At 62.3% G+C, this 113,769-nt stretch carries 107 protein-coding genes and 1 pseudogene (2 of these 108 only partly in view); 47 read left to right on the forward strand and 61 right to left on the reverse strand.

What is annotated here, in order from left to right:
- Positions 1 to 833, forward strand: partial view of a site-specific integrase gene (locus tag AC04MD_RS18655; RefSeq protein WP_475498702.1) — the 3' portion only. The gene continues 283 nt to the left of window position 1, outside the view; only the last 833 of its 1,116 coding nucleotides appear in the window; its start codon lies off the left edge, out of view; the stop codon is at positions 831 to 833.
- Positions 834 to 851: 18 nt separating this feature from the next.
- Here AC04MD_RS18655 and AC04MD_RS18660 read toward each other — a convergent pair whose 3' ends face one another.
- The gene (locus AC04MD_RS18660; protein ID WP_475498703.1) at positions 852 to 1,205 is read right to left on the reverse strand and encodes a helix-turn-helix domain-containing protein; all 354 of its coding nucleotides are present in this window, start codon (positions 1,203 to 1,205) and stop codon (positions 852 to 854) included.
- Between the two features lie 115 nt (positions 1,206 to 1,320).
- Here AC04MD_RS18660 and AC04MD_RS18665 point away from each other — a divergent pair, with 115 nt between their 5' ends.
- Positions 1,321 to 2,112 carry a hypothetical protein gene (locus AC04MD_RS18665; protein ID WP_475498704.1) on the forward strand — a complete coding sequence of 264 codons (792 nt, stop codon included), beginning with the start codon at positions 1,321 to 1,323 and terminating at the stop codon, positions 2,110 to 2,112.
- A 223-nt stretch (positions 2,113 to 2,335) separates the two neighbouring features.
- Positions 2,336 to 3,319, forward strand: a complete 984-nt coding sequence (locus AC04MD_RS18670; RefSeq protein WP_475498705.1) for an alpha/beta hydrolase family protein — start codon at positions 2,336 to 2,338, stop codon at positions 3,317 to 3,319.
- Positions 3,320 to 3,503: 184 nt separating this feature from the next.
- On the opposite strand, the gene AC04MD_RS18675 is transcribed toward AC04MD_RS18670, so the two are convergent.
- The 5 genes from AC04MD_RS18675 to AC04MD_RS18695 form a co-directional block, all read right to left on the reverse strand.
- A complete protein-coding gene (locus AC04MD_RS18675; RefSeq protein ID WP_475498706.1) occupies positions 3,504 to 4,130 on the reverse strand; it encodes a hypothetical protein in 627 nt (208 codons plus the stop codon).
- A gap of 154 nt (positions 4,131 to 4,284) precedes the next feature.
- Positions 4,285 to 4,770, reverse strand: coding sequence for a Mov34/MPN/PAD-1 family protein (locus AC04MD_RS18680; RefSeq protein WP_475498707.1), 486 nt, complete (start codon positions 4,768 to 4,770; stop codon positions 4,285 to 4,287).
- Complete coding sequence (locus AC04MD_RS18685) at positions 4,767 to 6,539, reverse strand: ThiF family adenylyltransferase (protein ID WP_475498708.1); 1,773 nt, start codon at positions 6,537 to 6,539, stop codon at positions 4,767 to 4,769. The genes AC04MD_RS18680 and AC04MD_RS18685 overlap by 4 nt, the downstream gene beginning before the upstream one ends.
- Complete coding sequence (locus tag AC04MD_RS18690) at positions 6,532 to 7,791, reverse strand: nucleotidyltransferase domain-containing protein (RefSeq protein WP_475498709.1); 1,260 nt, start codon at positions 7,789 to 7,791, stop codon at positions 6,532 to 6,534. The genes AC04MD_RS18685 and AC04MD_RS18690 overlap by 8 nt, the downstream gene beginning before the upstream one ends.
- Positions 7,788 to 8,987, reverse strand: a complete 1,200-nt coding sequence (locus AC04MD_RS18695; protein WP_475498710.1) for an SAVED domain-containing protein — start codon at positions 8,985 to 8,987, stop codon at positions 7,788 to 7,790. The genes AC04MD_RS18690 and AC04MD_RS18695 overlap by 4 nt, the downstream gene beginning before the upstream one ends.
- Positions 8,988 to 9,189: 202 nt before the next feature.
- Between AC04MD_RS18695 and AC04MD_RS18700 the strand changes: the two genes are divergently transcribed.
- Positions 9,190 to 9,744 carry a 3'-5' exonuclease gene (locus AC04MD_RS18700; RefSeq protein ID WP_475498711.1) on the forward strand — a complete coding sequence of 185 codons (555 nt, stop codon included), beginning with the start codon at positions 9,190 to 9,192 and terminating at the stop codon, positions 9,742 to 9,744.
- 102 nt (positions 9,745 to 9,846) lie between these two features.
- Here AC04MD_RS18700 and AC04MD_RS18705 read toward each other — a convergent pair whose 3' ends face one another.
- On the reverse strand, positions 9,847 to 10,296 hold the full coding sequence (locus tag AC04MD_RS18705) for a MarR family winged helix-turn-helix transcriptional regulator (RefSeq protein ID WP_475498712.1): 450 nt from the start codon (positions 10,294 to 10,296) through the stop codon (positions 9,847 to 9,849).
- Between the two features lie 85 nt (positions 10,297 to 10,381).
- On the opposite strand from AC04MD_RS18705, the gene AC04MD_RS18710 reads away from it, so the two are divergent.
- The 4 genes from AC04MD_RS18710 to AC04MD_RS18725 all read left to right on the forward strand — a co-directional run bounded on the left by AC04MD_RS18710 (position 10,382) and on the right by AC04MD_RS18725 (position 16,352).
- Positions 10,382 to 11,350 carry a hypothetical protein gene (locus tag AC04MD_RS18710; protein ID WP_475498713.1) on the forward strand — a complete coding sequence of 323 codons (969 nt, stop codon included), beginning with the start codon at positions 10,382 to 10,384 and terminating at the stop codon, positions 11,348 to 11,350.
- Between the two features lie 84 nt (positions 11,351 to 11,434).
- Positions 11,435 to 12,070, forward strand: a complete 636-nt coding sequence (locus AC04MD_RS18715; protein WP_475498714.1) for a TetR/AcrR family transcriptional regulator C-terminal domain-containing protein — start codon at positions 11,435 to 11,437, stop codon at positions 12,068 to 12,070.
- Positions 12,071 to 12,189: 119 nt separating this feature from the next.
- Positions 12,190 to 13,278 (forward strand): efflux RND transporter periplasmic adaptor subunit, encoded by a 1,089-nt coding sequence (locus AC04MD_RS18720; protein ID WP_475498715.1) that lies wholly within the window; start codon positions 12,190 to 12,192, stop codon positions 13,276 to 13,278.
- Positions 13,275 to 16,352: an efflux RND transporter permease subunit gene (locus tag AC04MD_RS18725; RefSeq protein ID WP_475498716.1), complete on the forward strand. Its 3,078-nt coding sequence runs from the start codon at positions 13,275 to 13,277 to the stop codon at positions 16,350 to 16,352. The genes AC04MD_RS18720 and AC04MD_RS18725 overlap by 4 nt, the downstream gene beginning before the upstream one ends.
- Positions 16,353 to 16,830: 478 nt before the next feature.
- On the opposite strand, the gene AC04MD_RS18730 is transcribed toward AC04MD_RS18725, so the two are convergent.
- Positions 16,831 to 17,166, reverse strand: a complete 336-nt coding sequence (locus AC04MD_RS18730) for a hypothetical protein (RefSeq protein ID WP_475498717.1) — start codon at positions 17,164 to 17,166, stop codon at positions 16,831 to 16,833.
- A gap of 331 nt (positions 17,167 to 17,497) precedes the next feature.
- On the opposite strand from AC04MD_RS18730, the gene AC04MD_RS18735 reads away from it, so the two are divergent.
- Positions 17,498 to 17,947: a hypothetical protein gene (locus tag AC04MD_RS18735; protein WP_475498718.1), complete on the forward strand. Its 450-nt coding sequence runs from the start codon at positions 17,498 to 17,500 to the stop codon at positions 17,945 to 17,947.
- Between the two features lie 21 nt (positions 17,948 to 17,968).
- Here AC04MD_RS18735 and AC04MD_RS18740 read toward each other — a convergent pair whose 3' ends face one another.
- The 13 genes from AC04MD_RS18740 to AC04MD_RS18800 all read right to left on the reverse strand — a co-directional run bounded on the left by AC04MD_RS18740 (position 17,969) and on the right by AC04MD_RS18800 (position 30,754).
- Positions 17,969 to 18,256, reverse strand: coding sequence for a hypothetical protein (locus AC04MD_RS18740; protein WP_475498719.1), 288 nt, complete (start codon positions 18,254 to 18,256; stop codon positions 17,969 to 17,971).
- Between the two features lie 700 nt (positions 18,257 to 18,956).
- Positions 18,957 to 20,525 carry a PepSY-associated TM helix domain-containing protein gene (locus AC04MD_RS18745; RefSeq protein ID WP_475498720.1) on the reverse strand — a complete coding sequence of 523 codons (1,569 nt, stop codon included), beginning with the start codon at positions 20,523 to 20,525 and terminating at the stop codon, positions 18,957 to 18,959.
- A gap of 3 nt (positions 20,526 to 20,528) precedes the next feature.
- On the reverse strand, positions 20,529 to 20,831 hold the full coding sequence (locus AC04MD_RS18750; protein ID WP_475498721.1) for a hypothetical protein: 303 nt from the start codon (positions 20,829 to 20,831) through the stop codon (positions 20,529 to 20,531).
- A complete protein-coding gene (locus AC04MD_RS18755; protein WP_475498722.1) occupies positions 20,828 to 21,103 on the reverse strand; it encodes a hypothetical protein in 276 nt (91 codons plus the stop codon). Before AC04MD_RS18755 ends, AC04MD_RS18750 begins: the two co-directional genes overlap by 4 nt.
- Before the next feature lie 10 nt (positions 21,104 to 21,113).
- Positions 21,114 to 22,067, reverse strand: a complete 954-nt coding sequence (locus AC04MD_RS18760) for an alpha/beta hydrolase (RefSeq protein ID WP_475498723.1) — start codon at positions 22,065 to 22,067, stop codon at positions 21,114 to 21,116.
- Positions 22,064 to 24,298, reverse strand: coding sequence for a TonB-dependent siderophore receptor (locus tag AC04MD_RS18765; RefSeq protein ID WP_475498724.1), 2,235 nt, complete (start codon positions 24,296 to 24,298; stop codon positions 22,064 to 22,066). The genes AC04MD_RS18760 and AC04MD_RS18765 overlap by 4 nt, the downstream gene beginning before the upstream one ends.
- Positions 24,299 to 24,552: 254 nt before the next feature.
- A complete protein-coding gene (locus AC04MD_RS18770; RefSeq protein WP_475498725.1) occupies positions 24,553 to 25,152 on the reverse strand; it encodes a NapC/NirT family cytochrome c in 600 nt (199 codons plus the stop codon).
- Between the two features lie 3 nt (positions 25,153 to 25,155).
- Positions 25,156 to 25,722 carry a nitrate reductase cytochrome c-type subunit gene (locus tag AC04MD_RS18775; RefSeq protein WP_475498726.1) on the reverse strand — a complete coding sequence of 189 codons (567 nt, stop codon included), beginning with the start codon at positions 25,720 to 25,722 and terminating at the stop codon, positions 25,156 to 25,158.
- 10 nt (positions 25,723 to 25,732) lie between these two features.
- The gene (napA, locus tag AC04MD_RS18780; protein ID WP_475498727.1) at positions 25,733 to 28,225 is read right to left on the reverse strand and encodes a periplasmic nitrate reductase subunit alpha; all 2,493 of its coding nucleotides are present in this window, start codon (positions 28,223 to 28,225) and stop codon (positions 25,733 to 25,735) included.
- Positions 28,209 to 28,532 carry a chaperone NapD gene (locus AC04MD_RS18785; protein WP_475498728.1) on the reverse strand — a complete coding sequence of 108 codons (324 nt, stop codon included), beginning with the start codon at positions 28,530 to 28,532 and terminating at the stop codon, positions 28,209 to 28,211. The genes napA and AC04MD_RS18785 overlap by 17 nt, the downstream gene beginning before the upstream one ends.
- Positions 28,529 to 29,041, reverse strand: coding sequence for a ferredoxin-type protein NapF (gene napF, locus AC04MD_RS18790; protein ID WP_475498729.1), 513 nt, complete (start codon positions 29,039 to 29,041; stop codon positions 28,529 to 28,531). The genes AC04MD_RS18785 and napF overlap by 4 nt, the downstream gene beginning before the upstream one ends.
- 3 nt (positions 29,042 to 29,044) lie before the next feature.
- A complete protein-coding gene (gene napE / locus AC04MD_RS18795) occupies positions 29,045 to 29,257 on the reverse strand; it encodes a periplasmic nitrate reductase, NapE protein (RefSeq protein ID WP_475498730.1) in 213 nt (70 codons plus the stop codon).
- Positions 29,258 to 29,509: 252 nt separating this feature from the next.
- The gene (locus tag AC04MD_RS18800; protein ID WP_475498731.1) at positions 29,510 to 30,754 is read right to left on the reverse strand and encodes a molybdopterin molybdotransferase MoeA; all 1,245 of its coding nucleotides are present in this window, start codon (positions 30,752 to 30,754) and stop codon (positions 29,510 to 29,512) included.
- Positions 30,755 to 30,908: 154 nt separating this feature from the next.
- Here AC04MD_RS18800 and hemN point away from each other — a divergent pair, with 154 nt between their 5' ends.
- The 3 genes from hemN to AC04MD_RS18815 all read left to right on the forward strand — a co-directional run bounded on the left by hemN (position 30,909) and on the right by AC04MD_RS18815 (position 35,552).
- Positions 30,909 to 32,306, forward strand: coding sequence for an oxygen-independent coproporphyrinogen III oxidase (gene hemN, locus AC04MD_RS18805; RefSeq protein WP_475498732.1), 1,398 nt, complete (start codon positions 30,909 to 30,911; stop codon positions 32,304 to 32,306).
- A 19-nt stretch (positions 32,307 to 32,325) separates the two neighbouring features.
- Positions 32,326 to 33,081: a helix-turn-helix domain-containing protein gene (locus AC04MD_RS18810; protein ID WP_475498733.1), complete on the forward strand. Its 756-nt coding sequence runs from the start codon at positions 32,326 to 32,328 to the stop codon at positions 33,079 to 33,081.
- A gap of 197 nt (positions 33,082 to 33,278) precedes the next feature.
- Entirely contained in the window at positions 33,279 to 35,552 is a 2,274-nt protein-coding gene (locus AC04MD_RS18815) for a nitric-oxide reductase large subunit (protein WP_475498734.1), read from the forward strand.
- Positions 35,553 to 36,050: 498 nt separating this feature from the next.
- Here AC04MD_RS18815 and AC04MD_RS18820 read toward each other — a convergent pair whose 3' ends face one another.
- Positions 36,051 to 36,296, reverse strand: a complete 246-nt coding sequence (locus AC04MD_RS18820; RefSeq protein WP_475498735.1) for a hypothetical protein — start codon at positions 36,294 to 36,296, stop codon at positions 36,051 to 36,053.
- A 163-nt stretch (positions 36,297 to 36,459) separates the two neighbouring features.
- On the opposite strand from AC04MD_RS18820, the gene AC04MD_RS18825 reads away from it, so the two are divergent.
- The 5 genes from AC04MD_RS18825 to AC04MD_RS18845 are packed head-to-tail and all read left to right on the forward strand — an operon-like array spanning position 36,460 to position 39,770.
- Positions 36,460 to 37,716: an NnrS family protein gene (locus AC04MD_RS18825; RefSeq protein WP_475498736.1), complete on the forward strand. Its 1,257-nt coding sequence runs from the start codon at positions 36,460 to 36,462 to the stop codon at positions 37,714 to 37,716.
- A 5-nt stretch (positions 37,717 to 37,721) separates the two neighbouring features.
- On the forward strand, positions 37,722 to 38,123 hold the full coding sequence (locus tag AC04MD_RS18830; protein ID WP_475498737.1) for a SirB2 family protein: 402 nt from the start codon (positions 37,722 to 37,724) through the stop codon (positions 38,121 to 38,123).
- A 5-nt stretch (positions 38,124 to 38,128) separates the two neighbouring features.
- Positions 38,129 to 38,281 carry a hypothetical protein gene (locus AC04MD_RS18835; RefSeq protein WP_475498738.1) on the forward strand — a complete coding sequence of 51 codons (153 nt, stop codon included), beginning with the start codon at positions 38,129 to 38,131 and terminating at the stop codon, positions 38,279 to 38,281.
- Complete coding sequence (locus tag AC04MD_RS18840; protein WP_475498739.1) at positions 38,266 to 38,532, forward strand: DUF2249 domain-containing protein; 267 nt, start codon at positions 38,266 to 38,268, stop codon at positions 38,530 to 38,532. The genes AC04MD_RS18835 and AC04MD_RS18840 overlap by 16 nt, the downstream gene beginning before the upstream one ends.
- Positions 38,529 to 39,770: a hypothetical protein gene (locus tag AC04MD_RS18845; protein WP_475498740.1), complete on the forward strand. Its 1,242-nt coding sequence runs from the start codon at positions 38,529 to 38,531 to the stop codon at positions 39,768 to 39,770. The genes AC04MD_RS18840 and AC04MD_RS18845 overlap by 4 nt, the downstream gene beginning before the upstream one ends.
- A gap of 18 nt (positions 39,771 to 39,788) precedes the next feature.
- On the opposite strand, the gene AC04MD_RS18850 is transcribed toward AC04MD_RS18845, so the two are convergent.
- Complete coding sequence (locus tag AC04MD_RS18850) at positions 39,789 to 41,852, reverse strand: TonB-dependent copper receptor (RefSeq protein ID WP_475498741.1); 2,064 nt, start codon at positions 41,850 to 41,852, stop codon at positions 39,789 to 39,791.
- Between the two features lie 11 nt (positions 41,853 to 41,863).
- On the reverse strand, positions 41,864 to 42,067 hold the full coding sequence (locus AC04MD_RS18855) for a hypothetical protein (RefSeq protein WP_475498742.1): 204 nt from the start codon (positions 42,065 to 42,067) through the stop codon (positions 41,864 to 41,866).
- On the opposite strand from AC04MD_RS18855, the gene nirK reads away from it, so the two are divergent.
- The 5 genes from nirK to AC04MD_RS18880 all read left to right on the forward strand — a co-directional run bounded on the left by nirK (position 42,066) and on the right by AC04MD_RS18880 (position 45,917).
- Positions 42,066 to 43,118: a copper-containing nitrite reductase gene (gene nirK, locus AC04MD_RS18860; RefSeq protein WP_475498743.1), complete on the forward strand. Its 1,053-nt coding sequence runs from the start codon at positions 42,066 to 42,068 to the stop codon at positions 43,116 to 43,118. The genes AC04MD_RS18855 and nirK overlap by 2 nt on opposite strands.
- 7 nt (positions 43,119 to 43,125) lie before the next feature.
- Positions 43,126 to 43,908 carry a formylglycine-generating enzyme family protein gene (locus AC04MD_RS18865; protein WP_475498744.1) on the forward strand — a complete coding sequence of 261 codons (783 nt, stop codon included), beginning with the start codon at positions 43,126 to 43,128 and terminating at the stop codon, positions 43,906 to 43,908.
- On the forward strand, positions 43,905 to 44,471 hold the full coding sequence (locus AC04MD_RS18870; protein ID WP_475498745.1) for an SCO family protein: 567 nt from the start codon (positions 43,905 to 43,907) through the stop codon (positions 44,469 to 44,471). Before AC04MD_RS18865 ends, AC04MD_RS18870 begins: the two co-directional genes overlap by 4 nt.
- Before the next feature lie 48 nt (positions 44,472 to 44,519).
- Complete coding sequence (azu, locus tag AC04MD_RS18875) at positions 44,520 to 44,975, forward strand: azurin (RefSeq protein ID WP_475498746.1); 456 nt, start codon at positions 44,520 to 44,522, stop codon at positions 44,973 to 44,975.
- Positions 44,976 to 45,560: 585 nt separating this feature from the next.
- Positions 45,561 to 45,917 (forward strand): helix-turn-helix transcriptional regulator, encoded by a 357-nt coding sequence (locus tag AC04MD_RS18880; RefSeq protein WP_475498814.1) that lies wholly within the window; start codon positions 45,561 to 45,563, stop codon positions 45,915 to 45,917.
- 198 nt (positions 45,918 to 46,115) lie between these two features.
- Here AC04MD_RS18880 and AC04MD_RS18885 read toward each other — a convergent pair whose 3' ends face one another.
- From AC04MD_RS18885 to AC04MD_RS18905, 5 genes are all read right to left on the reverse strand, one after another.
- A complete protein-coding gene (locus tag AC04MD_RS18885; RefSeq protein WP_475498747.1) occupies positions 46,116 to 48,452 on the reverse strand; it encodes a nitric-oxide reductase large subunit in 2,337 nt (778 codons plus the stop codon).
- Between the two features lie 679 nt (positions 48,453 to 49,131).
- Complete coding sequence (locus AC04MD_RS18890; RefSeq protein WP_475498748.1) at positions 49,132 to 50,247, reverse strand: hybrid sensor histidine kinase/response regulator; 1,116 nt, start codon at positions 50,245 to 50,247, stop codon at positions 49,132 to 49,134.
- Positions 50,244 to 50,834, reverse strand: a complete 591-nt coding sequence (locus AC04MD_RS18895; protein ID WP_475498749.1) for a chemotaxis protein CheB — start codon at positions 50,832 to 50,834, stop codon at positions 50,244 to 50,246. The genes AC04MD_RS18890 and AC04MD_RS18895 overlap by 4 nt, the downstream gene beginning before the upstream one ends.
- A complete protein-coding gene (locus AC04MD_RS18900; protein WP_475498750.1) occupies positions 50,831 to 51,655 on the reverse strand; it encodes a CheR family methyltransferase in 825 nt (274 codons plus the stop codon). The genes AC04MD_RS18895 and AC04MD_RS18900 overlap by 4 nt, the downstream gene beginning before the upstream one ends.
- Entirely contained in the window at positions 51,652 to 54,771 is a 3,120-nt protein-coding gene (locus AC04MD_RS18905) for a hybrid sensor histidine kinase/response regulator (RefSeq protein WP_475498751.1), read from the reverse strand. Before AC04MD_RS18905 ends, AC04MD_RS18900 begins: the two co-directional genes overlap by 4 nt.
- A 136-nt stretch (positions 54,772 to 54,907) precedes the next feature.
- Here AC04MD_RS18905 and AC04MD_RS18910 point away from each other — a divergent pair, with 136 nt between their 5' ends.
- The gene (locus AC04MD_RS18910; protein WP_475498815.1) at positions 54,908 to 55,297 is read left to right on the forward strand and encodes a response regulator; all 390 of its coding nucleotides are present in this window, start codon (positions 54,908 to 54,910) and stop codon (positions 55,295 to 55,297) included.
- Between the two features lie 60 nt (positions 55,298 to 55,357).
- Here the strand turns inward: AC04MD_RS18910 and AC04MD_RS18915 are convergent, their stop codons facing one another.
- The 8 genes from AC04MD_RS18915 to AC04MD_RS18950 all read right to left on the reverse strand — a co-directional run bounded on the left by AC04MD_RS18915 (position 55,358) and on the right by AC04MD_RS18950 (position 62,679).
- Positions 55,358 to 57,652, reverse strand: coding sequence for a xanthine dehydrogenase family protein molybdopterin-binding subunit (locus AC04MD_RS18915; RefSeq protein ID WP_475498752.1), 2,295 nt, complete (start codon positions 57,650 to 57,652; stop codon positions 55,358 to 55,360).
- Entirely contained in the window at positions 57,645 to 58,703 is a 1,059-nt protein-coding gene (locus AC04MD_RS18920) for an FAD binding domain-containing protein (RefSeq protein ID WP_475498753.1), read from the reverse strand. The genes AC04MD_RS18915 and AC04MD_RS18920 overlap by 8 nt, the downstream gene beginning before the upstream one ends.
- Positions 58,700 to 59,263, reverse strand: coding sequence for a (2Fe-2S)-binding protein (locus AC04MD_RS18925; protein WP_475498754.1), 564 nt, complete (start codon positions 59,261 to 59,263; stop codon positions 58,700 to 58,702). Before AC04MD_RS18925 ends, AC04MD_RS18920 begins: the two co-directional genes overlap by 4 nt.
- Positions 59,264 to 59,369: 106 nt before the next feature.
- Entirely contained in the window at positions 59,370 to 59,765 is a 396-nt protein-coding gene (locus tag AC04MD_RS18930) for an H-NS histone family protein (protein ID WP_475498755.1), read from the reverse strand.
- Positions 59,766 to 59,857: 92 nt separating this feature from the next.
- Entirely contained in the window at positions 59,858 to 60,520 is a 663-nt protein-coding gene (locus tag AC04MD_RS18935; protein WP_475498756.1) for a M23 family metallopeptidase, read from the reverse strand.
- A gap of 2 nt (positions 60,521 to 60,522) precedes the next feature.
- Positions 60,523 to 61,479 carry a L,D-transpeptidase family protein gene (locus AC04MD_RS18940; RefSeq protein ID WP_475498757.1) on the reverse strand — a complete coding sequence of 319 codons (957 nt, stop codon included), beginning with the start codon at positions 61,477 to 61,479 and terminating at the stop codon, positions 60,523 to 60,525.
- Positions 61,480 to 61,555: 76 nt separating this feature from the next.
- Complete coding sequence (locus tag AC04MD_RS18945; protein ID WP_475498758.1) at positions 61,556 to 61,954, reverse strand: hypothetical protein; 399 nt, start codon at positions 61,952 to 61,954, stop codon at positions 61,556 to 61,558.
- Between the two features lie 5 nt (positions 61,955 to 61,959).
- The gene (locus tag AC04MD_RS18950; protein WP_475498759.1) at positions 61,960 to 62,679 is read right to left on the reverse strand and encodes a response regulator transcription factor; all 720 of its coding nucleotides are present in this window, start codon (positions 62,677 to 62,679) and stop codon (positions 61,960 to 61,962) included.
- Between the two features lie 108 nt (positions 62,680 to 62,787).
- Here AC04MD_RS18950 and AC04MD_RS18955 point away from each other — a divergent pair, with 108 nt between their 5' ends.
- The gene (locus AC04MD_RS18955) at positions 62,788 to 63,711 is read left to right on the forward strand and encodes an NAD(P)/FAD-dependent oxidoreductase (RefSeq protein ID WP_475498760.1); all 924 of its coding nucleotides are present in this window, start codon (positions 62,788 to 62,790) and stop codon (positions 63,709 to 63,711) included.
- A 390-nt stretch (positions 63,712 to 64,101) separates the two neighbouring features.
- The gene (locus tag AC04MD_RS18960) at positions 64,102 to 65,181 is read left to right on the forward strand and encodes a catalase family protein (RefSeq protein WP_475498761.1); all 1,080 of its coding nucleotides are present in this window, start codon (positions 64,102 to 64,104) and stop codon (positions 65,179 to 65,181) included.
- Positions 65,182 to 65,267: 86 nt separating this feature from the next.
- Here AC04MD_RS18960 and AC04MD_RS18965 read toward each other — a convergent pair.
- Positions 65,268 to 65,916, reverse strand: a pseudogene (locus tag AC04MD_RS18965) (DUF6766 family protein).
- A 124-nt stretch (positions 65,917 to 66,040) separates the two neighbouring features.
- Between AC04MD_RS18965 and AC04MD_RS18970 the strand changes: the two are divergent.
- Positions 66,041 to 66,487, forward strand: coding sequence for a response regulator (locus AC04MD_RS18970; RefSeq protein WP_475498762.1), 447 nt, complete (start codon positions 66,041 to 66,043; stop codon positions 66,485 to 66,487).
- Positions 66,488 to 66,584: 97 nt separating this feature from the next.
- Here AC04MD_RS18970 and AC04MD_RS18975 read toward each other — a convergent pair whose 3' ends face one another.
- Together AC04MD_RS18975 and AC04MD_RS18980 are read right to left on the reverse strand one after the other, a co-directional pair.
- Positions 66,585 to 68,978 (reverse strand): catalase, encoded by a 2,394-nt coding sequence (locus tag AC04MD_RS18975; protein ID WP_475498763.1) that lies wholly within the window; start codon positions 68,976 to 68,978, stop codon positions 66,585 to 66,587.
- A gap of 87 nt (positions 68,979 to 69,065) precedes the next feature.
- On the reverse strand, positions 69,066 to 69,674 hold the full coding sequence (locus AC04MD_RS18980) for a hypothetical protein (protein ID WP_475498764.1): 609 nt from the start codon (positions 69,672 to 69,674) through the stop codon (positions 69,066 to 69,068).
- Positions 69,675 to 69,912: 238 nt separating this feature from the next.
- Here AC04MD_RS18980 and AC04MD_RS18985 point away from each other — a divergent pair, with 238 nt between their 5' ends.
- From AC04MD_RS18985 to AC04MD_RS19005, 5 genes are all read left to right on the forward strand, one after another.
- Entirely contained in the window at positions 69,913 to 70,191 is a 279-nt protein-coding gene (locus AC04MD_RS18985) for a hypothetical protein (RefSeq protein ID WP_475498765.1), read from the forward strand.
- A 558-nt stretch (positions 70,192 to 70,749) separates the two neighbouring features.
- The gene (locus tag AC04MD_RS18990) at positions 70,750 to 71,133 is read left to right on the forward strand and encodes a hypothetical protein (protein WP_475498766.1); all 384 of its coding nucleotides are present in this window, start codon (positions 70,750 to 70,752) and stop codon (positions 71,131 to 71,133) included.
- Positions 71,134 to 71,209: 76 nt separating this feature from the next.
- Entirely contained in the window at positions 71,210 to 71,977 is a 768-nt protein-coding gene (locus AC04MD_RS18995) for a histidine phosphatase family protein (protein WP_475498767.1), read from the forward strand.
- Positions 71,974 to 72,852, forward strand: coding sequence for an NAD(P)H-hydrate dehydratase (locus AC04MD_RS19000; RefSeq protein ID WP_475498768.1), 879 nt, complete (start codon positions 71,974 to 71,976; stop codon positions 72,850 to 72,852). The genes AC04MD_RS18995 and AC04MD_RS19000 overlap by 4 nt, the downstream gene beginning before the upstream one ends.
- A 132-nt stretch (positions 72,853 to 72,984) precedes the next feature.
- Complete coding sequence (locus tag AC04MD_RS19005) at positions 72,985 to 73,989, forward strand: SDR family oxidoreductase (RefSeq protein ID WP_475498769.1); 1,005 nt, start codon at positions 72,985 to 72,987, stop codon at positions 73,987 to 73,989.
- A 55-nt stretch (positions 73,990 to 74,044) separates the two neighbouring features.
- Here the strand turns inward: AC04MD_RS19005 and AC04MD_RS19010 are convergent, their stop codons facing one another.
- Together AC04MD_RS19010 and AC04MD_RS19015 are read right to left on the reverse strand one after the other, a co-directional pair.
- Positions 74,045 to 74,794, reverse strand: coding sequence for a hypothetical protein (locus AC04MD_RS19010; RefSeq protein WP_475498770.1), 750 nt, complete (start codon positions 74,792 to 74,794; stop codon positions 74,045 to 74,047).
- A 155-nt stretch (positions 74,795 to 74,949) separates the two neighbouring features.
- The gene (locus AC04MD_RS19015) at positions 74,950 to 75,105 is read right to left on the reverse strand and encodes a hypothetical protein (protein WP_185896144.1); all 156 of its coding nucleotides are present in this window, start codon (positions 75,103 to 75,105) and stop codon (positions 74,950 to 74,952) included.
- 262 nt (positions 75,106 to 75,367) lie between these two features.
- Between AC04MD_RS19015 and AC04MD_RS19020 the strand changes: the two genes are divergently transcribed.
- The 5 genes from AC04MD_RS19020 (at position 75,368) to AC04MD_RS19040 (ending at position 82,817) form a co-directional block, all read left to right on the forward strand.
- Positions 75,368 to 78,151, forward strand: a complete 2,784-nt coding sequence (locus tag AC04MD_RS19020; RefSeq protein WP_475498771.1) for a PAS domain-containing hybrid sensor histidine kinase/response regulator — start codon at positions 75,368 to 75,370, stop codon at positions 78,149 to 78,151.
- 185 nt (positions 78,152 to 78,336) lie between these two features.
- Entirely contained in the window at positions 78,337 to 78,690 is a 354-nt protein-coding gene (locus tag AC04MD_RS19025) for a gamma-glutamylcyclotransferase family protein (protein WP_475498772.1), read from the forward strand.
- Positions 78,691 to 78,984: 294 nt separating this feature from the next.
- Positions 78,985 to 81,189, forward strand: a complete 2,205-nt coding sequence (locus AC04MD_RS19030) for a hypothetical protein (RefSeq protein ID WP_475498773.1) — start codon at positions 78,985 to 78,987, stop codon at positions 81,187 to 81,189.
- Positions 81,190 to 81,318: 129 nt separating this feature from the next.
- Positions 81,319 to 82,467: a two-component system sensor histidine kinase NtrB gene (locus AC04MD_RS19035; RefSeq protein ID WP_475498774.1), complete on the forward strand. Its 1,149-nt coding sequence runs from the start codon at positions 81,319 to 81,321 to the stop codon at positions 82,465 to 82,467.
- Entirely contained in the window at positions 82,464 to 82,817 is a 354-nt protein-coding gene (locus AC04MD_RS19040; RefSeq protein ID WP_475498775.1) for a response regulator, read from the forward strand. Before AC04MD_RS19035 ends, AC04MD_RS19040 begins: the two co-directional genes overlap by 4 nt.
- An 18-nt stretch (positions 82,818 to 82,835) precedes the next feature.
- On the opposite strand, the gene ligD is transcribed toward AC04MD_RS19040, so the two are convergent.
- The 8 genes from ligD to AC04MD_RS19080 all read right to left on the reverse strand — a co-directional run bounded on the left by ligD (position 82,836) and on the right by AC04MD_RS19080 (position 89,098).
- Complete coding sequence (gene ligD, locus AC04MD_RS19045; protein WP_475498776.1) at positions 82,836 to 85,412, reverse strand: DNA ligase D; 2,577 nt, start codon at positions 85,410 to 85,412, stop codon at positions 82,836 to 82,838.
- Between the two features lie 5 nt (positions 85,413 to 85,417).
- Positions 85,418 to 85,594, reverse strand: a complete 177-nt coding sequence (locus AC04MD_RS19050) for a DUF3606 domain-containing protein (protein WP_475498777.1) — start codon at positions 85,592 to 85,594, stop codon at positions 85,418 to 85,420.
- A 24-nt stretch (positions 85,595 to 85,618) separates the two neighbouring features.
- On the reverse strand, positions 85,619 to 86,545 hold the full coding sequence (ku, locus tag AC04MD_RS19055; protein WP_299347453.1) for a non-homologous end joining protein Ku: 927 nt from the start codon (positions 86,543 to 86,545) through the stop codon (positions 85,619 to 85,621).
- A gap of 78 nt (positions 86,546 to 86,623) precedes the next feature.
- Entirely contained in the window at positions 86,624 to 86,977 is a 354-nt protein-coding gene (locus tag AC04MD_RS19060) for a hypothetical protein (protein ID WP_475498778.1), read from the reverse strand.
- A 7-nt stretch (positions 86,978 to 86,984) separates the two neighbouring features.
- Complete coding sequence (locus AC04MD_RS19065) at positions 86,985 to 87,332, reverse strand: response regulator (RefSeq protein ID WP_475498779.1); 348 nt, start codon at positions 87,330 to 87,332, stop codon at positions 86,985 to 86,987.
- Between the two features lie 114 nt (positions 87,333 to 87,446).
- Complete coding sequence (locus tag AC04MD_RS19070) at positions 87,447 to 88,394, reverse strand: SOS response-associated peptidase family protein (protein ID WP_475498780.1); 948 nt, start codon at positions 88,392 to 88,394, stop codon at positions 87,447 to 87,449.
- Positions 88,395 to 88,433: 39 nt separating this feature from the next.
- Positions 88,434 to 88,862, reverse strand: a complete 429-nt coding sequence (locus AC04MD_RS19075) for a hypothetical protein (protein WP_475498781.1) — start codon at positions 88,860 to 88,862, stop codon at positions 88,434 to 88,436.
- On the reverse strand, positions 88,862 to 89,098 hold the full coding sequence (locus AC04MD_RS19080) for a hypothetical protein (protein WP_475498782.1): 237 nt from the start codon (positions 89,096 to 89,098) through the stop codon (positions 88,862 to 88,864). Before AC04MD_RS19080 ends, AC04MD_RS19075 begins: the two co-directional genes overlap by 1 nt.
- A 262-nt stretch (positions 89,099 to 89,360) precedes the next feature.
- Between AC04MD_RS19080 and AC04MD_RS19085 the strand changes: the two genes are divergently transcribed.
- Genes AC04MD_RS19085 through AC04MD_RS19095 form a run of 3 tightly spaced genes read left to right on the forward strand, consistent with a single transcriptional unit; the run spans position 89,361 to position 91,498 of the window.
- The gene (locus tag AC04MD_RS19085) at positions 89,361 to 89,825 is read left to right on the forward strand and encodes a LexA family protein (protein ID WP_475498783.1); all 465 of its coding nucleotides are present in this window, start codon (positions 89,361 to 89,363) and stop codon (positions 89,823 to 89,825) included.
- Positions 89,826 to 89,868: 43 nt separating this feature from the next.
- Entirely contained in the window at positions 89,869 to 90,234 is a 366-nt protein-coding gene (locus AC04MD_RS19090) for a hypothetical protein (protein ID WP_475498784.1), read from the forward strand.
- Between the two features lies 1 nt (position 90,235).
- On the forward strand, positions 90,236 to 91,498 hold the full coding sequence (locus tag AC04MD_RS19095) for a Y-family DNA polymerase (protein ID WP_475498785.1): 1,263 nt from the start codon (positions 90,236 to 90,238) through the stop codon (positions 91,496 to 91,498).
- Between the two features lie 6 nt (positions 91,499 to 91,504).
- Here the strand turns inward: AC04MD_RS19095 and AC04MD_RS19100 are convergent, their stop codons facing one another.
- A complete protein-coding gene (locus AC04MD_RS19100) occupies positions 91,505 to 93,004 on the reverse strand; it encodes a GGDEF domain-containing protein (RefSeq protein ID WP_475498786.1) in 1,500 nt (499 codons plus the stop codon).
- 183 nt (positions 93,005 to 93,187) lie between these two features.
- On the opposite strand from AC04MD_RS19100, the gene AC04MD_RS19105 reads away from it, so the two are divergent.
- Genes AC04MD_RS19105 through AC04MD_RS19115 form a run of 3 tightly spaced genes read left to right on the forward strand, consistent with a single transcriptional unit; the run spans position 93,188 to position 94,535 of the window.
- Positions 93,188 to 93,478, forward strand: coding sequence for a hypothetical protein (locus AC04MD_RS19105; protein ID WP_475498787.1), 291 nt, complete (start codon positions 93,188 to 93,190; stop codon positions 93,476 to 93,478).
- Between the two features lie 9 nt (positions 93,479 to 93,487).
- Positions 93,488 to 94,087, forward strand: a complete 600-nt coding sequence (locus AC04MD_RS19110) for a DNA-3-methyladenine glycosylase (protein WP_475498788.1) — start codon at positions 93,488 to 93,490, stop codon at positions 94,085 to 94,087.
- Between the two features lie 28 nt (positions 94,088 to 94,115).
- Positions 94,116 to 94,535 (forward strand): hypothetical protein, encoded by a 420-nt coding sequence (locus AC04MD_RS19115; protein WP_475498789.1) that lies wholly within the window; start codon positions 94,116 to 94,118, stop codon positions 94,533 to 94,535.
- A gap of 16 nt (positions 94,536 to 94,551) precedes the next feature.
- Here AC04MD_RS19115 and AC04MD_RS19120 read toward each other — a convergent pair whose 3' ends face one another.
- Positions 94,552 to 95,478 carry an SDR family oxidoreductase gene (locus AC04MD_RS19120; protein WP_475498790.1) on the reverse strand — a complete coding sequence of 309 codons (927 nt, stop codon included), beginning with the start codon at positions 95,476 to 95,478 and terminating at the stop codon, positions 94,552 to 94,554.
- A 115-nt stretch (positions 95,479 to 95,593) separates the two neighbouring features.
- On the opposite strand from AC04MD_RS19120, the gene AC04MD_RS19125 reads away from it, so the two are divergent.
- Both AC04MD_RS19125 and AC04MD_RS19130 read left to right on the forward strand, forming a co-directional pair.
- Positions 95,594 to 96,313 carry an SOS response-associated peptidase gene (locus AC04MD_RS19125; protein WP_475498791.1) on the forward strand — a complete coding sequence of 240 codons (720 nt, stop codon included), beginning with the start codon at positions 95,594 to 95,596 and terminating at the stop codon, positions 96,311 to 96,313.
- Positions 96,314 to 96,386: 73 nt separating this feature from the next.
- Complete coding sequence (locus AC04MD_RS19130; protein ID WP_475498792.1) at positions 96,387 to 96,902, forward strand: lipocalin family protein; 516 nt, start codon at positions 96,387 to 96,389, stop codon at positions 96,900 to 96,902.
- Positions 96,903 to 97,237: 335 nt separating this feature from the next.
- Here the strand turns inward: AC04MD_RS19130 and AC04MD_RS19135 are convergent, their stop codons facing one another.
- From AC04MD_RS19135 to AC04MD_RS19150, 4 genes are read right to left on the reverse strand one after another with little or no spacing between them, the layout of a single operon-like run.
- Complete coding sequence (locus AC04MD_RS19135; RefSeq protein ID WP_475498793.1) at positions 97,238 to 98,515, reverse strand: hypothetical protein; 1,278 nt, start codon at positions 98,513 to 98,515, stop codon at positions 97,238 to 97,240.
- A 55-nt stretch (positions 98,516 to 98,570) separates the two neighbouring features.
- Positions 98,571 to 99,491, reverse strand: coding sequence for an ATP-binding protein (locus AC04MD_RS19140; protein ID WP_475498794.1), 921 nt, complete (start codon positions 99,489 to 99,491; stop codon positions 98,571 to 98,573).
- Positions 99,481 to 101,460 carry a hypothetical protein gene (locus tag AC04MD_RS19145; protein WP_475498795.1) on the reverse strand — a complete coding sequence of 660 codons (1,980 nt, stop codon included), beginning with the start codon at positions 101,458 to 101,460 and terminating at the stop codon, positions 99,481 to 99,483. Before AC04MD_RS19145 ends, AC04MD_RS19140 begins: the two co-directional genes overlap by 11 nt.
- On the reverse strand, positions 101,453 to 102,088 hold the full coding sequence (locus AC04MD_RS19150; RefSeq protein WP_475498796.1) for a hypothetical protein: 636 nt from the start codon (positions 102,086 to 102,088) through the stop codon (positions 101,453 to 101,455). The genes AC04MD_RS19145 and AC04MD_RS19150 overlap by 8 nt, the downstream gene beginning before the upstream one ends.
- 359 nt (positions 102,089 to 102,447) lie before the next feature.
- On the opposite strand from AC04MD_RS19150, the gene AC04MD_RS19155 reads away from it, so the two are divergent.
- Positions 102,448 to 103,473 (forward strand): hypothetical protein, encoded by a 1,026-nt coding sequence (locus AC04MD_RS19155; RefSeq protein WP_475498797.1) that lies wholly within the window; start codon positions 102,448 to 102,450, stop codon positions 103,471 to 103,473.
- Here the strand turns inward: AC04MD_RS19155 and AC04MD_RS19160 are convergent.
- On the reverse strand, positions 103,406 to 104,950 hold the full coding sequence (locus AC04MD_RS19160; RefSeq protein ID WP_475498798.1) for a hypothetical protein: 1,545 nt from the start codon (positions 104,948 to 104,950) through the stop codon (positions 103,406 to 103,408). The genes AC04MD_RS19155 and AC04MD_RS19160 overlap by 68 nt on opposite strands.
- Positions 104,951 to 105,212: 262 nt before the next feature.
- Here AC04MD_RS19160 and AC04MD_RS19165 point away from each other — a divergent pair, with 262 nt between their 5' ends.
- Together AC04MD_RS19165 and AC04MD_RS19170 are read left to right on the forward strand one after the other, a co-directional pair.
- Positions 105,213 to 105,494, forward strand: a complete 282-nt coding sequence (locus tag AC04MD_RS19165; protein WP_475498799.1) for a DUF3653 domain-containing protein — start codon at positions 105,213 to 105,215, stop codon at positions 105,492 to 105,494.
- Positions 105,495 to 105,545: 51 nt separating this feature from the next.
- Positions 105,546 to 105,926 (forward strand): hypothetical protein, encoded by a 381-nt coding sequence (locus AC04MD_RS19170; protein WP_475498800.1) that lies wholly within the window; start codon positions 105,546 to 105,548, stop codon positions 105,924 to 105,926.
- Between the two features lie 58 nt (positions 105,927 to 105,984).
- Here AC04MD_RS19170 and AC04MD_RS19175 read toward each other — a convergent pair whose 3' ends face one another.
- The 4 genes from AC04MD_RS19175 to AC04MD_RS19190 form a co-directional block, all read right to left on the reverse strand.
- A complete protein-coding gene (locus AC04MD_RS19175) occupies positions 105,985 to 106,617 on the reverse strand; it encodes a TraX family protein (protein WP_475498801.1) in 633 nt (210 codons plus the stop codon).
- Complete coding sequence (locus AC04MD_RS19180; protein ID WP_475498802.1) at positions 106,614 to 107,768, reverse strand: zonular occludens toxin domain-containing protein; 1,155 nt, start codon at positions 107,766 to 107,768, stop codon at positions 106,614 to 106,616. The genes AC04MD_RS19175 and AC04MD_RS19180 overlap by 4 nt, the downstream gene beginning before the upstream one ends.
- A complete protein-coding gene (locus AC04MD_RS19185) occupies positions 107,707 to 108,189 on the reverse strand; it encodes a hypothetical protein (protein ID WP_475498803.1) in 483 nt (160 codons plus the stop codon). Before AC04MD_RS19185 ends, AC04MD_RS19180 begins: the two co-directional genes overlap by 62 nt.
- Before the next feature lie 419 nt (positions 108,190 to 108,608).
- Positions 108,609 to 113,769: the 3' portion of a putative Ig domain-containing protein gene (locus AC04MD_RS19190; protein WP_475498804.1), read on the reverse strand. Its footprint extends 2,138 nt past the window's final position; 5,161 of the gene's 7,299 nt are visible here — the last part of the coding sequence; its start codon lies off the right edge, out of view — the gene reads right to left on this strand; it ends in the stop codon at positions 108,609 to 108,611.

Raw genomic sequence — 113,769 nt, forward strand, 5'->3', positions numbered from 1 at the left:
CGGCGTTGGATGCGCAGCTGGTGGCTGCCGGCCTGAAGCAGAAAGCCGGCGCCTTCAAGCTCAGCACCGTCGTGCACCGCGTGGCCGTGCTCTCGGCCGCCCACCAGGCGCACAAGGCCACCAACCCCTGCGAATCGCCAGCGGTGCGCCAGTTGCTTAAGCGCGGGCGCCGGGCCTCGGTCAAGCGTGGCGAGCGGCCGCACAAGAAGACGGCGATCACCCGTCCGGAGCTCGAGGCGCTGCTGGCGACCTGTGACGGCTCGCTGGAGGGGCTGCGCGACGCGGCGCTGCTGTTGTTCGGCTTTGCCAGTGGCGGGCGCCGGCGCAGCGAGATCGCCGCGGCCGACTGGCAGGACCTGCGCCGCATCAACGACGGTGCCTTCGTCTACCGCCTGGAGCACAGCAAGACGCAGCAAGCCGGCCCCAGTGCCAGTGCCACGCCCGACAAGCCGGTGCTGGGCCGCGCCGGCGCCGCACTCGAGGCGTGGCTGCGCGCGTCCAACATCACTGAGGGCCCCCTCTTCCGCCGCCTCTGGGGCGAGCGCGTGGGTCCGGGGCTGTCACCCAAGTCCGTGGCCGCCATCGTCCAGCGGCGGGCGGTGCTGGCTGGCTTGAAGGGGGACTTTGCCGGGCACAGCCTGCGCTCGGGCTTCATCACCGAGGGTGGCCGTCAGGGCATCGCCCTGCCCGCCTTGATGGCACTGACCGAGCATCGCTCCGTGGCCCAGGCGATCGGCTACTTTCAGGCCGGTGGGGCAACCCATAACCCGGCCGCGACCCTGCTCGAGGGCGATCTGACGCTGCCTCTCCAGGGTCGCCGCAGCCCTGAGTAATGCGGGTCGATCGCGCCGTTAGCGGCTGGGCGCCTTTTTTGCGGGCTTTCCGCGGGGCGCTTTTTCCAGGCTCTTCAGTAAGGCCTTCTTCTTACTGACCGACAGGCCGTTCCATTGCAGCAACAGCTGCGCCAGCAACTCGTCCTCGGTGTAGAAAAACGCCGGTGGCACGCCCAAGGCGTCCGCCAGCTGCTTGGCCGTCTTCAGTTGGGGCTCGTGCTTGCCCCGTTCGTACTGGTTGATGCGGGGAGAGGCCACGGAGGGATCCATGCCGGCAAGAAGGCCCAGCTGCGGCTGCGACAAGCCAGCGCGCTCGCGCACAAACGCCAAGCGTCGCGCAAAAACTGGGTGTTCAGCTGTCCGCCTGGCCACGTTTGCTCCCTCTGGAAGCGTTAAGCATGGCGAAATGACGGGCGCTTGGATACTAAGATATTCTTAGAGGGCGGGCAATGCCAATGCCTGCCCCTCCCCGGGATTTGCCCGCCTGGTGGCCTTTGTACGATCCATGAGAAAAACAAAGCCACGCCCGGCCAGCGCGCCCCGATTCGATGCCCCCACCCTGCCCGATGTGGGTCACCTGGGCGGGCGAGCCGCGCTCTACCTGTTGGCGTTAGTCCATGCCCATCAATCGCGCAAGCGGGTAGCCCCTACGCCTAAAGCTACCGACGCGGTGTTGTCGGCGCTCTCCACGTTGGGGTTGATCCAGACCGATACCGCACTCTTGAGCCCGGTGACCCATCCCGACGCACAGCCTTGGTCGTACACGTGGTCAGCAGTCCCTTTCGACGAGCTGGAAGCCTACCTTCGCGACTACCTCATACAGCGGGGGCGCCAGCAGGACTACGCCGTGATGTGGCTGCGGGTATGGCAGGAGCTACTGCCGCAGGAGGTCACGGCCTACTTGCAGCATCAACTGCGACTGCATCACTTTCCCGATGTGTACCTGGGCGAGCTCGCTCGGTTCCAGATGCCCCACGACGTGATGTACAGTCTCGGGCATTGGCGGTATGCGTGTTGGGCGTCCGTGAGAAGCATGGCGTCGGTATCCCTGCAGTACCCGGGCAACGCCGAAATCCTCAAGTTCACCTTGGCCAGCGAACTTCCGCGGCGCTTGAAGATGGCGCACGGTTCGACAGAAGGAAAGCTTTGCTTTTCACCCTCGCACACACTCCCAGACAGTGCACTGACCACGGTTTTTGCCACCGCCGCAACAGATTTAGGTGACCGATTTTGGATGGTGCCGCCCTCATTAGCGGGAATCCAGAAACAACTTACCTAGCTCATCGAACTGAGAGCAGAGGCACCCCAGCAGCCCAAGTGACTGGTCAGAGGGCGGGCGCTTCGGCAGATGTCCCCATTCGGTCGGTAGCTGCAGGGGGAGGTCCTTTTCGGGCCATCACGGAGAGGGTGAAGTTGGGGGACAGTTGCTCCGGTTGTGAGGTGGGCTTAAACGCTGTGCGCCGCTCACGCATCTCAGAACCGATCATCCTCTGGAGTTGCCAATGAAGTTGCTGACCTTCGTCCTGCTATCGCTCGTCGCGGTAGCCAGCGTGCCCGCCTTCGCCGCCAACGGCATCGTCTTCCGCGAGGTGCACGAAGCCAGAACCGGCACCACGATGCCGGCTACAGTGATCTACCCGGCCGCCGGTCCCGCCGCCTCCAGCGAACTGGGCCCGTACCGTGTCGCCGCCACGCCCGGCCTGGACATCGTCGAAGGCCGGCATCCGCTGGTGCTGATCTCGCACGGCCACGGCGGCAGCGCGCTGGGCCACCACGACCTGGCGACCGCGCTGGCCGATGCCGGCTTCATCGTCGCGGCGATCGAGCACGCCGGCGACAGCCACCGCGACCAGAGCGGCTTCGGCACCGAACGCGTGCTGCTCGGGCGCGCCTGGCAGATGTCCGCGCTGCTCGACCTGCTGCTGGCCGATCCGCAGCTCGGCCCGCATATCGACGCCGACCGCGTCGGCGTGGCCGGCTTCTCCGCTGGCGGCTACACCAGTCTGCTGCTGCTCGGCGCCACCCCGGACTTCGCCCGCCGCGAGGCGTACTGCGCCGCGCAGCCGGACGATGCGCAGGTGTGCGTGGAACTGCCGGCCGTCATCGAACGCCTGCCCGTATCGCGCGCCACCACCGATCCACGCATCCGCGCCGGCTTCGTGATGGCGCCGTTCGCGATCTTCTTCGACGCCGCCGCGCTGGCGCGCGTCGACGCTCCCGTGTTCCTGTACGGCGCGATGTCCGACCGCGTGCTGCTGCCCGCCTACAACGTGCTGCCGGTGCGCGATGCACTGCCGCGGCTGCATACCTTCCGCGGCATCACGGGTGCCGGTCATTATGTATTCCTGGCCCCGTGCAACCCCGGCATGAGTAAGGCCCTTCCTTTGCTATGCGTCGACCCGCCTGGCATCGATCGCGGCGAGCTGCATTCGCAGATCAATGCCGACGCCGTCAACTTCTTTCGCGAGACGCTGGCACCTCGCTGAGCGAACGCCAGTAATGCGGAAGGCCTGCTTTGGTCCAACCTCCGCAGGCCAAGTTGCAGGACTACAGTGATTGCCGAGTGCGACCAAAGATTAAATTGAATTCTGCTTGCGCAACACCTTTGCTGCGGCGGAAGCCGAGTAAGGGATGTCCGCTACCGGCCAAGAGCAGACACCCCCATGCAGATCAACTGTCATGTGTGCCACCGCCGCCTGCCTCAACCTCGAATCTTGCATCAATTATGGCGAACTCGAGAATCAGACACACAGCTCTGACTCCTGTGGCGTGGCATGTACCGCCCGCCAGCACAAGAGCAAAAGCTAATGCTCCCACCATGCTGTAGGACAGGCCACGACTGATTGCTTCTGCAGGCAGTCCCGGCGCCAATGCGTGAGTTCCGATGAACCAGAACAATACCCCCCAAGCGACGCCTGCCAATACATTGAACCGTCCAAGTTTCTGCATCGTATGCGCACGCACAACCTCGATGCAGTCGCTCAGGTGCTGAAGTTGCTGCGGCTGGTTGGCGATCGAAAGGATGAACTGACGCACATCATCCACGCGTTTGGTGGTGACGCCGGGAACCATAGAGCGACTAGGCGTACTGAAGTAGACCACGCCAATAGCCAGCACCAGCGACGGCACGAGCGTCGGCTGGTTACCTGCTCCATCGAATCCGTGAAGAACGAGGCTGAAGACGATTGCGGTTATGAACACCCAGACAAGCCGGCTAAGCAGGATGTGCCCTCCTGCGATGACCAGCCATGGCCCACCCAAAACCGTATCCACGACACCTTGAAGCCAGCGCGGCATGGGATGGTCCAATCGATTGCCAACCAGGGCGCTCTCTGCGCGGCGTACAACCTGTAGTGCAGTTTCATATCTCATAATTGTTCCCCGTACCTGTGACGCGTTCGCACTCGCGAGACTGGCCGTGGCTTGTTTCCGCAGGGCGCAAAGACGCGGTTCATGCCGGCGCCCATTGTCCTTCATTCGGTTGGCCATCTCGAATCGACCACGCGCGAATCCCCCGCGCGTGCGCGGGCTTGCCCACAATGACCGCCAGCGGCGATGACAATGCAACGGCATAGCGGGTAGCAAAAGCCGAAAAGCTCGCTACATCCATGGGCGATATCTTGGGCATCACCTGTGGATGAGTATGCCAATAGCCCACCAGACGCCAGCCTCGAGCGTTGGCTTGGCGGATCTCTTGTCGGCATCGCTTGGCATCCAGTTCCAGCCACGCCCACCCTGCCCGATCCGCCGGATGGGGCGAGGTGGCACTGGCGAGCACGAGCCCTCGCCGATCATCCGGATCGACAAAGAGCTGGCCACCGCGCTCGGTCTCCCAGATCCGCTGGCGATGTGCGCTCAACACGTGAGCCACGGTCTCGGTGACCAGAAGTTCTGCACTTTGACCGGGCCACTGCCATTTCCAGACAATCCTGCTCATGAGCGCACCTTGCAGACCGGCCAATCACGCTCCAGCACTACATGAACCTGACCGTTTTCCAGACGCGGGCCTTGGTAGTGGCCCTTGAGCCGTGTTACTTCTTCGGGGGTAGAAATACTGCTGACCCATGCCTGCGCGGGCATCTGACCGCGCAACACGCGTATCGCGCCATTAACGACCATCAAAACCACGCTGGCCAGACCTGTGGCGCCTCCCGGAATGAAGCTCTCCCCGCAGGCCGGCAGGGGCACCACGCCACCATCAGGCCACTGCGTGAACGCCTGGCAAAAATCACCGCGCTCATTGAACAATCGCCGCCCATCGCGCCCCGGCTCAAGCGCCACCAAGGCATGACCCACAAAGGCATTAGGTTCGCTCCATGCCTGTATCAGCGGCCACGCTGCGCCACTGGCCTTGGCGCGCCAGAGCGCCACCTCCGAACCCCATTCGGCACTGGTCACGATAACCAGGTCTGCCTTGTCCAGGACCTCGGGCTTGGCGGTGAGGATGACCTCCACGAAGGTGTTGTAGGCCTCGATCTGGACGGTGGGCAGATCCCGCTGGAGCCGCATCCGCAGCGCGCCGACCTTGAACTTTCCCAACTCATCCATGCCTAGCGCATGTCGGCCCAAGTTCTGACCAACCAGCTTGTCCGGGTCAATCAATGTCAGATGGCCGACCCCGGCCTTGGCCAGCAACATCGCCACGGGACTTCCCAAGGAACCCAGACCGACCAACACGACCCGGCGGTGCTCCAGGTCTTCGGCCATTCCGGCGCGTTCCCTTGAATGGATCGCAGCGCGTTCGAGCAAGTCGAGCGTGGCCACCTGCAGAACTGCGGGAAACAACGCTGTTTTCTGCGCGCCCTGTCGACGCCCGGCACGCAGCCCATAGCGCGGGCCTCGGCGGGGCTGAAGTACCTTGGAGCGCAGGTTGAAGCAAAACAGCGGCCCGGCTTGGTCACCCGGTAGCTCCAGCACGGCCCAGCGTACGGGAAGATCATCGCTGCGCTCCAGCCAATCCAACAAAGCTGGAATATCCTCATCATCCAGATACGGCGTCAGCCATTCGAAGAATGCTTCAGCCGTGGGAACACTCAGTGGAGGATAGTCCTGCAGCTTGATGAAGAATGCCGGCGCCAGCGGCTCGCGTACCGATCGAGCCACTCCGACGACCCGTTCGTGATGCTTCCTCAGTGCGCCCTGGTCATCCGATAGCCATAGCGTTTCCCAACCCGATATAGCCTCGCGTCGAGGATCACTCAAGGCATACAAGGGCCCGGCCTGGGCGGGGCGCTTCAACAGCAGCAAGCTCTGCGAGGACTTTTTTAGCTGGTGGGACCAGTAAGAGGTGATCTCCGCCTGGAACTCGGTTGCCCGACGATCGGGGTCGGACCCTTCGACGGCAAATTCCAGAATCTGCCCGAGTCGTTTCAAACTGTCGCAGACAATGCTCTCGGGTGTTCCGGTGATCGGGCGCTCGCCAAAGCCGTGCAGGCACATGCCATCCTCCATGGCATGAGGCCACTGAAGCCAAGGCGATGGCGTCACCTGCAGCGCCAGTTGACCTGCGGGGAACTGGGAGGGAAACCCGATGCGTAGCCGGCGTGAGAGGCCGGTATAGTCCGCCGGCAGCGGGAGGGTGAAAGCCGCTGCTTCGTTGTAGCGTGGCGTGATCGCTGTCAGCAAGGTCTGGACCACATCCGGGCCCAAGAACGCATGCAGCGCGGCGATGCCGCGCTGCACATCACTATGCACAGGCTCAGCCAAGGCGCCCGACCGGCTTCACGTCTTCTTGCGAGCCCTGACCTCGCACCCCCTCGCCGAAGAAAGAGCCGGCCACCATGGCGTTACGGGTCACCGTATCGGCACGACCAGGCAAGGTCCAGTTGGGCGGGATCGCGTTGTTGATCTCCTCCACGAAGGCGCCACCGATGCCAAAGCTTTCCTTAACTGAGTCGGCAAATGCCGCAGTCGAGCTGAACGTTTGCAGGCCCAGCCCGAAGGAAGACATCGCATGGACGTGCCAGCGATCAAACGCCTGGCGGTAAAGTTGACCATCTGGACGATTCCACTTCTCCGCAAAGTTTTCGCCCGCATCCTTCGGGTTGCAAACCTGGTAGTGGCCGGGATGTCCCTGGATATGGTCCGGCATCCGCTGGACGATGGCCATCATCGCCTCCAATGGGCGCAATGCCCGGGCCTTGGAGGCCTTAGCGACATCCAGATAGGCCTGGCTAGCCAACGTGGTGATGACCGCCGAGATCGGCCGGTGCCCTTCTGTCCGGGTGCGAATGGCCCATTCATCACGGTGCCGCTTGAGCATCTTGACCGCCGCGCGCAACGGATCCTGTTCCGAATACAGCGCATAGTCGGGCAGCGGCTCTTGCGAAGCTTCAACCAGGCGGCCATCGCGCTTGGCCAAGCGATGCGTGCTGTCCAAGGCGATCTGCTCCTGGGATGCGGTCTGCAGCCAGGTCGCGTACGGAAGCGGACTGCTTGGCTTCCAGCCCTGCAATTCTCGGTCCGGTACCTCGAGTTTCCCCGCACCGTTTTCCTGCCCATTGCCGGCAATAGCGCGGGCTGGCGTGACATCGATATGGAAGCCGGGATTCTCATCGGCATAGAGGATGCGAATACCGCGCCGCAGAAGTTCGATCTTGGCCTGGACGCGGCTACCGTTATCAAAGCGTTTGTAGATGGCATCCAGCACCTGCATCGCGCTGGCGCCCTGCGCATGGGGCAACCAGACGATGGCATCGGCATCGATGGTGCTCAAGTCCTTGGGCGCGTCCGCCACCGGCTTGATCGTCGTACGCAAGCGCATGGATCCTTGCACGAAGATATGTGCCTGGGCCAACAACGGATCGTCAGCCGCATCCAGCACCTTTTGCAACTGCTGATAGCGATTGTTGATGATTTGGTACTGCGCCTCGCTCAGCGAGATCTTCTCAGCCGCACTCAGCAGGAAAAACTCCCAGCTGCTGTACTTGGTGTGGCCAGTATTTACTTGCATGTTCATGGTTCACCTGTGGTTGACGAAGGGCCCAACGGCAAGGCGGGTTTGAAACGATCCTGATCGTTCCTGTCACGATCAAAGATCAGATAGGGGTGTCGGTGTTCGGTGGTCAGCAGGGCGCCGAACTCGATCATCAAGGCTGCGGGCACGGCCGGAAAGACATGGATGGGCCCTGCCGTCACGGCCTCCAGGCGGCTGAGCTGGATCTGCAAGGCATCGCGGAAGGCGTGGATAACGCCGCGGTTCTTGACCATCGCGTAGCTGGGCTCGGAAATGGTCAGCGTGGCAATGCGCGCTTCGGGCAAGGCAGCCAGCACATCCCGATCAGGGACTTGGGCGGAAATAGACAGCACCAAGGCCAACGGCCCATCGCCGTTGGGTGGTGCGGTGTACAGATACTCTGGCGGCGCGGCGCCTGGGTCGGGCCAGCTTAGACCGTGCTCACGGTTGAAGGAGAACAACAAGCGGTTGGAGCGATCACCAATGCATTGTCCCAACAAGACCAACGCCGGTATATCGGCCACGCCCACTACGGCCAATACCAGCGCATCGCCATGTGAGCCGCCGCGCTGGCTGAGCTTGTGTTCGAGCTCATAGCGCATCTTGTTTTCCAGCAACTTCCAGTAGGCCGCATCGCGACCAGCGGGCCCAGGTGCATCCAGAACCAGCTTCACCGGATGACCGAAGGCGGCCAGTCCTTCAGCAGACATCGCCGTGAGGAAGGCGCGCTCCCCAATCTCGTTCTGGGTGCTGAAATGCCGGCTTTGCACGATCAGGGCGATGGCCCGCCCACCTTCGGGAGTGGAGGCTGCTAACCGAATCCGCTCACAATGGGCCTGATGCAGGTTGCTCAAATCCTGCTCGGGATAGCCCTCTGCGTCGCGATCGATCTTGTCGTGGCAACTGGGACACAGCAGCATCAAGTTGGCAGGATCATTGGTCAGGGCCTGCGCCTGTCCGGCGTCGTGTCGGGCTTGCCCTCGAGGCCCTTTAGGACTGGCTGGCATGATGTGGGCGACTTCGCCCCATTTCATGGGCTGGCCCACCCGATAGTCGTGCATCAGATCGTTGCCACACAGCTCGCAATGCCCGGCGGCGTAGGTCCAGACGATGCGCTTGACCTCCTCGGTTGTGCTGAAACGGCCATCGCTGGTCGGTTTTTTCGCGGCACCGTCCTGCCCTGAATCTGTTAGCGGCATGTCATCGCTCCGTGATTAAAGTGCTACGTGGGTCTCCAGCTAATGCGATTCAAGTCTCAAAAACTGCGACAGAACGGGAGGGTGCCTGTTCATTTTCATGAATAGGGATGTGAGCAGCGACGTGCCTGTCCGGCTCCCAGACGTGCGTGCAAATCGCGGCGGCCAATGGTATTGAGAACGGCCTCCCAACGATTGAGCCTGCATGCCCGGTACGCGCGAGCGCTTCATCTCCGTCGACGTGGAAACGTCCGGGCCCATCCCTGGAGAGTTCAGCCTGCTCACATTGGGCGCGTGTGATGTGGACCGCGATGAGGTAGCGTTCTCCTGCCTGCTGCAGCCGTTAAACGAAAACGCCGATCCCGAAGCTATGGCCGCCACGGGGCTGTCGTTGAGCGAACTGGCAAGGAAGGGGGCGGCGCCGGCCAAGGCTATGGGCGATTTTTCCCAGTGGCTCGATGGTCTCCGTGTGGAGGGAGAGAAGCTGGTGTTTGTCGGCTTCAACGCGCCATTTGACTGGTCATTCGTGAACTACTACTTCCATCGCTTTGCCGGCCAGAACCTGTTCGGTTTCACGGCCTTGGACATCAAGGCCTACTACATGGGGGCCACGGGATGCGCTTGGGGTGATACACGCTCCAGTTTGATGAGCAAGCGCCTGCAGCCGCGCCGCGCCCCAAGCCACGACGCCCTCGAAGACGCCCTGTACCAAGCCGAGCTCTTTCGTCTCATACGCTCGTTACGCGAACGGCAGGCGTAGCGGCAGTCACGACGCCTCAATCCAGCAGGTATTACTGTTTTAATTTGGCGTGAGAGGTCGATGTTCGCCCGCTGCACGTCGTGGGCTGATGCCGTTTGCACGTTAGGCGGATCGGCTCTGCAACATGCGCTGGAGCAGATCCTGCAGCAGTCGCTGATCTGACACACCAAGTTGACCGATCACGGGCGCCAGGGCCTTCTGACCTTGGGTACGAAGTCGCTTGATCAGCTTGGCGCCCTCGGTAGTGATCAGCACATCGGTCGCACGGCCATCTGTTTCATTCGGTGCCCGTGCCACCAGGCCTCGTTTTTCCGCCCGGGCGATCAGCCCGGACATCGTGTGCTTTTCCAGCCCCAGGTACTCGGCTAGTTCGTTCATGCGTGGGCGTCGGTCGGCCAGGATGCCCAGCACCCGAACCAGGGAGAGCGAGAGATCGTGCTCGGCGCCGATCTTGTTGATGACGGCCATGGTGACAAAGGCGCTGGTCACCAACGCATCGGCCAACCCTTCTTCGGGGGCGGAGGGCTGCTTCAGACTGCGGGTCGGGCTCATGAGTACAGCTTGACATAGTTCGTTTTGCGAACCAATATTTGTTCGCATTACGAACTATTGGCACAAGTGTGCCGAAGGAAGCCCCTTGAAAGCGGCGCTCATCACCTCGTACAACGTCCCACCCCAGTACTGCGATGTCGACGATCCCCCTGCCGTGCAGTCCGGTCAGATGCTTGTGGACGTGCTGGCCGCGGGTTTGCATCACATCACCCGCGGTCGCGTCTCGGGCCAGCACTACTCCAGTAACGACACCTTGCCCGTCATTGCCGGCGTCGATGGCGTCGGGCGCGGCACCGATGGCCGGCTGCGCTACTTCGTCCAGGAGCCCGGCGTGCCCGGCTCGATGGCTCAGCGCACGGTCATCGCGCTGGATCGCTGCATCGAGCTTCCCCATGACGTCGACCCGGTCCTGCTGGCCGGCGCCATGAATCCAGCCATGGCTTCCTGGCTGGCGTTGCGTTGCCGCGTTCCGGGGTTTCGCTGGCGCTTGCCGTTTCAACGGCGCAAACGGGTGCTGGTGCTGGGCGCCACTGGCAGCTCGGGGCGTTTGGCCGTCCAGATCGCCCGACATCTAGGCGCCGGCGAGGTCATCGCCGCCGGCCGCGATGCTGGTCGGCTGGCTCAACTGCCGGCACTAGGGGCAACCGACACCGTGACCCTGGGCGATCCCCGGTTAGGCCTACTGGCCAGCGAGGTGGATGTGGTCCTGGATTTCGTGTGGGGCCAGAGCGCGATGACCGCCATGGAAGCGGTGCTGCGACATCGCCGAGGGCGTGATCAGCCGCTGGAGTGGGTCCATCTGGGCTCCATGTCCGGCGAGAGCGCACCGCTTCCCGGGGCCTTTCTGCGCTCGACCAAGCTCCAAGTCATGGGCTGTGGGCACGGCGCCCTGTCAGGTCGCCAGATGCTGACCGAACTGCCCGCACTGGCCGAAGCGCTGGCGCGCGGTACGTTCCAAACGCTGGTACGAACGCTGCCGCTGAGTGAGGTGGCGCGGGGGTGGCAGGCGCCAGATGACGGGGCTCGCCTGGTCTTCACGCCGTGGCGGGTGTGATGGCCGCGCATGGCAGTCGCCAGCCGGATTGCCACTGACCCCTAACATCGTTAGAGTGGCCGAACTAACAGTGTTAGAGCGCCCATGCGCAGCCCCCTGAAACAAGAGCACATCATTGAGGCGGCCTTCCGGTTGCTCGATGAGGCCGGCATCGAAGGCGTGAGCCTGCGCAAGCTGGCCTGCAGCCTGGGCATTCGGGCGCCCTCGCTGTATTGGCATTTCAAAAGCAAGCAGGTGCTGATCGATGCCATGGCCGACGCCATGATCGCGGATGTCGCCCGTGACATTCCCGCCGGTCAGCACTGGCGCATGACGATGCATCAGATCGCCAATGAGTTTCGGACCGCGTTCAAGGCCCACCGCGACGGCGCACGTGTGTACGCCGGCACCTTCCTGGCCACCGAGAACGTGTTGCGTGTGGGTGATGCCACTATTTCTGCCCTGGTCGAGGCAGGCGCCGATGTCGAGTTCGCTGCGACCACGGCGCTGGACTCGATCTACTACGTGATGGGCTTTGTCATTGAAGAGCAATCCCTGCCCGAACAACCGGGTGTGATCGAAGGCGTGCAACAAGCCTTCTTCGAACTGGCCAAGGCGCGGTTTCCCCGCTGTTGGGAGGCGCGCGAGGTGTTGGCCGAGCCCAAGTTCGATGAGCGCTTCACCAACGGCATTGAGCTGATTCTCGATGGCGTTGAGCAGCAGATTTTAAAGAGAACTTAATGCGTCCTGAGAAGAATCCGGCCGCACCGATGGCCCGCTGTCTTCATTCACAGCCATGCGTAAGCCCTTGGGCGCAGCGCAGTAGCAAGCACCACCCACCCCCACATCCTGGCTTCCCTATGCGCGCACCGATCCTGCGTTGGTCACTCCTGCTCGTTTCATTGTTCCTGCTTGTTGCCTGTGGCGACAAAGAAGAAGCTCAAGCCGAGCCGTCCTCGGCCTTGGCCGTTGCCCTGACCCCTGTCCAGACCTATGCCCTGGCACGCAGCGTGACCGTGTCCGGACCGGTCTCGCCCTACGAGGAAATGCAGCTGGGCGTTGAGCTCAGCGGTCAGCGCGTTACCGCCCTGAATGTGGATGTGGGCCAGCAGGTCAAGAAGGGACAAGTCCTACTCGAACTCGACTATCGCACGCTGGACAGCGCGCTCGCGCAAGCCGAAGCCTCGACCCACGAGGCCAACGCCGCTCTCGTGCTGGCGCAAGCTCAACAAGCACGCGGATCGACGTTGGCGGCCGAGCAGCTGATCAGCGCGGCGGACCTTGATCAGTTGCGCGCAATCTCTACCCAAGCGCAGGCGCAACTGACCACTGCGCGTGCCTCGCGCGATGCCGCCAAATTGCAGCGCGACTTCGCCCAGTTGCGAGCACCGGCCGATGGCGTGATCTCCAAGCGCCTGGTCCAGCCAGGCCAGGTGGTCGCTGCGGGCACCGAGCTACTACGCCTGATTCGGGATGGACGACTGGAGTGGCGTGCCGAGTTGCCCGAGCACCAACTGGCGCAGGTAGCCGTGGGTAATGAGATCGTCCTGGCTTATGCGGGGCAGGACATCACCGGCCGCGTGCGCGCCGTTACCCCCGGCATCGATGCGCAAACCCGCACCGGCACGGTCTATGCCGATCTGCCCTCCCCTGGCCTGCTCAAGCCGGGTACGTTCGTCGAAGGCCGGATCCTGACCGGCCAGGGCCAGGCCCTGATGGTGCCCAGCGCCGCCGTGGTCCAGCGCGATGGCCACAGCTATGTGTTCGTCACTCCCGACAAGCAAACCGTACAACGTCGACGTGTCCGCACCGGTCAGACCACACAGGGACGCATCGAAATCGTGGACGGCCTGAAAGCCGGTGAGCAGGTGGTCTCCGAAGGCGCCGGCTTCCTGGGCGATGGCGATCGTGTGCGCGTGGTGGCGGGCAAGAAGGCCAGCACCCCATGAATATCTCCGCCTGGGCCATTCGCCGACCGCTGCCGGCGCTGATGGTGTTCTTCGTGCTGTGCGTGGCCGGTCTGTGGGGTTTTTATCAGTTGCCGGTGGCGCGCTTTCCGGACATCGCCTTTCCGATGACCACGGTGACGGTCACCCAGCCGGGCGCCTCGCCCAGCCAGTTGGAAACCGAGGTCACCCGTAAGGTCGAGGACTCGGTGGCCACCATCACCAACGTCAAGCGGGTGATGTCCACGGTCAGCGAGGGCATCAGCACTACCAGCATCGAGTTCGAGCTGGAAACCGATCTGGCCACGGCGCTGGATGACACGCGCGATGCAGTCACCCGAATCCGTACCGACCTGCCACAGGACATCCAGGAGCCGGTGATCTCCAAGGTCGACATTGGCGGCTCGCTGATGACCTATGCCTTGGTCGCCCCACAGTTGACGGAAGACGAGGCCAGCTGGCTGGTGGACCGGGAAATTTCCCGGGCGATGTATGGCGTGCATGGCGTGGCCCGGGTCACGCGCATTGGCGGTGTCCAGCGGCAGGTGCGGGTGGATCTGGATCCCAATGCCCTGCTCGCCTTCGGCGTCACCGCCGGCGATGTCTCCCAACAACTGGCGCAGATCCAGGTCGAGCGCGCCGGCGGCAAGGCCGAGCTCGATGGTGCCCTGCAGACCATTCGCACACTGGGCACCGTAGCCAATGCCCAGGCCTTGCGCGATTACTCCATCAGCCTGCCCGATGGCCGTTCGGTCCGGCTCTCGGCCTTGGCCACCGTCACTGACGCCGCAGCTGATCCCACCGAAGCGGCGCTGCTGGATGGCAAGGATGTGGTGGCCTTCTCCATGTCGCGCACGCGCGGCTCCAGCGAGGTCAAGGTCGAAGAAGGGGTTCACCAAGCCTTGGATGAGCTCAAGAAGGCTCACCCCGGTGTGGACTTCCGTTTGGTCACCACCGCCATCGATGAGACCCATCGCTCCTACGATTCGTCGATGACGATGTTGTACGAGGGCGCCCTGCTGGCGCTGCTCGTGGTCTGGGCGTTCCTGCGCGACTGGCGTGCCACGTGGGTGTCGGCTTTGGCCTTGCCGCTGTCCATCATCCCGACATTCGCGGTGATGTACGCCTTCGGCTTCACCCTCAACATGATCACCCTGCTCGCCCTGTCGGTGGTGGTCGGCGTGCTGGTCGATGATGCGATCGTGGAGATCGAGAACATCGTCCGCCACCTACGAATGGGCAAGTCACCAGAGGAAGCGGCCACGGAAGCCGCCGGCGAGATCGGCAATGCGGTCATTGCGACCTCGCTCACCCTGGCGGCCGTCTTCGTGCCGGTGGCCTTCATGCCGGGCATCGCCGGCAAATTCTTCCGCGAATTCGGCTGGACGGCCGCCACCGCGGTGCTGTTCTCCTTGCTGGTGGCGCGTCTGCTCACGCCGATGATGGCGGCCTATTTGCTCAAGCCCCATGGCGAGGAGAAACCCGAGTCCCGGCTCATGACCTGGTACCTGCGCTGGGTCGATGCGGCCTTGCGCCACCGTGCGCGCACGCTCTGGATCGCCACGGGCCTGTTCGTCGCCTCGCTGGCGCTGATCCCCCTGATCCCGGCCACCTTCATTCCTCAGTCCGATCTGGGTCGTAGCAACCTGAGCCTAGAGCTGCCGCCTGGCACCCGGCTGGAAGAGACCGTGGCCGTGGCCGAGCGCGCACGGGCGTTGCTCAAAGACATGCCCGAGCTCAAGCAGGTCTATACCGCCGCAGGCAGCGTGCTGGATCTGGGCGATCCTTCCACCGTGGGCGTGGCCGATCCGCGCAAGGCCACCCTGGTGCTGGACTGGGGTCTGGCCGATGACCGAAACCGCGACCAGCGTGAGCTGGAGCGCGATGCACGTGCTCGATTGGCCGATATGCCCGGCGTGCGCGTGAGCTATGTCAGCTCCGAGCCGGGCAACCTGTTGCAGTTGGTGCTTTCGGGCGATGACCCGCAGCGCCTGCAGGAGGCCTCACTGGCCTTGGAGCGAGATCTGCGCGGCCTGTCTGGACTGGGCAGCGTGACCTCCTCGGCCTCCCTCCTTCGTCCTGAGATCCAGATCGTGCCCAATGCCGCACGCGCAGCCGACATGGGCGTCTCTACGGCTGCCATCGCTGAGGCTGCACGCATCGCCACAGCCGGTGATTACGAACAGCGTCTGGCCAAGCTCAACCTGCCCGATCGACAGATCCCGATTCGAGTGGGCTTCTCTGAAGCCACGCTCGCCAACCCTGCCCTGATCGGTCAGCTGCGCGTGCCCGGCCGCTATGGTCCCGTGCCGCTGGCGGCCGTGGCCGACATCCAGATGGGCAGTGGCCCCTCGCAGCTTTCGCGCTACCAGCGCCAGCGCAACGTGACTCTGACCGCCGAACTCAATGGCCGCCCGCTGGGCGAGGTCATGGAGCAGGTGCAGCAGCTGCCCAGCGTCACCCGTTTGCCGCCGGGCGTGAGCTTCCTTAACACCGGCGATGCCGAGGTCTTTGTCGAGTTGTTCGTGGGCTTCTTGCTGGCCATGGCCGCCGGCATCGTGTGCATCTACATGGTGCTGCTGTTGCTGTTCAACCATGCCTTGATGCCCCTGACGATCCTGATTGCCGTGCCACTGTGTGCCGGCGGTGCCTTTGGCGCTCTGCTGTTGACCCAGAACATGCTCTCGCTACCGGCGCTGATCGGCTTGCTGATGCTGATCGGTATCGCGACCAAGAACTCCATTTTGCTGGTCGACTACGCCGTCATCGCCGAAGACGAGCACGGGCTGAGTCAGCACGATGCCTTGATCGACGCCTGCCGCAAGCGTGCACAGCCCATCATCATGACTACGCTCGCGATGGGCGCGGGCATGATGCCGATCGCACTGGGATTCGCGGGCGACTCCAGCTTCCGGGCCCCGATGGCCATTGCCGTGATCGGTGGCCTGGTCACCTCTACGCTCCTGAGCCTGATCGTCATCCCGGCCGCCTTCACCCTGATTGATGACATGGGCGAATGGCTCTCCCGGCGGTTTGGGGGGCGCTCGTCCCATCGGGATGCAGGTGCGACGTCGTGATCGACTCGGAGGGCGGACCTAGCCCTCCGAACGTTCGTCCTCTGGATTGTCTTCCCAGCGCTCGCAGGTGGGGCGCTGGCTGATCCCAGGGATCCTCACATCATTTACTGAAGTTCTAGGAATTCTCACAAATTTACTGATCGCCAGGCGTTAGCAATTCTGCGTGGAATGCACGATCGCAGGCGCCTGGACCGTTGATTTCGAGAGCGCTTTGACGCTGCTGCCGGAGAGGAGCGCTGGGCCCTGCACGCCACGGCCCGGGACCGGATTACTCGGCACGATTGGCCACACCGCGCAGCTGATGAAAGCGTATTCTAAGGCCTGTTCCCAGGCACCAGCGCGGCGATACCATGCCCTGGTCGGGGCGCATGCCTTGCACGCGGCGTGGCTGCTCGCGCGCAACTCGGGGCCGCCTGCCTGAGCCCGGGTGCAACGAATGTAGTCAGACCCCGCCCTGCCCATTGAGGGCATCATCCGATCAGCTGGCCGGAAGCGGCGGGCATTCAACGACCTCCACTGCGTTGCCCCGCATCAGCGCCACATGGGGATGGTCGACAAACAGCTGCGCGGCGGCGGCATGCGTGTCGGCTTGAACAAGCATGAAAGCCGTCCAGGCGTTCTGTGCTGGGGTGATACCCGCACCGCTCACCCGTACGGTGGTGGCAAGCGGAGCTCCCGTATCCAGGATGGCGCCCTGATGCTTCTGCGCCCAAGCGGCCCACGCCTGCATGAAGTGCTCACCCTGTGCGGGCGAAAGCGCTTGCTTCTGTTTTTCGGAGGCGCTGCCGATAAAGATGGCCAGATATTTATTCATGTAGGTATCCCGCCCATAGGGTTTGGAAAGAACCGTCATGGACGATTTGCGGTGACGCCGGGGTGACGGTTCGCCAGCAAGCCTAGCAAACCGGGAGCTCGGCGGGCGCGGGCCGGAACGCTCTTAGTCGAACGCAGCCGCCCCGATAGGATCTACTTGCGCCAGCAGTGGCGGCTCACCAAGGTTTACCGTGATCGCCTCGGCGGTGGCCTGTCGCTGCTGGTGGTTCGCCTGTAGCCACCATGGAGGGTCACGACCCCATTTGCTTGTCCTGCCTAAGGAGTATTGCCCTTGAGCCGATATCTGCCTGACTCACTCAAGGAGCAGCACAATGTCGTCGAAGATCAAGATCCGTCTAGGCGCGCTTGCAGGGCTAGCGCTTATCGCAGGTGGGTGGTGGGGTCACAGGCAGTTGCATCCGTTGCTGCGTCATGTGTTGGATCACATCTTCTTCCTGTGCATGCTGACCGTGGTGCTGTCGGTGGGCCTGCTGGCGTTGATGTATCGGAGGATCATCGGAGGTGCCCCCACTTCTCGTGCCACCTTCAGCCTACTGGTTATTCTGCTGACCATCGTGTCGAGCGCGATGTTTGGGTGGGTCACCCAAAAGTTGGGAGCCGTGACGCCCACTGGGGTGAATAGCTTGGACTACACGATCGCGCTGCTGACCCAATTGGTCAATGGCGCCAATTGGGTCCTAACCTTTGGCACCACCGCCATCGCGGTGACGCTGTTGGCCAACCTGTTCCCCCGAGCGCACGTGCAACAGGCTAACGGCTAGTACGGCCGACGTCCTGGCCGGCTAGTAGAAGCACGCCCCGCGCCGCAAGGTATCGCCGTCGTAGGTCATCTCGCGGCGATCGTGAAAATCCAGCACGCGCATGTTCGTCGGATGGGTCTGCTGCTGCAAGAAGTAGATCAGCGCGTCCTTGTTCAACCAGGTATTGGCCACCAGGCGCGGAGGACAGGCCGCCAAGTCGATGGCAACATATCGGCTCGCAGCCTGACGGTAGAAGCTGGGCGGAATAGCAATGCCTTGCGCGTGGCAGAAGACTTCGATGCCGTGTCGATAGCGTTGCTTCAGGCCCATGCGTAATCCTGGGTGCGCAGGCGACCACGCACAGCCCCGCCCTGGCTTTGATGTTTCATCCTGACCTCGCCCAGGATCTGCGCGCGTCCAACAACTGGAGTAGACCAAGGCGGTCTGCATGCGCACAGTGAATGCGCGTGCAAGCATGCCGCACGATATGCGTGGATCGTCGGGCGCCGGCGCGCCATGCGTCGTGGGTGAAGGCGAAGGCTTAGCGGTGGCGCAAGTGGCCCAGCGCCGCATGAACTACGTCGCCTCGGGAACTGATGCGGGCATGCGCGCGAACGTACCCTCGGTCGACGAGCCCCACAAATAGGGCGCCAGGCGGAAGCTCCACCCGTGGGCCTTCTTGTCCCAACCCGTTCCCCATGGGGTCCAGGCGCAGGATGAAGCGACGAACAACCCGAAGAGCGCAACACCACGTGCAAACGCTGTCATGCGAGTGCTCCTTCAGCGAAGCAAGATCGAGCACCAGAGATATCGGGTGGGATATCTCCTGTCCGCGTGCTTGGCTGATGTTAGGACTGCACAAGCCGACCTGTAACCCAGGACTGCGGTCTCTATCTTCCAGTCTTTTCCGACCATCAGAGAACGATTACCTGGACACGAGGGGTGACGGCAAATGAGCCTCGATCAGAAACGCTTAAACATGGATCACGAAAGTGTTGTTACCCCAACATCGTAGCCTTCAACGCATGAATCATGCTCGCCAAATGCTGTCTTTGTCGCCCTGCTGTGCCCTTTTTCGTGTGCGCATTGAAGCCCACGAAAGCACCAGCACCGCGGCCAATGCGGTGAGGTCGACCGCAATACCGGTGCCGCCGTGGTTCCACGTCCCGCCGATGCCCCACAGGCCGGCCACGCTGCCCAGCGGCACCAGCGCGGTGGTCAGTGCCGCCAGCCGCAGCAGTTCGTACGCACTGCGCGCGGTTCCGCGCAGGAACGTCCACACGATCGCCGACACGAAGACGGCGTAGTAGATGCCCTCGTGCCACGCGGCGATGTCATCGACCCGTGCGGGCAACCATTTCGTCGCCGCGAGCGTGGCCGAGATGCCGGCCACGCTGCCCAGCGACACGCCCACGGTCAATGCGCCGAGCACGCGCGTGGCGCGCTTCTGTTCGGGCAGGCCAGCGTCGCGCTGCTTCCTGCGGCGCGACTCGATCCACAGCAGATTGCCGGTATAGAAGACCAGCGCGCCGCCCAGCCCCAGCAGCAGATAGAGCCAGCGCACCGGGTTGCCACCGTAGCTGCCGAAGTGGAGCATGAAGAACGCATTGACCGCGCCATCCCAGCGCGCCATGTGCCCGGGCAGGTCGTGCGGGTCCACCTGGCCGGTGTACGGATCGAGGTGAGTGCTGGCATAGGTACGCGCACGCGTGCCATGACGCACGTCCAGGCCGGTCACGCGCCCTTCCACACGATCCTCACCCTGCTGGAAGGTGAAGCTCTGCACCTCGAAGCCGGGCAGCTGCGCCTGCACCCGGCGCAGCAGTTCGTCCGCCGGCAGCAGCGGTGTTCCCGGCGGTGGCGGCGGCGCGTGTTCTTCCTCGCCCCACTGGATGCCGCCCGGATACACGACCTTGCCCTGCAGGTCGTAGAACGGGTCGTGGAACGCAAACACCACGCAGGTCAGCGCCATCACCAGGTGGAACGGCAGGCTGACGAAACCCAGTGCGTTGTGCACATCCAGCCACAGGCGCTTGATGTTCCTGCCGATGCGCAGCGCGAAGAAGTCCTTGGCCAGCGTCGGCAGCAGGATGATCACACCGGACACCAGCGCCAAGGCGTACAGCAGCGCGACGATGCCCATTATGGGGCGCGCCACCGCGTCCGGGAACGGCAGGCCGACCATCTGGTGCAGCGTGTCCACCAGCTGCGCCACTGGCGCCTTGCGCAGCCGTTCGACCTGCAGCGTGCCCTCGGGCGCGAAGCTGGCACCGAACTCAGTGAACTGGCGCGGGCGGTCGCCACGTTCGCGCCAGATTACGCGTGCAGGCGCGTCGGGCGTTACGGAGACGACCACAGAGTAATTCTTCGCTGCGCCCGGGTGTTCGGCCAGCACCGCACGCACCAGCGCCGGCGCGCGCGACAGCGGCGGCGGCGCGGCCAGCGCCGAGGGTGGCGTGGCCCAGCGCTCCAGCGGCTTTTCGAACATCGTGATGGCGCCGGCGTAGAAGGCGATGAACAGCATCAGTCCGGAGACGATGCCCACCCAGATGTGCACGTCCTTGTAGACCTTGACGATGTCGCTGCGGATCTTCGGCATTCCCTACCCCACGCCCATGCGCACGCACCACAGCAGCGCGAACGCCAGCGCGTTCGCCGCCCCCAGCCACATCCATGCGCGCAGGCTGTCGCGGAACAGGAAGACGGACGCCAGCACCGCGCACCAGACCGGCGCGATCCACCACATGACGAACTGGATCTTGCCGCCGCCACCGTCGATGCCGCCCGGCCCCAGCCAGGCGAACAGTCCGGACGTCGCCAGCGCCAGCCCGAAACCGAGCACGACACCCGCGCAGGTCTTGCCGAACCAGTGGCGGCTCTGCAACCGCTCGCGGGGCGCGCTCATCGCGTGCCACCCCGGCGGCGCGCCCGCCACGCACCCACGAACGGCGCCAGCGATGCCACCAGCATCACCAGCACCAGCCACGCGGAGACGGCTTCCAGCGCGCCCATCAGCGGCCACGCCAGCACCAGCGACAGCAGCAGGCACAGCGCACCGGGCCACCCGCTCCGCCAGGGGCCCTGCACGCGCCACTGCTGCTGCGGCGAGGCCAGATAGAGCAGCCACACGCCTGCCGTGCCGCTCAGCGCGGCCAGTGCGACGAGCCAGGGATTCATCGGCCGCTCCTCATGGCGCGCTGTCCGCAACGGCATCCAGGAAGCGTGGCAACGACGCCCCCAGCGTCTGTCCATGCGACAGGCCGGGCAACGTGTCCCACACGACATGCACGCCCCGTGCGCGCTGACGTGCCGCCATCGTCTCCGTCGCATCGGGCGGCACGCTGGCGCGTGCCTTGCGCATGGCATCGAGCGCCGCGGGGTCACGCGCCGGGGCAGACGGGCCCGGCGTCGCCGTACGCGGCGCGGCTGCGTCGCCCGTCCACAGGTGCAGCGTCGGCGGCGCGCCTTTCCACGGCAGGGCCGCGGCCTCTTCCTGCAGCAGGCGGCCATCGCCCCACCACAGCGACGGATCCGCCGCGCCGTAGCGGGCAAAGGCGTCCGGCCGGGTGAACAGCGCATGCAGCACGAACACGCCGCCGTAGGAATGTCCCCACAGCGCCTGCCGCGATGCATCGATCGGGGCGAGCCCCGCGACCTGCCTGCGTGCTTCTCCGGCCAGCAGGTCGAGGAACGCATCCGCACCGCCGTTGCGGCGGGAGCCGAGCGGATCGCGTTGCGCGTCCTCTCCGCCGGGCCGGCGCGGCGTGTAGTCGTAGGCACGCGCGTCGCCGTCGATACGCAGGTCGTTGTCGTGCGCGACGAACACGATCACCGGTGGCGACGCGGCCTGCGCCACGCGCTGCAGCGTCGCGGCGTCGATGTCCATCAGCGCGGCATGACCGTCGAGCAGCCACACGGCCGGATAACCGGACGGCGGCGCGGGACGTTCGGGGATCGCCACGCGCAGCCGATAGCGGCGGTCGCTGTCCGGCGCCTGCAGTGCGAGCGCATGGAAGCGGTAGCCGGCCACCTGCGTGTCGGCCACCGTCGCGCCGATCCTGCGCGTGGTATCCGGCTGCGCCATCGCCGGTGCGGCGATGGCAGCCGCCACCAGCAGCAGGCCACGCAGTGCGCGGATCACCAGCTGAATCTCGCCGTCAGGGTGACGGTGCGGCCGGTGCCGTAGTAGCACGACGACACGCCTCCGCAGGTGGACACGTACTGCTTGTCGGACAGGTTGCTGACGTTCAACGCGAACTGCGTGCCCAAGGTGCCGATGCGGCCGACGTCGTAGCGGATCGCCGCATCCCACAGCGTGTAGGACGGAATCAGGTACAGGTTGGCGCTGTCGCCGTAGCTCTCGCCGTTGTAGCGCACGCCGGTCGCCAGGCTCAGGCCTTCCAGCGCACCCGCGTGGAACGTGTAGTCGGCCCACAGCGCGGCGGTCCAGTCCGGCACCATCGCCAGTTCCTTGCCGAGATAGCCGTTGTTGCTGCGGGTGATCTCCGACTCCATCCAGGCGGCCGCACCGATCACGCTGAAGCCATCCAGCGGCGTCACCCGGCCCTCCAGTTCGACGCCGCGCACGCGGCCTTCGCCATCCTGCACCTGGCACTGGCTGGTGCCGGTGGTGCCGCAGGTCATGTGGGTGGGGTCCGGATCGTTGGTCAGGATATTCTGCTGGCGCAGGTCGTAGGCGGACAGCGTCACCAGGCCATCGAAACCGGATGGCTGGTACTTCATGCCGGCCTCCCACTGCTTGCCGGTAATGGGATCGAAGGGCGTGCGCGTGAAGCTGAGGTTGGTGTTGCTGCCCGACGGCTGGAACGACTCGGCGTAGCTCAGGTACGGCGTGAAGCCGTTGTCGGCGACGAACAGCACGCCGGCGTTGGTGGTGAAGGATTCATTCTCCACGCGCGTGGGGACGCGCGCGCCATAAACATTCGTGACCGCGTTGTAGGACTGCGTCCAGGTGTCGTCCTTGGTCCAGTCGTAGCGCCCGCCGACGGTGAAGCGCCACTTGTCCAGCGCGATCTGGTCCTGCAGGTACACGCCCGTCTGGCGATTGAGGCCACCGGAATAGCTGATGCCGGTGGTGACCGGCACGTAGTTCGAATAGACCGGATCGAAGATGTCGATCGGCACCGGATTGGCCATCGCGCCACGCGCGCCCTCCCAGTCGGCCTTCTGCCAGTCCACGCCGAACAGCAGCGTGTGCTGGAGCGCACCGGTGGCGAACTTGCCGGTCAGGCGCGTATCCACGGTCTCGCCCTTGGAATCGCCCGTTCCCCACGTGGCGCGGCGGTTCTGGGTACGGCCGTCGGCATTCAGCCCGCCATTGGTCACCACCGTGCGGAACAGCGACTCCACATCGGTGCGGCGCGCACTCTGGCTGAGCGCCCAGTCCTTGTTGAAGCCGTGTTCGAACAGATAACCCGCCGTCCAGATGGTGCGGTCGTAGGTGTTCCAGCCGGGCTCGCCGATGAACGTGGTGTTGTCCATGCGGCCGTAGGGCGTGGCCACCAGCGTGCCGGCCATCGGCAGGAACTGGTAGGTCGAACCGCCGTCGTCGCGCTGGTACAGGCCGAGCAGCGTCAACCGCGTCCGGGCGGCGATCTGGAAGGTGTAGCTGGGCGCGAGGAACCAGTGCTGCTGTTCCGTATGGTCGATCTGCGTGTCGCCGTCGCGGTACAGGCCGACCAGCCGGAACAGGTGGCGGTTGTCCTGCGTGCCCGCACCGGCGTCGAACGCCGTGCTGGCCTGGCCGTGTCCGTCGATGCCGACGCGCAGGATCTGCTCCTGATCCGGCTGCGGCGTCTTGCTGACCTGGTTCACCATGCCGCCGGGAGCGACCTGGCCGTACATCACCGCGGCCGGGCCCTTCAGCACTTCGACGCGTTCCAGGTTCCAGCTGTCGACCATGGTGCGGTTCCACTGGCTGCCCTGCGGCGCGCGCATACCGTCGACGGTGACGTTGTTGCTCCAGCTGCCGGCGTCGAAGCCGCGGATGCGGAAGTCGTCGACGCGGTTGTCGATGCCGCTGCTTTCTAGCGACACGCCCCCGACGTAGCGCATCGCCTCGTTGAGGGTCTGCACGCCGCGCGCGTCGAGCTCTTCGCGCGCGATCACCGAGATCGACTGCGCGGTCTCGGCGATGGAGGTATCGGTCTTGGTGGCGCCGGACGTGTGGGTGGTGGTGCGGTAGGCGTTGACGCGCACGGCATCAAGCGTGGTGACGTCGGCGTCCTTCGCCCCGTCGGGTGCGGAGGCCGCGTCCTGCGCGGCGGCGGCCAGCGGCAAGGCGAGCAGCACGGACAGGGAAAGGGACAGCGGATTACGCGCGAGTATGCGTGGCGAGCGGATGCGGGACACAGAGCCAACCTATTGAGTGGGAGTTGGCTGACTACGAACACGCAGCGGCTACTGGCACCAGTTTAGCAGATGAGAACTATTCGCAATTGATCTGGATCAATTCGTCAGCTAATGGGGGGCTTAGCGGCCAACACTACGACACTACCTCTGGAAGTGCGTTCGATGGCTTGTCCGCAGTGAGAACCCACCGTGTCCCGATGCGACCCTCAACGTCATATAGAGAATTGGTAATAGCTCTAACTACCCACCAGCTACTACCCTTGCGGCACGCCATCCATATTGGGCAGGTGGTGGGCAACGCCCTTATGACAGTCGATACAGGTCTTCTTGCCCGTCCCAAGCCATAACTTGTGTACTTGCGCTGCGCGTGATCCCTGCCGAGTGAGGTCCATTGACTCGTAGTCATGGCAATTGCGGCACTCCAGCGAATCATTGGCCTTTAACCGGTTCCATTCGTGCGTCGCCAATATGAGGCGCTCGTCCAAGAATTTTTCGCGGGTATTGATCGTGCCGAAGACCTTGCCCCACACCTCTTTAGAGGCCTGCATCTTGCGTGCAATTTTGTCGGTCCAGTTGTGGGGCACATGGCAGTCCGGGCATGTGGCTCGCACACCGGAGCGATTGCTGTAGTGGATGGTGGTTTTCAACTCCTCAAACACATTGTCCTGCATCTCGTGGCAGCTGGTGCAGAATGCCTCAGTGTTGGTCGCCTCCAATGCTGTATTGAAACCACCCCAGAAGAACACACCCGCCAAGAAACCGGCCACTGTGAGAAAGCCAAGGCTGTAGTGACGGCTGGGCAAGCGCAGGGTGCGCCAGAATGCAAAGCCTTCCTGTTTCATCCGTGACCACATGGCCTACTCCTCAACTACTGGAGGGGCCGACAAAACGCTGTCGACATCTCGAAACTGGTTGGCGACCAGGACCGGCGCATCAGTCTGGACCACGTGGCACTGGTTGCAGAAGTACCGGCGGGGTGAGATGGCTGCGAGGAATTGGTCGTCGCGATCCATGTAGTGCGTCACGCTGACCGGCGGTGCTTGGAAGGTGGCAGCATTGGCGCGCGCGTGGCAGAGCATGCAACGGTTAGTGTTTTTATCCACTTGGTAGCCATCGATCGAATGCGGGATCGTGGGTGGCTGCATTGGATAGGCACGTGCCCGTTTGAGGTCCGTGTTCTCAACGCGCGCGAGCAACGGAGGATGGCCCTCCTGATCGATCGGTACACCCCTTCGGATTGCATCGATCTGCCCTGCACCAGGTATGAAAACCGCCCGCGCATCAACGGGCACTGATCCTGCGGGCACAGGCGTTTCGTGACGATCCGGGGGGTTGGGTCGGCCGACCATCCATCCAGCAACAAAGACCAAGGCCATCAACAGTCCGGTAAGCCCCACTGCAATCCACAGGTGTTTGTTCTGCATGGCGAGTCTCCTAGGCAGCGACGACCTTGACCGCGCACTTCTTGTAATCGGTCTGCTTGGAAATAGGGTCGGTCGCATCCAGCGTGACCTTGTTGATCAGCTGGCCCGCATCGAACCACGGCACGAACACCAGGCCCCGCGGCATGCGATTGCGACCACGCGTCTCCACCCGCGAACGCATCTCGCCGCGGCGTGATGCGACGATGATCTCATCGCCACGCTTGAGGCCGCGCGCCTTGGCATCATCAGGGTTCATGAAGACCACGGCGGCGGGGAACGCCTTGTAGAGCTCCGGCACGCGCATCGTCATCGAGCCGGAATGCCAGTGCTCAAGCACGCGCCCGGTCACCAGCCACAGATCGAATTCCTCGTCAGGTGACTCGGGCGGCGGCTCGTAGGGCAACGCCCAGATCACCGCCCTGCCATCCTTGTTGCCATAGAACTGAAAGCCGGTGCCGGGCTTGACGTACGGATCAGCGCCTTCCCGGTAGCGCCATCGGGTTTCCTTGCCCTTGACCACCGGCCAGCGTAGTCCTCGCGCCTTGTGGTAGTCATCGAACGGCGCCAAGTCGTGTCCATGGCCGCGCCCGAAGGCGGCATATTCCTCGAACAGGCCCTTCTGCACGTAGAACCCGAACAGCGCAGACTCGTCATTGGCGTAACCACGTTCGATCTGCTCGGTGGGGAACCGATCCACGTTGCCGTTGCGGTACAGCACATCAAAGAGGGTTTTTCCCTTGTACTGCGGATTGGCGGCCAGAAGCTCGGCTGGCCAGCATTCGTCGGTGGTGAAGCGCTTGGAGAATTCCATCAGCTGCCAGAGGTCCGAACGCGCCTCGCCCGGCGCCTTAACCAGCTGGTGCCAGAACTGCGTGCGACGCTCGGCGTTGCCGTAGGCGCCCTCCTTTTCCACCCACATCGCGGCAGGCAGGATCAGGTCGGCCGCCTGCGCCGTCACCGTCGGGTAGGCATCAGAGACGACGATGAAGTTGTCGGGATTGCGGTACCCCGGCCAAGTCTCTTCGCGCAAGTTGGCTGCCGCCTGCATGTTGTTGTTGACCATGACCCAATACGCGTTGAGCTTGCCGTCTTTCAATGCCCGGTTCTGCTCGACGGCGTGGTAGCCGATCTTCGGGTTGATGGTGCCGTGCGGAAGCTTCCATATCTCCTCGGCATGCTTGCGATGCTCTGGATTGGTAACCACCATGTCAGCCGGCAGGCGGTGACTGAATGTCCCCACTTCTCTCGCGGTGCCGCAGGCCGAGGGCTGGCCGGTCAACGAGAACGGACTATTGCCGGGGGTGGCGATCTTCCCAGTCAACAGGTGAATGTTGTAGACCATGTTGTTGGCCCAGGTACCCCGGGTGTGCTGGTTGAAGCCCATGGTCCAGAACGACATGACCTTGGTTTTTGGATCGGCGTAGAGTTGGGCCAACTGTTCCAGCCAGCCGCGCTCTGCGCCCGACATCTCAACCGCCTTATCCAGCGTGTACGGTGCGACGAAAGCCGCAAACTCCTCAAAGCTGATGGGCTGGCCGCCGTTTGGATCGTCGGCATTTTTTGCCTTCAACTGAAGGGGATGTTCCGGGCGCAACCCATATCCAATGTCATCGTTACCACGCTTGAAGGTGGTGTGCCTGCTGACAAAATCCTTGTTGACCTTTCCGCTTTGAATGATGTGATTGGCGATGTAGTTCAGGATTGCCAGGTCGGTCTGCGGCTTGAAAATAAGCGGAATGTCGGCCAGTTCGAAGCTGCGATGCTCGAAGGTTGACATCACCACGACCTTGACGTGCGGATGCGACAGCCGGCGATCAGTCACCCGCGTCCACAGGATCGGATGCATCTCGGCCATGTTCGAGCCCCACAGCACAAACGCGTCCGCGGCTTCGATATCGTCATAGCAACCCATCGGTTCATCCATGCCGAAGGTGCGCATGAAGCCGGTAACCGCCGATGCCATGCAATGGCGCGCATTCGGATCGATGTGGTTGCTGCGGAAGCCCGCCTTCATCAGCTTGTTGGCAGCGTAGCCTTCAAAGATCGTCCACTGGCCCGAGCCGAACATGCCGATGGCATCGCTGCCTTTTTCTTTCAAAACCCGTTTGAACTGCGCCGCCATGACGTCGAAGGCCTCGTCCCACTCCACCGTGGTGAAGTCGCCATCCTTCGCATAAACGCCGTTCTTCTTGCGCAGCAGTGGTTTGGTGAGTCGGTCAGAACCGTAAAGGATCTTCGACAGGAAATATCCCTTCACGCAATTGATACCGCGGTTGACTTCCGCATGGACGTCACCGTGCGTGGCCACCACACGTCCATCCTTGACCGCGACGTTCACGCCACAACCGGTGCCGCAGTAGCGGCAAGGCGCCTTATCCCATTTGAGCTTGGTCAGGTCGCCTTCGGTCACGACATTGCTGCCGCTGCCAGTGAGCGGCAGACCTGCCGCAGCTGCAGCCGTTGCCAGCGCGCTATGGCGGATAAAATCACGACGCGTGCTCATGGGCTTCTCCACTGGCAGACAAGATGGACAGGGTCGGCAGCGGCTCATCGAGCGCGTGGGCCGGCTCGGCATGGTGGTACACCAAAAGCACGTTCAACACGCCGGGGACTGCTTGCAGCTGATCGACGCGTTCCATGACCGCGTGCCGATCGGCTGACTCGCAAATCACCACACTCCGTGTTTCGGCACGAAGCGCAAGTTCGAGATCGGCGCAGGTGGCGATTACTTCCGCTAGCTTGTCGCCGGCCGTTGGGCGATGCTGGATGACAAAACTGGCGATATGCACGTCGGGCACGAAGGCGTTCAAGCCACAGTCTCCATGGTGGGCATGTCTACAAGGCTGATGGCATCCACAGGACACGGCGCCACGCACGCCCCACAGCCCGAACATGCGGAAAGATCAACAGCAGGCGCACCACGTGCGCCCGGCAATATGCGTATGGCGGAGGCGGGGCACACTTCGCGGCAACTTGCGCAGACCACGCCTTGAGCTGACAAACATGTGTCCGCAACCTCTGCAACCAGGGTCCACGGCCGATCGTTCGCCGAAGAGAATGCGTCACTCTCACACGCCAATAGGCAAGCCTTACAAAACGTGCATTCTCCCGCCTGTGCATTAAAGCGTGGAAAACCCTCAGTATCGAGAGCCAGTACCTGCTCGGGACATGCATCTACGCACTTACTGCAGCGTGTGCATGCAGTACCAAAGGCGGGTTCGGGCTTGGCCCAGGGAGGGCGAAGGGCTGCAACAAGGGGAGCGTCGGCTTGTCGGCCGAGCAACAGTCGACGGCGTGACAGGGATGTGACCTCGACCATCGCCTACGGTCCGGTGGGTGGGCCGGCGAACACGAGCTGCCACATCCAGACGAGGAAACCATACCCTGCCACGATCATGACAGCCATCAACGGAAAGATGACAGCCGTGAGCAGTAGGAACGCCGTACGTTCCTGCTTCTTCGTGGCTACGATTGGCCCCTCGCTCTGCTCCACAATGCCTACCTTGCGGGTGGGTACAGGTGCATAACGCTGCATTCTCAGCCTATCACATAGCTGTGAGAGCTGTGTCACCTATGACCGCTATTCCCGAAGCCCCTCTTTTATATAGGTGGACGACCCCTGCTGGGCGTCCCTCCCCCAAGGTTCTTGCCCACTAGTAATCGGTATATCCAGCCCCTACATCTGGTTACCAGTTCATTGCCCGTGATTCTTGTTAGCGCTTACGGCTCAGCTCGATAAGCAACGCCCGCACGGACCCCACCCTTACTGGAATTCGCTTGAGCCATGTCAGGCATGCAGCCAAGGTAACGCGCCGAGGTGACCCAGCGAGTGCACCGCCACGCGCGCACCCGCCTCCAGACACTCAGCATCAGATGGCACACTGATCCACACCCTTGACCGAGAGAAGGGCACCAGTCGGAACGACGCCTGTGACGCTGCGGCGCACGCCTGCAGCCGACCTTGCTCATTAATCTGCAGCGTGCCATGCAAAAAGACATGGAGTCCGACACGCTTGTCACAGGCTGCGGCTAGGGGCAGTTTGCGATCCTCTTCCGAGGCCATGCCTAACCACGCACGGATAAGGGGTTCAGCGAAGAATCGCCAGCCGACCGCTGTTGATAGAGGATTGCCTGGAAGCCCGAGAAACACCGCCCCCTCGCGCAAACGCGCCGCCAGCACAGGCTTTCCCGGCCTGATGGCCACGCCATGGAACAAGATATCGGCACCTCGCGCGTTGAGCGCGGAAGGGACAAAATCGTAGCAACCCTTTGAAACAGCACCCGTGCTGATCACCAGATCGACGTCACCCGCCACGGCATCCACCGCCGCGTGGAAAGCCGCCTCATCGTCGGCTACCTGAAAAACCTGGATCATCTCTGCGCCGGCGGCGGCTGCAGCGGCGACCAAGTAAGGGGAGGTGGCATCGTGGATGCTGCCGGCCCTCAAAGGTGATCCAGCCACCAGGATTTCGCGCCCAGTGCCTATCAAGGCTACCCGCGGACGTCGTACCGCTGTCAGCAGATCAATGCCCGCACCGGCGAGCAGCATGAGTCCACCGGTCTCAACGAGCGCTCCTCTAGGTAGCAACACGTGCCCTTCCTGGACATCCTCGCCTCGTCGACGGATATTCGCACCGGGTTGTGAATCAGACAGCAGCCGTACGTGGATGCCGGACACCTCCCCGTCTTCAGGCAGCTGCTCGATACGCTCATAGGGTACGACCGAGTCCACGCCCTGCGGCAATGGTGCACCGGTCATGATCTCCCAAGCGGTACCGTCTACGGCCTGTGCGACGTCACCCGCACCGATGCGGCCGCCAATCCTCCATTGGCTGTTGGCCGGCGCACCCATTCCCTGCGTCACCAGGCCGACACCATCCATCGCAGCATTGTCGAACGGCGGTAGGGCGCGAGAGCTGACAATCTCGCAGCCGGTGACGCGTCCTGCAGCGTCGGCCAAACCCACGTGTTCATTGGGCAGGCGAACCACCCCCTCGCTGAGTCGATGCCACGCTTCGGGGTATCCAATCACATCCTCTCCCGCAGTTGATCCAAATTCTTGAAGTGTCCATCCCAGTCGGGACTGGAGCAGGCGCTTAGTTCACAATCCTGAAGCAGGATATGAATGTGGCGCCGATTGACTCATGTCAAGGACGATTCCACGGGTGAGCCGTAGGCTACGCTCCATGGACACCTTATCCTCCCTTTTCGACCCCGATCTGCTGCAACGGTACGATACGCCGGGGCCGCGTTACACCTCCTATCCCACCGCGCCGCAGTTCTCACCGGACTTTGACGAGACCGATTTGCGAAGCGTGGCGGCGATCAGCAATGGCGATCCCATTCCGCGCCCGTTGTCGCTGTACTTGCATATCCCGTTCTGCACCAGCCCCTGCTTCTATTGTGGCTGCAACCGCATCATCACTCGCGATACCGCCCGCGGCGCGGCGTATCTGACGCGTTTGTATCGCGAAGTAGCCTTGGTGTCGGCGCTGTTTGATCGCGACCGCGACGTGGAGCAGGTGCACTTTGGCGGTGGCACGCCCAACTTCCTGACCCCGTGGCAGATCGCTGAGGCGATGGACGTTCTACGTCGGCATTTCTCCTTTGCCAAGCCTCAGAAGCTGGATTGTTCCATTGAACTGGATCCGCGCTTCATCAGTCCCGAGGATGTGGGCGAATTGGCCAAGGCTGGGTTCAATCGTGCCAGTCTGGGGGTCCAGGATTTTGATCCTGAAGTCCAACGTGCTGTCAATCGCATCCAGAGCGTTGAGCAGACGCTAGCCATCATTGAAGCTTGCCGCACTCACGGACTGAAGTCGGTCAACGTCGACCTGATCTACGGGTTGCCGAAGCAGAGCCTGGCTGGCTTTTCCCGCACACTGGACATCACGTTGGAGGCCAGGCCCGACAGGCTTGCGATTTACAGCTACGCGCACTTGCCATCCATGTTCCGTCCGCAGCAGCGCATCAATGCCGACGAGTTGCCCTCGCCCGAGGTAAAGCTCGGCCTGCTCCAGTGCGCGATCGACAAGCTCGGCGAGGCCGGCTACGTCTACATCGGCATGGATCACTTCGCGCTCCCCGGCGACAGCCTGGCCGAGGCTCAGCGACGCGGCAGCCTGCACCGCAATTTCATGGGTTACACCACACATGCCGAGAGCGATCTTGTGGGCCTGGGCGTCAGCGCCATCAGTCACATCGGCCCGAGCTTCAGCCAGAACCCACGTGATCTTGGCAGTTGGGAGCAGTCCATCGACCAGGGCCACTTGCCGGTGTGGCGCGGCATGCGGCTGGAAGAAGATGACCAGATCCGCGCTGACGTCATCCAGCAGTTGATGTGCCATGGGACATTGAACTACAAAGAGCTTGGGCGCCGCCATGTGATCGATTTCACATCTTACTTTGCTGATGCCTTGGCGCGCCTACGTCCCTTGCAGGATGACGGGTTAGTACAGCTGAGCGAGGATGGCCTGCAGACGACCTCGCGAGGACGCCTGCTCTTGCGTATCATCGCCATGTGCTTCGATCGCTACCTACCCACCAACGCAGCTTCGACGCCCCGCTTCTCGCGCACGGTTTGACTTTCCCGGGAGTGTCCGCATGACCTCGCCGCTGGTCTTCCCGCGCACCGATGCAAGCATCGTCGCCGATGATGGCGATTCACTGACCTTCTGTTCCACCTGCGCGTTCTCGCAGGCCTGCCTGTCCGAGGGCATGGACAAGCGGGCGCTGATGGACCTGCATGTGCTGGTCGAACATGTCGGTCCACTTCGCGCTGGCGAGCACGTGTTCCGAGAAGGCGACCCGTTCGGCGCGATCGCCGCAGTGCGCGCCGGCACGGTAAAGACCTACCAGATTGACCGGAACGGGCACGAGCAGGTGCTCGGCTTCCACCTGCCGGGCGAAGTGATCGGCCTCAACGCGATCCACGGCGACCGCTATCCCTGCAACGCCATCGCCCTGGACACGGTGATGCTGTGCCGCTTCTCGTTCCCCAAGATCGCGATGCTGGCCACTCGCTTGCCCAATCTGCAGGTGCACCTTTTCAAGCTGATGAGCCGCGACATCGGTGTGGCCGCGCTGTTCGCACGCGATAACACGGCTGACGAACGCATGGCCGCCTTCCTGATCGGCTTCTCGCGCCGACTGGCCGCACGTGGCTTTTCGCCGCGCCGGTTCCAGCTGACGATGGCTCGCACCGACATTGCCAACTACCTGCGCCAGGCACCGGAGACGGTCAGCCGCGTGCTGCGCCGGTTCGAGAAGGAAGGCCTGCTCCACATCAAGCAGCGTGATGTAGAGATCCTCGATCTACCCCGCCTGGAAGCTCTCGCGCTGGCCGTACTGCGGGACTAGTGCATAGGCCGTGGATAGGGCGGCACCTGAGATCTGTCTTGACCTATTGCCGCTCAGCGCTGTCAAGGCAAAGTAGTAGACGAGTCGAGCAGATTTGGATGTGGATACCCGGAAGATCCTAGTGCGCTTGACTTGGGTCATGGAGCTCGCAGGTGGTTGCGCCGATGATGCGGCCGTTCCCCAACACGAGCTCTCTCATGAATTCGACACGCAAGCTATGGATTGGGTTGGCGACCCTACTCATAGCCTCGTTCTCCGTCCTGCTCTGGATCGGTAGTGAAACTTATCGCCAAGCGCCCCCCATGCCCGAACAGGTGGTCACCCCTGAGGGCCGGGTCATCTTCACGCGGCAAGATATTGAGACCGGTCGTCAGGTCTGGCAATCCATTGGCGGGCAACAGTTGGGCTCCATCTGGGGGCATGGCGGGTATGTTGCACCTGACTGGGGCGCGGACTGGCTGCATCGTGAAGCAGAGGCGGTCCTGGACATCTGGGCCAAGCGCGAGGAAGGCGTCGAAAGCTACAAGCAGTTGGACGAGGCTACCAAGGCGGCCTATGCCAAGCGCGTCCAAGGGCTGTTGCGCCCTAACAGCTATGATCCTGCCAACGGCACGATCACCATAACCGCTGATCGCGCTGAAGCGATGGCCAATGTCGGTGATCACTATCAGCGGCTGTTTGGCAATGATCCGTCTACAGCACAGCTGCGCGAGGCGTATGCCATGCGCAATAACACGGTGGCTGAGCCCGAGCACCGGCGCCAGTTGACCGCGTTCTATTGGTGGGCGGCATGGGCATCAGTGACGGAGCGGCCTGGCTCCAAGATCACCTACACCGCCAACTGGCCGCACGACGAGCTGGTGGGCAACACACCCGCCTCCAATCTGCTTATCTGGACCGTGTTCAGCGTCCTGTTTCTGATCGCAGGCATCGGTTTGCTGGGTTGGCATTACGCCACCAGCCACGGCGAGGAAATGGTGCCGGTGCTGCCGAAGAAGGATCCATTGGCATCGATCAAGGTCACGCCTTCCATGAGGGCCACCGCGAAGTACTTCTGGGTGGTCATCGCGCTGTTCCTGGTCCAGATTCTTCTGGGCGCGACCACGGCCCACTATCAAGTCGAAGGCCAGGAGGCCTACGGCTTCGCGCTGGCCGACATCCTGCCCTACTCGCTTACGCGCACCTGGCATACGCAACTGGCGGTGCTCTGGATCGCCACCGCGTGGCTAGGCATGGGGCTATACATTGCCCCGGCCATTTCCGGCCATGAGCCAAAGTTCCAGCGCTTCGGTGTGAACTTCCTCTGGACCTGCCTATTGATCATTGTGGTCGGGTCTTTCACCGGGCAATGGTTTGCGGTGATGCAGAAGCTTGGCTTGGCCAAGAACTTCTGGTTCGGTCACCAGGGCTGGGAATACGTAGACCTCGGACGCTTCTGGCAATGGTTCCTGTTCGTGGGTCTGCTGGTATGGCTGACCTTGGTCGGTCGTGCTCTGTGGCCTGCGATTCGCAGAGGCGACGATTCACGCTCGATCGTCGGTCTGCTCTTCCTCTCCGTGGTATGTATTGGTCTGTTCTATGCGGCCGGCCTCATGTGGGGTGAGCATACACACCTGTCGATGGTCGAGTACTGGCGCTGGTGGGTGGTCCATCTGTGGGTCGAAGGCTTCTTTGAAGTGTTCGCGGTAGCAGTCATCGCGTTCCTGTTTACGCGCCTGGGTTTGCTGCAGGTCCGTAGCGCGACACTGACCGTCCTGTTTGCCACCATCGTCTTCATGGCCGGCGGTGTGCTCGGCACGCTTCATCACCTGTACTTCACTGGCACGACACCGTCTGTGATCGCGCTCGGCGCGAGCTTCTCCGCCTTGGAAGTGGTGCCGCTGGCGTATGTCGGCTTTGAGGCTTATCACAACTACAAGCTGGGTAAAGCCACGCCCTGGATGCAGAAATACAAGTGGCCGATCATGTTCTTCCTGGCTGTTTCGTTCTGGAACCTGGTGGGCGCCGGTCTGTTTGGCTTCCTCATCAATCCGCCGCTGCCGCTGTACTACATGCAGGGCCTGAACTTGACTGCCAACCATGGTCACACGGCGATGTTCGGTGTGTACGGCATGCTGGGGATCGGGTTGATGCTGTTCTGCTTGCGCGGCCTGAAGCCAGATGTGGCATGGAACGAGAGGCTGCTGAAGACGGCTTTCTGGGCGCTTAACCTCGGCTTGGCGGGCATGGCGGCCTTCACCCTGCTGCCGCTGGGCATCCTTCAGTTGATCGCCTCGGTGGATCATGGTTACTGGTACGCACGATCGGCCGAATTCATGCAGCAGCCCATCGTGGAGATGCTCGTCTGGATGCGCGTGCCTGCCGATACCCTCTTCAGCGTGGGCGCGGTAGCGCTGGCCTGGTTCGTGTTTCGCCTGTGGGTGGCCCCGCAGCGCGAGCGTCTGCCCGCCGCGCAGCCTAGCGAGGCGTAATCTTGACCCTGCCTCTTCGCGAGGGAGGCAGGGTTAACTGCTGCACATTGCAGCAAGAGAGCCGCGATAGCGGCTCTCTTTTTTGCGTAACGAGGATGATTAAGTCCCTTTACGTGTACTCGAACGTCTGAACATGTTCAGATCAAGAATTTGCCGCGCACGTGAGAAGTAAAGGAACGGATCGGCCGCGACCAACGCACATCAATGCTTACCTGGTTTCGATCAGCTCCGGGGAGTTCGGAGGGCGGCGCAACTGTATGCGAGCACCGATACTCTGGGTGCCGTGGACGCATCCAGGTCTGGCTCGGCAGGGTCTCGTATAAAGCATGAGGAGTCTGTCGCTCCTTCTTGCCCGCTGCCGAAACGGGTCTCTCCGCAAAGAAAACTAGAATTCCGTGCAACGAGGTAGAAGCCGGTGCATGCGACACCATCGGGTGGTACGACACTACCAAATTGCTTGCACATCTCAGTTTTGAGTGAGTACAGGAAGTTTGCCGATCATTGGGAACAGCCGCCACAGCACTGCCCCGCCTTGTGACTGGGGGGCTCGGCACTGGTGGCTTTGGCCTGTTCGCCCATGCTCTTGAGCAGGGCAATCACACGTTCGGTGGGCAGCGTGGTCATCACCATCAGACGGCCCGTTCTGGACTCTAAGGTGACCTCGGCTTCCGGGTCCCAAGCGCGCAGCGCCTCGGTCATGGCCTGCTGGCGTTGTTGGGCGGTGTGAAGGGCATTCTCAGACATGGGGACTTTGAGGTGGTTTGGGCGCGATTGCGCGAATGTCCCTACTGTAGGCGGTGCCCCAGCACCCGGCCTTGACTCCGGTCAAGGCGCTTCCAAACCGCAAAACGGTTCCCACCTGATCCACGTCAAGGCGACTTCACTTGGTCAAGCGCAAGCTGGCCACATGAAGATCGACATCATCGCCCCGCCCCGCTCCCGCACCGCGCCACTCTTGCCCGGTCCCTCGCCCGCCTGGCTGGCGCACGCGCCGCACCGGCTGATGTTCTTCATCGGCGCCGGCAACGTGCTGCTGGCGATGTTGTGGTGGACGCTGTGGCTGGTCGCTACGCGCTGGGGCCTGTGGACGATGCCCGAGACGCCGATCTATGCGGGCTGGCTGCATGCGTTCCTGATGCAGTATCTGGTGCTGCCGAGCTTCATCTTCGGTTTCCTGCTGACCGTGTTCCCGCGCTGGATGGGCATGCCCGACCTGAAGCGCTGGCATTACGTGCCGGTCGGGCTGGGCCTGATGGGCGGGCAGCTGGCGATCCTGCTGGGCGTGGCCGGCTGGCAGGCGGGACTGACCGTCGGCCTGTGGATGGCGCTGGCCGGCTGGACCGCTGCGCTGCTGACGCTGGGCCGCCTGCTCGCCGACGACACCGCGACGACCTGGCACGCGCGCTCGTGCTTCGCCGGCCTGTTGCTGGGCTGGCTGGGGCTGGCGATGTTCATAGCTTTCGCGCTGGGCGCATCCCCCACATGGGCGTTCGCCAGCATCAAGCTGGGTGGCTTCGGCCTGCTGCTGCCGGTGTACGTGACGGTCGCGCACCGCATGTTCCCGTTCTTCGCCGGCAACGTGGTGCCGGGCTACGTGCCGTGGCGTTCGCTGCCATGGCTGGGCGCGGTGTGGGCGCTGCTCATGGTGCACCTGGGTCTGGAACTGGTGCATGCCTACGCGTGGTTGTGGCTGGCCGATGCGCCGCTGCTGGTGTTGACCGCGTGGGCGGTGCATCGCTGGTGGCCGCGCGGGCGCATGCCCGGTCTGCTGGCAGTGCTGTTCATCGGCACGGCCTGGCTGCCGATCACCTTCCTGCTGTACGTCGTGCAGAGCGTGACGTTCCTGGCGACGGACGACTTCATCCTCGGACGTGCGCCGATGCATGCGATGTTCGTCGGCTTCTTCGGCAGCCTACTGGTGGCCATGGTCACGCGGGTGACGCAGGGCCACTCCGGGCGACCGCTGGCGATGACGAAGGTGGCGTGGTTCGCGTTCGTCGCCATCCAGGTGGTCGCCGTGATGCGCATCGTCGCCGACCTCGCGCCGGATGCGATGGCGTGGCAGGCCGCGGCGGCCATTGGCTGGCTGCTGGCACTGGCGCCCTGGGTGGGCCGCATCGGCGGCATCTACCTGAGTCCGCGCGCGGACGGGCGGCCGGGATGAGCGCCATGATGACCTTCTATCCCGATATCAAGCTGGTCCACGTGGCGGCGGCGATGACCAGCGGCACGCTGTTCGCGCTGCGCGCGCTCGGCCTGCTCGCCGGCATGCGCTGGCCGCGCGCGGCGCTGGTGCGCTACACCAGCTACACGATCGACACCGTGCTGCTGACCGGCGCGATGATGCTGGTGACGATCCTGCCGGCGGGGCTGTTCGCCAACGGCTGGCTGGTGGCGAAGATCGTGTTCGTGGCCGCCTACGTCGGCTGCGGCATCGCGGCCTTCCGCCCCTCGTTGAGCGTCGGTGCACGCGCGGGCCTGGTGGCCGCCGCCCTGCTGTGCTTCCTGCAGGTGTACGGCATCGCGCGGGCGCACGACCCCTGGGGATGGCTGCTGTGGCTGGTCGGCTGACGGACATGGACAGCGCGTTCGACACCGCGATGCTGCCCGAGGCGTTCGGCGCCTGCGCCTGCTGTGTGCGCGAGTCACTGGATGCGGCCGGCGTGTCGCTCGACTGCAGGCCGGTGGTGGACGAGACGAACGCGGAGGACGCATGGCACTCGCGCTGACCCTGTTGCGCCTCGATGTGCGCGACCTGCCTGCGCCGGAACCGATGGAGCGCATCCTCGACAGCCTCGGTACCCTGCGGCGCGGCGAACGGCTGGTGGCGCTGACGCCAAGGCCGCCGCTACCCCTGCTGCCGATCCTGGATGAAGGCGGTTTTGCCTACCACGTGTATACGGCCGCCACCGGCAGCGCGTGCATCGCGATCTGCCACGCAGAAGACCGGGACATCCTGCAGCCGCCACGCGCGGCATGAGCGGGCTCGCGTTCGCGCAGGCGCCCCCACCGGCGCTGCCGATGCGCTTCCTGCTGACGGGGTTCGCCTGGGGCATCGTCGCCGGGGGGTGGATGGCTTGGCAAGGCGAGATGGTGGTGCTGTCGCGCTGGACGCCGACGACCCTGGTCCTCGTGCATATGCTGGCGCTGGGCCTGCTGGGCAACGCGATGCTCGGCAGCCTGGTGCAGTTCCTGCCCGTCGCCGCCGGCAGCCCTCTGCCTTGCGCCCGTTGCGTGCCGTGGCTGCATGGTGCATTCAACACCGGCCTCGTGCTGTTGCTGGTCACGCTAGCGCGGCACGTCCGCGCCCTGGCACCGCTGTCGGGTGTGCTGCTCGGCGCCTCGCTCACGCTGTTCGCTGCGCTGGCCCTGATCGCCGTCGTACGCGGCGCCGGCGTGCGCGTGGTGCGCGACGGTATCGGCCTGGCCTTGCTCGCCCTGCTCGCGACTACCGCACTGGGATTGACGCTGCTGGCCGCGCGCACCGGTTGGCGCCCATCCGCACCTGCGGGACTGGTGGACCTGCATGCCATCGTCGGCGTCGTCGGCTGGGGGCTGGGGCTGCTCGCCGCCGTCGGCAGCGTGACGCTGCCGATGCTGCAGGGCGCGCAGGCGCTGCCCGCCTGGTGGTCGCGCCTGTGGCACGCCGGCGTGATCGCGGTGCTGGGTATCGTGGTAGCGGCGCAGGCGAGCGCATTGCCCGATGCGGCATGGCGCATCGCGGCGTGGCCGTTTGCCGTGTTCGCCATCGCCGTGTTGGTGTTGCAGGCGCGCTCGCGCCATCGTCGCAACCTCGTGCTGCGCCGCTTCTGGCACGCGGGATGCGTATGCCTATTCGCTGCAGCCTTGACGGCGCTTTGGTCCGGTGTGCCGCCGCTGTTGCTCGGCGTACTGGTGCTGGGCATCGGCCTGCCGCTGCTGGTGGTCGGCATGGCGCTGGAGATCACCGGCTTCCTCACCTGGATCGCACTGCGCCAGCGCGTGCCGCGCGGCATCCGCGTGCCCGGCGTGGGCAGCCTGTTCGCGGAAGCCGGCAAGCGACGTGCGCTCGCCCTGCATGCGACCGCAGCTGCGTTATTGGTCGTTGCGATCTTCGAACCCGCGCTGGCGCGCGTCGCGGGCGGTGCGCTGGCGGCCGCCTATGCGGCAAGCCTATACGCGCAATGGCAGTGCTGGAGCCAGGCCTGGCGGTGGCAGCCCGAGGGTCCCGTCGGATGAGGCCGAGACCCTCGCACGTCAGTAGCGCAGGTTGAGCTTCACCCACGCGGTGCGGCCGGGCTCGCCGATGCGGACGGGATCGGCCGGATAACCGAACGCGCTGTTGCCGCCCAGGTTGAGGTGTTCGCTGTAGGCGCGGTCGAACAGGTTGTCGATGCCGGCCGTGAGCTGCACCCCATCGCTGAACCGGTAACCGCCATTGAGCGAGAACACGGCGAAGCCCGCGCTCGGCCCGAGGTCGCGGCCGACGATGTTGCCCTGGCGCGTGCTGACGCGATCCTGCGACGCGACAACGCGCCACAGCGCGCCCCACGTCCACGCGCCCTGCTCGCGGCTGGCGGACAGGCGCGCCTCCAGCGGCGGCATCTGCGGCAGTGCCGTGCCCGTGTCGCGCACCTCGCCCCAGGCGTAGGACAGTGCGCCGGACAGCGTCCAGCCGTCGGCGGGCCGCCAGTCGATGCCGGCCTCGCCGCCGCGGATGGCGGCGTCGACGTTGTGCGCCTGCGTGGTGTTGCCCATCATCCCGCGCGCGTAGTCGAACAGGATGAAGTCTTGCACGCGCCCGGCGTACAGCGAGGCCCAGGCATCGACCTTGCTGCCCTTGTACTGCACACCGATGTCGAGCTGTGTGGTGCGTTCGGGCTGCACGCCGGCGAAGGCATTCGGCGCGCCGGCCGGGCCGCGCGTCGGCGAGAACAGCTCCCAGTAGTCGGGCATCCGCTGGGTGTGGCCGAGGCCGGCGTAGGCGCCCCAGCGGCCGCCCATGTCGTATTCGTAGCGTACGAACGCGCTGGGCAGCGATTCCTCGCGCGCCATGCCGGCGGTGGGGTTCGGCATCGGCATCATGCCGCCGGTACGCAGGCGCAGGTCTTCCACCTTGGCGCGATCGAGGCGCACGCCGCTCATCAGGTGGTGGGTGTCGGTGATGTGCCAGTGCGTCTCGGCGAACACGCCCCAGGTCTGGAACTTCGCATCGAACGTCCACGGTACCGCGCGGTACGCGCCACGCCCCGACGCACTGCGCTGGCTGTGCCGGCTCGCACGCAGGTCCAGGCCGGTGGTGACTTCCCAGCGACCGGACTGCCATGTGGTGGCGACGCGGCCACCGCGCGTGCGGTGCGCCACGTTGCTGGCCATCGGCATGGGCATGCTGCCGGTCGGGTCCGGGTCGCGCAGCGTGTAGTTGTCCATCACGTGGTCCACGTCGTTCTGGTAGACGTTGGCCACCACGGCATCGAGCACGCCCCCGATGCGCTTCTTCTCAAAGCGCACGCCAAGGCTGTCGCGACGGAACTGCGCGCCATCCATGCCACGACCGGCATAGCGCGCCTGCGCGTCGCCGCTGCCAGCGCTGAGTTCCAGTACCGTGTCCTCGTCCGGCGTCCAGCCCAGCGCGGCGTCGGCATTCCACTTCTTCCAGGCCGACGGCACCACGTCGCCGTTGCCATCCTCGTAGTCGTCAGCTTCGGAGCGGTTGGCGGATACGCGCGCATAGCCGCGCGGCGTACCGGCACTGATGTCGAGCACCTGGTCGTTGCGGTTGCCGCTGCCCACCAGTGCGCTGCCGGAGGCCTGCACGCCGGGCTCGGCGAAGTACGGGATCTCGCGTTCGAAGCGCACCGTACCGGCCGATGCACCTCCGCCCCACAGCACCGTCTGCGGCCCCTTGATGACGACCAGGCGATCGTAGGTTTCCGGCGCGATGTAGGACAGCGCATTGTCCATGCGGGACGGGCAGGCGCCGCTCATCGCGCCGTCGTTGGTCATCAGGTTGATGCGCGAGCCGAACATGCCACGCAGCACCGGATCGCCGTTGGTGCCGCCGCTGCGCAACGTGGCGAAGCCGGGGATGGTCTTCAGGTAGTCCGCGCCGTCGCTGGCCGGCACCGGCTGGCGCGGCAGCTTGGGGTCGGTGATGAAGGTGGTCGCCATCGCGGGCGCGACACCGACCACGACGATGCCGTCCAGCGTGGTGGTCGCCAGCGTTTCGGCATGCATTGAGGCATGGGGTTCTTCTGCCTGCGCCAGCGACATGTTCGCGAGCGCGCCTAGCAGGGCGAGGGTCAACAAATGGCGGTTCATGACGCATCTCCTCATGGGATGCGGCCATTCTCGCGGCGCACTTCGGCACGCAGATGCGACGGGTTGTCGCAGGCGCGACAACGCTTGACTTCGGTCAAGCGCACGCGCGAATCCATGCGTTCGACCCCCTCGGATTGATTCAGATCAACGTCGCGCCAGCGTCGCGTTTCCACCATGGCCACACACCCACCGAGAGCCATCGAAGGAAACGCCATGAAACGCCTTTACCCGTCCCTGCTCGCCTGCGCCCTCGCGGCGCTGTTCGCGGGCCCCGCCTTCGCCGAGGGCGGCAAGATCACCCCCGCCGGCGAGACGATCCACGCCGTGCTGACGGTGCCGCCGATGGTGCCGCCGCCGATCACGCGCAAGACGCCCGCCCACGTCGTCGTCGATCTGGAGATGATCGAGAAGGACATGCGCATGGCCGACGGCGTGACCTACAACTTCTGGACGTTCGGCGGCACCGTGCCGGGCAGCTTCATCCGCGTGCGCAAGGGCGACACGGTGGAGTTCAAGCTGAAGAACCGCCATGACTCGCACATGTCGCACAACATCGACCTGCACGCCGTCACCGGCCAGGGCGGCGGTGCGGAAGCCACGTTCACCCTGCCGGGCAAGGAAACGCAGTTCTCGTTCAAGGCGCTGAATCCGGGCCTGTACATCTACCACTGCGCGATGGCGCCGGTCGGCATGCACATCGCCAACGGCATGTACGGCCTGATCCTGGTGGAACCGGAAGAAGGCCTGCCGCCGGTCGACAAGGAGTTCTACGTGGTGCAGGGCGACTTCTACACCGAGGGCGCGTACGGGGAGCCGGGCCTGCAGCCCTTCAGCCTGGAAAAGGCCATCGACGAGCATCCGACCTACGTGGTGTTCAACGGTTCGGTCGATGCGCTGCAGGGCGACAACGCGCTGACGGCCAAGGCGGGCGAGACGATCCGCATGTTCGTCGGCAACGGCGGCCCGAACCTGGTCTCCAGCTTCCACGTGATCGGCGAGATCTTCGACAAGGTCTATACCGAGGGCGGCAGCAAATACCAGGAGAACGTGCAGACCACGCTGATCCCGGCCGGCGGTTCGGCCATGGTCGAGTTCAAGGCGGACGTGCCCGGCAACTTCGTGCTGGTCGACCACAGCATCTTCCGCACGTTCCACAAGGGCTCGCTGGGCATCCTCAAGGTCGAGGGCGCGAAGAACCCGGACATCTACACGGGCCAGCAGCACGACATCGAGTATCCGGAAGCCAAGCCGGCGGCCGGGAAGTGAGGAACGGATGACACGGACGCTGCCCCCGACCGCCCTGCTCCTTGCGCTCGCGCTGGCACCCGCCTTCGCGGTCGCCGGCGATGCCGGCAACGCATACCGGCTGGTCGAGGGCGGCGACTTCCGTTCTTCCGTGCGTTTCGAAGAGGCCACCCGCGTGGTGCGGGTGGCCTCGTTCTCGCTGATGGAGAACCCCGTCAGCAACCGTGATTTTTCCGCGTTCCTCGAACAACAGCCGCAGTGGCGCCGCGACCGCATTCCCGCGGTGTTCGCCAGCCCTGGCTACCTGGGCCAGTGGGCTAGCGCCGACACACCGGGCGACAACGTCGACCCCGACGCGCCGGTCGTGCACGTGAACTGGTATGCCGCCGACGCCTATTGCCGCGCCCGGCAGGCACGCCTGCCACGCTTCGTCGAATGGGAGTACGCCGCGGCGGCGGACACGACACGACGCGATGCGCGCAACGACGCGGCGTGGCGCATGCGCCAGGTCAACGACGGCACACCGCATGCGCTCGATGCCGCGCCCGATGCGCCGGCGAACGCCTACAGCATCCGTGGCCTGCATGGCGCGCACTGGGAATGGAGCGAGGACGTCGCCTCGCTGCTCGGCGACGGCGACCGTCGTGGCCAGCAGGACGGCGAGGCGTTGCGCTACTGCGGCGCCACCGCGATGAGCTTCAACGATCCCGGCGACTACGGCGTGGTCAAGCGCTTTGTCCTGCTGTCGGCGCTGCAACCCGCGGCCACGCTGGGCAACCTCGGTTTCCGCTGTGCAAGGAGCACACCATGAAGATGCCTTCCCTGTTCCTCTCCGCCCTGCTGGCCATGGCGGCACCGCTGCACGCGCAGTCGCTGCCGGGCGATTCGGTCTACCACCTGCAAGCCGGCACGCAGGACGCGAACGGTGCGCCGGTGGCGTGGGCGGCGCTACGCGGGCAACCCCGCGTGGTGTCGATGTTCTACACGAACTGCCACCTGATGTGCCCGCTGATCATCGAAAACGCCAAGAGCGCGCAGAAGCAGCTGTCGCCGGCCGAACGCAAGAAGCTGGGCATCGTTATGCTCAGCCTGGATCCGGCGCGCGATACGCCGGCGGCGATGCGCGAGGTTGCGCAGCGCCACCGTGTTCCGCAGGGCTGGCAGTTCCTGACACCGGCCAACGAAGATGTCCGCGCGATCGCCAGCGTGCTGGACGTGCGCTACCGCTTCCGCGACGACGGCAGCATCAACCACACCAGCGTACTGGTGCTCCTAGACGCCGAGGGTCGGGTTCGCGCACGAAGCGAAGTAAACGGCGCAGCGGCTGACCCGAAGTTCCTGACACAGGTCAAGGCGTTGCTTGCCGAGCTGTGATGTTATGAACCCACACCACCCCAAACCAACTTCCAACGGAGCTATACGATGAAACTTTCCAAGACCCTCCTTGCCATTGCCCTGTTCGGAGTCGCCGGCATGGCCCACGCCGCTGGCAACTGCACCGTCAGCCTGAAGGGCGATGACGCGATGAAGTTCGACCTGAAGGAGGCCACCGTCTCCGCCAGCTGCCCGACCATCACCATTGAACTGACCCACAGCGGCAAGTTGCCCGTCACTGCGATGGGCCACAACGTCGTCGTCTCCAAGACCGCCGACCTGGCCGCCGTCGCGCGTGACGGCATGAAGACCGGTGCGGCGGGCGCTTATGTGCAGGCGAGCGATGCCCGCGTGATCGCGCACACCTCGCTGATCGGCGGCGGACAGAAGACCAAGATCACCTTCCCTGGCAAGAAGCTTACCGCCGGCGGCGATTACAGCTTCTTCTGCACCTTCCCCGGCCACTCCACCCTGATGAAGGGCAAGCTGGTGGTTGTCAAGTAAGTCCATAGGTTGCGCTGCCACAGGGCAGCGCAACCATTCTCCGGAGTTTGAACAAGATGGAATACATCATTCGTGTGGACGAGAAAGCGGTAGACCTCACCGTCCTTGCGCACGCTTTGCTGAAGCTAGATCCGTCTCTTCTCGTTGATCGCGACGTTTCCACCGGTAAAATTCGCTGCTCAACCAGCGCGTTGGCGGGAGAATTGTTGTCGGCGTTCTCCCGTGCCGGACACCCGCTCGCACCAGAGGACATACAGCGCCTACCCTCTGCCTGTTGCGGCGGCTGCAGCGGATAATCAGCGCCGAGGTGGAAAACTGGCAACAACGAGTCGAGCCACGGTTCCAGCGAGCCCGTTACCGAGACAATCGATAGCGGGCTTTGCATGTTTAGGGGGAGCGCATGCGTTCTGATGCTCGCATGTCGTGCATCGCTGCGCATCCGCCAAATCAGATGTGATCCCAAATGTCATTCAATATCTGATGGACGTCACATTGCGCTACTTGCCAGATTGATAGCGTCGCCCCGGAATAGGTGCACCTCCCACAACGTCAGAATGAGCGGGGCTTCCACCAGTGAGCGAATCTATGGCTTCCAGGGTATTGAGTGCTCGCTCCAGAGCGTCGCTCACTCAACGAGAGTTGGCTGTCGAGCTTGGCATCAATCGCAGCGCCATCGCCCAGTGGGAAAGGCTGGAGGGCGGTACGAATCCCAGTATCGTGCATCTATCGAGGATAGCTGAACTGGCTGGTGTTAGCTTTGAGTGGCTCGCGACGGGACGGGGAACGCCACCACGAGGTCGCCGAAGGAAACCAAGCGTGCTGGCTAACGAGGTGGCGAGCACAGAGTTTGAGGTGCAATGTCTTCAATGGCTTCGCAGGATTCCACAGCGCAAGCAAGAACTTACTCAGCAACTCCTTGCGGAGCTCGCTAGTCGACGCTGATTGAAAGCAGGTTCTTCGGTCATCTTCAAGCGAACAGGTTCAACGGCCATACAAAGATGGCTGCACCCCCGACTTGAAAAACGCTGTCACAGTCAAGATCAGTATCTACACTGATATCTACTGATGCTCACGTTTGCCATGGAAGATTAAGGGTGAAAGAGCTGCCCGCAAATTGCGAGCAGCTCATGCCTGATGGAGTCACCGACTCTCAGATCTCGTTGGATCGCCGCCATCTGCATTAGGTGCGGTCGGTAGGCTCCGGGGTGCCACCCAGAGCCGTAGCGTGAACCATGCAAGGGCGAGCGCGCCGACGCTGAAGATCACATCGCCAGGCACTCGCATCCAAACAAGCATTTCCACAATGGGCTTCTGCATGAACTCAGCCGATCGAGCATAAGCATACCCATGCTCGATAGCTGCCAGCAATTGCAGCGTACCTAGCGGCAGTAACGTCAACAGTGCCATCAAAGCCAAACCAATATTCAGACACCAAAATGCTGTTCTGAGTGCCTTCGTATTCCATTGCATCTGACCACGCAAACCTCGCAAACAGAAGAGCACCAACGCAATGCCGAGCATGCCGTAGACACCAAAGAGGGCCGTGTGTCCATGTAGCGGCGTCAGATTCAGACCCTGCATGTAATAAAGCGAAAGGGGCGGGTTGATGAGGAAGCCAAATAGACCAGCACCGACCAGATTCCAGAACGAGACGGCGATAAAGAACAGAATGGGCCAGCGATATCGTTCCATCCAAGTAGTCGCTTTACCCATTTTATAGGTGTGATACGCCTCAAATCCTAGATACGCCAGTGGTACGACCTCTAGCGCACTGAAACTGGCGCCCAAAGCAACCACTGCCGTCGGCGTGCCGACGAAGTACAGGTGGTGCAAAGTGCCAAGTACGCCACCTGACATGAAGATGATCGTGGCAAACATCACCGCTGTCGTGGCGGACTTTGGGCCAACCAGCCCAAGCTTGACGAAGATCAGCGCCATCACCGCGGCAGCGAATACCTCAAAGAAACCTTCTACCCACAGATGGACAAGCCACCACCGCCAGTACTCGACCTCAGAAATATGTGTGTGTTCATTCCACATAAGCGCGGAAGCGAAGAAAAGCCCAATACACACAGTGGACAGGAAAAGCAGTCCCACCACGGTTCGCGTCTCTGTCCTGGGACCGCGTAGCACCGGCCACAATGCACGGCCTACGAGGACCAACCAAAGCAGAAGGCCAATGAACAAATACCATTGCCAGAACCGACCCATGTCGGCGTATTCCCAGCCCTGATGGCCAAACCAAAAGTTGTGCTCGAGCCCGAGCTTTTGCATGACCGCCAACCACTGACCCGTAAAAGATCCTACGACGATGATCAGGAGTGAGAAAAAGAGAAAATTCACCCCCAAGCGCTGGTACTTAGGCTCATGGCCTGACAACGCTGGTGCGATGTAGAGACCGGTAGCAAGCCATGCGACTGCAATCCAAAGCACCGCCAGCTGCGTATGCCACGTGCGGGTAATCGAATATGGAAGCACATCGGACAGCGAGTAGCCGTAGGCGACCTGCCCTTCGACCTGGTAGTGCGCCGTAATCGCACCCAAAAGAATTTGAAGCAGGAAGAGCGCCAGAACTACCCAAAAATACTTTGCCGTCGCACGCATGGAAGGCGTGATTTGAAGCATCGCCAAGGGATCGGTAGACGGTAACGCCGGCTCATCTTCATCACGAGTGCGTGCATGGTGCCAACCCAAAAGGGCAATACCTGCAATTAGGAAAAGGACGCTGAAGGCTGACCAAACCCATAGAGAAGGCGGCGGCCGGTTTCCAGTGAGGGGCTCACTTGGCCAGTTATTCGTGTATGTGACCCGCTGCGGCTGCACCCCCGCCTGATCTGGGCCTAATGTCTCACCCGACGTGCCCGGTCGCTCGGTTCCTGCGCCCCAAGCAGTCCACCAAAAGAATCCCGTCAATGCCTGACGGTGAGAAGCGTCTGGAACTGTATCGTTTTTCATTGCATAGGCTTCGCGAAGCGATGCCGTTTTGGATTCATTTCCGAACAAACTGACGTAATGTGATGCAACCTCGGCTATGGCGTCAGCACGAACGTTTGCTACCGTAATGTTTCTGGTAGTTTGGTCAAAGGTATTGGGACGCATCAATGCTTCCAGACGGGCTCGAAGCATGCCTTGTTTTTCTAGTGGAAGCTCCCTGTAGGTAGTGGCCCCCTCTTCCGCCGCCCAAGTGTCGAGAATGGCTACAGATTCACGGTGTAGCCAATCCGCGCTCCAGTCTGGTGCGACATATCCACCATGGCCCCAAATGGATCCTAGCTGCATTCCGCCCATGGATTGCCACACTTGCCGACCACGTTCGATATCAGCACGCGTGTAAAGGACTCGACCATCTTCTGCCACCACGCGCTCCGGCATGGGTGGGGCAGTCCGGAAGATTTCTGTACCAGCCCAGAGAAGCACGGCAAAAGAAACGACTAGCAACGTTCCTAGTCCCAACCACAACTTTTTGGTAGCGTCCACGTGAAGTCCCATGTCACGAGCCAGCACTCATCGTGCGCTCTGAGCGTCAAAACGCTGTGAAATGAGTTTGTTTGCGACCAAGAGGACCGCTTCACCTCACTCTGCGTTGAAGCAGTTGAGATTCGCCCCATGGTGTATGTGGCCGTCATTCACGGGCGACAGGGGGTTTTTTGCGGCTTCATGCGCGGTGAAGACGTGGGCGTGACGTGGCGACACTCTCTGTCACACCGCTGAGCATACCTTTAGAGTGAGACACCTGTATGCATTGACAAATATCCAGCGTCAGGCATCGTGAAAGGGATATTCATGGCGTATAGCAAGCCACTATCAACCGAGTTCTCGTGGCTTGAGTTCAGTAATCGCCTGATCTTGCGGCTGCAGGAGATTCCGTTAGCCCAGATCGAACTTGTTGGCGATGCGTGGGTGGTGCGTACACTCATGCATGATGGAGAGCCGCCCGAACGTATTACGGTTCCCTCCCTCGATGAGGGGAAGGCTTGGGTCTTGCGATGGGCGACATTTCGCCAGAGGACTCTGGTTCGTGCCATCGCAAAGAGGATAGCAGCGCAAAATCTTCCACACCTACGCTAAAGCTGAGGATTCAGTAGTTCCATTGCTTTCCTTCCAAGGATTCTGATGTAGAAGTTGGGTTGTACCCAGAACAATGCCGCCGCTGGCATTACAGTAGGGATGCGAAACGAGCTTCCAGGTGGACTTGCCCGTTGTCGTTGGTCGCCGACAGCGTGCCGCCGTGTGCCTTGACGAACTGGTCAGCAATGAACAGCCCGAGTCCGAGTCCCTGGCTGGCATGGAATGCGCCCTTGAATGGCTCGAATAGGCGAGGAAGCAACTCTTCGCTGATATGACCGGCGTTGGAGACTCGCACCACCACAGCGCCTTGCCTCGCGCTTTCCAACACGATACGAACAGGTCCCTCTTTGCCATGGATCACCGCATTGCCAACCAGGTTGATCACCACCTGTGTCAATCGATCCGGATCTGCCTTGACTTCCACCGGATTTCCGGGCTCAAACGCAATGTCCGCGCTGGCATGGACGCGTTTTACTTCATCGATTGCACCCAACAGCACCTGCGTTAAATCTATGGTCCGAGGCTCGATCTGGAAGCCGCCCGAGCGGATGCGGGAAAAATCCAGCAGTTGCTCCACCATCCGCGCCATCCGCCAACCACTGGTTTCCAGCTGGGACAGCGTCCTTTGGACGCGCTCATCCCCGGGAAGCTGCAGGGCCAACTTCTCTGCACACAGCAGCATGGCCGAGAGCGGTGTCCGCAGGTCGTGCGTCAACACCGCCATCATGGTCTCATTGAGCTTGAGCGCTCTTTCCAGCGATTCGGCGCGTTCTTTTAGCAGCTGCCGCTGCTGGAACAGCTGGACGAACACATTCGTTTTGCTGAGGATGACGTGGGGCTCGATGGGCTTGTGCAAGAAGTCCACGGCACCGGCTTCATACCCCTTGAAAGCGCGCTTGGGGTCGTTCGGTGAGGCCGTCAAGAAGATGATCGGCACTTCCCGGCTGCGCGCCGCACCTCGCATCAGTTCGGCCAGCGAGAAGCCATCCATCTCAGGCATCTGCACATCAAGCAGGGCCACGGCTACCTCGTGGACAAGCAGCAGTTCCAGTGCCTGCGCGCCAGAGGCGGCGCACAGCACCTGCACCCCGTCGGCTTGCAGAAGCGCGCGCATGGCCACCAGGTTCTCAGCCACATCGTCCACGACGAGGATATTGATCGGCTCGCTACGCACCGGCTCGGGATTGGACAAGGTCAAGTTCAAGGCTGAAAGCTCCGTAAGCGCACACGCATCTGATCCAGGGTAAGTACCGCATCAGCGCCTGCATAGGCCAGCGCTGAGGCGGGCATCATGGGCGAGCTGGCCTCTTCCGGTTGCTGTACCCATGCTAGTCCACCACCGGCCCGAATGGCGGCGACACCCTCGCTGCCATCATTGGAGGCACCGGTCAACAGGATCGCCAACACGCGATCAGCAAACACGGCCGCTGCGCTTTCGAACAAGGGATCGATCGCAGGCCGGGAGAACAGGACCGGCTCATCCAGGCTAAGCGACATCGTATCCCGATCTTCCACCAGCAAGTGGTAGTCCGGTGGCGCGATCCATACCGTGCCCGGCGTAAGTGGCGCCTTATCCTCCGCCTCGGCGACAGGAAGCACGCAGTACTGTGCGAACAGCTCGGCCGCCTGACTGGGTCGGTCGCGCGGCAGGTGCAGGACAATCATCACCACTGCTGGACAGTTAGTGGGCAGGGCCTCCAAGAGCGTCCTCACGGCGCTTACGCCGCCTGCAGAAGCACCCACGACGATCACGTCTACGGTGTCGCAAAGACGCGGCGCGGGAGAGGTCATGCAATCTTCCGGTAAAGTCGCTGTGCCCGCGAGCTCACTTCAAAGTCCGCCGCGTGCTCACCAAACTGCAGGGATTCCTTGCTACCCAACCCCAGGAAGCCGCGGTGCACCAAGGCCTCATGGAACAGGCCCACTGCCCTGTCCTGCAGACTGCGTTTGAAGTAGATCAGCACATTGCGGCAAGAGACAAAGTGGACCTCGGAAAACACCGCGTCGGTGGCCAAGCTGTGGTCGGCAAAGACGATGTTGCGTTTCAGGCGCCGATCGAACAGGGCGCCGTTGTAAGCGGTCGTGTAGTAGTCCGAGAGCGAGCCGCGACCGCCGGCAGCCAGGTAGCTACGGCTGAACTGAGCCATCCGATCCAATGCGAATACCCCCGCCTCGGCGCTGGCCAATGCCTCAGGATTGATGTCGGTGGCATAGAGCACCGTGCGCTCCAGCAGGCCCTCTTCATCCAGCAGGATGGCCAGGGACCACACCTCCTCCCCCGTGCTGCAACCGGCTACCCAGATTTTGCACGACGGGTAGGTCTTCAGGACCGGCACCACTTGCTCCCGCAGGACCCGAAAGTAGTCCGGATCCCGGAACATCTCAGAGACCTGGACCGTGAAGTACTGCATGGCCTGGGCAAACAGCGCCGGCTCGTGGAGCAGCCGATGTTGCAACGTGGCCACGCTATCGCACTGGAAACGATCCATGGCCTGCCGCACGCGCCTGCGTAGGGAGGAGATCGCGTACTCGCGGAAGTCATAGTGGTAGCGCCGGTAAAGCGCTTCCAGCAAGACCCCCAGCTCCAGATCGAACAACTCGCTGGGGGTCATTGACGCGCGCACCAAACCCGGCACAAGGACACCAACTTTTCCACATCGACCGGCTTTGCGATGTAGTCGTTCGCACCGGCCTCCAGGCAATGCTCGCGATCATCGGCCATGGCTTTAGCCGTCAGTGCAATGATCGGCAAATCCTGCCATTGCGGGTTGCGACGAATCTCGCGCATGGCCGTCAGTCCATCCATCTCCGGCATCATGATGTCCATGAGCACCAGATCGAAGTCCTGATTGACGAGGGTGTCCAAGGCTTCACGTCCGTTGCGCGCGATTTGCAGCTTTACACCCAGCGGCTCCAATACACTGGACAAGGCGAAAATGTTGCGCACGTCGTCCTCGACCAGAAGGACATTGCGGCCGTCCAGTACCGCATCACGCCGACGGACTTCCCGCAGCATGCGCTGCTGGTCTCCGGGAAGGGTTGCCTCCACACTGTGCAGGAACAGGGTGACCTCATCCAATAGCCGTTCCGGCGAGCGTGCCCCCTTGATGATGATGCTCTTGGAATAGCGTCGTAGACGCTGCTCTTCATGGCGTGTCAGTGCACGACCGGTATACACAATCACCGGCGGAAACGCACCGGTTGCACTGGTCGACATCTTCTCCAACAGGTCATAGCCGCTGCCATCAGGCAGGGCCAGATCGGTAATCATGCAGTCGAAGGTGATGACATCAAGCTTCTCGATCGCCTCGGCAATCGTGCCGACGGCGACGATCTCCAACTGATCGCGGGCAAGCAAGAGCTGCAGGTTCTGTCGCAGTTCCTGATCATCTTCCACGATCAACAGTCGGCGCACATCGCGCGCGTGCGTCTGTTCCAGCTGTTCAATGGCACTGGCCAACCGCTCGCGGGTAGCCGGTTTGATCAGATAGCCCACCGCGCCCAGCTCCAGGGCCACCTGGGTGCGCTCCAGCGCGGACACCACATGCACAGGCACGTGACGGGTGACTGGATCGCGCTTCAGCCGCTCCAGCACGCTCAAGCCCGATACATCCGGCAAGCCGATATCCAACAGGATGCCATTGGGCCGCAGCTCAGCGGCCAATCGCAGCCCTTCCTCGGCGGTGGAGGCCACTACACAGTCAAACCTGAGTTCTTGGGCCAGGGCGACCAGAGCCCGGCCAAATTCGACGTCATCCTCAATCGCCAGGATCAGGCGGTCTGGATAGCGTCGCGTGATGGGACTGGCGGCCGCCGGTGCGCTGGCGGGGGGCTGTGCGGTAGACGTCGTGGCGGGTACTGCGATCGGGCCTGTGGCCTGATTCGCCGGACTGATGGTCCGCGGTGCCGAGGGTGCAGCCTGCGAATCCTGATCGGCGGCAGGTGCTCCATCGGTGGGGATGACCAAGGTAAAGCAACTGCCGCGGCCGGGTTCGCTCTCCACGGTCAGTGCCCCGCCCATGCGGGCGGCCAAATCACGCGAGATCGCCAAACCGAGCCCCGTGCCGCCGAAGCGACGGCTGGTGCTGCCATCGGCCTGCCGAAACGCCTCGAAGATCACTTCAGTCTGCTCGCGGGCGATGCCGATACCGGTATCGCACACAACAAATCCGACGCGATTCTGGGCGTCATGCTTGACGTGCATCGTGACCGAGCCGCGCTCTGTGAACTTGATGGCGTTGGCCAGCAGGTTCTTCAGGATCTGCTGCAGGCGCTGTCCGTCGGCCACGAACTGGGACGGAGCGTCGGACGCAATCTCCAGCGCCAGGTCCAGCCCCTTTTGGCGCGCCAGCGGATCGAACGTCTCACGTAGGCGCTGCACCACGCTTTCGGTGCTGAGGGTGTCATCCTGCAGTTCAACGTGCCCTGCCTCAATCTTCGACAAGTCGAGAATGTCGTTGATCAGCGCCAGCAGGTCATTGTTGGACGAATGAATCGCTTGGGCGTATTTGACCTGGTCCGCAGTGAGCGTGCTTTCCTTATTGTCGGCCAGCAGTTTGGCCAGGATCAGCGAGCTGTTCAGCGGCGTGCGCAGTTCATGCGACATGTTGGCCAAGAACTCGGACTTGTAGCGCGAGGCGGCCAGCAGGTCTTCCCGACTGCGCATCAGGTTGTCCTGTGCCGACAGCAGCTGCTGTCGCTGCCCTTCGAGTTCGTGGGTCCGCTCTTCAAGCTGCACATTGGTCTGTTCCAACTCAGCCTGCTGCTGTTCCAAGTTGACCTGGGATTGCTGCAGGGTGCGGCTTTGCTCCTCCAGTTCCTCGTTGGCCACCCGCAGTTCTTCCTGCTGGGCCTGAAGTTCTTCGCCTTGGCGCTGGGTTTCTTCCAGCAGCTCAATCAATTCACTGCGCAGCATGGCGGTTCTGAGGGCAATACCAATGGTATCGGCGCACCGCTGCAGCAGCTCCATGGCCGTGGACTCATCGACCGGGGACTCAATCAGGCCCAGCTCCAGGGCCCCACTGGCAGCGCCATCGGCGGTGAGCGGTGCCACGAGCAGTTTGACGGCCGCGCTTCGACCTAGCGCCGACTCAACACCGACATGGGAGGCCTCGATGCCACGCACTACCCGGGGGCTTTGTTTGGCGATGGCTTCCCACAACTGGCCCGAGCTGGCGGCAATCCGATTGGGAACATCGCGCGCCAGCGCAACGCCGCCCACCAGGACCAGTTCCTGGCCGTTTAAACGGTACAGCACGCCGGTATGGGCACCCAGATGATCGCAAAGCACCCGCAGTGCCCCCTCGGCCAAGCTGTGAGGGGTCTGCTCGCCTTGCAGCACGCCGGCAACCTCGTTTTCCACCTCCTGCAGCCACAGCGCTCGCTCGGCCTGCAAGCGAGCGCGGATGGCCTGCATCACGATCAGCGCCGTGGTGAGGAAGCAAACCCCGCCCACCGTTCGATTCACTACGGAGAAGGCTGAGTTGTGACTGGGGGGAGCCAGATTGAAACCGACCACCAGCAACGTGCACGCCAATGCGGCGATTGCCACCGGCACCCACGGTCGGCGCTGGTACACCGTTACGCCAATGGCCAGGAAGTACAGCAGCCAGACGGCATAGCCCAACGGGATGACAGCCTCCAGCCCGATGGTGGTGGCCGCCAAACCCAACGCGATGATGGAAATGATGGTGTCGCGGTGCCGCTTCCCCTGGTCCTGCTGGCTCATCCCCTGCCCTTGCCCCGAGTGCAAAACGCCATGCTACCTTCATGTACGTTTACAACTTCTTCACGCCCTTATCTCAATCCTTTTCCAACTTTTTTCAGGGGAGCACGTGGCAGTGGACGACACCAACAGCAGGCAGATGGGTGCTTCGGACAGTCCTTCCTCGGATCTAACGTCTGCGGGAGGCTCGATTCGGGTGCTGTTGGTCGAGGATCAGGTGGAGCTGCGCGCTCTGCTGTCCGATGTCCTTCAGGACGCGGGCATGGAAGTTCGCATTGCCGAGGATGCGCATAGCGCCAAGGCAATCCTGGAAGACTTCCCGTGCGATGTCCTGGTCAGCGATGTGCACATGCCCGGTTCGGAAAACGGCATTGATCTGGCCGAGCACCTGAAGCGCTCACGGCCTCAGGCGCGTGTGATTTTGGCCTCAGGCCATCCCCCGCGCCAGCTCCCCAGCCTGCCCGGGTATGCGCACTTCCTGCAGAAGCCGTTTCGGCTCAATCAGCTGATGCAATTGCTGGCTGCGTAAGCCCAGCCAGGGAGTCCGACGTCGGGCGTTCTAGCTACAGTAGATCGACACACGCTTTCGCTAGATCGCCCCACTGTGTGCAAGTCCGGCCATGACCTTGTCTGGAGTAATGGGCGTGTCGTAGATGCGCACGCCCACGGCATGATGGATGGCATTGGCGATGGCCGCCGATACCCCTACAAGACCGATTTCACCAACCCCTTTGGCTCCCAATCGGCTGACCACCCGATCGTCTTCATCGGCAAAGAGCACGTCAATCTCGTGGATGTCAGCATTCACGGCCACGTGGTACTCAGCGAAATCGTGGTTCATGAAGCGCCCCAGCCGATGATCATCGTGGGTGCCCTCATGCAGCGCGTGGCTGATCCCCCATACCACGCCCCCCAAGATCTGACTGCGCGCAGCCATGGGGTTGATGATCCGGCCGGCAGCAATGGCACTGACCACGCGCGTGACCCGTATCGTGCCCAATGCTTCGTCCACCCGCACTTCGCAGAACACGGCCGAATGCGTGGCTCGCGCATACTTTGACTGCTCACGCTGGTTTGGCAGGAGCAGATGGCTGGTCCTCAGTTTTCCGTCCCTGGCCAGCGCCATCAGCTCGACAATCGGAACGCTGGCCCCACCGGCCTTGCGCCGCAATCCCCCTTCGACACACTCGACATCCTCATCCTTGCAGCCCGAAAACAGCTCGCCGTGATGTCGTTTGGCAAGCTTGAGCAGGCCGGCGCGCAACTTATCGCAGACCCCTTCAATGGCTGATCCAATCGTGGCCACATGGGCAGAACCCCCCTGCACCGGTGCCACGGGCAGGGTCGAGTCACCCAGTTCAAAGGTGACGTATTCCAGCGGCAAGCCCATGGCGTCAGCGGCGATTTGGGCCATCACGGTATATGTGCCCGTGCCGATGTCCGAGGCCGCGCTACTGACGCGAAGCCGGCCCTGTGCATCCAGGACTGCTTTGGCACGGGCAAACATCTGCAGGGCATCCCAGGTCCCGGTAGCCATCCCCCACCCCACATACTCGGTACCGATCTTGGTGGCACGAGGTGCTGGGGGGCGTTGTGACCAGCCAAATCGCTCGGCCCCCAAGGCAAAGCACTCGCGCAACGCTTTGGAGGAGAACGGCTTGTCCTCGATGGGATGCACCTCGGCGTAATTGACCAGCCGAAACGCCAGCGGATCCATGCCGACCTCGCAGGCCATGGCATCGATAGCCACCTCCAAGGCATGGACGCCGTGGGCAGCGCCTGGTGCACGCATATCCATCGGCGTGAACCGGTCCAAGTCGACCAGCTTGTGCGACAGGCGAATGTTCTCGCACGCATACAACTGGCCCGACCAGTTGGCCACGACCTCGGTGTAGTCCTCCGCGCGCGAGGTTTCCGTCAGCACATCATGCTCGATGGACTGGAGCTGGCCTTGGGCGTTAGCTGAAAGTCGGATCTGCTGCCACGTCTCGGGCCGATGCCCGAAGGTGAACATCTGCTGGCGTGTCAGTACGACACGAACCGAGCGGTCCAGATACTCGGAGGCCATCACTGCCAGCAGCAGGGCGTAGTTGGGCCTCAGCCCCGAGCCAAAGGCACCCCCCACGAAGGCGTTGCGTACGATCAGTCGGGACTTCGGGATCCCCAGGGCATGGGAGGCGTACCAACGGCTGTTCTGGGAGCCTTGGGTCTTGTCGTGTACGACCATGCAACCTTGGGCATCCCGCTCGACGGTGGTGGCAAACAGCTCCATCGGGTTGTGGTGCTGGGCCTCGGCATAGGAGGTTGCCTGCATCCGGAACGGGGCGTTGTGCCACGCGGCTGAGGCGTCACCCTTTTCTTTGGGAGGTGGCTTGTAGCCGAATTTGATGCCTTTTGGGCTGTGGCCTTTGTCCAGGTTCGCACGCAGTGAGGTCGCGTGGGGCTCGGGCGCCACCTCCACCCGCACCAGCATCGCGGCCCGGCGTGCCGCCTCAAAACTGGTAGCGACCACCAACGCCACCGGCTGTCCGCTGTAGACCACATGCTCGTCGTAAAGCGGTCGGAACGGCTTGCCGCCCGGTGCGATCAAGTCTTTATGAAACACGCGCCCTGCCCGCATCCTGGGCCGCCGTTGGTGCGTGAGCACATCCAGGACGCCTTCCACCGCCAGGGCGGCATCCAGATCGATCGCAACAATCGTGCCCTTGGCTACCGCAGTGTTGACGACCACGCCGTAGGCCAGATCGGGGGCCGGGAATTCGGCGGCATAGCGGGCCTGACCCTGTACTTTGGCCGGTCCATCGATCCGGGTAAGCGGTTGCCCCTTGCGAACATGTCCGGTGCCTGGTGCGGCCACAGGCACGCGAGGATCGACCTCACTCATGGGCCTGCTCCCCAGATGATTTTTTGAGGGCCGTGTCATTGGTGACGGTGCCGTGGGCGGCCACGGTAATCCCGCGCACCACCAAGCGCCGGGCCAGTTCGATCTTGAAGTCGTTGTCGCCCTGCCCGATGGCACCCTGCAGCAGCCGATCGGCCACGCGCGCGGCCGCCTCGGCAGTGGGATGCTGGCCCACCAGCAGGGCTTCCGCCTCCTCCAGTCGCCACGGTTTGTGGGCCACACCACCCAGGGCCACGCGCGCCGAGACCACGGCTCCCTCATCGGAGAGCTCCAACCCGACTGCCACCGAGACCAAGGCAAACGCATAGGACGCCCGGTCGCGGATTTTCAGATACACCGAATGAGCCGCATAGGGGTTGGGTGGAATCAGCAGCGCCGTGATCAAGGCATCGGACGGCAGGTGCGTATCGTGTTCCGGGTGATCGCCGGGCAGGCGATGAAAATCGGAGAACGCGATCAGTTCGCGCCCCTGGCCCCGCTCCACCTCGACCTGCGCCTCCAAGGCGGCCAGGGCTACGCACATGTCGGAGGGGTGGGTAGCAATACAGGCCTCACTGGCACCGAGGATGGCGTGCTGACGGGTCACGCCCCCGATGGCACTGCAGCCGCTGCCTGGCGCGCGCTTATTGCACGGCAGTGCGACATCGTAGAAATACACGCAGCGGGTGCGCTGCAGCAGATTGCCTCCGTTGGTGGCGGCATTGCGTATCTGGGGCGAGGCGCCGGCAAGGATCGCTGAGGCCAGCAGGGGGGCGTGCTCGCTGACCAGGGGGTGATAAGCCGTATCGGCGTTATGGGCCGTGGCGCCCAGCCGCAAGCCGTCCTCGGGTGACCATTCGATACCATCCAGCCCCAAGCCGCTGATGTCGACCAGGCGGCTGGGCTGGGTCACGCCGGCCTTCATCAAGTCCAGCACATTGGTGCCACCGGCAATGAACTGAGGACGGGTAATGCGCGGCTGCTGCGCCACGTGACCCAGCGCTTGGCGGGCGCCACGAGAATCGGAGGCCGATACCAACGTAAACGGGTTCATGCCGGCACGCTCCCCACAATAGTGGGGCACTTGGGATCGCGTGCTTGCTCGATCCCCGCGACCTCGCACACCGCGGAGGTGATTTGGGTATAGGCGCCGCATCGGCACAGATTGCCGCTCATCAGTTCGCGCACGTCATCACGCGTGCGGGCGCGGCCTTCGTTGATCAAACCCACGGCCGAGCACAGTTGGCCGGGCGTGCAGTAGCCGCACTGGAAGGCATCGTGCTGCAGGAAGGCTTCTTGCAGTTGGTGGAGGGCTTGGCCATCGGATAAGCCTTCCACCGTCGTGATGTCCTTGCCCGCCTGAAGCGCGGCCAGCGTCAGGCAGCTGTTGATCCTGCGCCCATCAATCAGCACGGTACAGGCACCACACTGGCCGTGATCGCACCCTTTCTTGGTGCCGGTCAGACCGAGCTGCTCACGCAGCACATCAAGCAGTGAGGACCAAGCCTGAACCTCAAGGGCGTGATCGTTCCCGTTGACTTGCAGCGTGATGGAGTGACGACTGGGTGTATCGGCGGTGTGGGGCGTTTGCTCTGCCACAATATCGCGTGTCATGGCGGGCCTCCTTCTCGATCTGAGACTGAGGTCAACACAGTGAAGATGACGAGAACCCTCCCCTACCGTCACACCGCCTTGGGCCTCACACCGACCGATACGGCCGCTAGCCTGGGAACTTCGGGAACTTCTCGTTGGGGTGGCGTGCCTTCCATTCCTTGTAGGCGGCCGTGCCTTCCCAAGCAGCAAAGGCACGAGGCGCACGGCCTCGACCTGACCAGGTTTCACCGCTGTGCGGCAACCAGTACTTGGGGGCGACCTCTTTAGTGCTCGACGCCTTCTTGCGAGGTGCGCGCTCACCACTGCCCAGCGCCGTCACCAGCTCGGCTTTCTGCTTGGCTGAAAAGTGGGCACCAAACTGGGTCAGCAGTTGCATCACATTGGCGTAGGCGTCCGAGGCCTGCTGCTGACGTAGCTGCTCTTCTTGCTTATCCAGATCGCGCAATTCTTCTTCCAGTCGAGCTCGCGTGGTCGCAATGGCGTCCAAGGTGGTCTTAGTCATTCAAGGATTCTTGTGGTCGGCTAGGCGCGGGGTGAATACCCGATTCTATAGCAGCACCTGCGCCGCGGACCGAGGGCGCGGCAGGCGTTACGTTATTGGCTTTGCGTCAGCGCTGGATACGGGTTGAGCGCTGTGCCCTCCCACCAGCGCTTCTCCGGGCCCAGTTCGAAGATGGCAAAATGCAGATGTGGTGCGTCAGGACTGGCGTTACCGGTGGATCCTATGTATCCGAGCAGTTGGCCGCGAGTGATCTGCTGTTGCTCTGCCAGCCCCGGTGCGTACCCTTGCAGATGCGCGTAGTAGTAAGCCAGTCGCCCAGCGGGGTCGAATTGGTAGATCGTCAGTCCGCCGCGCTCGCTGGTGAACAGTTTTTCGATGTGGCCATCGGCCACGGCCAGTACGGGAGTGCCGGCAGGAGCCATGATGTCGATCGCATCATGGCTTCGGCCCTGGCTTCTGGCATCGGTAAACGTGTCGACCAACGCGGTTGCCTGTACCCCTTGCACCGGTATCAGCAGCGTGCCCGACGGATCCGTGCGTGCTGCAGGTGCAGATAACGCAGGATCTGATGGAAGCTGCTTCATTGGCGCGTCCGGGCTCGCGACGACAGCCGGCTTAGCTGCGCCGATGTCAGTCGGGGTGGAGTGTGCGCTGGGGGTAGCGACAGGGGGGGATGTCGGTGAAATCTCAACCCCAGTCCACAACAAGGCGGCCAGCGTGAGGGCCACGACAATCAACGCAAGCAGGTATCTCACCCCTACTCCTGCATAGTCACTGACAGCGCGGGCGACACGGCACGCGCCACGCGCTCAACATCCCAGTTGGTAAGTCGCACACAGCCGTGCGACTGGGCTTTCCCGATGGTGCCGGGTTCTGGGGTGCCGTGCAGGCCGTAGTGCTTCTTGGACAGGTCGATCCAGCGGGTACCCACGGGATTGTTAGGCCCAGCGGCGATTTTGGCTTCCGCGTGCGCCGGGTCAGCGTCCCAGAACAGCTTGGGGTTGTAGTGGAAGGTCGGATTCTCTGCGACCCCGACGATCTTCCACTGTCCTACAGGAAGCGGATCCTTCTCGCTCCCTGAGGACACCGGAAACTGTGCAATAAGGGCACCGTTGGCATCCAGAAGTCCCAATGTGGAATCGGACTTGTCGATCACCACACTGGCCGCTTTCGGTAGCGCCGTGAGGCCGGCCACGTTTGGCACCTGCAACGGCGTACCGGCCTTTGAAAAGTCCGCGTTTGGGTTCAGCGCCTTCAGCAATGTGGGTGAGATATGGAAGCGCTCGCCCAAAGCTTCTTCGATCGACTCAAAGGCCAGCGAGGGCAACTTGGCTTGCGCCATCATGTCCTCGGGTATGGAAGCCACGGGTTGTCCCACATCGTCGGCCGTCAGCGTGTAGGTCACCAAGGCAGGCGCTGCGTCCTGGTTCAATGAGGTCCATGTCGCCTCATCCAGTTCTCCGCTGACCTTCAACTTCCGCGCCTGCTGATACCCGCGTACCGCACGCCGCTGATTCGAGCCAGCCCTTCCATCGATTTCACCGGGTGAGAAATGGGCACGATCCAGCAACACTTGTGCTCGCACGAGGGCGGCCATGCCCTGGCGGGTTGCGGGATCATTGGCTTGGGCGGCCAGAGAGTTGTCGGGTGTGGCGGCATACCCCGGCAGCGCGAGCAGCAACACCATCCCCGCAAACAGACATTTCGAACGCATAGGCCTCTCCAAGTCAGTTGTCCCTGATCTTGGTGGCCGTCATGTCATGGCCGTGTAAAGCAACCTCTCGTACAGGCTAGTGCATCAGACCGATGGGATCGCTCGCATTATGGCTAGCGCCTGGCCCAGGCTCCTGCACCCGTGGATTACTCAACCATGCCCACGTTGCCAGCACCAGCGACCGCGCTTGCGCCCATACCTGTGTGGAATCGCCGCCAAGCTCATCCCACAGCACTTCCAGATATTCCTCATCCCGTGGCAGCACATAGCTGCCGTAGGTGATGAGCCCCAAGGCATAGGCAGGGCAAGCATCGCCCCACTCCATTTCTGCCTTGGCCGCATCCTGCTTGGCGAAGGCATCGAACCCGTCTGGAATCGGCGTCATGCCGGGATACGGCAGACAGTGCGCAACGCCTTCCTGTGCGGACAGGCGCTGCACCAGGTTCTCAAAAGCGTGGGAATCTATGCGGCCCATGCTACTCAGGCCGCCTGAGCATCCTGAGCATGGGACGCCTGACCGATGTTTGCCGCCAGGCGATAGCCCGCGCTCTGCACCGTGTGCAGCATGGGCGTAACGAAGCCCTTGTCGATGGCTTTGCGCAGGTTGTACATGTGACTGCGCAGGGCATCGGAATCGGGCAGATCATCGCCCCACAGCTCCCGCTCAATTTCCCGGCGCGAGACCACGCGCGGGGATTCGCGCATCAAGATCGTCAACAGCCGCATACCTGCAGGCGTAAGCTCCAAGCGACGTCCATCCCGTTGCACGATCTGCGAGGCAGGATCCAAGGTGAGATCGCCCACTTGCAACACAGCTCGCGCGACCTCCTTCCGGTTGCGGCGGATGATGGCCTTCAGCCGCGCTTCCAGTTCCTGGGTCGCAAAGGGCTTGGTCAGGAAATCGTCCACGCCCGCCTCCAGGCCGACCAGCTTGTCCTCCAGGGTATCGCGCGCGGTCACCATGATGATGGGCGTCGCCACCCGCGCCTCCGTGCGCAGCTGCTTGACGACCTGCAGGCCATCCATTCGCGGAAGGTTGCCGTCCAGGATGATCGCGTCGTAGCGATTTTCACTGGCCAGCCGATACCCTTCGGCGCCGTCGACCGCGTAGTCCACTTCCAGGCCCTTGGCTTCCAGGAAATAACCCACGGTTGCAGCCAAACTGCGGTTGTCTTCAATGATCAGAACGACGGCAGACATCGACACGGCTCCTGTAGTTCAGTTTGGTGAAAAATAGCCGCACCGACTGTCGAGGCGGCGTGAAATCACTTCCTGCCACCCCTGGCTTGCCTATCTCCGGAATCCCTCATGAAGTCCTCCGCACCGACGAAGATCTGGGATTGCCTCATCGTGGGAGGTGGGCCGGCCGGTCTGACGGCGGCGACCTACTTGCGTCGCTTTCATCGCTCCGTGGCGCTCATCGATAGCGGTCAGAGTCGGGCGAAATGGATTCCCAAGACTCACAACTGCCCGGGATTTCCGGCAGGTGTGGCCGGGACCGCCCTGTTGACCCGCTTGGGTGAGCAAGCGGGCCAATACGGGGTCACGTGCATCCAGGCCGTGGCCTCCCGCATCGAAGTGGGGCTGGACGTTTTTACGGTCACCCTGCCCCGACGGAGCCTGCAGGCTTACACCGTGATCCTGGCCACAGGCGTGGAAGACACGCTGCCCACACTGAAGGGACTGAGCCCCAAGACGGCCATTGAGCGCGGCTTGCTGCGCCTGTGTGCGATCTGCGATGGGTATGAAGCCACCGATGCGTCCATTGGCGTCCTGGGCCCACCGGAATCGGCGTTGCGCCATGCCTGCTTTCTACGTGCTTTTTCTCCCACCGTAACCGCCCTGACGATCCCCGATGGGTCCAAGGCCACGCACCACTCACTTCGGCAGGCACGTCAGCTGGACATCCCGGTCATCGGTTGTGAGCCCACCGTTCGCATCTCCGGCAATACGTGTGTGGTGATGGATCACACCGGTCGCGCCCATCGCTTCGACACGGTGTACGCCGCCTTGGGAACCCAGTCACGCTTTACCTTGGCCACGGCGGCGGGTGCGCGTCTACTGCGATCGGGCGAGCTATTCACCGATGCCCACATGCAGACCTCCATCCCCGGCCTGTATGCCATCGGGGATGTCAGCAGTGCCATCAACCAGATTTCCGTGGCCTTCGGACAGGCGGCCATCGCCGCCACCTCGATCCATCGCCAACTGGCCGCGTCGCCTCGCCGTTAAGGTTCACCGGGCTTACACGCGCGCTTTGTCAGCTTCGCGAGGTCCTCCAAGCCCCCTACTCCGATGCCTGCTACGGGAAAGCCTGCTCTACCCCTGCCGTTTCATTGGGTTGAAGATGCCGGTACGGACACGGTGTTTCTGGCGTCAATTCCTATGGTGCAGGTCGCCGCGGCGGGCGAGGCTTGGATTGCCAGCGTAGTCTTCGATGCGGTGGAGGTGGTCCCCCAGCAGATGGTCTGCCGAAGCAAACAGGCCGCCCTGCGATGGGCGAGCCGGTGGGTACTCCAGCGCGTGCCTCTGCTTACGCGTGCTGCCGATCGAATGGGTCTGAAAGCACCTTCCACTTCTGACGCTGCGTAGCACTCCCGATTCTCACAGGACGCCCCACTAATGACTCCCCTCGCCTCGCCGATTCCTTTCAGGTCATCCCTCGAGGTCATTGGTGCGGAGGAAAACGAAGCGATCCTGGCCTTGGAGACCGTGTTCTCGCAGATGGCGCAACGAGTCGCCGAGCACGAAGGCGTGGCCCATCGCGCCGTGCATGCCAAGGGCCACGCGTTGGTGCGTGGCACGTTTCAGGTCCATGGCGATCTGCCACCGGAATTGGCCCACGGCCTGTTTGCCAAGGCGCGCTGTTTCGAAGCGTTGGTGCGCTTCTCCTCGCCTCCTGCCGAGCAACTACCAGATACGGTATCCACGCCACGGGCGCTGGCCCTCAAGGTGCTTCATGTGGAGGGCGAACGTGTGGCCGGCAGTCTGCCGGGGCACTCCCAGGATTTCCTGATGGTCAATGGACCGGCCTTTACGGCGCCCACGCCTGCCGGTTTTGTTGGCGCGGCCAAATTGTTGGCCGCCACCACCGAAAAGATGCCGCGCACCAAGAACGTCATCTCCGCCACGCTGCGCGGGGCCGAGGCGGCGTTGGAGGCGGTCGGCCTGCAGAGCGGTAAGCTCAAGGGCTTGGGCGGCGAGCCGCAGCGACATCCTTTGGGAGAAACCTACTTCACCCAGGTCCCATTCCTGTATGGACCGTACATGGCCAAGTTCTCGTTGGCCCCGCTATCGCCTGCACTGCAAGCGCTCGCTGGCACTGCCATCCCCAATGAAGGTGATGCCCAACGCCAGGCGATCCAGAGCGCCTTGGCCAGTGAGGAAGCACTGTGGGCCTTTAACGTCCAACTGTGTCGAGACCTGGAGCGCATGCCGATCGAAGATGCCTCCATCGCCTGGCCTGAAGAGGTCAGCCCGTGGATTACCGTGGCGACCCTGGCGCTGCCGCCACAACGCGCCTGGTCGGGCCTGTCAGAACAGACGGAAAAATCGCTGGCGTTCTCTCCCTGGAATGCGCTGGCGGCCCATCGCCCCCTAGGCGCCGTCAATCGAGCGCGCAAGCGCGTGATGGCGGTATCACGTCAATTCCGCAGCAATTTCAATCGGTGCCCGATCACTGAGCCAGACGGCTCGAATTGAAGCGCTGCAGCCCCTAGCTCTGTCGCTGGCGTGCACGCCACGTGGTTGGGATCAGCACGTCCAACGACAGGCTCCTTGACCTGCCATCACGTCCCGGTTTGTCCATGGGAGGCGGCAAGGGCCTTGGACTCGGGTGATTTGTCCTGTCGCAGGAAGATGCTCAACACGACAATGGACAGCACTGCCAAGAACTCACTCTGCCAGTTCTGCATGGACTCAAACCAGAATTGCGCACCCCCAAGATGCGCGCTCCAGGGGATGGCCGCCAAACCCCGCGCGATGCGCTGCTCATTCTCATGCAGCCAGCTTCCATAGGCATGCCCTAAGAAGGCGCCCAGGAAAAGCACGCCGAAAGCCACGCTCAGGGAATTGGCGTAGAGCCACTTCCACACCCCGCCTTTCGTCACCGGGGTCGGGGTCGACCCGTTCTTGTTCCTGCGCCGGATCCAGCTCACGGGATTCTGCCGATCCGCGTTGCCGCAGCCACACTGTCAGTAGTACGTACATGCCCATCTGCAGGAATTCGCTCTCCCAGTTCTCAAACGTGGCTGACAGGAAGTGGCCTCCCTGCAGGTAGGTCGTCAGGGGCTGCGCCGGTTGTCCCTGCTGCACCCGTTCCTGATTATCTGCCCGCCAACCGGTCAACGTCTGGGCGGCAAAGAACACCAAAAACATGCCCAGCAATACCAGCGACAGGCCATTGCGATACCAAAACGAGGTGCGTTGGGACGTCATAACTGGGCTCCTGTCACGCAAGGCAAGCTTGGCGTGATCAATCGCGAAGAACGAATGAAGTACGCCCTATTCATGTATGTGAGTTGCTATAGTGAAGCGGTCTCATCCGCATGTAGAACCCATCATGTTGCCTCCTGTATTGCCGACCATTCTGTTGGCCGAAGACAGCGATAACGATGCCGAGATGGTGCTCGATGCATTTCGCGAGGCGCATTTGTCCAATCCCATCGTGCGCGTGTTCGATGGCGTGGAGGCGTTGGAGTATCTGCGTGGCGAAGGCACCTTCTCCGAGCGGCCCGTTGACCGCCCAATTGTCCTGTTGCTGGACCTCGAGATGCCGCGGCTGGGGGGTATCGAGACATTGACGCAGATCCGAGCCGATCCCGCGCTGGCGCACCTGCCGGTGGTGATTCTTACCTCATCCCGACAGGAGTCCGATGCGATTGCCTCGTGGAATCTGGGCGTCAACGCATTCGTGCTCAAACCCGTGGAACCGGCTCAATTCGTGTCCGCGCTGAAGGTGTTGGGGAAATTCTGGGCGGTCTTCAACCAGACCCCACCGGCACCCTGACAATAGGATTTCGGCATCGTGGGACACGCGTTGCGTGTCCCACGGTGTGGATATCCTAGCTACGGCCGTATTCACCCTGACAGAACTGCCAGCGGTTCTACAGCACCGGCGGATCGGTTTCCCGCTCAAAGTGTTTGTGGTGCGCCAAGGCCTCCAAGAAGCTAGCGATGGCACCCTTGGGCGGGTCGCTATGAAGCAACAGACCGGCATCCTCCTCATCGCGCAAGATCCCTGTGCCTTCCACGAAGGCCACCGCCTCGCCCAAGGCCAGGATGGTTTTCAGGTGGCGGAACTGATCTTTGACGAACTCGCCCGCGCGCCCATCGCGCGCCCACGCTTTCGCCGTTGCCTCCCCATCGGGAAGAATGACGCCATCAAACAGCACGGACGGCTCGTTTTCGAAGGACGCATCGGCATCGATTTGGCTGCCGTCTGCCGCGGTAAAGGCGCCCACCCGCGGGCCGATCAGGCGACCGACGGCCCCGGCCTTGAGCAGTGCCTTCTGCGCCGCCGCCACCTGCTCCCCATCCACGCCATCGCCGACGAAGATGGCGACCTTGCGCGTGGCCACCCCGACCTGACCGGGTAGCGCGAACATGGACAGCGCCTCGGAGGAGGTCACTTCCGCCTTGGGCGGTTTGGGCAAGGCACGCGGCATGGGCTCAGGCAAAGGCATGCCTAACCCGTCTGCCACCTGGGCGGCCAGCTCCTCGGAGGCATTACGCAGCATGGAGACCACGCGCTGACGGATGGCCGGCACGGTGAGCTTGGACAGCTCGAAGCGGAACGCGGCGACGATGTGCGCCTGCTCGACCGGCGTCTGGCTGTTGAAGAACAACGCAGCCTGGTTGAAGTGCTCAGCGAATTTTTCCGGTTTGCCGCGCACCTCGTCCTGCTCCACTGGCTCGGGGAAGGACACGAATCCGGCTGCTCCGGCCTGAAACGGACATCCGCCGCCGAGCGAGTTGGGCTCGTAGGCCACCTTGCCGCGGTGAATGGCTTGGCGGTGCAGACCATCGCGCTGATTGTTGTGTACCGGGGCGATCGGTGCGTTGATGGGAATCTCATGGAAGTTGGGACCGCCCAGTCGAGAGAGCTGGGTATCGACGTAGGAGTGGATGCGACCGGCCAAGAGTGGATCGTTGGTGAAATCGATGCCAGGAATGACATGGGCCGTGCAAAAGGCGACCTGTTCGGTTTCGGCAAAGAAGTTGTCCGGATTGCGGTTGAGCACCATCCGTCCCAAGGGGGTAATGGGCACCAGTTCTTCGGGCACAATCTTGGTGGCATCCAGGATGTCGAAGGAGAAGCGCTCGGCGTCCTGCTCGGAGAACACCTGCACGCCCAACTCCCACTCCGGATAGGCGCCGGCCTCAATGGCTTCCCACAAGTCGCGCCGGTGGTAGTCCGGATCGCACCCGGAGATCTTGACCGCCTCATCCCACAGCAGCGCATGGGTGCCCTGCAGCGGCGTCCAGTGAAACTTGACGAAGGAGGACTGGCCCCGGTCGTTGACGAAGCGGAACGTGTGCACGCCAAACCCCTGCATCATCCGATAACTACGTGGAATGGCCCGGTCTGACATCAGCCACATCAGCATGTGGGTCGACTCGGGCATCAACGAGACAAAATCCCAGAACGTATCGTGAGCTGAGGCCGCCTGCGGCATGGCGTGATGGGGCTCAGGCTTGACCGCATGCACCAGGTCGGGAAACTTCATCGCATCCTGGATGAAGAACACCGGCATGTTATTGCCCACCAGGTCCCAGTTGCCTTCATCGGTATAGAACTTCACCGCAAAGCCGCGCACATCCCGAGCCGTGTCCTTGCTGCCACGCTCGCCGGCGACGGTGGAGAAGCGGACGAATACCGGCGTGATCTTTCCGGCTTCCTGAAACGGCGCGGCGCGGGTCAGTTTGGTGTGCTTCTTGTAGGACTCGAAATAGCCATGGGCCGCAGAACCGCGTGCATGCACGATGCGCTCTGGAATGCGCTCATGGTCGAAGTGAGTGATTTTTTCCCGCAGGATGAAATCCTTCAACAGCGCAGGCCCGCGCAACCCCGCCTTGAGCGAGTTCTGATTGTCGGCCACCGGCACGCCCTGATTGGTCGTCAGGCGCTGCCCGCTGCCATCTACCCTCACCCGATCCAGCGAACCCACGGTGGGGTTGGTCCCGGCGTCTGCACGCGTGCCCACTTTGGCTGATTCATTGGATTCGGCCAGCGTACTGGCGCTCACCAACGGCGAGGGCGGAATGATCTCGGTACCCTCCGGCGGCATGGTGGCCTGCGCCCGCCCATGCTCAGCAGCCTTGTTCTCATTGAAGGGCAAGGCCGCCACGGTGGCCTCGACGTCAGCGGCCCGCTTGGCAAGTAGATCACCCGTCCCCCGCCTCGGCGCCTTGGCAGCGGCACTGTCGGAGTTGCGAGCCGCTGATTGTCCGCTCACATTCTTTTTGGGAGCGGTCTTAGATTTACGCGAAGTTGCCATGTCGGTGCCTGCTTCAAAAGATGCGCGCCTGAAGGCGCAGAACACAGGTGGATGAAAACAAACCCGCCGGTGGGCGGGTTTGTAGGGTTAGAGCATGTCCTCGCGGGCTTGCTCGGCGCGTGCGGCGCCGATGGCCGTTTCCACTTTCTTGACTTCTTCCGGCGGCGGTAGCACCGCGGGCATGCCCAGCGCCTGGATCCACAGTTCCCGGCACCAGCCCTTGGTGTGGTAGAGGTGATGGTCTTCATCCTCCTCCACTTCCTCGTAAGCGGCCTTCAGGATCTTGGCGAGCTTGTCGGTGGAGGACTCGGCGACTTTGCCGATCAGCTCCCAGTTCGTATGGTCCTTGGTCTCTGCCAGAACAACACACTCACAGGCCACCAACTCAGCTGCAGCGGCGTCTGCTTTGGCGCGAGCCATTTCAATGGCGGCCACCAAGGAGGCGCCGTTATGCGCCACCACCTCTCTGCCCGGACTCATCTCTTCGGTGTCCAATCCCAGTTCTTCGAAAACCTGGGTCAGCACCTTCTCGTGATGCTTGGTCTCATCCAGGTATTCCTGCCACTCCTTGTGCAGGTCCTCATTCACTGCTGCGGCGATGGCGGCGGTGTAAATCTTGATGCCGCCGCGTTCGGTTTCCAACGCCTGCAGGAGAAGTTCTTTCACTTGTTTCGGATCATAGCCCTTGCTTGCCATTGCTGACTCCATTAGCTGGGGAATGTCTAGTGATATAGACCTGATCCTGCCAACGGCTTGTGAAACCGTTCACTGCTCGCACACCCCTACCCTCTCACGCTAGCGGCCGCACCGTGTCTCGCCAGAACGCAGGTTGGTGCCGTTATCAAGAATGATCAATGTTCATAGTAATGACCCAACCTGCATGCGGTTCTTTCACAAGCGGTTCGCTGGACTGGATCTAGGATGAGGAGGGTGTATGTCGCCTGATGTGATCGGCTGGTTCGCCTCGGCCATCCTGCTTGCCACGCTAGTCAGGCAAATCCAAAAGCAGGCTGCACAGCCAGAGAGTGAAGGCGTTTCTACCTGGCTGTTTCTGGGCCAGATGGCCGCCTCGCTGGGTTTTGTTCTCTACAGCTGGTTGGTGGAAAACTGGGTATTCATCACCACCAACAGTCTTATCCTGCTCACTGCGGTGGTAGGGCAAGTCGTGATGTGGAAAAAAAAGCGTGCGGATAAGCGAACGAGTTCAGGGTAGTGGCGCGATAGCCGCTATCCCTACCCGCTGCACAGGGGATTCACTCCGCCTTACAGATCAACGCTCATGCTGCACCGCATCAGGAGTGTCCCATGCCCCGAAACACTGCCAGAAAGGCTGCTCGCCAATTCATCGATCTGAGCATCGCGGCACCGGAAGTGATCGCGCACCGCATGGTCCGAATGGCTAGCGCTGGGGGTGTGCTTAACGGCGCTGATCGTCAGGAGCTCTCTCGTATGTCGCTCGAGAAGTGGGAAGCGGTCTGGCTGGCGTGGGTGGCCATGGGTACTGCGGGTGCGGCCTTTTGGATGCGGATGGCGACATCATGGTCACCTTGGCCGGCTACGGCCCACCCCATGTCATCCCACCACACGTTGGAGGGGCTGCTGGGTCAGATCACGACGGCGGGATTGGCGCCCTATGTTCGTATGGCCAAGGCCAACCGCAGACGTCTGCGGCGTAGGGTCACCTCGTCACCGCAATAGGCCCCGCCCGCAGCTGTGCTGGCTCTGCACGCGACCCAGGCATGATGCTTACTAAGACCTACCTTGATTGCTTATGAGCCCTAGTGCCACCCTGACCCGACTTAAGGCTACTGTCGACGGCCGAGCGCTCAAGTCCGGTGACAGTGATAGCGAAATTGCGGTTCGCGTGGGATCGTGCATAGCGCTGCAGGTCAACGTTCAATCCGGCCAACTAGCCGGATTTGCGGCGGGGACCGATTCGATGGCGCTGTCGGAGTGGAACGACACCGGCACCTTTGAATTCCATGTGCCCGAGCATTTCCGGGGTGCGGTCCTGCAGATCCACGTGGCGGTCCGCACTAAGGCATCCACCGGCGCCCAAACCGACCCATGGCTTGGCCCGGTTGATGCGCAGCATTTGCTGACCTACCAGGTCTATCCGGGGCACGGTGACGCCACCACGCTGCCCTGCGCTTGACGGCCAACAACCAGGCGACTTCACCACAACACGACACGCGGCTTTCTAGCCTGACCCCTTTCTGGGAGCGAAGCCTATGCCGCGGCTGTTACACACGGACTGGCCTGCCCATCTCTGGATCGTGCGTCACGGGCAAAGCGCCGGCAATGTCGCCCGGGATGCGGCCGAGTTGGCCGGTGATCGGTTGATTGAGCTGGAACACCGCGATGCCGATACGCCGTTATCCGCGTTGGGTGAACGGCAATCGGTTGCCCTGGCCCAGTGGTTTTCAGAGCAACCGGCCTGGGCGCGGCCTACCGTGTTCTTCAGCTCGCCCTTTGTGCGCGCCTACCAGACGTGTCTGGCCACCGCGACGGCGCTGGGGCATGAAGGATCGGAGATCGCCATTGATGAGCGCCTTCGCGAAAAAGAGTTCGGCATCCTAGACCGCTACACGGTGCCCGGCATCAAGGCCACCTTTCCCGAGCTTGCTGAGCAGAGGGCGCTGGTTGGCAAGTTCTACTTCCGTCCGCCTGGCGGTGAGAGCTGGTGCGATGTGATCCTGAGGCTGCGCAGCGTGCTGGAGGTTCTCAGGCGCGATCACGTGGGCGAGCATGTCCTCATCGTGGCCCATCAGGTGATCGTGAATTGCTTTCGGTATCTGCTCGAATGCCTGGATGAACAGCAGATTCTGGACATCGACCGGGAGGCGGACGTGCCCAATTGCGGCATCACCCACTACCAGCTCACCGGTACCGGCGAAGGTGCCCGCTTTGAACTGGAAAGCGCCAACCTGATCGTTCCGCACATTGCGCAGTTGGCTGAGATTACCAAGGCGCCCGACACGCCGGCAGGCCCCAAGTGAGCCAGCCGCTGGGTCACGTGCTGGATGAGGCGTGGTTGGCCGCCCACCCACTGCCGGCGGCACATGGGGCCCATAGCAAGGAAGATCGTGGCCGGGTCTTGCTGATCGGCGGATCGGTCGATGTACCAGGCGCAATCCTGTTGGCCGCGCAGGCCGCCCTGCGGGCGGGTGCGGGGAAGCTGCAGATGGCCGTTCCCGGCCCCGCAGCGCCTTTCCTGGCCCCGCATATGCCCGAGGCGCGCGTGCTGGGTCAGCCCAGTGACGAGCAGGGCCAGATAACTGCCTTGTGCCCTGCCTGCCGTCACGAAGCCGAGCGCGCCGATGCCATCGTCGTCGGACCCGGCATGTGCGACAGCCCCGCGTTGGCGCATTTGCTGGGCAAGCTGCCAAACCACCCTACCCTCGTGCTGGATGCCGGCGCCATTACCTGCTTCAAGCAGGCTCACGTACGCTCGCAGGCCGCGATCTTGACGCCGCACGCCGGCGAAATGGCCAAGTTGGTGGGATGCGAGTCGGACCAGATCTCCGGTCACGAACCCGCCTTGGCTCTACAAGCGGCCAAAGATCTGCACGTGGTGCTGGTGCTCAAGGGCCCGAGCACGTGGATTGCCAGCCCGACGGGCGAATTGCTGCGTTACGAAGGCGGCGGCGTGGGCTTGGCCACCTCCGGTTCGGGGGATGTACTGGCGGGGGTGATTGGGGGACTGGCCGCACGCGGCGCCGAGCCCCTTATTGCCGCAGCTTGGGGGGTGTTCCTGCACGGGCAGGCAGGCCGACACCTTGCTGATCGCATGGGCGCACTAGGTTTTCTCGCGCGCGAAATCAGTCCCCACATTCCCCAGATCATGCACGCCCTGAGCCCCCCAGCGCGCTGATTCACCCACGGACGCGCTGTCGCGGCGGGCCACGTTCCTAACTCCTCTAGGTACGCGGTCGGTGCGTTGGCCTCACATAGCGGCGACACTGGCTGACGCGATGATGCGGTGTTTCCTTCGGAAGATTCCACCATGGCCAGCAAGAAAAAAACGACCGCCAAAGGCCCCACCACCACCTCAGCTGACACCACGGCGGTACGTCAGCGCCAACTGCAGGCGCAGATCGATCGCAAGGATGCCCGCGGCAAGAAAAAGCCCACCAAGCAGGCCACCCAAGCCGGCACGCGAAAGCAGCCGGTGCGCATGCCTGCCCAACACCTGCCCAAGCCCGGTACCGAAGCCGATCTGATGTTGGCACCGGCCTTTGAGGCTCCCGACTACCGCGGCAGCGGAAAGCTCGAAGGAATGACCGCCCTGATCACGGGTGCGGATTCAGGGATCGGCCGCGCGGTGGCGGTGCTGTTTGCACGCGAAGGCGCAGATGTGGCAGTGCTGTATCTGAACGAGCACAAGGATGCGAAGGAAACGGCAAAGTGGATCGAAAAGGAAGGTCGTACCGCGCTGTTGATTCCGGGGGACGTGCGCGATTCGAGCTTCTGCAAGAAAGCCGCGGACAAGGTGGCCAAGCGCTTTGGCCGCATCGATGTGCTGGTGAACAATGCCGGCTTTCAGCTCCATGCCGAACGGCTGGAAGACCTGACCGATGAGCACCTGCAGGAGACGCTGCAGACGAATGTGGCCGGCTACATCCACATGGCACGCGCCTGCCTGCCGCATATGCAGCGTGGCGCGTCCATCGTCAATTGCGGCTCGGTCACCGGGCTGTTCGGAAGCCCCAAGCTGATCGACTACTCCGCCACCAAAGGCGCCATCCACGCCTTTACCAAAGCCTTGGCCTCCAACTTGCTCGAGCGCGGCATTCGGGTCAATGCGGTGGCCCCCGGTCCTGTGTGGACGCCGTTCAATCCTGCTGACAAGCCGGCCGATGAAGTAGCCGAGTTTGGCAAGGACAGCGCGATGAAGCGCCCGGCGCAGCCGGAAGAACTCTCACCCGCCTTCGTCTTCCTTGCCTCACCGGTGATGTCGTCTTACGTCAATGGCATCGTGCTGCCGGTGATGGGCGGACCGACGGGCTAAAGGCAAGACAAAAAAATGCCGCCTCCACTCCCGGAGGCGGCACAGGGGTCGCGTTTTAGTTCCGACGACGGTCGTCGGAGGTGAACGCATCGGCCACGGCATGCTTGGCCCGCTCCCAGGTCAGGCGCGAGGTGCCCTTGAAGCGCTCCCAACCGCGTTCCAGGTCAGAGGCCAACCCATCGTCCCAGTCGCGGTCGGCGTACTGGCCACGCGCGTAGGTGCCGTAGCGGTAGGCCGGGCGATAGTCGTCGTACTCATCGCCGTCCTGGCGATAAGCAGCGCTTTCAAAGCGCTTGGCGTAGGTGTCATCGCTCCAGGCGTAGGCGTTGTAGGTGCGATCGGCGCGATCCCACGCATCCTTGGCGGCCGGGCGTGCGCGCTCCCAATCCAGCGTGGACGTGCCGCGGTCGGCCTCCCAGGTGGACTGAAGGCGACGCTCGGCATCGTCCCAGGACTCATTGGGGTATTCGCCGCGCGCCACGGCACCGGCCTGGTAGACGCCGGCATAGTCACGCTGGAAGTCATGCTCGCGAGAGTAATAGTCGCGCGTGGGGGCTTCGTTGCGCCAATAGTCGACTTCTGCGGTGGGATCGATGCGCTCGGCGACGCCCTTGCCCGCAGCTGCGCCGGCCACCGTACCCACGGCCGCACCAATCAAGGTGCCGATGGGGCCAAAAACAGTACCGGCCAACGCGCCGGCCGCCACGCCCCCCGCAACGCCGCCAACGCCCACCCCTACCGGGTGAGAGCCGGGCGCGCCGGTGATGGGATCCCTGTTTGCATCGGGCTGAGTGTCACGTGTCATGGGTGTGTCCTTTCATGGTGTTGGCACGGGGTGCCAAGAAGTGGGGGATGTCTTTGAGGGAATGAGACGTTGCTTTTGCGTCGAGCGATCGATGTAGGCAAGCGAATGCAAGAGAGCGAGAAAGGCATCTGCCCTCCTCGCTCTGCCCTGCGGCATTACATCTGGTCGCGGTCTTTGCGCGACTTCTGCTGGGTGTCCTGCTTCTGGCCCTGCTGATCGTTCTTGCCGCGGTTCTGCTGCGTGTTCTGGTTACCCTGATCCTGATTCCGACCGGGGCTCTGCTGCTTGTCTTTGGGGGTCTGGTTCGGCATGACCAAGTACCTGCTATACGCGACCGGGCTGGCCGCGAACCAAATGTTCCCGCACCGATGTGAGCGACAAATGCACGTGGAGTTAATGAAGATCCACTTCACTGAACGAGTTGGCTTCGACCCCAGGCCGCACCCCTCTCGGGAGGCCGGCCAAGCCTCCTAGCCAACCGGTAGCCGCGCTCGGATAGACTTCGTTGCGGCGCTCGAGGCTTGAGGGCCTACCGCTTTTGCCCCCGTTGAAAGTCCTACAGGTGACATTTCCATGCCCCACCGTACAGATGTACCGTCGGACCTGCTGGACCATGAGCGCGGTCGGGTGGCACTGGCCTCCGGTGCCGTCATCGGAACCTGGATTTGGGATATCACCACGGATAAGGTCCGGGTGGATGCCGCGATGGAGCGTGCGTTTGGCATGGGGCCTATGACCAAGCCGTGGGCGCTAGCCGATCTCATCAGAGCGGTCCATCCGGACGACCAGTATGATCTTCGCAGCGCCATCGCTAACGCCGTGTCACGGGGCGGACAATACGTTCACCGCTACCGTATTCAAGGACCGGACGATCAATGGCGCTGGGTGGAGGGCCGCGGCTGGGTCAATCGTGACGCTACAGGGGTGCCCATCAGCTTTCCTGGCGTATTGATGGACATCAGCCACACGCGGCGCATCGAAGAGGCGCGGGACCGTGCCGAAGCGCTGCTGAATACCTTCGTCGAAGCGGTTCCCGGGGTGGTCTACGCCAAGGACCGGCAAGGTCGCCTGTTAATTGGTAACCGCGGCACCACGGAGCTTCTCGGTAGGACGCCAGAAGAGTATCTGGGGCGTACCGATGCCGAACTGCTGGAGGACCCCGTACAAGCACAGGCGGTCATGGACGCTGATGCGCGCATCATGGCCTCTGGCCAGCTTGAGCAGCTTGAGGAAGAGATCAACTTCCGCGACGGCAGACGCGCGATTTGGCTGTCCACCAAGGCGCCGTTGCGGGATGCGCAAGGTCAGGTAATCGGTCTGATCGGTGCATCGCTGGATATCACCGATCGCAAGGCCGTGGAAGCCAGTCATCGTGAGATCGAGGAGCGCTACCGACTCGCCGCCCTGGCCACGCGGGACGTTATTTGGGACTGGCGCATGTCCGATGGCCATGTGGTGTGGAATGAAGCCCTGACGACGCTCTTTGGCTATGACCAGCTTCAGAGCAGTGCACAGTGGTGGCTGGAGCATATCCACCCCGATGATCGCCAGCGCATTGATCACAGCATTCATGCGGTGATCGAGAAAGGCGGCCATGCGTGGTCGGCCGAGTACCGCTTCCTTCGCGCCGATGGTCAGTACGCTGATGTGCTGGATCGTGGAACGGTGTTGAGAGGCCCTGCCGGCGAGCCGATCCGCATGATTGGCGCCATGTTGGACCTGACAGAACGCAAGGCTGCCCAGGCCGCGTTGGCCGAGAGCGAAGAGCGTCTCCGGCTGGCCACCGAAGCCTCGGACATCGGATTTTGGGACGTCGATCTGGTCCACAATCTGCTCATCTGGCCGGCACGTACCAAAGCCATGTTCGGCATTTCGGCGCATGTGCCGTGCTCAATGGACGATTTCTACGCCGGCCTGCACCCGGAGGATCGACAAAGGACCAGTGAGGCGTTTGCCGCGGCAGCGGACCCTGCACGGCGTGCGCTCTACGACGTCGAGTATCGTACGATCGGCAAAGAAGATGGCGTTACTCGCTGGGTCGCGGCCACCGGGCGCGGACTGTTTGAAGGTGATCGCTGCGTGCGCGTGGTTGGCGTGGCGATCGACGTCACGGCCAGGAATCTGGTTCAACGCCAGCTCAAGGAACTCAACGAGCAGTTGGAGAGCCGTGTCCAGGCGGAGGTGGCCGAACGCATCCGCATGGAAGATGCACTGCGGCAGAGTCAGAAAATGGAAGCGGTCGGCCAGCTGACCGGTGGCATTGCCCATGACTTCAACAACATGCTGGCCGCGATCGTCGGCCCGCTGGACCTGTTGGTCGGACGGCTGGATCCGGGCGACGAGCGCGCGCGACGCTATATCGACATTGCCATGGAAGCAGCCAAGCGCGCTGCCCAGTTGACCCAACGCCTGCTGGCTTTCTCCCGCCAGCAACCCCTCCGGCCCGAGGCCTTGGATGCGAACAAGCTGGTGGCCGGTATGTCGGAGCTGCTTGCCCACTCCTTGGGCGGGAACGTCCAACTGGAGACGGTGTTGGCTGGCGGCCTCTGGCGTACCCATGCCGATCCGAACCAGTTGGAGAACGTCATCCTGAACTTGGCGGTCAATGCACGGGATGCGATGGCCGAGGGCGGCCGGGTCACGATCGAAACGGCCAACTGCCACCTCGATCACGGCTATGCCGGAGCCCATCCGGGGATCGCTCCGGGCCAGTACGTCCTGATCGCCGTCTCAGACACCGGACAAGGCATGCCCGCAGAGGTCATCCACAAGGCCTTCGATCCGTTTTTCACTACCAAGGAAGTGGGTCGCGGTACGGGTCTGGGCCTCTCCCAGGTGTATGGCTTCGTCAAGCAGTCCGGCGGGCATGTGAAGATCTACTCGGAGGTGGGCAGTGGCACCACCGTGAAGGTTTATCTGCCTCGCCTACAAGGCGCTGCGGCCGAGAGCGCGGCCTCGGCCCTGGTTCGTCCCCTGCCGCGTGGCGAGGCGCAGGAAGTCATTCTGGTGGTGGAGGACGAGGCCTCCGTGCGCCAAGTGTCGGTGGATGCACTGACAGAGCTGGGTTATCGCGTCCTGGAAGCCGACGGTGCCGTGGCCGCATTGAAGATTCTGGAAATAGAGCCAGCCATCACCCTGCTGTTTACCGATGTGGTCATGCCGGAGATCAACGGACGCAAGCTCGCCGATCGAGCCCTCGCACGCTGGCCGCATCTGAAAGTGCTCTTCACCACCGGCTATAGCCGCAACGCGATCATCCACAACGGCGTGCTGGACGCGGGCGTGCATCTGATCGTCAAACCTTTCACCTTGCACGAACTGGCCGTGCGCGTGCGAGAGGTGCTAGAGGGCACTTAAGCAGTGCTTGGATCCTGGCGTGTTCCACAAACCCGTTCGGGCCTTTTAGAACGCTCAACCCGCTGGCTGGGGTAGCACGCCATACTCGTTCCGCTGCTGACCACGCCATGGTGATCGCACGCTGTACAGGTCCGGACCGATGGAAGCAGGGAACGGGCGCGTGAGTTATGTATCGGGGTGTGCTGATGGATGATCGACTGTTCGTATATGGCACCTTGGCGCCGGGCAAGCCCAATGCGCATGTGCTCAGTGGTGTCCCCGGCCACTGGGAGAATGGCACGGTGCGCGGCCGGCTCGTCCAGCGCGGCTGGGGCGCCGCGCTGGGGTATCCGGGCATCGTTCCCTGTCCCCAAGGGCTGGTCGGGGACGAGGTGGCAGGTTGGATTTTCACCTCTCCGCAGTTGCCCGAGCAGTGGGACCGACTCGATCCCTTTGAGGGCTCGGGCTACCAGCGCGTAACAATTTTAGCCAAGCGCGCCGATGGCAGCATGGTTCCGGTGCAGATCTACGCCATCACGCCCGAGCAAGAATCGTTCTGAAAAGAGCGCGCTGCGAGATCAATGTGAGGTGACGCAGTGGGTCAGGATCTAACCCGTGGCGACCTTTGCTTCAGCCGCCGATGCTGGCTGGGCACGCTGGAGTTCTCAGGGAGCGGGCTGAGCAGCACGTTGGCTTGGCATGCTTGTTGCTGATGATCTGAGATCATTCAGAGCCCTGCATCCATGGTGAGAGGTCGCGTGATCTTTTCGGTAGGACGTTCCAAGCAAGGTTGCGCCCAGGCATGTGCGAGGATCGTTGGGGACAAGACCCCTTTCTGGCTTCTCCTGCTGGCAATGGCGCTCATCGCGCTCGCACCCTCAGCCTCGGCCCAGGTCTACCGGGCCTTTGACCAGCGTTACACCACCACGCTCAACGGCGACCTGCTGTTCCTGTCCAATACCAACCTCACCTGCAACAGCACCACGGGCAGCTGCGGTGCTGCCATCAACGACGGGCTGACGATGGTGGCTACCCGGCTGCCGGCCGATACGACCGATGCAAGCATCACCAACTCCAGCAGCGCTACCCTAGCAGCGGCAGACTTGCCAGCCGGCGCGCAGATCGTACGCGCGCAGTTGTACTGGGGTGGCCTGGTTGCCAGCGATGCCAGCAGCCAGCCCAGTCCGTCGCCAACAGCCACCTCGATCCGCTTCGGCCGACCGGGGCTTGGCTACCAGGCGCTTTCGGCGAGCGGCTGCGATGTGTCGCCGCGCTCTACCATCTGGGGCGCAGGACAACCGCACCACGTCTACACCTGCCGCGCCGACGTGACCACCGCCGTGCGTGCAAGCGGCGCGGGTACCTACCGCGTGGCCAACCTGCCGCTGCAGACCGGTGTGGTGAACCGCTTCGGTGGCTGGACGCTGGTGCTGGTAGTGCAAAACCCGTCGCGCCCGCTTCGCAACTTCACGATCAACGATGGCTTGGCGGTGATCGCCACCACCGGCACGGCGCCGGTGAACCAGGTCTCGCTGACGGTGTCCGGATTCCGCACGCCCTTCAGTGGGACAGTGGCCGCGCAACTGGGTTGGATGGCGATGGATGGCGACCGCGGTGCCGCCGACGGCTTCACCTTCCAGGGCCAGGGATCCTCACTGGTCAACGTGTCCGACGCCTGCAACACCGCCGGGGATGTCTTCAATTCCACTATTTGCCGGCTCGGCAGCGTGGTCAGCCAGCGCAGCGTGGCCAACAACAACCTGACCAACACGCTGGGCTTTGATGCCGACATCGTGCAGCTCGCCAACCCCGGCAACACCGCGCTGGCCAACGGCGCGACCTCCGCTACCCTCACCGCGCGCACCAGCAGCGAGGGCTATGCGATCTCGCTGCTGACCACGGCCATTGATGTGTTCCAGCCCACCGTGGATGCGGCCACCGCCAAGACCCAGGCCAACCTGACCAATCCGGGCCTGCCCGCCGGCCAGGCGCGCGCGGGCGATCGCATCCGCTACACCATGACACTGCAGAACACTGGCCAGGACAATGCGGTCAATGTATCGATCCGCGATGCGATCCCGGCCAATACCGACTTTGAGGCCGGCAGCCTGCAGGTGAGCGCCGGTGCGAATACCGGAGCCAAGACCGATACGGTGGGCGATGACGTGGCGGAAGCGGCGTCAAACACGACCGTGTTTCGCGTAGGCACCGGCGCCGATGGCAGCCAGGGCGGATTGTTGCGCTGCCAAAGCTGCATTGGCACGCAGCCGACCTCCGCCACGGTGAGCTTTGTGGTGCGCGTACGCGCCGATGCCGCCGACGGCGCGGTGATCCGCAACCTCGCGCAGGTGAGCTACACCGGCGCCTCCAGCGGCGAGGTATTCACCGAGAGCACTAACACCACCGAGCTAAGCGTTCAGGCCCCGCCCCGATTGACGCTAGTGAAGACGATCGCCGGCCGCGCGGTGGCTACCGACCAGTTCACCATCGCCATCGACAACGGCGGCCCCAGTACGACCAGTACGGGAGCGGCGAGCAGCGTATCGACCGCCGCCTTCACCGCCACCGCCGGCACGACCTACACGCTGTCCGAAAGCGGCGCGGGCACGCCGGCCGCCAACCTGGCGCTGTACGACACGCAATACAGTTGCGTAAACAGCATCACGGGCACCACCGACGTGCCGCCAGGTCAAGGCCGCAGCTTCCAGGTCACGCCGGTGGCGGGCGACGACCTGACGTGCACTTTCGTTAACACCCCACGCACGGTGGACCTATCGGTCACCAAGACGTCCTTGGTCACGCAGGTCGTACAGGGCAATGCCATCGACTACACGGTGACCGTGACGCATGCGGCCGGAACCGTGGCCGCAGATGGGGCCATTGTCCGTGACACACCGGGTACCGGCCTGAGTGCGTGCACCGTGATCAGTTGCACGCCCAGTGGCGGGGCAAGCTGCCCTGCCACCCCGGCGGAGCTGCTGGCCGCCGGCGGTACGCCCATACCGCTGCTGCCGCCGGGCAGTCGCGTAGTGTTCGCGGTGCGTTGCATTGCCGACTAATGCGGCGGCGGTGCACCTAAATGGCATTCGCATTGATCTTGTGTGCTGCTGTGCAACAGCCATACGTTGTCGCACATGCACGACTATTTCACCTGCGTTTCAATAGGGTCGCGGCAACGGAGATCCGGCATGCAAGCACGCCACCCAGAACGCGTTGACCTATCCGACCGCTTGCGGCAATTCGAACTGCTGCTCAACTCGGTCACCGACTATGCCATCTACATGCTTGATGCAGACGGTTATGTGCGGTCGTGGAATGCCGGTGGAGAACGCATCAAGGGCTACCGGCAGGAGGAGATCGAAGGCACGCACTACTCAGCCTTCTACCTGCCTGAGGATGTCGCTCAGGGCATCCCGATGAAGAACCTGCATATCGCCGAGCGTGAGGGTCGCTTCGCCGGCGAGGGCTGGCGCCTGCGCAAGGATGGCTCCCGGTTCCGGGCCAGTGTGGTGATCGATCCCATCTGGGATGCCGGTGAGCTGGTGGGCTTTGCCAAGGTTACCCGCGATATCACCGAGCGGTACCTGGCCGAGCAACGCCTGGAGAAAGCGCGCCAGGAGTTGCTGCAATCCCAGAAAATGGAGGCCGTCGGCAAGCTCACCCTGGGTCTTGCCCACGATTTCAATAACCTGCTGACCATCATCATCAACAGCCTGGACGTGATCGATACGCGGGCCCAGAACGAGAAAGTCTCTGAGATGGTCCTTACCGCCTTGCGCGCTTCCGAGCGCGGCATCCTACTCTCGCGCCAGCTGCTGACCTTTGGCCGCGGCCAGAATTTGGTGCCAGAGCGTGTTGACCTAAATCGCCTGATCGAAAGCGGCAAGGACCTGTATCGCCGCTGCGCGGGTTCGGCCGTGTCGGTTTTTTTCGATCTGGCACCGGACCTGCCCATGATCGATGTCGATCGTGGACAGTTTGAAGCCAGTCTTCTCAATCTAGTCAGTAATGCGCGCGATGCCATGCCATCCGGTGGCGCCCTCTACCTGACCAGCTTTCACTGCGTCAAAGCCAATCCGGCCGATCCTGAGCACCGTCAACGTGAGTACGTCTGCGTGGCCGTCAAAGATACCGGTGTTGGTATTTCGGCCGAGCAGCAGGCCAAGGTGTTCGATCCGTTCTACACGACCAAGCCAATCGGACGTGGCAGCGGACTGGGTTTGAGCCAGGTCCATGGCTTTGCCGCCCAATCTGGCGGATTTGCCGAGCTGGAAAGTACGCCCGGCATTGGCACCACCGTTACCCTGCATTTCCCCCTACCTGGAGCGTTTACATGAGCGAGATGTCCCTCTTATTTGTAGAAGATGAGGACGATCTTCGCGTCATCATGCAGGATGCCCTTCAGACCCACGGCTATCAGGTCAGTCTGGCCACCGATGGTGCCAGCGCGCTGACCATGCTCGAGGGGAACACGGCGTACTCCCATGTCGTGACCGATGTACGTATGCCCGGGGAGGTCACCGGCCTGGAGGTGGCAACCAAGGCACTGGAACGCTCACCGCACTCACGCGTGGTACTGGTATCGGGTTACCAGCGCGGTCAGCTGCCCCCCTTACCGGAGGGCGTGGTGTTCCTGAGCAAACCCTATCGCATCAAGCAACTGCTGCTGGCCCTGGAAGAAGGCTGACGCCTCTAGGAACCTGCGTCAGTCCTCGTCGGCCCATCGCGCTAGGTTCTGTTTAATCGATCCGATCCCTTGCCAGGGATCCTTGCGGCGTCGTTTCAACCTCGCCGGCACCTCATTGATCGTGAACGCATTGGCCTTGGTCAGTTTGGACAGCTCGCTCCATGCCAAGGGCATCGCCACCGGCGCCCCGGCACGGGCACGCATCGAGTAGGAGGCCACGGCCGTGGCCCCTCGCCCATTGCGCAGGTAATCCACGAAGATCTTTTTGGTTCGTTTGGCTTTCGTGGCCGTGGCCACGAAGCGGTCAGGTTCTGAGCACGCTAGCGCATCGGCAAAGCCGTGGGCAAAGCGCTTGGTCAAGGACCAATCGCAGCCGGGATTGAGCGGTACCACCACATGCAAGCCCTTACCGCCGGAGACCCGCAGGAACGACTCCAGCTCCAGCTGGGCCAGCAACTTGCGGATATCCACAGCTGCCTGCTTGATCTCGGTAAACGGGACGCCCGGCCCCGGATCCAGATCGAACACCACCCGATCGGCGCGATCAGGTGCATCGGCGTGCGAGCCCCAGGGATGGAACTCCAGCGCATTGAATTCGACCAACTCCATGAGCCCCGGCAGGTCCTCCACCACCAGATAGTCGGCATTGTTGCCAGACTCCTCCTTGAGCTTGACCGTCTCCACGCGCTCAAGGCCGGCGGTCAGGTGCTTCTGGAAAAAGCACGGCCGCTCGATGCCCGCCGGGCAGCGAATGATGGATAGCGGACGACCCGCGACCTCAGGTAGCAGGTGGTCGGCCACGGCCAGGTAGTAATCCCAGACCTGCTGCTTGGTGATACGCGAGTCCGGGAACAACACTTTGGTGGGACTGGAGAGCGTGGGCAGCGCCGTGTCGCTCGCTTTTCGTGCCGTCTTCTTGCCCGCCTTCTTCGCCGTCTTGGCTTGCGTGGCGCGCGTGGCGGAGGCCTTCGAGGATGCTCGCGCCTTTGGATTGGCTTTGATGCGATCCCCCCTGGTCAGGTCCTCGACGTCCTTGTCGGTGCGAATGGCTTTGAGGCTTGGTTGACGCAGCAACTGCTGACGTCCGATGCCCCGAAAGAACGCCTCCACCACGAACCGCGGTGCAAACCAGGTAGCCGCTCGCAGGTCGGTGTCGGTGGTGCCCACATAGGCGGTGGGCTTCTTGCCCCCTGCGCCGGCCAGCTGCTGGGTGACCTGGCGCATCAGCGCATCATTGAAGCCGGTGCCTACCCGGCCTACGTAGCGCCAACCATGCTCTGGATCGGGCTTGGCTAACAGCAACGAACCAAACCCGGTCCGACTGCCTTTGGGCGCCGTGTAGCCGACCACGGCGAACTCGTCGGAGGCCAGCTGCTTGGTCTTGCGCCAGTCCTCGCTCCGCCCGCCCTGATACGGTCGGTCGGCGCGCTTGGAGATGATGCCCTCAAAGTGCCGCTCCCCGGCCAGTTGGTAGGCGCTTTGGCCATCGCCGGCGATATGCGAGGAGAAGGCCAAGTGCGCCGGTGGATCGGACAGGATCGCCTGCAGCAGGGCCTTGCGTTCAATCAGCGGCGCGGCTGAGATATCCACCCCATCCACATGTAACAGATCGAACAGGGCCAGGGCCAACGTGCCCTGTCGCTCGCCCGAGAGCGTGGACTGCAGCAGGTTGAAGTCTTCCTTGGTGCCGGACCCGGCAATGAGCTCGCCATCCAGCGCACCGGAGGTCAGCCCCAGTTGCGCAATGGCATCGCGGATGTCGGGAATCTTGTCGGTCCATTCCAACGCGTTGCGCGACCACAGGCGCACCTGACCCTTGGCAATGGTGGCCAGGATGCGGTAGCCGTCCCATTTAAGCTCGTGGATCCACTGCTCGCCTTCAGGCGGAGCATCGCCCAGCTTGGCCAACTGCGGCTCAAAGGGGCCTGAAGGTGGAGCGGCTTTCTTGGCGCCTGTCAGTTTCAGGGCCTTCTTTGCCCAAGCATTGGCGGGGGCCTTTTTCGACGGCAAAGCGGTGAGTTTTTTCTTGGCCGTCTTGCCCGAGCCTGCCCGCTTCAGATCCGCTGCCGGGGCCTGCGTCACATCGGCCAGCAGGTCATCGGCTTCCAGCTTGCCGGCATAGGCATCCTTGTCCTTGAACAGCAGCCACTGCGGCTGCTTGGCCGGTTTGCCTGAGCGCACCAGATGCCAGCCGCCCTTGAGCTTGGTGCCGAACAATTCAAAGCGCAGATGCCCTTTGACCAATTGCGCTTCCGGATCGGTGTCGGTACTCCACACGCCATGATCGAACTGCGCTACATGGCCGCCGCCGTACTCGCCCTTCGGGATGTCCCCTTCGAAGGAGGCGTAATCCAGCGGATGGTCTTCCACCTCCACCGCCATGCGCTTGACCGTGGGGTCATAGCTGGGCCCTTTTGGCACGGCCCAGCTCTTGAGCGCATCGCCGATCTGCAGGCGAAAATCGTAGTGCCGTCGGCTGGCGTGGTGAAGTTGCACCACGAAGATCGGTCGTCGGCCCTTGGGAGCAGCCTTGCCAGGCTCCGGCTCGCGCGTCTTGTCGAAGCTGCGCTTGCGACGGTAGTCGGTCAGGCTCACGGCCCTTACTTACCCAAGTGCGCGCGCACGGCCTTGGCGGTGTTGCCCACGGCCGCCACGACCGAGCGCAGTTGCGCTTCCGAGATTCCGAGCTCCTTGGTCCAGTACTGCACCTCGTAGTCTTCGCTCAGGTTGATGCGATCGCGATCGGGTGAGCCGGTATTGTGCTTGTCATCTGCCATCATGGTGCTCCTGGAAGGTGGTGATCAGGACGCCTTGCGGCTGGCCGCTTTCTTGGCGGCTTTCTTGGGCGCTGAGGTGGCCTTGGCAGCCTTGGCCGGTGCTTGCTTGCTCGTGGGTGCTTTTTTGGCCGCGGTCGCTTTCTTGGCCGGGGTGCGCTTGTTGCTCTGCAGGCTCTGTTGCAGCAAGGACATGAAATCCACCACGTTGGTGGCCGCGTCCTCGCGGGGCTCGGGCTCCTCGAACTTGGTCGTCGCCCCGGCCGACTTGATGCGCTTTTTGATGATGTCCGACAGCCGTGCACGAAATTCGTCGTGGTAATCGGCCGGATTCCACTCCGAGGTCATCGAATCGATCAGCTGCTCAGCCATCTGCAACTCCTTGGGCGCCAAGCGGTAATCCGCCGGCTTGCCTTCGGGCAGCTTGTACTCGTCGAAATCGACCAGCTCCTGCGGGTAGCGCAACAGGATCAGCACCAGGGCCGGGCCATCGGGCATGACCGCGCACATATATTCACGCGTGCGGATGACCACCTTGGCAATGCCGACCTTGCCCGAGCTTTTCAGCGTCTCGCGCAGCAGGACGTAGCCCTTTTCTGCCTTCTTGCCCGGAACGAGGACATAGGGCTTTTCGAAGTAGCGCAGGTTGATGCTGGCCGCATCGACAAAGGTTTCCACATCGACCGACTCGTGGGACTCGGGCGCCGCGGCGGCGATGTCCTCTTTTTCGATCACCACATAGCTGCCCTTGTCGTACTCGAAGGCTTTGACGATGTCCTTCCACGGCACCTCTTCGCCGGTGTCGGCATTGACCCGCTCAAAGCGGATGGGCTTCTTGTCGCGCGAGTCGAGCATCCGGAAGCTCAGGTCGGTGCGTCGCTCGCCCGACATCAGCGACACGGGGATGTTCAACAGGCCAAAGGAGAGGGATCCACTCCAGATCGGACGGGCCATGGCTGCCTCCAGAACGTGAGCGCCCCTTGTAGGACGGCAGGTGTGAAGCAGATGTTGAATAGGCCGTGCACGGTCGGCTTAGCCGCCGGCCTGCTCGGCATACCAGTGGGCGTAGGGCGAGTTCTTGGCCAAGGTGCGGGTGTAGTCCGGTGCGGCATCGTCCCACCACACCGGTCCACGTTCGCCTAGCGCCGTTTTCGCAACATGCACCGCCTGCCGGGCTGCCTTCAGGTCGGGCGCGTTACCAATGACCAGGGCGCGCTTGACCGCGCCTCGGGCCGCCATCAGCTCCTTGACCAGCGCACTGCGCTCGGGCTCGGACAGACGCGGATCGCTGGTACGCCAGAGCCTTCCTCGCACCACCAGATAACGCCCATCCGGGGTAAACAGTGGCCCGGAAGGCTGGTCTGCCGCGCTGTCAGGATCTTCCATCCCAGGCCTACCTCGGGGTGAGCACGTCCAGCAGCAACGGCACGCTAAAGGGCTTGGTCATCAACAGGGTCCCGGTGGGCAGATCCGTCATCTCCTCCTTGGGATGGCCCGACACCACGCACACCGTGGCACGGGGATTCAGCTCGCGCGCCTGGCGCGCCACCGCCGCCCCGGTATCGCCGGGCATGTTGTAGTCGGTGACCACACAATCGAAAGGCGACTTGGTCAGGTGATCCAGCGCTGCGGCCGCGTCGGCGGCCTGCGTGACCGCGTGACCTGCGCCGATCAGCGCCTGGGCCACCAAGTCTCGATGCTGATGATCATCGTCTACGTAGAGAATGGTCAGGCGTGTCATGCCGCGCAATGTGCGGATACGCGCGCGAGGTCAGCGTGAACACGTGACCTGCCTAGCCAGCGCCGGCGCCTTCGTTGGGACAGTTTCTCAACCGTCCCTTCTGCCGAGCGCCCGTCAGGCCGCTTGCTGGATCAATTCGTAGTACGGATGCCGCTTGTCATCGAAGATGGCAAACAACGCATCCAGATGGTTCGGATCTGGATTGAGCCAGGCATCCACGTGCTCGGGCTTGATGTTGATGATCGTACGGTCGTGGCCCGCGGCAGCGACCTCAGGTTCCGGCTCATCGGTGATCGCCGCGCAAGACCACAAGTCCGGCTCGATACCGGTTGGGTCGACCCAGTGCGAATACAGGCAGGCGATGTACATCGTCTCGCCGGTACGGGGCCGGAAATGGATCTCCTTGGACCCGCCCTGCCCGTCGTCCACGCTCTCATAGAACGTCTCGGCCAGCATCAAGCCGTGGGTGTAACCAAACTGCTTGCGCCAGAACAGCGTGAGTTTGTCGCGCCGGGCATTGTAGGTCCCGGACACACGACCATCGCGCGTCCAGTCGATGGAAGGGTCCATGCCCGCTGGGCGACAGTGGTAGCGCATCGGGCGCACCACCTTCTTGCCGCCCTCACAGATCAGGATGGGCACGTACCAGTCCGGATAGATCCGGTTGTCAGTGGCTGGTTCAATGCGCGTGCGCTTGGCATCTTCAATCCAGCGCAGCATCTGTTTGATCTTATTGCCTGCGATGCGCCGCTCATTCAGGGCGCCCTTGGTTGGCTTGATCAGCAGCTTGGCCTCGGCTGCCTCCAGACGGGCCTGCTGGATAGCCAGCTCTGCCTCGCTTTGCGCCAGCTTGTGGCCGTTCCACTGCGAGATCAGCTCCTGGATCTGGCGCTCTTGCGCCGAGCGCGGTGGCAGGAAATTGGCATCCATGCCCTTGGGAATCTTGGGCAGCCCCTTGGCCGGGGTACGCACGCGATAGGCCTCATCGCGCTTGAGGTACACCTTCCAGAATTCACCAATATCGATCTCGGCCCCGAATTCCTCCACGAACTTGTCGTACAAGGTCCACGCCTCAGCCGAATAGCACATCCAACTCCCCCTTCAGGCGCTGGTGACGGGCATGTGCTGGCGGACCACCTCGGCCAGCGCCTCATCGCTAATGGAAGTCCCGGCACAATGGGTGTCGATGAAATCATCCACGGCTTTCATCAGGGGATCGTAGGCGGCCATCCAATACGCGTTCATCGGCAAGTCCAGGAAGTAGCTCGGGCAGATCACCTCCCGGCTATCCAGGGTCATGCCGTACTCCAGCCACGCGGTATCCAGGTCCGCATCCCCATGGACGTGACTGAGCGTGCTCCAGATCTCGGGAGTCAGCCCCAACTCGGCTTGCTTGGCGGCGATGAGCTGCCCGAATTCACGGTAGGTGGTGCTTTCCCGGAACGCGGTGGTCATCGGATACGTACAGACCCAGGCATTGAGCTGGTTGAGCAGCTCCGCGTAGTGGGCAAGGTTGAGGGAGTGGCTCATCAGCTCTCACGGCAAGGTTCATCATCCCCGGGAATCAAACCGGCATCGCGCTGGATGCACTGCAGCCGGCCCCAGACATGATCGTAATGCGCTGCCGGTGTGTCTGCCAGCAGGGCGCTGATGAGGGGGGCCAGCGCATCGGCGTGCTCATCCGGCCGCAAATCGGCCAGTTGGGCGGGCAAGCTGCCGGCCAGTTCATCCAACGTCGTATCCAGCTCGCGCAAGGTCTTGGTCATGGTCCGCACTCCGGCAGGGTTGAGGTAGACCCTACAAGCGGCGCGTCAATGCGCAGCGAAGACGATGGGCGACAGGTGGCTGGCTGCGCGTGGAACCGCACGTTTGCCTCATGTCACGGTTCCACGCAGGGCTGCAATCCTCGGCCTGACAAGCGCTTAGCGCGCGAGGGGTTTGCAATCATTGGCAACCACGGCGGCCCGCTCTAGCCTGTCCCCCCGGTGTTGTCTCACCGGGTGATTCTGACTTGTAGAGACTCTGGCCATGCTCGACACCCTGCCTCCTGGATTTTTGGGCGCTGCCCCACACCATCGCCCCGCCATGTACCTGCCGTTGCTGCCGGTGCGGGCCACCTGTGGCTTTCCTTCGCCCGCCGAAGACTTCTATGGCAGCCAGGACGTGCTGGATATCCATCAGCGCGTGGTGCGCAATCCGGTGGCCACGTTTTTCGTGGAGGCCGACACCGGGACCTCGATGGTCGAGTTCGGCATCTTTCCTGGCGATACCCTGGTGGTGGATCGCTCCCTGCACGCCAAACACGGGGATATCGTGATGGTGAACTGGGAGGGGGGCTTTACGGTGAAGCAGCTGCGACTGCGGGCTGGCCGGTACGAGCTGCACTCCGGCAATCCGGCCCACCTGCTGCCTCCGATCGTCGTGCCGGAGGAGGTGGAACTGGATGTATGGGGTGTGGTCACCTGGTCGTTCCGAAAGCAGGTCAGGCGCTGACATGGCCTGTGTGCAAGACACCACAGCTCCTCTGGCGCCTGCGATGTCCGGTTCCCGCTGGCCGATTCGCTGCGCGCATACCTTCAACGCGGCGGAAATGATGCGCCTGCGCGAGGGGGTCTTTCCTCGCGAGGAGCAGGATCGCTGGGCGCTTGGGCTGGAAGCCGACCTGTTGCGCTGCTGGCGCACCGATTCGAATGTCTGCATCTACGAAACGCGCCTGATCTCGGGCGAGGACGGCGGCGCGCTCGCCAGCGTGGTCGATGTGCTGGACGATGAGACCGTCTATCAGCGCGCCAGTACCGATGAGGGTGAGCTGGAACGCTTTGAGGGCGTGCTCTCGTTCCTTCGCCGTCGAGAGGTGGAGACCACGGCGGCTGGGCCGGTGAGCCTGTCGAACGAGGCGTGAGATGTTTGGCTTGGTGGATGGCAACAACTTTTATGCCAGCTGCGAGCGGGTGTTCAACCCTGCCCTGTGCGAGCAGCCGGTGTGCATCTTGTCCAACAACGATGGGTGCGCCATCGCGCGCAGCCAGGAATGCAAGGACTTGGGCGTGCGGATGGGGCAACCCATCCACGAAGTGGATCCCCACATTCGCCGCCAGCTGAAGATCTTGTCGGCCAACTTCGCCCTCTACGGCGATCTGTCGGGCCGGGTGGTGTCGGTCCTTCGGCACTGGTTCCCGCGCGTGGAGGTCTACTCGATCGATGAGTCCTTTATCACCTTCGAGGGTGTACCGGATGACCAACGGGAGCTCCTCGCCCAGCAAGCCCGTGCGCAGATCCTGCAATGGGTGGGTATCCCGTGCTGCGTGGGGATCGGTCCCACCAAGACCTTGGCCAAGCTGGCCAATAAACTGGCCAAGAAGACGGCCCATGGCGTGGTGACGGTGCAGCCAGGTGAGGCGTTGCTCGATGCGTATCCGGTTGAGGACGTGTGGGGCGTGGGGCGCAAGCTCACAGCCAAGCTGGGCGCCGATGGCATCCTGACAGCAGGCGACCTGGCGCGTGCGAATGCTGATACGTTGCGAGCCCGCTATGGGGTCACACTGGCCCGCACGCAGCGGGAGCTGCAGGGCGTGGTGTGCAGCGAGTTGGAGGAGTTGGAGCCGGATCGCCAGCAGATCGTGGTCTCGCGCTCCTTCGGTCGTGAGGTCACTGCGGTGGAAGACCTGCAACAAGCCGTCTCGAGCTTTACCCAGCGCGCCTGCGAGAAGTTGCGCGCCCGCTCGCTGAAGGCTGGCGGGGTGTGGGTGTGGGTCAACACCAACCCCTTCAAAGCCGGTGCCGCCCAGTACCACCCCTCCAAAGCTTTTACCTTCATCGGCCCAACGTGCGATACGCGTGAGGTTCTGCTGATCGCGCAGGGACTGGCCAAGGCGATGTATCGCCCCGGCTATCGCTACAAGAAAGCCGGTGTGGGGTTGCTGGATCTGACGGCCGGCGATGTACACCAGGCGGATCTGTTCGCCGGCATCGACCCGCGCTCCAAAGCGCTGATGCAGGTGATGGACCAAGCCAATGCCAAATTTGGGCGCGGCGCGGTATCGATGGCTTCCTCGGCCTGGCGGCAGGCCAAGACGGGGGCGGCCAAACCGCAGTGGGCGATGAACCAGAAAAGCCTCTCGCCGGCCTACACCACCCGCTGGGATCAGCTGGTCAAAGCCCGCTAAGCGGGCTTAGACGGATTGCTCCGACGTGATCAGGTTGCCATCCAGGCCCTGGCTGTTGACCTGATCCCGCCCCCGCTTCTTGGCCGCATAGAGCGCCGCGTCCGCGTTCTCTAGCAACCCGGCCGGATAGGGGTCCTCGCTGGCCGGAAAGGCCGAGGCGATACCGATGCTGATGCTCAACCTGCCACTGGCCGTGGCCATGTGGGCGATACCGGCGTGCCTGACCACCTCACGAACGTGTTCTGCGTGACGATGGGCCAAGGCCAGCGACGTGTGCGGCAGTACGATCACGAACTCTTCCCCACCGTAGCGTGCCACCAAGGCTTGGGGCATCGTGCCCACGGCCTGTTGCAGCAGCGCTGCCACCCGGGCCAGGCACTCATCGCCGGCCGCGTGCCCGAAGGTATCGTTGTAGAGCTTGAAGTGATCGATGTCGATGAACATGACGCTCACCGGCGCTTCGGCTTTTACATGCTCATCCCACTGCGCATTCAAGGCTTGGGTCAGCTGGCGACGGTTCGGCAAGCCGGTCAACGGATCACGCTCGGCCAACCAGCGCATGTGCGCGTGCGCCGCTTCCAGTTCCCGCTTTGCGCGTTGAAAGGCGTGCTGGGTCAGGACCGAGCGGGCCACATACAGACCCAGCGCTGCGCAGGCAATCGAGCCGGCCAGCACCGCATGGTAGTCCGCCAAGGCGATGCTGATCAGGATGATGGCCAAGGGAGATACGGCGGGGACCAGCAGCACCACGATGCTACGAAACCCGTTGACCGGCAGTGTGTCCGAGGTGGGAGTGCCTTGCGCCAACACCATCTGGTGCACCATGAAGACCGCGGCGGCCACATCGATCAGCAGGAACCACGGCGAGCCTGGCGGCGGCGCGATCCCGCCGATGATCAGGTGATTGACCACCAAGGCCGAGACGGCGTAGCTGACCAGCATGGCCGCCAGCCCGATCGCAAAATGCCGCTCGCTCATCGTCGGCTGCACCGGCACGAAGGCCACCGCCACCGCGGCGATGATGACGTTCACCAGCTCGTGGTAGGTGTACTGGTGCGCGCCGGTCAGCGGGATCGTAAAGGTGGCGCCGCCGGCAATTTGCGGGAAGTAGAGCAGGCATACTGCCAGAGTCAGCAGCGCGGACTGGGCGATATCGAACCGGCGCGTATGCGCCAGGATCTTGCGATTGCTGGTCAGCACGATGGCCAGCAACCAGGGGATCGCGCGCAGCGCGAACACCATCAGGTAGGGCAGCACGACGGAGGTGTCGGCCCCGGTCAGCTGGCTGTAGGCGCTCATACTCCACCCCAGCATCCACAACCCGGTGCCCACGGCCAGCAACCCCCAGCGCACCCGGAGTACACCGCTGGCGCCCGTGGCCTGTCCCAGGCAGTACGACAGCACCACCCCCAACGGCAGGCAAGCCCCTAGCGGGGTAACCCACACCTGCTGCGGGTAGCTCACGGCCAATAGCGCATGTGCCAGCAGGGCGATCCCCAGCAGCACCAGCCATCCAGCAGTGGAAGGGATCTGAGAACGCACGGAGGCGAAATTAAGAGGGATGGAGGAAGCCGATGCAAGGCCTGTACCGGTCTGCGCAGCCGCCTTCCCTGCCCCCATGCGAAAGGTGATTGACGTGGATTTGACGCACTCCCACCTAGCGTCGGCCCCAGCGTCGCAGGAGCCCCCATGGCCAGCCACAAACCGCTGTCACCCGAGTTCTCCTGGCACGAGGAAGCCAACCGGCTGGTCTTGCGCCTGCAGGAGATTCCCTTGGCGCAGGTCGAGGCCACCGGCAATGCATGGGTCGTGCGAACCCTGATGCACGATGGGGAACCGCCCTCCCGCATCGCCGTGCCCTCGGCCGAAGAGGGCAAGGCGTGGGTCATGCGATGGGCGCACTGTCGACAAGGTGCGCTGGTGCGCGCTATCGCCCAGCGGCTTACCGCCCACAGGCTTGCCAACCTGCAGACGGGCTGAGCGCGGTCCGTGAAAGCCCTGCCACGCTCGTTTTACCGGCGCGATCCGCGCGTGGTGGCCCCTGAACTGCTCAACAAAATCATCGTTGCCCCGGACGGGCGCGCCGGCAGGATCGTGGAAGTGGAGGCCTATTGCGGCGCTGAAGATCCCGCGGCCCATACCTACCGCGGCAAGACCGTGCGCAACGCCACCATGTTCGGCCCGGCCGGCCACCTCTACGTGTACCTAAGCTATGGCATCCACCTGTGCGCCAATACCGTGTGCGGTGAGATAGGCGAAGGGTATGGCGTGTTGTTGCGGGCTATCGAGCCGGTGCAGCGCGTGGAGGCGATCCGGGATGCCCGCGGGCACCCCCGTCAAGATCGAGAACTTGGAAGTGGGCCCGGTCGCTTGGCGCAGGGACTTGGCATCACCTTGGAGCTCAACGGCGCCGATCTGGTGACCCGTGATCGGGGCGTCTGGGTGGGCGATGACGGCACGCCGCCACCAAGGCACCCCGCCAGTACGCCGCGCATCGGGATATCCAAGGCCACCACGCATCTGTGGCGGTGGCACGTCCCGCACCACCGCCACGTCTCCCGACCGCCCAAGCGCTTCATGCCCGATTGAGCACACTCACCCTACTCCGAGCGCTGCCATGTTGAGCCACGATCAGATCACCGCCAGCCTGTCCGAGGCCGAACACGCCATTCGCACGGGCTCACTCACCGAAGACCCGCACCATTTTCTGGAGCGGTTGTGGGCGCAGGTGTATGAAGAATCGCCCACGGCTCTGCAGCCGGAGGTCTACGAACGGCTTCAGGCCTTGGCACAGTTGCTAGGGATCGATCGTGGTACCGCCGCCCAGCAGCGACTGGGCGGGCCGGCGTGGGATACCTTCCTGGCCGCGCTTGAAGAGCTGCCCGATGCCACCGAGGATGCGTTGGTGTTCTGGCGAGCGATCGACCATGCCAGTGAGCCGCTGCTGCGTGGCATGCAAGGCGATGATCGCACCACGATGGAGCAGGCCATTACGAGCGAGCTCAGCGTGCGCGGTATCGCCGAGCGCACCGGCTGACGCCTCCACTGGCGACTTAGCCCTGTGAGCGCGGATCGGCCGTGGTCTCCAGGATCTCACCATCCTTGGATACACCATAAACCCGGCCGCTGTGGCCGGCCTTGAACAGGGTGCCATCCGGATCGCGTGGGGCCTGATCGTGTTGCTGGCGCTTGGCCTGCAAGGCCGACATCCGATCGGCCAAGGCCGGCAGCACGTTGCTGGTGGCCGTATTGAGGTGGGCCATGGCGCCTACCTTGATGTTGCGCCCGCCCTCCACCGCCGCCTCCAGGATGGCCTCGGCCACGCGGTGCGGATCGATCAACGGACTGGGCAGCTTGGGCTCGCTGGGCAGGTAATTGCGGGCGTGTTGCGGATACGGGGTGTTCACCGCAGTGGGCTGGATGAGCACGATGGACACCGGCGCCTCATCGACGTGCTCGTACTCCACGCGCAGCGCATCGGTGAAACCTTTGACGGCGTGCTTGGAGGCCGAATACATCCCCTGCAGCGGCACCACCGCTTCGGAGACCTCACTGCCTACATTGATCAGCGTGCCTTGGGCAGACTGCAGAGCCGGCAGCGCCAACACTGAGCCGTTCACCACGCCCCAGAAATTGATCTCGAACAGTCGCTTGCTGTCAGCCTCGGTGACCTGGTCCAGCTTGCCGTAGATCGCCACGCCGGCATTGTTGACCCACGTGTCGATGCGGCCGTGCAAGGTGAGAATCTCGATCAGGGTTCGCTGCAATGCTTCCCGGTCAGACACATCGACCGTCATCGCATGCGCCCTGCCCCCTTCCACTGCAATGGCCTGGACGATTTCATCCAGCGTCTGGCCGCTTCGGGCAAGCAGGACAACCTGCGCCCCGCGCTCGGCGGCGAGCAAGGCCGTGCACAAGCCTATGCCGCTGGAGGCGCCGGTGATGACGATGACCTGCTCGTTAAGCGGCTTGTGCTTCAAGGCGGCGATCTCGCAGTCGGAAAGCCTGACCGTAAGTGCCTAGGCATGCGCATAAGGTGAACGCAGATGCCCCGCCTAGACCCCAAGCTCACCAAGCCAACGCTAGCCTGCGGGCATGCGACGATTCGCCCAGGCCATTGCCCAGCCGGACCAGCTTGACGGAGACCTTCCGCAGGCCATCGAGCATGCGCTGGTGGCTGGACCTGATCGCTACAACGTGGGCAAAGGCAAACCGGCGCAGGTGGTGGCCATGGCCGAGGGCCGGATGATCGTGGTGGCTGACATGGTCTGGGGCCTGGTCCCACGCTGGTCCAAGACACCTTTCACCCGCTACACCACCGTGACCGCACGGCTGGAGCGCGCCCCGCGCAGTCGCATCTTTGCCGATGCATGGAAGCAGCGACATTGCCTGGTGCCCCTGAGTGGCTACTACAAATGGGATCGGCAGCGAAAACCGCCGTGGCCTCACTTCATCCAGCGCGCTGACGGCAATGCCTTGCTGTCCGCTGGGCTCTGGGAGCGCTGGGAGGGCGAGGAAGGCGTGCTGCATTCATTCGCGATACTGACCGCGCCCAATGCAAGCATTCCTGCTCCCCTGACGCCGGACGGGCCGATCTTCCTGGAGGGCAAAGCGGCGATGCGCTGGCTCAGCGGCTCTATCTCTACGCCGCGATCGCTGCTGCGACATGGGCTGGTCCCTACGCTGGAGAGCTATACCGTCAGCCGCGCGATTGCCAAACCCGAGGCGGACGATTACACCCTGCTCGAGCCTGTCATGCCCGATGACACGCCGCTCGCCGACCAGGACGAGGATGAGGCGTGGGAGGACGACTAGCCGGGCTGAAACGGCGCCTTCACGGCCCGCCCTCTAGCCTCGCGTACATCTTCCCTAGCCCGGTGATTCCGCCATGACGCATTCCAATGAGCCCTCTACCGTGACCCTGGTGGATTTGAATCGCTATATCGGAACCTGGTATGAAATCGCCCGCTTGCCGATGCGTCATGAGCCGGAGGATTACACGGACATCACTGCGACCTACTCCTTGAATGAAGACGGCAACGTGAGGGTAGACAACCGTGCGCGGGACGGGGATGGCAAGGCGCATCAGTCGATCGGTGAGGCCACCGTGGTCGACGGTTCGCACGGGGCCAAACTGGAAGTCTCCTTCATGCCCGATGGGCTGAAATGGATTCCGTTTACCAAGGGAGACTACTGGATCCTTCGTCTGGATGAGGACTATCGCTACGCCTTGGTGGGCTCGCCCGACCGCAAGTATCTGTGGCTGCTGGCCCGTGAAGCGGTGGTCTCGGCCTCGGTCAGGGACGAGTATCTGGGTACGGCCCGCGAGAAGGGGTTCGACCTGAGTTCGCTCATCACCACGCCGCACCGCGGCATGCCCGTCAGCAATACGGAGCTGGGCTGACGCGGTAGCAGTACGGCGAGCATTCAAGCGCTACCGGCGTGCCTATGTCCCAAGTTGAACCATGATCCAACGGGCATCGGCCAACGCATCGTGCTGTGCGTGGGGAAGCGAGCGCCCTCCCAGCGCAGCCGAGCGTTCGCCCATGCGGGTCACCTGCCCGCATACGTGGCGGCACCGGATGGCTGTCCCATGAAAGGTATGGGACACAAAAGCGCATGTGTTGGAAATGTTCTCTTCGGCCGGGCTGGGTGAGCTCGCCTCGACCGGGACATCCCAGAAAGCCTTCATAATCTGGGCGGCGGAGTATTTAACAATGGAGTGCGAATCCGTGCGGGTCAGGCTGGCCGTAGAGCCGCCATGGACATGATCCACGCGACATCTTCGATCGTATCGCTGCCGTGTCCCCGAGCCGCACCTCTATCGAGGCGGGCCAGCTTTCGCACGATGCGCGCCACCCGTTGATTAGGTCGCAGGCATCGTATGGCGGACCATTGATGTTGGTGGCAGAGCAATCCGACTTCGGCCGCATCCTTCTCGGCGCGATCCTCGCTGCCGTTCACTCGCAACACCTTTGGCTCGAGAAATCGCAGTAGCATTCGGTAAGCATCCTGATCGCCGGTCGTCTCCAATTGTGTGTGGGCAAACCAGGCCACCGACAGACATAAGCCGAGATGGGCGCTTTCAAACTGTTCCGCATTCAGCTTGGTGGAAGGACCTTGCCTGGCGAACAGGTCCTCGTGAGCACGCCACGCCCAGAGCTGAAAGCCCACCTGGCAGGGACAGCGTAGATCATCGTTTGCCTGATCACCCGGCGGCTCATCAAGACAGTCGTGGCCGGTCATCATCGCCAGTAGACGTACCCGCTTAAGGACGCGGTGCACGCCTTCAAGATGGCTGACCGGCGCAGCGGACTCGGCATACGGCGGTGAGAGGAAGCGAAAATAGCGATCCAGCACCTGACTTTGCGCAGACCGCTGCCGAGGATCCAGATAGCCCTCGGCATACAAGCACCGCAGGTCCTGGGGACTGATGCCGCACGCGTGCAGGGGATCATCGTCGTTAGGAAGACCTGCGATCAGGACGGCCTGAGCGATCTGCCGTTGCCCGGCGATCCCTCGCGTCGCAAGCAGGCTGACGGTCTTATCTTTCTCCCAGTATCGGTATCCAGCCCACTTCATGCATCGGCAGCAGTACAAGAACCTAGTGCCACGAACGATGCGATAGCGACGCTCCATGCCACAGTAATCGCAGAACCCACGCAGCGGCACTTCGTGCACAGGGCAATGATGTATTGCCCTGTGCTGATGCGCGATGAGGTGTGTTTCCGTCTTGGCGCACTGCGGACACCAACGAAGAGCCGCCAGTAGCCATTCTGCCGGGACCTCGTCCAGGTCCTGCCGCGCACGCGCCAGGACCTGTATCAGGAATTCGCTCTCCAGCCGGTGAATGTCAGAGTCAATACGTGCTGCCCATCGCATGAACACGGTCAGGTGAATGACCGACGGTGGCTTGAGATGAGCCAGTTCCGACGCCGCGAGTGCATCCACGATCCGTGCGATTTCCAAGGCGCTGCACAGGTTGAAGCGCGCGATCGAGAATAGCGTCCCGAACAATGAGTGCTTCCAGTGATCGGGAAAACTAGGTACCCAGGTCCCGGTGAGTAGTGGTTTACTCACTAGGGACGCTCTGCAACACCTCTGCAGTGATCTTCAACTCGTCGCTGTCCAATTTGCGCAGCAGAATGAAGAGATTAGCCAAGTACCCGGCCACACTGGACATGGCCACCACCGTGCCCACCCCCGGCAGGCGCCTTTTCTTCAGCTGCTGCCAGATCGGGTCACAGTGCGCCTGCAGCCGCCCCCCGCTCTCATAGAACCTGGGCATGAGCAACTGCATGTAAGTCAGACCCGAGCCGGCGGGGAACTCGGAGCTGTCGTCAACAGCGGCCAAGACGGCTTTAAGCTCGCCCGCATTCTGGATGCCCTTAAGCTCATTGAGGGTGGACATGAAACGTTTCTCCAGATCCGAGCGTGCGCCTTTGAGTTGTTGACGCTTCTCCTTGAGCTCCACCTGCCCGAACAGCACCACCGTCACCTTGACGCGGTCGCGCACCAGGCGATTGATCACCGACTTGAGCCAGGCGAACTCGTCACAGCTCAGCTCCTGGGCCTCATCGAAGATCAGAAACAGGTGGCGGGCTTCTCCTGACAGCGCCAATAGCGCGCGATGCACCTGCGTACGCTTGCCGGCCAGGTCACGTAGGATCTTGGGTGCGTAATCGATCTGATTGAGGATTTCCGCGAGCAATCGTCCTTCGGCCGGATTGGTGTCTTCGACCACCTCGAAGATCAGCACGCCGCAGCCGGGCTTCTTTCGCTTCATCTCCACCAGCAGCAGCTCGGCACAGGAGCTCTTGCCCGACAGAGGCTGGGCGAAGAAGGCAATGGAGCCCCTGCCCTTGCGGCCCAGCGCCCAGACACGGCCCAGGACATCCTTGGCCGCCAGGGTGGGCAGCACCGCCCGCTCAATGATCAGCGGATGCTCATCCCAAATCTGATCACGCAAACGCAGAATTTCCTCAGTAGTCATAACGATCTCCGTTGAAGGCACCAATGTCATCCCACTGCATGTAGTGGGAACTTGTTGATTCGCTGGCTCGATCCAGTAGCTCAGTCACCGCGACCTCGGCCTTTTGCACCTGCGCGGTGGTGGTGGCGACGTCATCGGGCACATCGCGACGGGCGTTGTGATCGCCCACCTGTCGCACGGCTGTCTTGGCGGGCTTGGATTTGCCCTTGGCCTTGGCGTAGTCATCTGCCACCTTCTTCAGGAAGGCGGCCACGACATCGTCGTTCCTGTCGTTCTCGATGTAGCCCTCACGAAGCAGCTGATTGATGTGGCGCCGCAGATCAATCGAGTGATCGCTCCAGCGCCAGCGGCCGCCGGCCTGGCAGGTACCCAAGGGACGCCCGCGGTAGAAGGAGTCAACGAATCGGACGTTGGTGCGCGCCACATGAAGGTCTACCTGCTGATCCAGCAGACTCCAATCCTTGGCCACGGCCGGGTTCGTGTAGTCGACCTCCAGAAAGGAAAAGTAAGGGCGACGTCCGGTGGCTTTGTTGCCCCGAATGTCCGCGCTGAGAATCGACTTGGACAGATCCGCCTCGCCTTCCCGCAGCGGAGGTAGGAACGGAAACAGGTACTGATCGCGTTCGGGTCCGCAGATGAGCGCATGCATGCGCTGGGCAGGGCTGGCCGCCAAGTTAGCTTTGCCCTCTTTCTCGTTGAATTTGTGCACCAGAGCCGCCACGAGGGCCACGATCTCGCGCTCGGATATCACGCAGGCCCGTGCGGCTTCCTCGGCCTTCTGCCGCTTTGGGTCCTGCGGACCGGCACCGGTGGTCTGCGGAAGCCGTTTGAAGCCGGCCCGCTCCAGTTCATTGAAGACGCGCTCCACCAACTGGCGTCTGGCCGGCGTCTTGACCGGACCAAAGTTCACCGCGCATCCGCTTAGCGCCATGACGCGCGAGAGCAGCTCGTCGGCCAGATGGATGAGTGCGTTGTCCAGCAGCAGGCAGTTGAACCCACACCAGCCGAAGCGGTCATCCAGATCAACCAAAGGGCGCTTGGCGAGCTGATCGCCATTCCGGTGGGCCCAGTCCGGCTCGCCGACCATGCCCGCATGCAGCACGTCCATGGCATCGCCGGCGTTGGCCGCTTCGCGGAAGATCACCTTGAAGGCCATGATCCAGCCTTTGTGGCGATCAACCAGCAGCAGGAGCGTCATGCGGCCTGCATCCAAGAACCGGAAGCCTTCCGGTGTGTCGATCCTGACGGTGCCGATGCAGCCGATGGCGTGCTCGTCCATCTCGACGATGTCCATCGGCATGCAGGCGACCAGTCGGGAGACGTGGCCGTTGCCGGATTTGGCTTTGGTCGCCGCCTTGTCGCCATACTGAGTGGCCACGATCTCGTCATAGCGCTTTGTGAGGAAGGCTTCGGTGAACTCCCGCACGGCCCCTGCCCCCTGCCGGCGGGAGGTAAACGGCCAAGACTGCTTGTCCGGATCCTTGGCCTCGCACAGGCGCAGGAATTCCCTGTGGACCGATTTGTGGCGAATGCCAGCTTCACCGCCGGGCTTTCGTTTGGCATTGCAGAGCAAGTACGACTCCAGCGCTGCGGCAATGTCGCTGTTTGTGCTTAGGAGCTGTCCCAGCGCTCCTGCCAGGCCTTTACTTTGGTGCTTCGGGAGGGGCGCCCGACGCTGGCGTGCCCGGATCTCCAGATAGGGCAACAGACCCACCCAGCCGATTGGCGCGCCTCGCTCATCAGGGGTGACGCACTTGTCATACGCGCGATAGAACACCTCTCTCCAGATCGACAACTCCTTCAGCTTGGGCGTGATCGGAGCGCCGCCCACATAGGCGAAAATGGCGTCCTTGAGTGAGTGGAAACGCTTCTGCTGCGCCGCCTCCAGGCCCTCGAGGGACGGCATGGCCCAGCTGTCGAGCACCAAACGCTCGCGGGGCGTCGTCTTCAGGGTCAGGCGCTTACCCATGACGATGTGGCCGCAATACGGTGCCCGGCCCCCACAGGTGGGTGTCCACGTCGCTTTGGATCTCGCGTGCGCGCAGCAGCGTGGCCAGCGCGCCAGTCACCAGCGCGGTGCTCTCCGTGGCCAGCTGCTGGCACAGTGCTCGAACCGAAAGCTCGCCATGTTCTTCCAGAAGATGCCGGCATCGAATGATTACCGGGCCCAAGGAGTGCGATCGGCACCGGTTGATCGTGGGGACGATCGCCCGCCAGCTTTGAATGCGCACCTTGCCCGCGTTGAGCACCGCCAGGCTGATCAATCGCCGGCCCGCCACCGATGCCTTGTCGGCCTCAGGGGCCAGTTCGACATCGAGCTCGGTTCCCTCCAGCGTGGTGACGGTCGCGAAGTGCCGCCGCCCCGGCCGTGAGGGCGCTTGCCCGTGGCGCAGAGGGGCATAGTCGATGGATGTCAGGTCCGGCGAGCCTTCCAGATAGAAGAAGGTGTCCAGCTCGATGTCCGAACATAGCGTCAGCGGGAGCGACTGCGTGTCCTGTGGGGGGCTGACGAACCACAGGTTGTTGCCGCTGGCTCCCCTGGCCCGCACGGAGGCCAAGTACTGGCTGCGCTTCTGCTGCGCAGGTGTCTTACCCATCGGCGCGCCCGCACAGACCGACGGCGGCAGGCAAACGGGTACGACCTTGACCCGCCCGGCGGGAAGGGGTGTATAGTGTCTTTGGCATCAACAGGTCCTCCAACGACCTGGCCTCAAGAGTCCGACCATTGCCGTGGCGGGCTCTTTTTTATGAGCTAGTTGTTAATTCCTGTGGTACTGGCGTGCAGGCTACCTGTCCGGGAGGTCGTCAAATCGAACTTCCGGCCGTGGTTTGATTTTCAATCCTCGCCCGAAGAGCCCCGATCATGGTGCTGGACTGTGCTAGCGGTTTTCCTCAGTTGGGCGCCCGGGTCTGGACCCGATACCTGTTGAGGTCGTTGGACTGCGACGTCGAGTGGTTGAATCGCACCCTGCTTCTGCCCTGTGAAGGCTTCACGGAAGTGATCTATGAGGGGCTAACGCCTCGGGTCTTCGAGGAGATCCACCACGCGGGCAAGAAGCCCGACGGCGCCTATTGGAAAGAGATCAAGGACAAAACCAAGAAATTCAACCTGCTCGAACGGGTATGCGAGCGTGTCCCGGCTTCACGCGCCTGGTTGCTACGCGATTTCAACCGCTACATGCAGGCAGATCCGCCTTCATTGTTGGACTCACGCGAGCAACTGCTGGCCTACACCAACACGCGGGGGCTCATGCTTGTGCCGGGGCGCATCATGGCCGCCGTTAAGCACCTGGATCCAGCGATATACGCCGACCTTGAGCACCGTTGTACCGGGGCGCTAATCAGGGCAGCCACCCCCAGTACGCTGCTCTTCGTCCTCGCTTTTCTGCACGAGGTCACGTGGCGAAGGCGCTGGGAGAAAGAGGCGGCAAGGGAACTGGCTTACAACGCAGTAGCTGCGTTCACTGCCTCGATGCAAGAACGCGGCTTCGAAGATGGCCAGCGACTGGCCGAGCACCTTCATCCTCACCTGCACGATGCGGTGGCCAATGTCTCGGTATGGGGTGATCGATCCGCGCCTTCGAGCCTCGCGCCGGCATTGGAGGACTTCTCGCCACTGCCCTTCCTGGTGGAGAGGAACCAGAACATGCTCGATGCCTGCGCCTGCCTGTATGCGGCTGGCGAAGCATGGTATGAGCGCATTGAACACCGCCTGCCGGAGCGCTATCAGGATGGCGCCCTAGAAGTAACAGTGGACGGTTTGACCTCACATACCCCCGCAAAGGCTAGTGTTGAGGCGGCGTTGCTCACGCTGCGACTGGCGTTGCTTAAGACGCACGGCGATATCTCGCGTGAATATGAAAAGTCGCTGTTGATCACGACGGCCAATACCCTCGGAACCCATGCAACGTCGTCTAGCGGTTACCGCGGTGGCGGGGACACCCGTTCGCCTCGTTTATCCTCGCGTGCAAGATCGGCATAGCGGTCGCCGCACGCTCGCGCGCTCCGTAGTCCATCTTAAGATACTTGGCTTCATGCTCCACGCGGATTCTTCCAAGCGCCGAATTGTCCGGTGCTTCATGGCGCTCCGCGCAGTGAGCCGAAGCCCATTGCCATCGTGCTGCCTCGTTAAGATCTGAAGCTTCACACACCTCGGAGAAGTCGATGCCACTCAGGTCATGCCAAAGTATCGCGGGCTTGGCCCCCTGCTTCCTGATTGGCTCCCAATTCTGAAAGGTTGTTGACCACTTACTGGCTTGCCATCCTGTCAGTTCCTGTTGCTCGCTTCTCAGGAAGGTCGCGATGGCACCGGTCAGACACGCCTTCTCTAGGATGTAAGACCCGAAGGATCTCTCGGCCGTGCTCTTCAGCCCCCAGGCATCCCAGAATTTGTAAGGGAGCTTCTCAAATACACGGTCATTACAGCCCTTCTCCCAAACGGCGAACCCGTTTCCTATGCAGCAGAGCTCGGATGCGATCCGAGAAGAAAACTGTGACACCCCCTTGCGTTTGATCACCTCTCGCGAGGTGGCGATGCACACCTGATGATCGGAGTACCGCTGGAGCAGCCACGCACCCGAACGCAACTGGGCGCTCTTATGGATAGCATATTGATTCTCCCCATTGATCAAATAAGGTTCGTCGCTACGCGGGGGTCTCGAAATCGACTGTATTGATGGCAGTCCGTGCTGATTGATTGCGACGTTGATAGCGGCATAGCGAGGAACAAGGGAAAGATCCTCGCAACGCTGTCTTTGGGGCTCTAACATCTCGGTCATAGCTTCCTTGACACCCGGAAACCGACCTTGCATGCCAATCCAACTCGTTACCATTGAAGTAATCGGCGCGCAAGCATCCATTGCCGCAATGAGATCTCGATGAGCGTGTGCAATCGCCCGTCGGATGCGCTGATTCGCGCATATATCGCTCATATCGGCAGCCAACAAAGAGCTGCCGCATGCATTGCAGCAAAATGCAGGGCGGAGCAAAGCGGCGTTGTAATCCAGTTGCTCCCCGCAATCCAGGCAGTGCGAGATAAGTCGTCGTTTGTGGTAAGGACAGAACGCGATGAACTTCAGCTGGCAGACTGTGAAATGCATGCCAAGCGCGATGCATTCCTTGCAAAAACGCAGATGTTCGTCTTCCCATGCGGCAGGAACATAGTCGTTCAGAGTCAGAAAGCGGGACTTATCGAAGTAGTCCTTCAGTCTCCCGCGCAGTATTGGCCAAAGGTGTCTATACGCCTCGCTGCTCCATTCATCCACGACGTTGGCGTAGTCGATTTTTTCAGGCTTGCCTGGATACAAATTCTTTTCTGTAATGCGAAGATCACGCATTAGCTGTAGAGGCCCTCTTCCCGCGAACCAACCCAGCTTGTCAAGCAGGGCGTAGGTCGATTCTCCGGGTAGCAAGGCATCGTGCACCCAAGGTATGTATTGCTCGAACACCTTCTCGCTCAAGACACTCCTCCAAGCATGACTTGGAGAGATTCTTGATCGTTTTCCCCGAGAATTCAGGGCATCGGGAAAGTCACAGCTTTGCTGTTTGCCCCGGCATAGTCACAGCTTTACTGGTATCGTTGTTACAGTCATGTAGGATCTAATTCCGGCCATCAAAAACTTGTAAGTGACTGTTTCATATGGAGCAAGAGGATAAGAACGCAGTCACAGGTTTACCGAGCCCGGTTCGTAACCCCTGTTCCACCGGATCGGAGGCGTACGCATGGGCTTGATTGACCCTACGCAGCGACACGAACTGACCGGCCCTTGGGCCGGTTTCGGTTTTCAGCAAGGACACATGTGGACGCCCGAAGGCTTCACGCTCTACCCCGAACAAATGGCCTGGTGGTCTCTGACCTGCAACATCGCTCGCGAATGGACCTTCATGATGGCCGAGCGCCGCGGCGAGGTTATCCAGGGGATGGATCGGCCTTCGGATCGGGACGAGCGCGTGAGCATGATTCGCCACAGCTTGCAGGCATCTAGGCCGCGTGTGAGGCGTTGACCGTAGGGGCGCTGCCCCTACACCCCGGGTATCATCGCGCCGGGGGTGACCATGGAACGTCCACGACCGCCGGCACCGCGAGAACGCACCGGCATCCTACAGATCATCGGAATCGGCCTGGTGCTGGCACTTGCCCTATGGGGCGGCTTGGCACTGCTCGGCGACACCCGATCAACGTGGGAACAGCAGCGCGCCGAACGAAAAGACCAGGCAGCGCGTATCCGTCAGGCCGCAGCGTCGGCAGACCAGTACGCCGAGCGTGAGAGACGACAAGCGCTCGCAGCAGCGCAAGCACAGGCCATAGAGGCGGCATACAAGCGACGACAGGAGGACGTAGCAACGGGACGCTTGCGGTGCGTCAACGGGCTGCTTTTCAGGCGACTGGAGAACGGCTGGGAGAACATCCCGGGTCAACGGTGCGTTTCTGAATAAAACCTAACCTATACCTTAATGGCAGATAACTGGCATGATTCTTGCCCCATTGACGCCACTATACTGTTAGCGCTAGCGGAATCAGACTCAGCAGCACCAGGTGACCCACATAGTAGCCGAGGAACACCCAGCGCGAGCGCGGGAACTCGCCAGGCACGTTGCGGAGCAGCCAGAGCAGTACCAGACCAGCCAGCGCCCACGCATTGCCGTTGATGACGTACAGCGACGTTACGGCCGCACCAAGAGCCGCAGGACCCGACCAATGCCCAGGATGCCGCAGCATCCACGCCGTCGCGACCATGACGCCCAAGCCGGCCCACTGATAGTCCACGAATAGGCCGCCGAAGGCGAACAGCAGTGCGCCGACATGCACAGGCGAGTGAATGATGCGCAGGCCCAGTGCCAGCGTAAACAGCACGTTCAACGGCAGCCAGTAGCCGAACGCCAGCGCGTGGAATGGCTGCGCAATCACGGCGGCCACCAGAAGCCGGTTGAGCGCCCTGCGTGCGGTCTGGCGGTCGCCCTGCAGGACGTTGTAGACCAGCACGACGGCGAAGATCGGAAACACCACGCGGGCAGCTTCCGTCATCCACGGCTGGGTGCCATCGAGCAGCACCTTGTTCACGTGGTCGGCGGTCATCAAGACCAATGCCGACCATTTCAGCCACTCACGGGCAAAGCTGGTCATCATGGGGCGGTCCCCGGTGTCAGATCCTTCCCTTCCTGATTCACCGCAGCAGGCCTACGCGCGATGACACTACCCGGTGCGGTATCCGATGGGGCCACCGGAGACGTCACCCCATTCGCGGGCTGCTGCAGCTGTTCTTCGCGACGTTCCTTGTACGGATTGTGCGCGGGGCCAAAGCGCGCGAGGTTGCGGCACTCACCGGGACTTAGCTGGTACGCGGTTCCCTGCTCTGTGAGACACGTGCACGTGTTGCCCTTCCATTCGCCGTCATCGCCCTGCCCCTCGCGGCTGGACATGCAGAACAGCTGCGGGTCAGCGGTGATGCCACGATCATCATAAATCGGTGCTGTCCACGGCATCATGCCGATACGCGGCAAATGCGCTTTCGCGTAGTCAGCAGCAGTGACGTACTTAGGTCCCTTCTCCTTTTCGCCGAGCGTGGCCGTTGAACGCCCCTGCGGAAGTGACGACTTCGCATCGCCCTTATTGAGACCAGACACCTCCGCTGCCATCGACTCTGGTGTCAACGCATGCCACGCGTACCAGCCAAGCCCGACAGCAAGAACCAAGCAGACAGGGATAAGCAGCAGCTTCCACGGAATGCGCGGCTTGATCGTGTGCACCTCGGCAGACTTGAAGTGCGTCCACGAATCCTCCGGCAGCGTGCGCGTTTTACGCTGCGCGGCGTCACGCTTAGCAGCTGACTTGACGTCTTCGTTCAACTCGGACCAGGTGAACACGTCGATGAACTTGGAGCCGAAACGACGCACGACCAAGTGGTGATCCGCCATTAGGCCGCGTGCGAAGGGATAGATCTGATTCGGCTGCTGAAACGTCCACACGAAGTCGATGCCGCGATGGCGATGCTCGGCCAGATCAAGCACGTGCTTCGGCGTCTGCTGGCGCGTGGCGTCGTGCAGGTGGCCAAACCACTTCCACGCCTCATCGACGAAGATCAACGCACCGTCCGGCACCTTGTGCGCGTGCAGGATGCCATTCTGATGACAGTCGCACGTAGGCTCGCCATCCGGATCATGCTCGTTCCACTTGCGCGGATCTTCGAGGACGGTAGCGAGACCGGGCGCAAGACCGTCAATGCCGGCAGCAAAGATTGGCCGTGCGCCTTTCTTGGACTCGGCGACCAGCTTCTCCATCATGAGGGTCGTTTTGCCGTGTCCCGGCAAGACACGCATCCGAGATCAAGACAACGTGCGGGAATGCGCCATGGCATGCCGCCGCCGCACTGCCCTCCAAGTTCACCGCCGCATTGCTGTCGCGGGGCGCATGCGTGAGCAGCCAATATTCCTCCCGGCCGTTGACGATGCCGTGGCCTGAGAAATAGACGATTAGCTGCCCGATGGTGCCAAGCTTCGCCAGCGTGTCGATGCTCTCGAGGATCTGACTTGCGGTGACGGCGACCGTCCCGCCCTTGTCCGTAATGTGCACGATGTGGTCGTCGGCAATCCCCTGAGTTCTCGCCCACGTCGCCATCGCATCGATCGATCTCTCGATGCCATTCAACAGCGGTAGCTTCCCGGTCTTTGCCACGCCGATTAGGACGAGTGCCCGTTTCATGCCATTCCCCCTGGCTTGCGCAAGTCCCCATCAATCTGTAACGAGGAAAGAAGGCCTTCGCGGACACACGGCCGCGTACAGGACTATCAACACCAGCAGATGCGCGTGAGGACCCGGCAAGCGGTCATTCTGCCCACACTGGTCGCGCAGGCGACCGCTTCGGGTCGAAAACTGCCGTCCGTACCCTGCTGTAGGCTCGCAAGCGCTTGCGTTTTCATCTACCGAACGAAGGCGACACAGGAAAAGGACAGCCGCTCATCGGCTGAGAGAGCGTAAATGCATGTATCAGCCCGTAGGGTGGCTGGACGGCGTGGCGGGTCACCGAGGGCGATCTTGCGATGCCCTACTCTCGATAAACATCCCTTACCCATACAGGCCTCCAGTGTGCGCTCGCCTTATGACGAGCGCACACTCGATTTCTAGATGAGGGGTAACGCAATACGCACGTCGTGGGGAGCAATCGCCTGATGCACCTCAAGGCTACCTTGTCCGTAGCTACTGAAGCCAGCCATGGCTTCAATCAGAAGTCGTAGATCATCGCCTACGTCCATACGCAAAGGCTTGGTGGGGATCCCTCGCTCGGCCAGCAATGGATCACCGCCCACCAGCATCGGCTTGATCTGCACGTTTCGCAAACTAGGCAGAAGGTCGATACCATTGAGTTCGTCCAAGATCATTCCCCCGCACAGTCCAGATGGCGACTTCGACGCCTGGAGGACCTCAGATACATGGCCCCCGGGTGAAGCGAGCCTAGTCGGGACGCTCGGCAACTCGCCCTCTGTAGCAGATGCCGGCAATGACGTCATGACCCTCTGCTGCGAAGGTTGGCTTTGCCATGCAGAAGCAAATGCCGTCGTCAGTTGATTCCGCTGAGCAGTAGTCAGCGTGGTCTGTCCTTGCGCCGGCATGGTCATTCCCGACATTGCTGAAACCAGCGTCTGGACATTTGCCATGGTCAACAGCATGGCATCGTCCGAGGTGCGGATCTCCTCGACTTTGTATTGATTTCCTAAGTACCAGTCCTTGATGATCAGTTTGTCCGAGGTACCAATGATCGTGATTTCCAGGTTATTGCTACTGGATGGTCGCCGGAACCACAGCTGGTCGTAAGTAACTCCGCTCAGGAACCTCGCGACGTCTAAGTTCCCGGAAGTGGCGTCGTTCTCGACAACAGTGTCGCTGCCATAGCCACGCGCCATAATGTAGACGTCATTGCCAGTGCCGCCGGTCAGTGTGTCGGCCCCACCTTTGCCTTCGAGTACATCGTGGCCCCCCAGGCCAGACAGAGCATTCGCGCCGCTGTTTCCGACAAGTGTGTTTGCGCTGGAATTTCCGGTTCCATTGATCGCCGACGTCCCCGATAGGGTCAGGTTCTCCAGATACGTACTCAGCGTGTACGTTATGGCCGAGATCGCCGTGTCGATACCTTCGCCTACTAACTCAGTCACTACATCGCCGGCAACACCTACGACGTATGTATCATCCCCGGCACCGCCGATCATCGTGTCGTTCCCACTTCCGCCGTCCAGATAGTCGTTACCGTCATAGCCGCGAAGTGTATTGGCGCCACTGTTGCCAATAATTACATTGCCCAGCGAGTTACCATTTCCGGAAATGCCGCTGGTTCCGGTGAGCGTCAGATTCTCGAAGTTTTCGACAAGTGTGTACGTGATCGCTGCCTCGACCAGGTCAATCCCTTCGTCCTCGGCCTCCTCGATGTAGTCATTGACATCAACTATGTAGCGATCATTTCCAAAACCGCCGTACATCTCATCTGTGCCGCTGCCGCCGTTGAGGGTGTCATCGCCGTCACCGCCGGATAAATAGTCGTTACCGTTATTTCCGAGCAACGTGTCATTGCCTCCATAGCCAAACATGCTATTGCTGGAATTGTTACCCGTCATGGTGTTGTTTAGCTCATTTCCGTAACCCGAGCTTTCACCAGCCGAGCTGGTAAAGGTCAGTCTCTCAACATGATCGGACAGGCCGTAATAGCTGGTCGATACATTGACCAAGTCGTCACCCTCATTGGCATCCTCAACGACCACATCCCCGTGGGTGTCAACGACGTAGGTGTCGTTTCCAAGCCCTCCAAGCATGCGATCAGCCCCTAAACCACCGTTCAAGGAATCGTTACCCTGGAGGCCTATCAACATGTCAGAGCCACTCGTACCGGTCAGCGTGTCATTGCCTGCGGTTCCTTGAATCACATTCATGACCGTGATGTAGAAGTAGGCAGATCCAGAGGCACCGAAACTGTCGGTCGCTGTCAATTGAATGGAAGCATTCTGCTCGCCCGCGGGCGGTGTGCCATAAATGGTTCGCGTGGATGCGTCGTAGGACAGCCAACTCGGCAAGTAATCGATGGCATAGGCCAGCGACCCCACATCCTCGTCAGAAAACATATCTTCTGGAATTGTGTAAGAAAACGATTGCCCCACGGGCACGACTGCGCCCCACCCCGGAGGCGCAATGCTTCTGGGTGCTCTGTTGGCTAGAGCCTCAACCGTTGAACCGGAGCGCGTTCCCGGCTCATTCCAGAAACTAAATTCATCCACCAATCCGCTGACACCATCCACACCCGATTCTTGGGTCCAGTAGCCGACGATACGCAAGCTGTCCGTAGCTATATTGTTAAATTGTATCAGTAGGTCATTCCCATCCCTCGTCCAGAGGACATTGGAACTGTCGACATCAATGCCGAAGTTGATAGATGCAGTTCCGTAAGGGATGGTGCTGTTGGCCAGGATCACGTCATGGCCGTCGCCGCGGTTGAAGCTGATGCTGGTGGACGACTCCCCACCAATTCGAATTTCGTCGTCGCCCGTACCGCCAATCATGTACACGGCTGTTCCGCTACGACCAATGAGAACATCGTCACCCGCCCCGCCATGTAGCGTGTCAGAGACCTGATATGCACTACCTCCTGACCGGAGCTCGTCGTTTCCTCCGCCACCGGACAAATAGTTCGCACCGCCGTTTCCGATCAGCAGGTTGTCTTCATCATTGCCGACGATTCCTGATGCGCCAGCATCGGCATGCAGTCTGAAGATCTCAATATTGCTGCCGGTTGGATCGACATAGTAGGTCCTTGGACCGCCTGAAACAAAGCTTCGAACTTCAACCGTGTCCACACCTTCGCCCGAAAGCTCGACGACAGTATCCTCGCCATCAATCACATACGTGTCGTCGCCCAATCCTCCAGTAAGAACATTGGCGCCCACCGCTGTTGAGCCATCCAGTCGATTGCTTCCGGAGTTGCCAAGGGCGAAGGTCCCCACTCCCATCAGCTCGATGTTCTCGATACTCGGCATATCGGCCAACGAGTAGGAGATCCAGCTGCGCACTGTATCGATGGAGGTGTAGGCAACATCTTCGATGACAACGTCGTTCTCCGAGTCGACCACATAGGTCTCAGCGGCATTGCTTCCAATCATCGTGTCATTGCCCAGGCCACCGTCGATGATCAGGTGCGCACCGGCCATTGGATTTCCACGAACGTGAATAACGTTGTCCAGTTCGTTTCCGAATATCTGCCTGCCAATAACGGACTGATAGTTGTACGTGTACCACTGGTACCCGGTGTTTTCGACAATCAGGTTTTCAACCTCTGTGGAATTCAGGCTGAAGTTGTAGTAATTGGTTATGACAGTATCAACACCCTCCCCCCCACCCTCGAAGATCTCAGTACTGACGAAATAGTCGTGAGCACCGGTTTCATATGCCATGTAGTAGTAGGTGTCATTCCCTAAGCCGCCGCGGTACTGGTCGTCGCCCCATTGGAATTCTGCGTAGATGTGATCGTCGCCTTCTCCGCCATTTACAATGTCAGCTCCGGTACCATCGTATAGCCGGTCTGCCCCCGAGCCGCCTTCGATGAGATCGTTGCCATCGCTGCCGTAGATCGTGTCAGGCCCGAGTGCGCCGCTAAGGATGTCATCTCCACCACCGCCCGTTATATGGTCCGGTGCAAATCCACCCGTGTAAGTGTCGGCAGATCCCGTTCCGGACCAGTATGCGAGTCTGAAGTCTTGTGGCTGCAGGATCGCTCCATCGGCAAACCTGATCGAGTGGGAGATCGAGTTAGTAGAAAGGAATCCGGCCAACACGATTGACTTGACGATCGCACCCGTCGCTGGGTCACCAAAGTGCAGCGTTACGTCATAACCATTGGTGTCGTAGTTGAGTAGCATCGCTCTGGTGAATGCATCCACGACGACCTCATCACTACCCGCCCCGAGTTGATCGAAGCCCTCGATTCGGTCTATCCCAGAACCGCTGCCCACATGGTAGACGTCGTTGCCTTTTCCTCCGGTCACCAGGTCTGTGTCTGCGTCTGCCGCCAAGAAAATTACATCATCGCCATCCCCACCATTGACGACGTCGCTTCCTCCACCATCGTTGAAGCTATCGTTACCTTCGCCACCTTCCAGCTGATCATCCCCCAAGCCGCCATCCAGCACATCTTCGCCAGCGCCTCCGAAGAGCGCATCACTACCCGCCCCACCACTTAGAACGTCATCGTCCGCGCCGGCATCAAGCGTATCGTCACCATCTCCACCGTCAAGGACATCGTTGCCCGTGCCACCAAGTAGATTATCGGCCCCAGCATCACCATGGATGGTATCGTTGCCGCCATAACCCGCGACCTCATCATTCCCTTCCAGCCCGAAGAACACCTCTTCCGCAGATGATCCATACAAGCCATCATCTTCACTGGTGGCTTGCTGCGTGACCGCAGCAAGGATCTGGCTTTGGTTCCAGAGAACACCGTTCTCGAATCGGAACTGCTCTATAACACCCTCCCGCAAGGCTCCTTCCGTACCTTCGAAGACGTTGTTTATATACAGCTCACTCGAGAAGCCATTTATGGTGACGCGAACAATAATGCTAGAAACATCGCGCGTCAGCGACAAGTGATGCGGCAGAATACCGCCCATAAAATAGATCTGATCGCTACCTGAACTATCGAAGATTCGATCATTCCCATCGCCTGGCTTGTAGATATATATGTCATCACCAGAATGACCATACAGGGTGTCGTCGCCCGCTCGGCCATTGATAGCATCTTTGCCGCCGCTTCCATGCAGCACATCGGTATCGCTAGTGCCTACTACGGAACTGACGACATCGATGAGCGGTACCATTCCAGGGCGCAGCGCAACAAGCTCAAGATAGGCGTCTTCGAGTTGGGCTCTCATCGACGGCGAATATGAAGCCAGCGCGGTTGACAATCTCACAAGGTCGGTGATCCTCTCGACGTTGGGCTCGTCAAGGGCTGCGATCATGTATTGCTCGAAAGCGTCCCAGTTGACAACTACATTCCTATAGCCAGAGGCGAAACCTCCCAAGAATATCCCCGAACCTTCGTACAAGCTCTGCGCTTCGATCTGGGCACCAATGTACTGCAGGAACTCGTTGAACTCGCCAGTAAGCAGGTTGCCTGCTTGGGGGCGAGGATTGGGATCATTGGGCGTGTACTGATTGGTGTAAGGTCGCGCCGATAACAACTCCACGACCGCCAGCTCGCGCGCATCTACGAAGTCTCCACGGCTGACCGGATTGATATGAGTAACGCCA

The sequence above is a fragment of the Pseudoxanthomonas sp. LjRoot206 genome (assembly GCF_056175725.1).

Bases quoted from the DNA above. Each gene is read 5' to 3' on its own strand.
- AC04MD_RS19130 (WP_475498792.1), top strand. From the start codon at position 96,387: ATGACGCATTCCAATGAGCCCTCTACCGTGACCCTGGTGGATTTGAAT.
- AC04MD_RS18940 (WP_475498757.1), bottom strand. From the start codon at position 61,479: ATGCGTTCGAAATGTCTGTTTGCGGGGATGGTGTTGCTGCTCGCGCTG.
- AC04MD_RS19015 (WP_185896144.1), bottom strand. From the start codon at position 75,105: ATGCCGAACCAGACCCCCAAAGACAAGCAGCAGAGCCCCGGTCGGAAT.
- AC04MD_RS18835 (WP_475498738.1), top strand. From the start codon at position 38,129: ATGGACAGCGCGTTCGACACCGCGATGCTGCCCGAGGCGTTCGGCGCC.
- AC04MD_RS18810 (WP_475498733.1), top strand. From the start codon at position 32,326: ATGACCTCGCCGCTGGTCTTCCCGCGCACCGATGCAAGCATCGTCGCC.
- AC04MD_RS19175 (WP_475498801.1), bottom strand. From the start codon at position 106,617: ATGATGACCAGCTTTGCCCGTGAGTGGCTGAAATGGTCGGCATTGGTC.
- ku (WP_299347453.1), bottom strand. From the start codon at position 86,545: ATGGCCCGTCCGATCTGGAGTGGATCCCTCTCCTTTGGCCTGTTGAAC.
- AC04MD_RS18755 (WP_475498722.1), bottom strand. From the start codon at position 21,103: ATGAATCCCTGGCTCGTCGCACTGGCCGCGCTGAGCGGCACGGCAGGC.
- AC04MD_RS18990 (WP_475498766.1), top strand. From the start codon at position 70,750: ATGAGCCCTAGTGCCACCCTGACCCGACTTAAGGCTACTGTCGACGGC.
- AC04MD_RS18850 (WP_475498741.1), bottom strand. From the start codon at position 41,852: ATGAACCGCCATTTGTTGACCCTCGCCCTGCTAGGCGCGCTCGCGAAC.
- nirK (WP_475498743.1), top strand. From the start codon at position 42,066: ATGAAACGCCTTTACCCGTCCCTGCTCGCCTGCGCCCTCGCGGCGCTG.
- AC04MD_RS18985 (WP_475498765.1), top strand. From the start codon at position 69,913: ATGTCGCCTGATGTGATCGGCTGGTTCGCCTCGGCCATCCTGCTTGCC.
- AC04MD_RS19115 (WP_475498789.1), top strand. From the start codon at position 94,116: ATGTTGAGCCACGATCAGATCACCGCCAGCCTGTCCGAGGCCGAACAC.
- AC04MD_RS19010 (WP_475498770.1), bottom strand. From the start codon at position 74,794: ATGACACGTGACACTCAGCCCGATGCAAACAGGGATCCCATCACCGGC.
- AC04MD_RS18840 (WP_475498739.1), top strand. From the start codon at position 38,266: ATGGCACTCGCGCTGACCCTGTTGCGCCTCGATGTGCGCGACCTGCCT.
- AC04MD_RS18865 (WP_475498744.1), top strand. From the start codon at position 43,126: ATGACACGGACGCTGCCCCCGACCGCCCTGCTCCTTGCGCTCGCGCTG.
- AC04MD_RS19020 (WP_475498771.1), top strand. From the start codon at position 75,368: ATGCCCCACCGTACAGATGTACCGTCGGACCTGCTGGACCATGAGCGC.
- AC04MD_RS18845 (WP_475498740.1), top strand. From the start codon at position 38,529: ATGAGCGGGCTCGCGTTCGCGCAGGCGCCCCCACCGGCGCTGCCGATG.
- AC04MD_RS19090 (WP_475498784.1), top strand. From the start codon at position 89,869: ATGTCCGGTTCCCGCTGGCCGATTCGCTGCGCGCATACCTTCAACGCG.
- AC04MD_RS19030 (WP_475498773.1), top strand. From the start codon at position 78,985: ATGGCGCTCATCGCGCTCGCACCCTCAGCCTCGGCCCAGGTCTACCGG.
- AC04MD_RS18980 (WP_475498764.1), bottom strand. From the start codon at position 69,674: ATGGCAAGCAAGGGCTATGATCCGAAACAAGTGAAAGAACTTCTCCTG.
- AC04MD_RS18905 (WP_475498751.1), bottom strand. From the start codon at position 54,771: ATGAGCCAGCAGGACCAGGGGAAGCGGCACCGCGACACCATCATTTCC.
- AC04MD_RS18925 (WP_475498754.1), bottom strand. From the start codon at position 59,263: ATGACACGCGATATTGTGGCAGAGCAAACGCCCCACACCGCCGATACA.
- AC04MD_RS19105 (WP_475498787.1), top strand. From the start codon at position 93,188: ATGGCCAGCCACAAACCGCTGTCACCCGAGTTCTCCTGGCACGAGGAA.
- AC04MD_RS18945 (WP_475498758.1), bottom strand. From the start codon at position 61,954: ATGGGCCGCATAGATTCCCACGCTTTTGAGAACCTGGTGCAGCGCCTG.
- AC04MD_RS18775 (WP_475498726.1), bottom strand. From the start codon at position 25,722: ATGCAGAACAAACACCTGTGGATTGCAGTGGGGCTTACCGGACTGTTG.
- AC04MD_RS19095 (WP_475498785.1), top strand. From the start codon at position 90,236: ATGTTTGGCTTGGTGGATGGCAACAACTTTTATGCCAGCTGCGAGCGG.
- AC04MD_RS18855 (WP_475498742.1), bottom strand. From the start codon at position 42,067: ATGGCGTTTCCTTCGATGGCTCTCGGTGGGTGTGTGGCCATGGTGGAA.
- AC04MD_RS18895 (WP_475498749.1), bottom strand. From the start codon at position 50,834: ATGACCTCTCCCGCGCCGCGTCTTTGCGACACCGTAGACGTGATCGTC.
- AC04MD_RS18695 (WP_475498710.1), bottom strand. From the start codon at position 8,987: ATGCCGCTAACAGATTCAGGGCAGGACGGTGCCGCGAAAAAACCGACC.
- AC04MD_RS18730 (WP_475498717.1), bottom strand. From the start codon at position 17,166: ATGAATAAATATCTGGCCATCTTTATCGGCAGCGCCTCCGAAAAACAG.
- AC04MD_RS18820 (WP_475498735.1), bottom strand. From the start codon at position 36,296: ATGTCTGAGAATGCCCTTCACACCGCCCAACAACGCCAGCAGGCCATG.
- AC04MD_RS18680 (WP_475498707.1), bottom strand. From the start codon at position 4,770: ATGAGCAGGATTGTCTGGAAATGGCAGTGGCCCGGTCAAAGTGCAGAA.
- AC04MD_RS19060 (WP_475498778.1), bottom strand. From the start codon at position 86,977: ATGGAAGATCCTGACAGCGCGGCAGACCAGCCTTCCGGGCCACTGTTT.
- AC04MD_RS19165 (WP_475498799.1), top strand. From the start codon at position 105,213: ATGGGCTTGATTGACCCTACGCAGCGACACGAACTGACCGGCCCTTGG.
- AC04MD_RS18770 (WP_475498725.1), bottom strand. From the start codon at position 25,152: ATGTGGTCACGGATGAAACAGGAAGGCTTTGCATTCTGGCGCACCCTG.
- AC04MD_RS18675 (WP_475498706.1), bottom strand. From the start codon at position 4,130: ATGCCGCGCTGGCTTCAAGGTGTCGTGGATACGGTTTTGGGTGGGCCA.
- AC04MD_RS18950 (WP_475498759.1), bottom strand. From the start codon at position 62,679: ATGTCTGCCGTCGTTCTGATCATTGAAGACAACCGCAGTTTGGCTGCA.
- AC04MD_RS18830 (WP_475498737.1), top strand. From the start codon at position 37,722: ATGATGACCTTCTATCCCGATATCAAGCTGGTCCACGTGGCGGCGGCG.
- AC04MD_RS19040 (WP_475498775.1), top strand. From the start codon at position 82,464: ATGAGCGAGATGTCCCTCTTATTTGTAGAAGATGAGGACGATCTTCGC.
- AC04MD_RS19035 (WP_475498774.1), top strand. From the start codon at position 81,319: ATGCAAGCACGCCACCCAGAACGCGTTGACCTATCCGACCGCTTGCGG.
- AC04MD_RS19065 (WP_475498779.1), bottom strand. From the start codon at position 87,332: ATGACACGCCTGACCATTCTCTACGTAGACGATGATCATCAGCATCGA.
- AC04MD_RS18955 (WP_475498760.1), top strand. From the start codon at position 62,788: ATGAAGTCCTCCGCACCGACGAAGATCTGGGATTGCCTCATCGTGGGA.
- napF (WP_475498729.1), bottom strand. From the start codon at position 29,041: ATGGTCGAGGTCACATCCCTGTCACGCCGTCGACTGTTGCTCGGCCGA.
- AC04MD_RS18740 (WP_475498719.1), bottom strand. From the start codon at position 18,256: ATGGGCCTGAAGCAACGCTATCGACACGGCATCGAAGTCTTCTGCCAC.
- AC04MD_RS19170 (WP_475498800.1), top strand. From the start codon at position 105,546: ATGGAACGTCCACGACCGCCGGCACCGCGAGAACGCACCGGCATCCTA.
- AC04MD_RS19145 (WP_475498795.1), bottom strand. From the start codon at position 101,460: ATGGGTAAGCGCCTGACCCTGAAGACGACGCCCCGCGAGCGTTTGGTG.
- AC04MD_RS18720 (WP_475498715.1), top strand. From the start codon at position 12,190: ATGCGCGCACCGATCCTGCGTTGGTCACTCCTGCTCGTTTCATTGTTC.
- AC04MD_RS18975 (WP_475498763.1), bottom strand. From the start codon at position 68,978: ATGGCAACTTCGCGTAAATCTAAGACCGCTCCCAAAAAGAATGTGAGC.
- AC04MD_RS18870 (WP_475498745.1), top strand. From the start codon at position 43,905: ATGAAGATGCCTTCCCTGTTCCTCTCCGCCCTGCTGGCCATGGCGGCA.
- AC04MD_RS18700 (WP_475498711.1), top strand. From the start codon at position 9,190: ATGCCCGGTACGCGCGAGCGCTTCATCTCCGTCGACGTGGAAACGTCC.
- AC04MD_RS19180 (WP_475498802.1), bottom strand. From the start codon at position 107,768: ATGGAGAAGCTGGTCGCCGAGTCCAAGAAAGGCGCACGGCCAATCTTT.
- AC04MD_RS19025 (WP_475498772.1), top strand. From the start codon at position 78,337: ATGGATGATCGACTGTTCGTATATGGCACCTTGGCGCCGGGCAAGCCC.
- AC04MD_RS18750 (WP_475498721.1), bottom strand. From the start codon at position 20,831: ATGAGCGCGCCCCGCGAGCGGTTGCAGAGCCGCCACTGGTTCGGCAAG.
- AC04MD_RS19150 (WP_475498796.1), bottom strand. From the start codon at position 102,088: ATGGGTAAGACACCTGCGCAGCAGAAGCGCAGCCAGTACTTGGCCTCC.
- AC04MD_RS18825 (WP_475498736.1), top strand. From the start codon at position 36,460: ATGAAGATCGACATCATCGCCCCGCCCCGCTCCCGCACCGCGCCACTC.
- AC04MD_RS19085 (WP_475498783.1), top strand. From the start codon at position 89,361: ATGCTCGACACCCTGCCTCCTGGATTTTTGGGCGCTGCCCCACACCAT.
- AC04MD_RS18735 (WP_475498718.1), top strand. From the start codon at position 17,498: ATGTCGTCGAAGATCAAGATCCGTCTAGGCGCGCTTGCAGGGCTAGCG.
- AC04MD_RS18970 (WP_475498762.1), top strand. From the start codon at position 66,041: ATGTTGCCTCCTGTATTGCCGACCATTCTGTTGGCCGAAGACAGCGAT.
- AC04MD_RS19050 (WP_475498777.1), bottom strand. From the start codon at position 85,594: ATGGCAGATGACAAGCACAATACCGGCTCACCCGATCGCGATCGCATC.
- azu (WP_475498746.1), top strand. From the start codon at position 44,520: ATGAAACTTTCCAAGACCCTCCTTGCCATTGCCCTGTTCGGAGTCGCC.
- AC04MD_RS18930 (WP_475498755.1), bottom strand. From the start codon at position 59,765: ATGACTAAGACCACCTTGGACGCCATTGCGACCACGCGAGCTCGACTG.
- AC04MD_RS18670 (WP_475498705.1), top strand. From the start codon at position 2,336: ATGAAGTTGCTGACCTTCGTCCTGCTATCGCTCGTCGCGGTAGCCAGC.
- AC04MD_RS19080 (WP_475498782.1), bottom strand. From the start codon at position 89,098: ATGACCAAGACCTTGCGCGAGCTGGATACGACGTTGGATGAACTGGCC.
- AC04MD_RS18910 (WP_475498815.1), top strand. From the start codon at position 54,908: ATGGGTGCTTCGGACAGTCCTTCCTCGGATCTAACGTCTGCGGGAGGC.
- AC04MD_RS18705 (WP_475498712.1), bottom strand. From the start codon at position 10,296: ATGAGCCCGACCCGCAGTCTGAAGCAGCCCTCCGCCCCCGAAGAAGGG.
- AC04MD_RS18880 (WP_475498814.1), top strand. From the start codon at position 45,561: ATGGCTTCCAGGGTATTGAGTGCTCGCTCCAGAGCGTCGCTCACTCAA.
- AC04MD_RS19140 (WP_475498794.1), bottom strand. From the start codon at position 99,491: ATGACTACTGAGGAAATTCTGCGTTTGCGTGATCAGATTTGGGATGAG.
- AC04MD_RS18920 (WP_475498753.1), bottom strand. From the start codon at position 58,703: ATGAACCCGTTTACGTTGGTATCGGCCTCCGATTCTCGTGGCGCCCGC.
- AC04MD_RS18900 (WP_475498750.1), bottom strand. From the start codon at position 51,655: ATGACCCCCAGCGAGTTGTTCGATCTGGAGCTGGGGGTCTTGCTGGAA.
- AC04MD_RS19005 (WP_475498769.1), top strand. From the start codon at position 72,985: ATGGCCAGCAAGAAAAAAACGACCGCCAAAGGCCCCACCACCACCTCA.
- AC04MD_RS18815 (WP_475498734.1), top strand. From the start codon at position 33,279: ATGAATTCGACACGCAAGCTATGGATTGGGTTGGCGACCCTACTCATA.
- AC04MD_RS18745 (WP_475498720.1), bottom strand. From the start codon at position 20,525: ATGCCGAAGATCCGCAGCGACATCGTCAAGGTCTACAAGGACGTGCAC.
- AC04MD_RS19125 (WP_475498791.1), top strand. From the start codon at position 95,594: ATGCGACGATTCGCCCAGGCCATTGCCCAGCCGGACCAGCTTGACGGA.
- AC04MD_RS18725 (WP_475498716.1), top strand. From the start codon at position 13,275: ATGAATATCTCCGCCTGGGCCATTCGCCGACCGCTGCCGGCGCTGATG.
- AC04MD_RS19075 (WP_475498781.1), bottom strand. From the start codon at position 88,862: ATGAGCCACTCCCTCAACCTTGCCCACTACGCGGAGCTGCTCAACCAG.
- AC04MD_RS19185 (WP_475498803.1), bottom strand. From the start codon at position 108,189: ATGAAACGGGCACTCGTCCTAATCGGCGTGGCAAAGACCGGGAAGCTA.
- hemN (WP_475498732.1), top strand. From the start codon at position 30,909: ATGGACACCTTATCCTCCCTTTTCGACCCCGATCTGCTGCAACGGTAC.
- napE (WP_475498730.1), bottom strand. From the start codon at position 29,257: ATGCAGCGTTATGCACCTGTACCCACCCGCAAGGTAGGCATTGTGGAG.
- AC04MD_RS18715 (WP_475498714.1), top strand. From the start codon at position 11,435: ATGCGCAGCCCCCTGAAACAAGAGCACATCATTGAGGCGGCCTTCCGG.
- AC04MD_RS18960 (WP_475498761.1), top strand. From the start codon at position 64,102: ATGACTCCCCTCGCCTCGCCGATTCCTTTCAGGTCATCCCTCGAGGTC.
- AC04MD_RS18995 (WP_475498767.1), top strand. From the start codon at position 71,210: ATGCCGCGGCTGTTACACACGGACTGGCCTGCCCATCTCTGGATCGTG.
- napA (WP_475498727.1), bottom strand. From the start codon at position 28,225: ATGAGCACGCGTCGTGATTTTATCCGCCATAGCGCGCTGGCAACGGCT.
- AC04MD_RS18915 (WP_475498752.1), bottom strand. From the start codon at position 57,652: ATGAGTGAGGTCGATCCTCGCGTGCCTGTGGCCGCACCAGGCACCGGA.
- AC04MD_RS18690 (WP_475498709.1), bottom strand. From the start codon at position 7,791: ATGAACATGCAAGTAAATACTGGCCACACCAAGTACAGCAGCTGGGAG.